The sequence below is a fragment of the Thiorhodovibrio winogradskyi genome (assembly GCF_036208045.1).
GTDB lineage: Bacteria > Pseudomonadota > Gammaproteobacteria > Chromatiales > Chromatiaceae > Thiorhodovibrio > Thiorhodovibrio winogradskyi.
In genome coordinates this window covers 4,183,481-4,296,845 of the sequence record NZ_CP121472.1, presented here as the reverse complement: position 1 = coordinate 4,296,845, position 113,365 = coordinate 4,183,481, and the positions used below count along the sequence as shown (strand labels likewise).

Here is a 113,365-nt window from a genome sequence, read left to right as displayed (position 1 = left end):
TCGGCGCCGGGCAGGCGCAGATCGCACAGCACCAGGTCGAAGGTGTCAGCTTCCAGCGCGGCGCGCGCGGCCTCGGCATCGGCCACCCCCAGGGTGCGATAGCCGGCATCCGCCAGCTCCTCGATCAGCAGTTGCCGATAGCCCGGATCATCCTCGACCACCAGGACTCGGGCGGCTTGGTGCTTTTCTCGGGTGTCGGTATCGGTGTTGGTATCCGCGGTTGTCATCATTACCCCCAAGAGGCGCCGCCCCCTGGGTCGCCTTTGCTAGATTCATCCTGCCCGGCCTGCCCGCATCGATCAGCCAGGACCGCCGCTGGTAATTCAACCCGAAAGCAGGCTCCGCCCAGGACGTCGTGATCTGGGTCGCCATCCGGATCGACCTCGGATTCGACATCCAGGGACAGGCTGCCATCATGCTCGGCGATGGCCGCGCGCGCCACCGCCAGTCCAAGGCCGGTCCCTCGCCCGACCGCCTTGGTGGTGAAAAAGGGCTCGAACAAGCGCTCGCGCGCCGATTCCGCAATCCCCGGCCCATCGTCACTGACCCACAGCCGCAGCCACGCATTGGCTACCTCGGCGCGGATGAGCACCCGGGAACGGGCCGCGTCCAGGGCATTATCGAGCAGATTGCCCAGTGCCTGCTCCAGGCGCAAGGGATCGGCCACTAGGCGCTGCGCGGCCAGCGCCAGCGGCAGCCGCACTGCGACGCTGACCGCCTGCCGTCGGGCCGCCTGGGTGGAGCGCGCCACCACGCCCTCCATCAGTGAACCCAGTACCAGGGTGCGCCGTTGCAGCGGATTGCGGCGGGCGAAATCCAGCAGCTCGCGCACAATGCGGGAGATGCGCTCGAGTTCCTCTCGCTGCGCGATGAGTTCAGCGCGCGCCGGCGCCGCCTCCGGCAATCCGCGCAAGGCGCGCTGCGCACGCCCGGCGACACTGCCGAGCGGCGTGCCCAGCTCATGCGCCAAACCGGCCGCCAAACGACCCACGGCGGCGAGCTTCTCGGACTGGCGCAACTCGCGCTCCAGCCGCGCCTCGCGTTCGCGCTGGTCGCGCAGATGTCGCTCGGAGGCCTCCCAACGCGCGATCATGGCGTTAATGCCAACCCCAAGCTGCTTGATTTCGGTTGGCCCCTGGCGCGGCACCCGCAGGCCACTCTGGCCGGTACCGATCGGGGCCATGGCGGCGGTCAGCGCGCGCACATGGCGCCCCACGGCGCGGTGGTGCCCGACCAGCACGATGACCACGAACAGCGTGGCCACCAGCACCAGGCCGGTCCCGCCGATCCAGCGCAGCCGCGTCAGATAGGCCTGAAAACCGCTGAGATCGCGCGTGACTTGCAGCAGACCGACCGCGCCACCGGCAGCATCGGACAGCGGCAGATAGAAGGAAAACACCGCGCGCCCACGGCGCTCGTCCACGCTGCCCTGAGTGCCTTCCGCCGTCAGCGCGCGCGCATCGCGGCGGCGTTCGAGCAGCGGACTGCGCGGCCCGCTAGTGGCGACCTGCTCGCCCGCGCGGTCATACACATAGGCCCCGAACACCTGGTCGATCTGGAACACCGAATCCAGCGCCTCCTGCACCGCCGCCGTGTCGCCGCGCACCATGGCGGCGGCAATGGGCAGGCGGATGGAGCGGGCGATCAACTCGATGTCGTCCTGCAAGCGCCGATGCATCTGCTGCTCCAGCTCACGCAGGCCGAGCAGGCCAAGCCCGACCAGCAACCCCAGCAGGGGTAGCAGGACGAAAATCAGCACCGCGTTTCTGAGCGATTGGATCGGTTTCATGTCCCGGTTCGACAGCAGCGCGCCATTCAGATATCCAGACCCAGATAACGCCCGGTACCTACGAAGAAGAGTATCAACAGCATGATAAACAAGATGTTAGAGAATAGGGGTCAGATTCTCATTAAAGTCCTTTTCGCTGGAAATCAATACGAACCTGACCTGTTTGACAATGAGTGTCCACGATCACCCTATTATTGAGGGGGTACCGCCACTGAAAGAACAGCGTCACTAACCGGGCAAAATAATTGACGCTGACCGGACAAGATTATTGACATTGGATAATCTCGGCGCGCTGGTCGTCGCTGAGATCGGCGTATTGCTCAAGCTGGTTCTTGAGCTTCTGCACCTCCTTGTAGCGCTTGATGAACTCGGCGCGCGACATCGCCCTTAAGGTTGGCGAGCTCTGAGGGGGTGTAGCGCAGGCCGTGGCTTTCCATGAAGGTCTCGAGCTGCGTGACGGCCGCGTCGAGCTGTTCGATGACCTTGGGGGCGGGTTCGACCAGCCAGATTTCGCGCGAGCGGCGGGTGTCTTCGCCTTCGAGCCGCGCGATGGCTTCATTGACGGCTTTCTCCTGGGCGCGGAAGTCGAGAATCTGCCCTTGGGATCAAGATGTTGGTATAGCACCCGGTTGGTGCTGGAGAAGGCTTGAATCAGGCCGTGCTGCTAGAGGTTCTGATCGACATAGAGGGTGTTGAGGTATTTGGAGTCGAAGCCGGTCAGGAGTATATCGACGACGATGGTCAGGTCGATTTTGTGGCGGTCTGGTCGTGGTTGCTCTGTTGGCGGCTTGAGGGCGATCAACTCCGGGCCGAGCCGGTTGGGCGGAAGTGAAATCGGCTTCGGCTTTAGTCACTCATTGGGCAATTGCCTTGGGTAGATTCCGTGTATGAAAATGAAAACGACCCCGACCCCATTGATGCTTTGCGTTCGTTAATCTCGGAGCGCAAGACCTGCAACAACGCGGTTTGCGCGGAGCAACAGAGAGTCTGTCATCTGCTCCACCGTTCACCCGCTGGAGGTTAGGGGAAAACCTGTAAACCCTAAATTCAAGACTGAGTACAGTTATTAAAGTTTAGCGACAAATGCAATCCGCTGCCAGCAATTCCAAATATCGTTATCTAGCGCCCGATTTTTGGCCCGTTTATCTACACTAGATGAAACACCTGAATTTGGAATTGCTGGGTTTATGCTGCTCGGCAAGATATCCTGACATTGGCGCGTGCGGACACGTCATTCTTTCCCAAAAGTCGCCCTGTCGCGGCCTGAACCTCTTAGGGAATGCTCTCCCGCAGATCGTGGCGTTTGAGTTGATGGGCAAAGTCCGAAGACTTCGTCCGACGCGCGACCTTCTTCTCCACCGAGCGCGAAGCCCAATCCCAGACCTGATTAGTGAGCTTCCTCAGCTAAGCGAGTTTCCCGACGCCAGCCTGAAAAAAGTCGCACACTGAGTTACCTCTCCTCACGTCAGGACCAGTCGCATGCCGATCAATCGCGTTCAATTCCAACCCGGGCTGTCATTACCGGCCTTTCTCGCGAAATTCGGCACTGAAGCGCAGTGCGAGTGCGCCCTGGAGCAGGCCCGTTGGCCCGAAGGGTTCCGGTGTCCTGAGTGCGGCCATGCGCACGCTTATGTTCTCCAAGGCGGCACCCACAAGCTCTTTCAATGCCAGGCTTGTCGGAAGCAAACCTCGCTGATCGCAGGCACCCTGTTTCAAAGCACCCATTTGGCGCTGACGGTTTGGTTCCTGGCGATCTATTTGATCAGCCAGGCCAAGACCGGACTTTCCTCCTTGGCCCTGAAGCGCAAACTCGGTGTCAGTTATCGGACTGCCTGGTTGATCCAGCACAAGCTCATGCAGGCACGGAGCGAACGCGACAGCGCCTATTCCCTTGATGGCGCTGTTCAGGTCGATGATGTCTACCTTGGCGGAGAGCTGACGGGTGGCAAGGCCGGACGCGGCTCGGAGAACAAAGTGCCGTTCGTCGCGGCGGTCTCGCTGACCCCAGAGGGGCATCCGCTCTTCGCGAAAATGACCCCGGTGCCCGGGTTTACCCGCAAGGCCATTGCCAACTGGGCGGCGAGCGATTTGACCCCTGGCTGCCTGGTGACATCCGATGGGTTGGCCTGTTTTCATGGCGTCACCGATGCCGGCTGTCTGCACCATGCCATTGTGGTTGGCGGCCTCAAGCCCAAGGATCTACCGGAATTCAATTGGATCAACACCATTCTGGGTAATCTCAAGACCAGCTTTGGCGGTGCCTATCACGCCTTTGATTTTGCCAAGTACGGTGCCCGTTATCTTGGCACCTTCGCTTATCGTTTTAATCGCCGTTTCCATCTCGACACTATTCACAACCGCCTGCTCATCGCCGCGGCCACAATCGGAGCACGATCAGAGCAGTGGCTTCGGGGTGCTGAGGCATTTCACTAATCAGGTTTGTTCTTACCTTTTCGGGTGGTTTGGAACGAAGTACTCAATCATCACTCCCACTCCACCATCTTCATCCCCAAGGTCTTTGCGTTCTCAGACACCGCCCGTTTGGTCGCCTCGCCGGCACCATCGGGGAACTCAGCTGAGATCTCCAGCACCACGCGGACGCTGGCGTTGGGGTCGGTGCAGAGTTGGCTGATCACTTCCTCGGCGAGCTGCACCAGGTGCATTTTGGCGCTGGCGGCGGGGATGTCGGCGGAGCCATGGAAATGCCGGGGGGCAACCGGCTTGGTTGGCGCTGGGTCGCCTGGCGTTGGTGTGACGGGGATGGTGACACCGCCGGCCGGGTTGTTAGGATCGTCGCGAATGCCTGGCTCGTCTCTGCCGCCGGGCCGGCCGGTGTCGCCACCCGGTGGGAGCGGCAAGCCGGGTTGCTGCAAGGTCGCGGCATAGGCGGCGGCTGCACCAGGCTCGATCAGCAGCAGGCTGTCATCGATGACTGGGTCGCAGTGGCCGAAGCAGAAGCCCTCGAAGCCCCCATCGGCTTTCACGCCATAGGCAAAACCAAAGAAATCCTTGCTGCTTGCACCGGCGGTGATGGCCTGGGCGAAGACGGCGTGGTTTTTCAGGCGCGGCAGGTAGAAGTAGCGCAGGCTGTCTTCAAAGAACTGGCCGGCGCGGGTGCTGGTGTCGCCAGCGCGCCAGTACAGGCGTTTCAGGTCATCGCGCAGATGGATGGGTGACCAGGTTTCGATGATTAGCTCGTTTTCCTGGCAGATGCGCGCGATCTCCTTGCCGATGGCGGCGCTGCTGGTCGGGACCGGAAAGGCCTCGATCTCGGGCTCGGGGGCGGTGGGGTTTTCCTGCAGCGGGCCGAGTAGCCATTTGTAGCATTCGCGCGCGGTGCTCGGCAGGACATCCTGGGCGCTTTTCAGCGCGGTTTCGGCTTCGCGCTGTTGCAGCAGGTCGATGTTGAGCCGGCCTTCCTTGATGTCGGCGACGATGGAACCCCAGGCCAGCACAGTGCGCGCGGCTTCTTTCAGCCGGCTGAGCGGGCCGTGATCGGGGGCGAGGAACAGCAGTCGATTGGCCCTATAGCGCGGCTTGTCGCCATGCTGTTTTAGATAGGTGCGCACCGCCTCGCGCGCCGGGCGGCCCTCATCGCGCGCGGTCCAGTGCTCGGGGCCGAGCACTACCAGGCGCAGGGCGCTGTCGTCGGGCACATCGGCATGCGGGGTGAAAATGTGCAGCCCGTCGAAGGGCGCCGGCTGGGCCAGCAGCGTTTTCAGGGTGCCGGCCAGGGTCTCGCGCACCTCGGTGTTGTCATCAAAGCGCCGTTTGCGGTCTTCCATCTCCCGGCGCAAGTTCGCGCGGGTGTCGAACCAATAGCGGGTCTCGGCGGCAGCCGGGTCGCCGGTGGTGCGCAGGTAGCGCGCCTGGTCGATGACGCGCCCGAGGGCATCACTGTAAATCGACGCGGCTTGCCCTGGTTGCAGGCAGCCGAGCAGCAGACGCGCGCGATCCAGCCCACGGGTGGCATCCTTCTGCGCCACCGAGGCCGGGGCGCTGCCCAAGAACAGGGTGCGGGCGATGAGCCGAGCCGCGCCGAACTGGCCAAAGCGCGGCTCGTTGTGCTCGATGCGGGTGGCGGCTGCGCGTTCGCCGTCGATGTCGGTCTCGATCACCGCATCCCAGCCGGGCGGCAGGTAGTAGGTCAGCTCGTTGCGGCTGTGCGGGTCATCGAGTGGCAGGCTGCCGGGCAGGATCATCAGGTCGCGGGTGTCCTCGCTCCACAGCCGATAGATCACCTTGGCCATCAGCTTCAGCACCCCACGGGTGCGCTGAAAGCCGTCGATGGTGGTCCAGTCCTGAAACAGGCGGTCGAACACTTCCGGGTGGATGGGATAGGCTTGCAGCAGGCGCTCCAGGTAGCGATGCTCCTGGGTCTCGCCGGGCAGGCGCGCGCCCTCGGCGACATAGGCCTCGGCGAAGGCGCGACAGACCGCCGCGCGGGGGCTTCATCGCGCACCGGCTCGAACAGCCGCCGGCGCACGATCTCGAAGGCCTCGTCGGTGGCGACCGGCTTCCACAGCGCCTGCACGCGACCGAAGACATGCTCGAGCGCGCGCAAGGCCGCCGCGCCGCGCTGGCTGCCGGCCTCGATCTCGGACTCGGGCAGGGAGGCCAGCACCACCGCTGTCGGCACGCCCTTGACTGCTTCGGTCAGCGCCTGCACGAAGGACAGATTGCTATCGTAGGTGCCGCCGCTTAGGCGTGTGCCCTCGGGGAATTGGCGCAGATAGGCGACCAACTCGTCGATCAGGATCACGCAGGGCGCGGCGGCAGCGATCAGCTCGCGCAGCACCTCCTTGCCCGGCGAGGTGCCGCTGGCGTCGGCCTCGGCCAGGCGGGCGTAGCCTTCGGCGCCGCCGAGCTGCCAGGCCAGTTCGCCCCATAGGGTGTGAATATTCTGGGAACCGCGCGGCCACGGCTGACCGGGCGCATGGGCGGTGCCATCGATCACTGCCACTTGGGCTTGGGGCAGATCCACCACCCCGGCGCGGTCAAGCAGGCCGGGAATGCCGCTGAGGTCCGACAGCGGGCAGCGACGCCCGGCCAGATGGTAGACCGCCAGCATGGAGTGGGTTTTGCCCCCGCCGAAGGCCGTTTGCAGTTGAATCACCGGCTCGCCGCCACGCCCGATCAGGCGGGTGACCACCTGCATCAGCAGAATGGCCATGCCCTCGGTGATGAAGGTGCGGGCATAGAAAGCGCTGGCGTCTTGATATTCGCGATTGGCGCGGCCCTGATGCACGGCAGTGATGTCGGCGGCGAATTCCGCCTGCTGAAAGGTTCCCTCCAGCACATCACGGTGGGGGATGACGAGTTCTCTCCAGGGTTTCATGATGACGCCAGGCCTAAATGATGTCTGCTTCCGGAGGACGGTTTCAAGACAATGACTTGGTCGAGCTTACGTGCCGCCTTCTCGAACGAGATCAGTCGGCGCCCTTGCGCGTGCGCCTCGCCATGGATCAACCGATCCACGAATCCAGGATTGGCGGAGGCGAGATTCGGCAGTTGCAAGGCGGTTTTGGCGCCAGGAGTCACCTGGATACCAGGGGTGGCGATGAAAGCAGCCAGCGTCCGCAAGGCATCCTGCTTGCTCATCCGATAGAAGGATTGCAAAGCAAAATAAGCTTCGGCCAAGACAAGATCGCTCACCAGCACGCTGGCTCCAGCGGCACATCGCTCTTCAAGGAAGATTGACGCGCATTGGTAAAGTGGCTTGGGCTCCTGCACCAGCAAACGCAGCACCACCGAGGTATCCAAAGCCAATGCATCAGCGCTGATCACGAATGATCCTGCCCGTGCTCGACGCAGCGCTCAGCCTGCCAACCGCGCGCGATTGCCGCGCGAATCTCCGCCATATCATGGCTTTGGCCGGCCTTGATATAAGGACGCACGACATCAAGCCAGGCCCCCTGGTCGAAGCGCGTCCCCTGACCCGAGGGTGGCGGACTTGATGCTGGCCCTATGTGCGCGGGTGTTTCCCGTTCCGCCAGCGCCTGCTTGAGGAGATCAGCCACCAGCTCGGGCAGTGGGCGCGGATCATGCCGCTGCCACGCCAGCAAGCGCTCGGCATACGGATCATCAAGTTCGGTTTCGATGTGCATGGTAGCGATTCTTATCTTGGCTATTAAAAAAAGTAGAGCTGAAACTTTCGGAAGCGCGGTTACTTGACTCTGGGCTTATCAAGCATCGCAAATACCGTTTCCCGGTCGATCAAGTCGCTTTGCTGTCCTTGACGAATCGCATTAACAAGACCAATTTCCTCGTCGAGCTGGGGCTGGATTTTGGTTAGCCTACTACTCGTTGGATGTCCATAGGTGAATTTCACCCCAGTACTTTCTGAAAACGCTTGCACTCCGTGGTGACTGGCAGCCATCCGGCGAACCAAATCGTATTCCACCTCTTGCGCCTGTGCTTTTTGGACACGATATTTTTCATCCAATACTTCGTTAGTGATCATCTTTCGTCTCCTTAAATAACTCTAATGGGGTCGTGATTTCTGGCGTTGATAAATTCAGCCGAGCGTTAATCACTCGAATATGCTGGCGTTTATTCGCATTTGCCAGATGATTGCAATTCCAGGTCAAAAGAAAGTCAATCTTGTAAAAAGAAGCGTAGGCTAAATGCAGTGCATCGCCTTGTTGCACTCTTGGCATAAGGTAGTGGTCAAGGTAAACCTGGGCAATGTCCGCGATCAGCGGATTTGGTTCCAAAATTGGCACGCCGGCCATGAACTGTAAAACTTTTTCCTTGTTCGGATAATCGCCAGCAAGAATTTCATTAACGGTTTCCTCTGATGCCCAAATGTCATAACCAAATCTCTCTTCGTTCCACCAGCGCTGGGTAATATCAATATGGAGCGCAATGCTTTCCCGTTCATCGAACAGATAGCTGGGGACGGTGGTATCCAAATAAACCGCGGGTTTCATGTTCCAGAATTGTTCCTTTTCAGACTTGGTCAGTCTTAAGCGTAAAGTTCGCCCCCATCAGGCCGCCGGGCGCAAGTCCGCTAGACGACTGGTGGTCAACAGCCGAATGGGGATGCCGTCATCCGCCGCGCAGGCGTTTTCCTCCAGCATCTCTGGCACGCGGGTGCGCAGCAGCGTCATCATGGCCTCCAGGCTATCGGCCTCGCCCACCAGCCCCGGCACATTGCTGTCTTCGACATACCAAACCCCGGCTTCGGCATCCCACTCCACATGAATGTCGTACTGCATCGCAATGGCTCCTGATTACTCAAACAACCCCGCCTGCGTCATCTCCGGCTTGGCGCCAATGGCGGCTTCGATGGCATTCCAACTGGTGATGATCTCATTATAGGCGCGCGATTCCTCGGCGAGTCCTTCGCGCTCGCACAGGGTTTAGAGCCGATAGGCGAGCTGGCGGGTGGCGTCGGCCTTGTCGAGCGCGGCGGCGAGCAGCGCGGCGGCGGGGCGTTCGCCGTCGTGGCGCAGGCGCATGATGAGGCGATGCAGCAGATCCCAGACCGGCACGCGCTCGCCGCTCGGGAGGTCGTCGCCCTGGTAGTCGGCCCATTTCAGCAGCCGCACCACGCCGCCGGTGGCGAAGAGCACGCCGGTTTCGCGCACGCCTTCGACACTGGTGCCCATGGCGCGCGCCAGGGTGTCGGCCTCGCCGAACTTGCCCTCGCGCCAGCCGTGTTGCTCGAACCGGCGCAGGCAGAACTGGGTGTCGGCGTCGAAGTCGTCCTCGGCCAGGAAGCGGTTAATCAGTTGCAGCGCGGTGCGCACCCGCATCGGGGTGCCGTCGGCTTCCAGCACGGCGGCATAGTTGGAAAACACCGCCATGCCGGGGCCGATGATGGCTTGGGACAGATCGACTGGCGCGACCGGCGATTGCGCCTCGCCGGTGCCCTTGGTCATTTCATCCAGGGCTTGGGGCAGGACGCGGTTCAGCTCGCGTTGGAAGGCGCGGCGGGAGGAGGTCGGGGCGTCGGCGGGGCGCGGGCGGCAGACGAGGACGATGCTGGAGGCGAGGGCGTTCGATTTCTGGTTTCTCTTTCGATTCTCGCGTTCTGTTCGTATTGGCCATGTTCCATGCACGCAGAGACCACCATCGACGAGCGCCTCAAGAAATGTATCCCATCCCGTGTTGGTAATGCTCCCGACTTTAGCATTAATTTCCGATTGCTTGAATGCGTAGGAAATAGTCACGGGCAAGGCTTCGTGTGCAATTCCCGTAAACTTACGAATAGCGTTTGTCATCCCATTGATAAAAAAAGTTTCAGCTTGCTGTCTTCCACCATGGCGGTGTGGAGTAGCAACCAACTCCTCATTTTTTGGAACCGTTATTGTTGAAAATAGATCTGGAAATATGGTGCGCAACGAACGGCGGAGCCATACATAGAAAAAGTCAGATAAGTCCGCGTAACCAATATTATCATAATATGGTGGGTCGGTTGATATGCACTTCTTTTTACTAATAAACTGGTTCGCTGCATCTTGCTGAGTTGCAAAGCCAATTTTTGAGCCAATAGAATTAGTTGATATTAATCCAGCGACAGTATTTTTTACCATGCTACTAAAAGAGCCGCTAGGACCCGTTACTATGTTTGCTTCAGCATAATCCCAAGACATTGGTAAAGCCTGTCGTCCAAAAGTATCGCCTGGGCACTGTACTCCAGTCTTAAATGTAGCTATTGAGCTAGAGCGATTCGCAGTCTTGCTTGTGCTCAATCCCAAGTAAAGCGCAACTGCATCTGCGTAATCAAAAACCTGATTTTTCAGCGCAGAGCCCTCAAAACTATTTACTTAGGTAGTTGAAAGATAATCTTGTAAAATTTTTTCACGAGCATCAGAAACCAAATCACTGAACAAATTTAATGCCACAAGCTGCCGTGAAGTGAAAAGATCACTCCATTTGTTCATTCCATAGTTACCGATCCGAAATCCGAGTGCTTTTTGAAAAAATTCAACATCTGGCTTCCATGCGGGCGAGGCTTCCTTTGAGACCACTTCATGAGATGACTCAGCGGCAACATAAACTCTACTATGCTGACCTTCTGCCACAATCGCCATTAGACGCGCGGAAATCCGGCCCGCTTTACTTTCAGCTCGAATATATTTCGCATCAATTGGGGTTTCTGACATCAAGCATTTGAAATTTGCTTGATTGAGCTTCGTCCCCGCCTTGGCCTCCGCCGGCGGCTTCCCCACCTTCACCGTAAACCGATAACTGTCCCCCTCAATCACCGGCTCGACATAAACCTCCTTGCCCGCCTTGCTCGACAACATGAAGGTCGAAGCCAGCGGCACCTCGACACGGCGAAACGCCGGATTCGGACTCTTCACCGTCCGCGCCCACAGCCAGGCAATCACCGTCAGCTTTTGCCCGACATAGGGCGCCAGATCCGGCCGCTCCGCCGCCATCTCGGCGGTGATCTCCACCGGCGGATACAGATGCCCGATGCGCTTTTGCGCCTCATCACGCATCCACTGCCCGTAATAGCGCACGTCCTCCGCCAGCCCGCGCGCCCCGCGCCAATCCTGAGCGAGCAAATCGCGCTTGGCGCGCGCCTCCGGATTGACCGGCGCACGACCGGCAAACTTCGGCGGAATCTCGATCATCGCCTTGTTGATCAGCACCGCTACCGGATTCAAATCGCTGGCATAAGCCTCCAGCCTCAAGCGCTGGGCTTCCAGCGGCAGCGCGCCGCCGCCCGCAAAGGGATCATGAAACGCCGGCAACCGCTCGGGATCGAACAACTCAGCCGCTTGCGGATGATCGCGGTTCAGCTCACAGGTCTCGCGCCAGGACTTGCGAATCTCCGCGCGCGCCCGCTCCAATACGGCCTCGTTGGTGGTGTTCTCCCACAACACCAACTCCTCAAGCAGCCGAAACAAGCGCTTGCGACTCGCCGCCCAACTGCCTTTCAGATGCCCCGGCGGCACCTCGCCCGGATGCTCCAACTCCCACGGCCAGGACGGATCATTCACAAACTGGGCAAAAATCACCGCCCGCGCCGCCGCCAGTGGCCGCCGCGCCCACCACAGATGCAAGGTGCTCGGATGCCCGTGGCGAATCGACTTCTCCCGCGCCGCAGCGGCATTGATGGCATCGAGCGGCAGGGCGACTTCGATCAGCTTTTTGGGGGCTTTGATGGGGTGGTTGGTCATGGAATCATTCCGGGGAGAAAGGCGGTTCGGTCCTATTTGAGCAGTCGCACGCTGTCACGGACACTTTTTCAGTGCAACATCGTGCAAGGGAAACGCGCGCTGAATCGCCTTGTCTTGGATATCCAGTTTCGTGACGCCGCGTTGCTCTCCCGCGTTGAAGTACGCCACAAAGGACTGAGCACCGCTGCTGAACTCGGGCATCAAACGACAATCCCGTTGTAGCGGGCACCACCTTCGCATGAGTGGCAAAAGTTAAGATCGCCAAAGGCGCGTTGCTTGTTGCCGTTGCGAAGTGTGGCTTTGTCCTGCCCGACAACGAGTGCAAGGTCAGATTGACATGATGCGCTCTGAGGTACCCAGTGGCCGACGAATTCTGACGGTGTTTCGCCGGCAGCTAGAACCGAGGCTGAGATCAGCAGGATGAGAATGGATAGGATCAAAGGCATGGTTCTCCTCCACATTTGGGGCAAATTCTGGTGGTCCAAAAAGGTTTCCTATCTCTTAGTTTTCAGCAGGAACCGTTGACTCATGACTTCAAGTAGCTCCAGCAGTAAATCAACTTTCTCGCACCATTTGTCTATTTTGTAGTTCGGCCATCGTCTCTGGAAATCTTCAGGTACATTCAAATTAAGGCGGTTTTGTAATTCGCTTGCGACAAATTGAACAAACTCGGATTTCTTGGAATCGTTCTTGAAGCTTCCAAGATTGAACATGATTGATCCATCGCTCCAAACTGTATAAATGGCCAATTTGGAGAAACCCGACCATTTAGGATTAAAAGAACCACTTCGTTTTCCAGTTCCCCAATTGAACTCGCAGTCGAGTTCTTGCGATTTGTCAAAAACCTTCTTGACTGCTCCATACTGAACCTTGTTTAATCGGTTGCTCGCATCCACAAAAAAAGACTCTTTATCCCACTGTCGATTTTGTCCTTTTTGAACAGAAATAACTCTCTTTACTTGACGAGCTTCTTCTGTGTAACCAAACAGTGTCGGCGCTACAATTTTGTTTCCATCGTATTCATGCTGCCTAGCCTCGACTAAAAGAACTTCGGCTCTTTCCATTTGTTTGTTCAAGAAATCAACGAGGCTTTTAAGTTCAGGAGGAGATTCCTCCATGAAAAATATCAAACGAACCTGTCCTTCCCTCAGGTTTTCTTGGACATGCTGAAAGAAGTCATCGACGGTCTCTGTTTTTTCCGGCTGTAGTCTTTTTAACTCCTCGTCTAAAGATAAGCCATTGGTTTTCGCCGATTGCCCCGCATAGCCGCGAATTTCCTCCTTGGACCAGTAATAATGCCCGTTTGCAGCATACTCGAGCATTTGACCAACTATTTCTCTTCTTGCGCGAGTATCTCGATATCTCTTGCATTCAACAAAGGTCGGCATTGCATCTTGATCTGTAAAAAAGAAATCGATACTCCATCGATCTTCTCCAGTACCTGGGTCTGGTACTGGCATTTCCCGCTTGATTAACAGCCAACGGCGTGGATCAGAAGGATTTATTTGGTCGCCGGGAATAAGATCAGGGTTTAGTTCAAGAATTCGCTGAAGCTCGCTCGTTTCATTTTTGCAGTGAACGACAGACATTGGCACTGTATTTCCATCACTGTTCAGTATGTAGATTATTCCCACAGTCTTGGTCCCATAGTCGTGACGCGCAAGAATGGCTGCGTAGATGAAATTGAGTCAAACCGCAATTTACTTCATACCCAGGCTTCGCGGATATGGTTGAAGTTGATTGCTTCCAACTTTCTCCCAGCGGCGTAGTGATAGAGAGGAAGATCGGCGGTCAACAGTACTAAAGGCTGTTGCTGCGCAACCTGAAAAAGACCAGCATCGGTGATGCCCAACTTAAAGTAAATGGGTGTGGCGACGATCTCGGCGGCGGGCGGGAAAATCTCACGCTGTGCCTGGGCGAATTCCGCCAGATGGCTGAACGCATACTGCTTTCGCTTGGGTTCAAGCCAATCCAAGAGGTTCGATACTTCCGCAAGCACGTGCGGTGTCATGCACTTCGAGCCAAAAAGACCTACCAATTCATTGATTTGTTCGTAATCCTGGGTGGTGAAGTTTCGCGTGCGCTTGAAAGCTTCGACCTCGCCACTTCCCAACCGGCCAACAATGAGCACGGTCAACAGATTGGCATCAATCAAAACGCCTTTGCGTCTGGATATGAGCGGATGCTGCCGCATGTCAGAGGTTCCGCAGCGTGATTGAAATCAAGTGACCATCCTTTGGGTCAATCCGAAAAACCTTGTATTCCCGTTTGCGTTCCTCCTCAATCGTTGGAAAGTGTTTTGGTCCGGTCTGGCGCTTGATGTGGTGAGGAGAGTCATAGCCCAAGGTGATAAGCCAGTGCTGGTCATCTTCATCGAACCCGACCTCCTCGAGCGCCAAATTCGTGAGCGATTCCGGCTCAAATAACTCCTTGGCCTGGTTGCGTGCCCGTTGCACGGCCGTTTTTATGTCAATTAACTGTGGTTGTTGTGCTTCCATCATGGCAGCCTTGTTTTGTGTAGGTTATCAAAGGAGGCCAGGACCCTATTTATCCCATGACGAAACAACTTCTCCCGCGCCGCTGCGGCATTGATGGCATTGAGCGGCAGGGCGACTTCGATGAGCTTCTTGGGGGCTTTGATGGGGTGAGTCATGGTTGAATTTTTGCTTGATCGGCAGAAGAGGTGGGATCCCAGACGCGAGAAAAGCCGAGATCGGTGAAATCCTTGGTATTGGCCGTTGCAAATTCCGTCACGCCGTGGTGAAGCAGCGTGAAGGCCAGACGCAGATCGAAAATACGCCGACGAGCCACATCGGCACGGGCGGCCAATGGCCAAACCCGGCGCATGACGGGTGCTTGTTCAAGCAACCTCCAGTGTGGGTTGTTCCGATAACCCTGACAGGTTGCAGCAGCCTCTTCAGCGCTCATGGGAACCTTTAGAATCTGCGGATTACGCAGCAACACATAAAATTCGACCAAGACCAACTCGCAAATTGCAACGTCGTCGCGCTCACCGCAAGCCTGGATGAAGGTGAAAGCAGCCGCATGTTGGGGACATCCTCGTTGAGCGCATACAAGAGAAGATTGGTATCAATCGAAATCATTTTTCGTGGCCATCAATGTCATTGGCCAGCAAACGCCAATCTTCAGCAGGCTTCTGAAAACGACCGAGTGCGCGCGGTTTTGGAGGCGTCCAAGCGCTCATGGGCCTGTCACTTGGGGGGTACATACTAACAATGTACTCAACACCGCGACGCAGGACTTCCGGTAAAGGCCATTCACGTTCGCTGGCGATTCGCTGGGCTTCCCGATAAAGATCATCAGGCAGCGAGAGTTGGGTTTCGATCATATGCGAGCAAATCCTTCAGATTGAAGTTAATCGACGCCACCCCCAAGCCGGTTCCCGATCAAAGGGATTGCGCAGGTAGTAAGGCCCCTCGGTACGGTCATCGTATTCATTCCACGTAGCAAGGCCACTGCCATTAAGTTAAGGATGTTCCGTTTTCCCTGAGCTTGTCGATGTGACAACTGAAAGTCAGCCTGGTGGATGCGCTTCGCTTATCCACCCTACAAGTGGGCGCGTAGGGTGGATAAGCCCGAAGGGCGCATCCACCAGAAATGGCTTAACTTAATGGTCGTGTTGTTTTGTGTAGGTTATCAAAGGGGGCTAGGACCCTATTTATCCCATGACGAATCGACTTCTCCCGCGCCGCAGCGGCATTGATAGCATCGAGCGGCAGAGCGACTTCGACGAGCTTCTTGGGGGCTTTGATGGGAGTCATGTGGGCATCCAGTTGAAGAGGGCGATGAGACCTTGGCGCACCTGGGCTTGATCGGGTAAGGACAAGCGACCAAGGCAAGGATTCACCAGACGGTGATCGAGGGTAAAGAGTTTGAACCGTACCCGCGACGGGGCGGGTAAACCGGCGGCGTCCAGATCCTCGATCAGGCAATCGAGTGGCCAGGGGGCGTGGTAGGCGGACGTAATCATCGCCATGACAGAATGGCCCGCAGGCTGATTGAACCTCGACGCCTCGGAGATGATCAGGGCGGGGCGATGCTTGGTGGCCCCGCGATCCGTGAAGGGAAAGGGCACCCGCACTACGTCAAAGGCGTTATAGGTCACGATAGGCGTCTTCATCCGCCGCGCTACTCCATTCGCCAAGCGTGTCTGCCACGGCGTGGAGATACTCCAGGTCCAGTGGATTGGCGCGGCGCACACGCACCCAACCATCATCGCTCGCCTCCCAGGCAATCCGATCACCCGGTTTGACGTTGAGCAAGAGGCGGATTTCCTGAGGAATGATGGTTTGCCCTTGGGCGGTGATCTCGCCAATGCTGGTCATAGCGACGCTCCGGTCTGTTTAGTTGCGCGCTGAGAAAATTTCCACCGAGACGAATTCCGAAATTGCGATTAGGGTGTCGGGGTGGATCTGGGTGGATTTGGGGGGATCTGGGCTATTCGTCTCCGGGAAGCGGTGGGCGATCTTCAACACGGTCTAGGATTGCCTGAAAAGCGGCGGGATCAGCGCGCTCGGCTCGGGAGCGAAGATAGTTTTCCGCCGTGATGGCGGAGATTTTTTCAGCGACGGCGCTAGAGATGAATTGATCAATCGGGACGCCATCCAACTGGGCCATTTCGTTGAGATGGCGCTCGATGGAGTTCGGCAGGGTAAGGTAGAAGTTTGTCATAAGGTTTCCAGTAAGGCTCCTGGTGTGATCACCTAAATGCCAAATTTTTCAGCCGGCGAAAAATCTCGGATGTTAAAGGTCACAATTTGCGCTCCCTGCGCGGCAACGGCGAGTTCTAGCACCATGTCGTCTTTTGGGTCGGGTAAACAGGGACGCCAGAGGAAATAAACCTGCTGATAATCTGCCATGGCGCAGAGTTGATCGAGGATAATGTCGACTTCAGGATCCGCTAGGTTTAGTGTGTTCTGATTTCTCTTGAGTATTTCCTCGTACTCAAATAAGAGGGGCGTTGAGAGAACAAGCCGAACTTTACCGCCCCAAAGTGCTTTCAGCAACTGGTGGGATTTTCCAACCTTGGAAAACAGGCCAGCGTAGAGAACGTTCGTATCAAGGACGATTCGAGCCGGCATTTGGTTGTGCGATTCATGATCCTCGTGCATTAATTTTCAGATTATCCAGAGGCTTGGGGGGATGCCCGTCCGAGCAGTTCCCTTAACGCGTAATTGACCGACGCCACCCCCCAAGCCGGCTCCCGATCAAAGGGATTGCGCAGGTAGTAAGGCCCCTCGGTGCGATCATCGGGGTGCACCAGCACGATGGCGAGGACGAACTTCGCGCCCTGGTTGAAGGCGTAGAGCATCTCGTTGCGGGTGATGGTCACCGTGGTGGCACCGGCGGCGCGGCCTTTGACTTCAATGTGGCGTGGCAGGGGTTGGGGCTGAAGATTCGCTGGCGGGTAGGCGGTGAGATCCCAGCCGCATTTGGCGGCGGAGACGTCTTCGACGGTCCAGCCGCGTGCCTCCTCGGCGTGGCGCACGGCGGTCATCGCCAGTTGTTCGATATGGGCGCGGGCCTGGGCGTCAGCGCTGAGGACATCCGGCTCGGCGGGGGCTCTGCCACGGCGTTGGCGCAGCAGGCCGGCGGGGATCACCAGCGCCGCGCCAATCACCGCCGGTGGGCTGTTGATGACGTGGCGCATGACTTCGAGTTCGCGCTTGCGTCGGTCGAGCCGGCCTTGCAGGTCGAGTATGGTGCGCTGGGCGTTGTCGAGGTTGAGGCGCACGTCCTTGCCGGCCTCTTTGTCTTCGCGCAGGCGCTCCCAACGGTCGGTCCAGAAGCTGATTTCCTTGGTCAGGCGCTCATGCACCGCGACCAGGGTCTTTTCGATATGGGCGATACGCCGCTCCGCGATCTCCTGATAATGGACCGGTGCCAGGGTGGCGGTGGCGAGCGCGACGGCGCGGTCCTCGATGTTGGCAGGAAATAGGGGTAAGCAGTTAGCAATTAGGTCATCGGCCTCGCTGGTTCCTTCATCGTCAATTGGACAACCCGCCTCTTCGCTATCTCCTAACTCCTGTTTCCTATCTCCTAATCCCAAGGGTTCGAGGTCCAGATGCGGCGCCCAGCCGGCGAACTGGGTCTGGCCGTCCGGCGCTACCCGCACGAATTGCAGGCGGGTGGAGAGGATGGTGCCATCGCCGGCCTGGACTTTGTGGGTGAGCAACAGCAGCAGATGGGGCGTGAGGCCATCATCGGCCGGATCGACCAGGATGGCACCCTGGCGCAGCAGATTACCGTGGCGCTCCAGCAGCACGTCGGTCATGGCCAGCATCAGCGGATGACCGGGGTGCATCAGCACCGCGCCCGGGTCGCCGGGCCGGTCCGCGAGGCGGGTGGCGTCGCGCTCGAAGCAGATGCGCTCGTAGCGCGCGAGCACGGGTTCGGTCTCGCGGCGATTGCGGCCGCTCAGGCGCCGGTCGCGCTCGCGCAGGCTGGCGGGGACGTGGGTGATCTCGAAGCGGCCCTGCTCGCGGCGGTGGGCGCTGCCGTGCAGGGCCTCGAAGGCGCGCAGGAAGAAAGCGCGCACGAAATAGGGCTGCAAGCGCCGGGCTTCGGCTTCTTCCATCTGGCGCTTGACCTTGAACAGTTGCTCGGGGCCGAGGGTTTCTTGCGTCAGCGCATTGCGCGCGAGCAGGTCTTGCAGGCGCTGGTGATCGAGCGCGGTCTCAATGCGCTGGGTGAGCCGCGCGCGCACCTCGGGCTGGTCGCCGTAGCGGATGGCCTCCAGCAGCAGATCGCGCAGGCGGATGTTCTCGAAGACTTCGCCCAAGATGTCGAACACTCGCCCGTTGAGCGCCTGGCCTTCGATTTCCAGCTTGGTCAGCAGGCGGGCGTAGACATCGCCCTCGCGGGTCTCGGCGGCGACCAGGTTCCATAGGTGACAGACTTCGGTCTGACCGATACGGTGGATGCGCCCGAAGCGTTGCTCCAGCCGGTTGGGGTTCCACGGCAGGTCATAGTTGACCATGAGGTTGGCGTTTTGCAGGTTCACGCCTTCGCCAGCGGCATCGGTGGCGATGAGGATGCGCACCTTCGGGTCGGAGCGAAATTGTGCCTGGCGTTTCTTGCGCTCGTCGCCATGGGTGCAGCCGTGGATGACGACAATAGCATCTTCGCGCCCGAGCACGCCGGCAATGCGTGCGTGCAGGTAGTTCAGGGTGTCTCGGTGCTCGGAGAAGATGATCAGCTTGCGCTGGCGACCGGCGTCATTCTGCATCTCCGGGCGGTGCTGCAACAGCCGTGACAGCTCGTCCCACTTGCGATCCTGCCCGGAGGCGACCACGGTCTTGGCCTGGTGCTCCAGGCCACGCAGGAAAACGATTTCGCTTTCCAGCTCGGCGACGGTGCGCGCGGCGGTGGCCTGATCGACCAACGTTTCCTCCAGGGTTTCCTGCTCCTCGGCGTTCAGATCGTCGTCGTCCTCGGGCAGGTCCAGGCCGTCGAGGGTTTCGGCGTGCAGGGTCTGGGCGCGCAAGCCGAGCTTTTCCTCGCGCAGGCGACTTTCGAGCCGTTCGCGCCGGCGTTTGAGGGATTGATAGATGGCCTCGGGGCTGGAGGCGAGTCGCCGCTGTAGGGCAGTGAGCGCGAAGCCGACCGAATTGCGGCGCTTGCCGCCGATCTCATCGGCTTTGCCCATTTCGGTCTGCACATAGGCGGTGACGGCCTCATAGAGCGCCACTTCCGGCGGGGAGAGTTCATAGTTGACCGTGTAGGCGCTCCGCTCCGGGAACAGCGGGGTGCCGTCGAACTTGACCAGTTCTTCTTTGACCAGGCGGCGCATCAGGTCCGAGGCGTCGACCTGGTGCACCCCATCGCGGAACTTGCCATAGAAACGGTCGGAGTCGAGCAGCGAGAGAAAGAGCTGAAAATCTTCCTCCTTGCCATTGTGCGGGGTGGCGGTCATCAGCAGCAGATGCCGCGTCTCGGCCCCCAGGGCTTCGGCGAGGCGAAAACGCCCGGTCTTCTCAAGCTTGGTGCCGAAAAAGTGCGCGGCGAGCTTGTGCGCTTCATCAAACACGATCAAGTCCCAGCCAGCGGCGCAGGCTTGGTCTTGGAGGGTCTCGTTGCGCGCGAGCTGATCGAGCCGGGCGATGAGGCGGGGAAAGTCGGCGAAGGGATTGCCACTGGGCGCGGCTTGGATCAAGCCTGGCGAGACGACCTGAAAACGCAGGTCGAATTTCTCCAGCAGTTCCTCGCGCCATTGCTCGACCAGGCTGCCGGGGGCGACGATCAGGATGCGCTCGGCATCGGCGCGCAGCAGCAGCTCGCGGATGTAGAGCCCGGCCATGATGGTCTTGCCAGCGCCGGGGTCATCGGCCAGGACGAAGCGCAGCGGCTGACGCGGCAGCATGGCGTCATAGACCGCTGTGATCTGGTGCGGCAGCGGGTCGACGTTGGAGGTACCGCCAGCAGCGGATCGAAGAGGAAGGCGAGATCGATGCGCTTGGCCTCGCACACCAGTTGAAATTCAGCACCATCGCCATCGAAGGCAAAGGGGCACTCAGCAGTGGCGGGGGCGATGGGGGCGGCGTCTTCGGTGGTGAGCAGACGCTCGCGGATGTCGCCGTTGGGCAGGCGATAGAGCAATTGGGAAACAGTCTCACCAGCTGGCACGGCGGCCACGACCGTGACGATCTGGTTGGGCTCAACGCCGGCCAGTCGTTGGCCAGGGGCAAAATCCGTTAGCAGCATGCCAGGCGCTCAGGGGAGGGTTCCAGTCACAGCACAATGAAGGATGGACAGAAGCAAGGATTCGCGCTGAACGGCGGAGAGGTTTCCGCCTCATCAGCAAAGCCTTCGCCGCAACAGTACAAGAAATCGAGACGCACAGAAAGTTTTTTCCGTTTACACGAAGAATCGGAGGAATTATCCAGAAATCGGCAAAAACGGACAAATTTTGTAGGGAATTTGCCTACAAGCGTACTCTTTTCGCAGTTTCGATTACGTCTGGATTACGCCGATCATTGTGCATCAAAACCCAGTTTTGCAGGGTGTCGACGCAAAGAGTGCGACAGCAAGGCGGCGGAGCAAGCGACGCCAGTAATGGCCAAGTTAGACGAGAAATTTGTTGTTGCCAGGCGGCTTCGTTCGGACGAAGACGAAGTCCGCAGCCGCAGCCCAAACAAACGTCGCGCAGCTCCCCGTTCAGATCGAGCGTGTCGCCACCTTCAAGACACCCGATGGCAAGTGCTTCACCACCGAAGCCGAAGCTCTCATACACGTCGCCAAGTCGAAGTTCAGTGATCGCGTTGAGGCCTACATCACCGCCAAAGGCGAGTGGCCGAAGGGCACAGCCGGACGGGCGCGCAACATCATCGGTGAGTTCCTGGCTTGGAAAGAGTCGCAGAAGTAAGACCGAGCCTGACTAGCAAGATTCTTCAGATCTGCCACCTTTTCGATGGCAGACAAGAAAAATGGCGCACAATGGGGTTACCCGCCTCACCTTAGGATCAGCCATGTCGATGCATCGCGTTCAATTCCAGCCCGGCTTGTCATTGCCGGATTTTCTCGCGCAGTTTGGCTCTGAGGCGCAGTGCGAACGCGCATTGGAGCAGGCCCGCTGGCCGGAGGGATTTCGCTGCCCCGAGTGTGGTGATGCCCACGCCTATGTTCTCCAGGGCGGGAGCCGGAAAATATTTCAGTGCCGAGGGTGCCGCAAACAAACCTCGGTGATCGCCGGGACTCTTTTCCAGAGCACCCACGTGCCGCTGACCGTGTGGTTTCTAGCTATCTACCTGATTAATCAGGCGAAGACTGGGCTATCCACCCTCGCCCTGAAACGCCACTTGGGCGTGAGTTATCCAACCACGCGGATGATTCGAGACAAGCTGATTCGGACGCCGAGTGAGCCGGACAGCAACTACACCTTTCAGGGGAATCTCCGCTCGACGTCTGCCAGTAAGAAAAGTGTACAATCCAGGAAACAAGCACGCGACGCGTAGTTGCCGTGTTGGGCGATGAAGATCATCTGCGCGTTCTTGGCTTGGGAAGAGCAGAACGCTTGATCGCCATGCCTCTGCCTATCACACCGAGGCTTCTTGCTGAGTACTCTTGGGCTGGTGACTGCGACCAGCGGGTGGGTCTCCCCCATTGCCGCCATTGGAGTGGTCCGGCGGCTTCGGAGTACTGGCAGCTCCGGTAATCGCTCTACGTGGAAGGGCTTGGGGCAATGACTTAAGCCTGCAAATTTTCTGAAATTTTTTGGGAAATCCCACAACCCAGGCGACCGCAATACCCCAATCTCGCGCCTCATCATCCAAGCCAACACCCCCATACCCGGGAACTGAGACCCGGTCCCCCACTTCGGATTCTGTTCAATCCCGATAGAGTCCCGTCCTTTCCCCTCGCGGCTCACGCCTGAATGAGAAAAGGCGAGATGACACGGAGGACTGCGGTCATCCGTTCCCGCTAGCCTGGTCACCCGCGTCGAACCGCCGTCACCGACTGACGCCTTGCGCCCGGTGGGCGCGTCGGGGGTGGGGCGGCAAGCTGGCGACCAGAAGAACTTCCTCGCTGCACAGTCGTAGGGAGCGCCAGACGTCCCATCAGCCCTAACCGGCTGGTAGCACACTAGATCCCGATCAAGTCCCCGTTCCCACCCACAGCTGCGGTCACCGCCATCAAGGCACTTCGCGGCAACATCCAACCTGTTCGACAACCATGGAGGGCCATAACATGCCCAATACACCGCAAAACAACAATAAACCCCGTCCCTTGGGACTTGTCCTGACACGCCGCCCCGGCGAGTTGATCATGCTCAAGCTGCCCGAGGATCTCGGCAACCACCGCATACAGATCGCCTGCGTCAGTGTCAATCGCAACCAGGCCAAGATCGCCGTCCGCTGTCCGAAAGACTGAAATATTTACCGTGGAGAGCTGCGCGGGGAGTACATCGCCGCGAGCGGTCACCCCGATGTCGCCGAGTACGCGCAAGCAGAGCCACTGCTGGGTACAACGCCGGAAACCGGAACTTCGAAGAAGCGCCCGATCATCCTACGCAAACAGCCGCGCCGCCGGGAGTTCGACGTATGAGCGAGGAACCCTTCTTTCTGACCGACGAAGACATCGCCGACCTCACCGGTTACGTCCGCACCGACAAGCAGCGCGAGCATCTGAGGGAACTGGGCATCCCGTTTTTTCCTGACCGCGACGGGAGACCACGAGTACCAAGGAACGTCTTCCGCCTGTTTGCTATCCCTCAGCGCTTCCGTGTCATCGAGGGGGATATTGAGTACCGAGCGCCTTATCCCTTGCCACCAAGACCCAAGAACCTCGAAAAAGGTTCATAACAACGGCAGAAATTGGGAGAGCGCGATCAAGCATACCCGACAGAGACTGCGAGTACGCCAGTCGTTAGCTCCGCACAACAAGAAGCATGTTGGTTGTCTCAAGGTTCCCGGAGGTCGCTAACCTGATTAAGTGACTTATCTTCAACTACCTACCAAGTTTAAGGTACGGACACAGGAAATCGAGAACAGGTGAGCTTGAAGCCGCCATGATGGAGAACACTAAATAACTAGCTAAACCCTTGATGGTCGGACTGGTAAACAGTCGATGTAAAGGTAAGCTGATCTCAAGCTTGGCACTATCCACCTTGAGGCGACTGAGACGAAGAACGGAAAATATCGGAGTGTTCCGCTGAACCAAACAGCACGTGCTGCGTTGCTTTCTCGAGCGAGCTGGCGGGCAAGTCACCTACCCGACTGTCCGCTGGTTTTCGTGAAGCAAAACGGCGCACGCATCCGAGATGCGCGAAAGGGCTTTCTTGCAGCCTGTCGAAAGGCGGGTATCGACGACTTCCGCTTTCACGACCTTCGCCACACATGTGCCGCTTGGCTTGTCACCGCAGGAGTGCCACTAACCGAGGTTCGAGACTTACTTGGTCATTTCTCGATCACCATGACAGAGCGATATGCCCACCTCGCCCCAGACCGCGTCCGCTCAGCTGTTGCCGTTCTAGATGAGTCACGATCGCGTCACGCCAAGGGCAACGAAGCCAGAGCTGTATTGGTAAGCAAATGTTTCAGCTCAGCAAATGACACAGCAACCCATCGGCCAGCTTGGGCTCGAACCAGGTGGATTTTGGCGGCATGAGGGCCTTGGCGTCGGCGACGGCCATGAGTTCCCGCGCGCTGGTGGGATGCAGCGCGAGCGCGAGGCGCATCTGGCCCTGGTCGACGGGTTCGGTCAGGCCGGCGATACCCCGGCTGCCGCCAACGAAGTCGATGCGCTCGTCGGTTCTGGGGTTGTCGATGCCGAGCAGGGGACGGATCAGAAAGTCCTGCAGCAGGCTGGCGTCGAGTTGGCTGGCCGGTCCCCGGGAGATGCCTTGCTCGCGCGGCTCGGCTTTAATGGTCAGGCGATACCACTGGTGGTCAAGATACAGACCGAAAACACCCGCGGCCTCCGGTGTGACGGGAGTGGGGTGGGGCTCAAGCGCGAAATTCTCTTCCAAGCCGCTGAGAAACGACTGCGCGGTCAAGCAGTTGAGATCGCGAATCAGGCGATTGTAGGCGAGGATTCGCGTCTGGTCGTCGGGGAAGATGGCGGCGAGAAAACCACCGGCGTCTGCTAAGTCTGGATGATCCTCGGCGACTCTTGCCGCGGCGGCGCAGCGGTGGTGACCGTCGGCAATGTAAAGCGCATTCAGGGCCTCGTAAGCGCTGCAGAGCTCTGTGATGGCGTCCGGAGCCTGCAGGGTCCAGAGCTGGTGAGTCACGCCATCCTCGGCCTGGACATCGATTGTGGGTGGTGCGCTGCTGTACTCGGCCAGCCGTTGTTGAATGATGTCGTTCGCGCGGTGAATGAGAAAAACCGGACCGGTTTGCGCCGCCAGCGCTTGGATATGGCGCACGCGGTCGTCTTCTTTCGCCGGGCGGGTCAGCTCGTGCTTCTTGATGCGCCCGTCACGGTAGGCGGCGACCGAGGCAATGGCCGCGATCCCGGTCTGGCGATGCTGTCCCTGGGTTAAACGGTAGATATACAGGCAAGGGGTCGGGTCGCGTTGCAACAACTCTTGTTGCCGCAGCGCCATAAAGTTCTCCCCTGCCTTGGCGTAGGCGGCGGGGGTGCTCGGGTCGCTGCCCGGCGGCAGATCGATCTCCGGGCGCGAGACATGCAGAAAGCTGTGCGGTCTGCCTTGCACCATGGTGCGCGCCTCCTCGGTGCTCATCACGTCATAGGGCGGCGCGATGATGTCCTTGGCGCGTCCAGTCGCGGGCCGCAGCGCGCGGAAGGGGCTGATCAATGTCATGACGGCTTGACCGGCTCAGCGGGGCGGCGGGGCGTAGAGCAATCCGCCCCGATCCCAGAGGGCATTCAGACCCCGTTTGATGTCCAGCCCTGAGTCCGGGCCCAGGTTGCGCTCGAACATCTCGCCATAGTTGCCGACCGCGGCGATGATGCGCGCCCCCCAGCCTTCACTGAGTCCGAGGTGGGCATTGATATCATTGTCGTCACCGAGCAGGGTGCGGACCTCATCACTGCGGCCGCGTTCGCGGGCGGTGGCGACATTGCCCGAGTCGATGCCAAGGATTTCGGCATTGATCAGGGTAAAGAGCGTCCAGCGCGCCAGCTCGAACCATTTATCGTCGGCGGCGGGGACAGCCGGGCTCAGGGGTTCGCGCGAGATAATCTCGGGCAGGATGCGGTGGGCCTTGGGATCCGGGAACAGGGCGCGTAGCGCATGCAGCTGCGACTGGTCCGCCGTCAGGGTATCGCAGCGACCTTCTTGGTAGGCATCCGCGGCAGTGGGCAGATCATCGAACGGCATGAGCTCCATCGGCATGCGATGGCGGGTGAAATAGCTCTTGGCATTGTCGATGTTGGTGGTTTTCGTGATGGCGCAGACCTTGACATTGGCCAATTCAAGCGCGCTGCGTTTGCCGCTCGTGCGTGGCACCATGAACCCTTGGCCGTCGTGATAGAGCACGCCGACAAAGCGGATGGCTTCAGTCAGTTCCCGCGCCTGGGTCCAGCTGGTATTGCGCGCGAGCACATCGGCACGGCCTTTGGTCAGCGCCTCGAAGCGCTCGGCCGTGGTTGTCGGGATGAACTCAACCTTGTCCGCATCACCCAGCACGGCGGCGGCCAGCGCACGGCAAAAGTCCACGTCGAGCCCGCTCCAGCGACCGTCGCCGGCCTGGAGCGACAGACCGGGAACCTCGCCATTGACGGCGCACCTGAGAGTGCCGCGGGATTTGATCTTGCCCAGGGTATCGGCGCTCGCCAGGCTGGTGGCGAACAGCAAGACCAGGGCCAGTGGCCAGCGCGGCCAGGCGGATGGGAATTTCATGGAGCAGGCCTCATCGTGGCGAAAAGGGGGTTCTCAAAGCTCTGGCTGGCGTGGCGGACCGTCGAGACTGCCCGCTGAGCCTACCAACGGAACAGTGTCCATTGCGGCACCTGCAGGTTGGGTCCAGGCGGGCCGCGGCTCCAGGACATGTCGCCAGAGCCATCCTGATCGATCAGATAATAGGGCGCGCCGGCGCTGGGCGTGATCTTCAGCATATAGACATTGTTATTCACGCTGTATTCCTCGACCCGCCGGTTGTCGAACTGCTTGAGGGTGACCGCGGGCCGGATGTCAGCATCGGTCACACGCAGATCGAGGCTTGAGGCATCAAGGGCGGCGGCCGGCGAGAGGATGGTGGTCATGGTGACCAAGAGGAAGGCAACCGGATTGGGCTTGAAGATCATGAGCGCGGCACAGCGTTTGAATTTCGGTGAATCATAGCAGGAGTTGACCCCAGCTGGCAGATGGTCACGCGCCTGATTCAGTCGTTCCCATTCGGACAGTCTGTCATTCAGCCCGCCGCGCGCAAGGCCCCCAGCGGCGGTCGCACCAGCGGCCCCCAGCTGGCCAGGGTGCCGGCCAGGCCGATGAGCAGCGCGCTGCCGGGCACGCCAAGCAGCCACAGCCAGGGGTCGATGCCGTAGGCCAGGTCGAACACCTGGGTCGCTAGCAACCAGCCAATCAGGGCCGCGAAGGCGCTGGCCAGCAAGCCGGCGAGCAGGCCCAGGGTGGTGAATTCAATCATGATCGCGCGCAGCAGGGGACCGCGTCCGGCGCCCAGGGTGCGCAGCACGGCCTGTTCGGCGCGGCGGCTGCCGAGGCTTGCCTGAATCCCGGTGATCATCACCAGCAGTCCGGCGAGCAGGGTAAAGCCAAAGACATATTCCACCGCGCGGATACCCTGGTCGATGACGCCGCGCACCTCGGTCAGCAGGGCATCGATATCAATCACTGTCACACTGGGAAAGCGCTCGAGCAGTTCGGGAATCCAGCCATCGCGCCCGGGCGGCAGATAAAAGCTGGTCACCCAGGTCGCCGGCTGGTCGTTGAGCGCGGCGGGTGGGGCGATGACAAAAAAGTTCACGTTAAAACTGTCCCACCGCACCTCGCGCAGGCTGGTGACCGGGCCGCTGATCTCCTGCCCGGCCACCCAAAAGCGCAGGGTGTCGCCCAGGGCAATGTTCAGGGTCTCGGCGATGCCTTCCTCCACCGAGAATTGGGCCGGGGCCTGGTCATTCGGCCACCAAATGCCCGCCATGAGGCGATTGTCGGTCTGCAAGTCGCTGGCAAAGCTCAGGTTGAACTCACGCCGGGCGAGGCGCTCGGCGCGCGCGTTGTCATAGGTTTCCTCATCGACCAGACGCTCGCCAATGGCGCGCAGCCGCCCGCGCACCATGGGGTAAAGACCGGAGGTGTCGAGACCGGCGTCGCGGAAAAACGCTCGCAGGGGTTCGACCTCGCCCGGCTGAATGTTGATCAAGAAGCGATTGGGCGCGCCTTCCGGCAGGCTTGCCTGCCAGTCGCGCAGCAGATCCACCCGCACCACCGCCAATAGCAGCAGCGCCAGCAGACCGATCCCAAAGCCGCACAGCTGCATGACCGACTGCGCCGGGCGCCGCCCGATGCCGGCCAGTCCCAGGCGCCAGATGCCGCGCGCGCGCCGCGCGGCAATGCGCGCGCCCCAGACCAGCAGGCTGCCAAGCCCGGCCAGGGCCGCGATGGCGGCCAGGGTGCCGCCGAGCACCCGCAACGCCAGGTCGACATCATCGGCCAGCCAGAACAGCAGGGCCGCCAGGGCCGCCACCGCCGCGCCCATGGCCAGCGCCAGGGAGGCGGGCGGGGCGCCGAGATCGCGCCGCAGCACCCGCAGCGGCGGCACCCGCGCGAGCTGCACCAGGGGGGGGAGGGCGAAGCCGGCCAGGGCGATCAGTCCGGTGCCATAGCCCAGCGCCAGCGGGCGCAGCGACGGCGGTGGCAGGCGCTCGCCAAACCAGTCACCCAGGATCAGCAGCAGCCCCTGCTGTCCCAGATAGCCAAGCAGGCAACCGAGGGTACTGGCGATCAGGCCCAGACCCAGCAGTCGCCAGGCAAAGAGTCGCGCCAGCAGACCGCGCGGCGCGCCCAGGGCACGCATCACGGCGACCGCGTCGGTCTGGCGCTCGACAAAGCGCCGGCTGGCCAGCGCCACGGCGGCCCCGGCGACCAGCACCGTGGTCAGGGCCGCCAGGTGCAGAAAGCGTGCCGCGCGCTCGCTGGCCGAGGCCAGTTCCGGGCGCGCGTCCTGGGCGCTTTGCAGCTCGGCATCGGGTGTGAGATGGCTCTTGGCCCAGTCGCCAAAGGTGCGCAGCGCCGCGGGCTCGCCCGCCAGCAGCAGGCGATAATCGACGCGGCTTGCCGGCGTGATCAACCCGGTGGCTGGCAGATCGGCGGCGGCCATCATGACCCGGGGGGCGAATTGCGCGAAGCCGCCGCCGCGATCCGGCTCATGGGCAATGATGGCGTCGATGCGCAGGGGCTGCTCGCCAAGGCGCAGGCGCTCGCCGATACTGAGCCCCAGCGCGTGCAGCAGCGGCGCCTCGACCCAGGCCGTGCCAGGCGCGGGGCCGCTGGTCATGGTCTCGCTCGGGCCGTTGAGCGCGTGTTGAACGCGCAGCTGGCCGCGCAGCGGATAGCCTGGGCTGACCGCCTTGGCCTGCACCAGCTGGGTTTTCTCGCCCGCCAGCACCACGCTGCGAAAGCTCAGCGTCTCGGCGCTGATCAAGCCGCTTTGCGCGGCGCGCGCGCGCACCGGCTCGGTGATCGGCTGACTGGAAGCGATAACCAGATCGGCCGCCAGCAGGTCGCTGCCCTGGCGATCAATGGCGGAGGCGATGCGGTCGGTGAAAAAGCCCACGGCGGTCACGGCCGCGACCGTGAGCACCAGGGCGGCAAGCAGCAGTCCCAGGTCGCCACCGCGCCAATCGCGCCCGAGCAGACGCAGCGCCAGGCGCCAGGCGTTGTGTCTGGGCGCGGCGAGGCGGGCGGCGGCGGCGGTGGCTGGGGATGCGCTCATGGCGGGCTGATCCGGGCGCATTAGTCTTGCTCCCGCAGCTGACCGTCGTGCATGTGCAGGCGGCGGTCGCAGCGCTCGGCAAGGGCCGGATCATGGGTGACCAGCACCAGGGCGGCGCCGGCGTCGGCGCGCAGTTGCAGCAGCAGTTCGATAATGCGCGCGCCCGTGTCGGCATCCAGGTTGCCGGTTGGCTCGTCGGCGAACAAAATGCGCGGCGCCGGTGCGAAAGCGCGGGCAATGGCGACCCGCTGCTGTTCCCCACCGGAGAGCTGGCGTGGATAATGTCCGGCGCGCTCGCTCAAGCCCACGGCGGTCAACGCCTCCTCGGCGCGGCGGCTGGCCTCGGCGGCGCGCTCGCCGGCCAGCTCCAGCGGCAGCAGAACATTCTCGCGCGCGGTCAGGGTTGGTAGCAGTTGAAAGTTCTGGAACACAAAGCCCACCCGACCCTGGCGCAGGGCGGCGCGGCCGTCCTCGTCCAGCCCGGCGAGCGCCTGGCCGCACAGCCAGATGTCGCCGCTGCTCGGGCTGTCGAGCCCCGCCAGCAATCCAAGCAGGGTGGACTTGCCCGAGCCGGAGGCGCCGAGAATGGCCACCGCCTCGCCCGGGGCGACATCCAGGTCCAAAGCGCGCAAAATGCTCAGGTGACCGGCGGGGCCCTGGAGTTGCTTGCCAACCGCCAGCGCGCGACAGAGCGCCGGCGCTTGCGTGAGCTGATCGGATTCCGTCATGCTTTCTTGGTTGTCCTGTTTTGGGATGGGCGGCGAATGAAAATGCCGCGATATGGCAGCTCGTCAGTTAGAAATGATCAATTCCATGAACGGCAAGTTCAATAGCAAGTCTTTGCACATCCTGATCTTGGCGGCCATCCTGGCACTCTTCGCCAGGGTTTCCGTGGCCGCCGAACCCTTGCGCCTGCTGGTGCTCGGTGACAGCCTGAGCGCGGCCTATGGGATGCCAGTCCAGGATGCCTGGGTGGCCTTGCTCGCACAGCGCCTTGACGCAATCCGGCGCGAGGACCGGTCCGAAGGCGAGTCCGAGAAATGGCCCGGTGTCGAGGTGATCAATGCCAGTATCTCTGGCGAGACCACCGCCGGTGGGCTCGAACGCCTGCCCGGGTTGCTCGCTAAACACCGTCCGCGGCTGGTTATCATCGCCCTGGGCGCGAACGACGGGTTGCGCGGTTTTGCCCCGCGCGACATCGGCGAGCGGCTGGTCCAGCTCATTGATCGGGCCGAGGCGTCCGGCGCCTCTGTTTTGCTGGTCGGTATTCGTCTGCCGCCCAATTATGGTGCGGCCTACAGCGAGGGCTTTCAACGCATGTTCGCGGATGTCGCCGAGCAGACCGGCGTTCAACTGGTGCCACGCCTGCTCGCCGGCGTGGCCGAGCGCTGGGATCTGATGCAGGCCGATGGGCTGCATCCCACGGCGGCGGCGCAAGCACGCATTCTCGATAACCTCTGGCCAGCCTTGCGGGAGATGCTGCATGCGCCTGGGAATTGATCAACTCCTCAGCCAACCCGAGGCGCGCGCCGAATTGCGCGGGCGGCGGGTGGCGCTGCTCGGCCATTCCGCCTCGGTCAATCATGTCGGGCGCCACACGCTCGACGCGCTCATGACGGTCGGCGCGGTCGAACTGGTTGCCGCCTTCGGTCCCCAGCACGGGATGCGCGGCGACAAACAGGACAACATGATTGAGTCCGATGATTATATCGACCCCGTGTATCGCATCCCGGTGTTCAGTCTCTACGGCCAGGTGCGCTACCCAACCGAGGAGATGCTGGCCAGCTTCGATCTGCTGCTGATCGACCTGCAGGACATCGGCACCCGCATTTACACCTATGTGACCACCCTGGCCAATATGCTGGGCGCTTGCGCTGGTAAGGGTAAAGGCAAGAGCAAGAGCGTTTGGGTGCTGGACCGACCCAACCCGGCCGGCCGGCCGGTCGAGGGCAGCCTGCTGGAATCCGGCTGGGAGAGCTTTGTCGGTGCCGGGCGGCTGCCGATGCGCCACGGGCTGACCTTCGGCGAGCTGGCGCGCTGGTTCGTCGCCGAGTGCAAGCTCGATCTCGATCTGCGGGTCATTCCCATGCACGGCTACGACCCGCACCTCGCGCCCGGCTTCGGCTGGCCACGCGACGAGCTGCCCTGGGTCAACCCCAGTCCCAACGCATCCTCACTTAACATGGCGCGCTGTTTCCCCGGCACCGTGCTGATCGAGGGCACCCATCTCTCCGAAGGGCGCGGCACCACCACGCCGCTCGAGGTGATAGGCGCGCCTGACCTCAATGTTTGTCGGCTGCTCCAGCGCATGGAGAGCCTGGCGTCGGACTGGATGGCCGGTTGCCTGGTGCGCTGTTGCACCTTCGCGCCGGTGTTTCAGAAACATGCCGGCGCGCTCTGTCAGGGGATTCAAATTCACACCGATAGCGCCCATTATGACCACGAGGGCTTCCGCCCCTACCGGTTGGTGGCGCTGTTTTTGAAAGCCCTGCGCCTAGAGCGGCCCGACGAGCCCATCTGGCGCGACTTTCCCTACGAATACGAGAGCGAACGCCTGGCCATCGACCTGATCGACGGCGGCACCGGCCTGCGCACCTGGGTGGACGATCCCGAGGCCGAGCCGGGCGACCTTGATGCCCTGTTGCGAGCCGATGAAGCCGAATGGCGCGAGGCGCGGCAGCCCTTCTTGCTATACCCTTAGAACGTCTGCTAGCGAGAGGAGAGACCAAGCATGAGCGAACATGACCCCTCCAAGGACCTGATCATCGCCCCACGCACGGCCGAGGTGCAGCGCCAGACGCTGGAAACCGAGGTGCGGGTCGGGCTCAATCTGGATGGCGAGGGCCAGGCGGCCATTGCCACCGGCGTGCCCTTTCTCGATCACATGCTCGATCAGATCGCCCGCCATGGCCTGATCGACCTCAGTATTGCCGCGCGCGGCGACCTGCAGATCGACGCCCATCACACGGTGGAGGATGTCGGCATCACCCTCGGGCAGGCGCTGCACAAGGCGCTGGGCGACAAACGCGGCATCCGGCGCTACGGCCATGCCTATGTGCCCCTGGATGAAGCCTTGTCGCGCGTGGTGGTCGATCTGTCCGGGCGCCCGGGCCTGACCTTCCAGGTCGCCTTCAGCCGTGCGCGTATCGGCGACTTTGACGTGGATCTGGTGCGGGAATTCTTCCAAGGCTTGGTCAATCACGCCGCCCTGACGCTGCAGATCGACAATCTGCGTGGCAGTAACGCCCACCATCAGGCCGAGACCATTTTCAAGGCCTGCGGTCGCGCGCTGCGCATGGCGGTCGAACCCGATCCGCGCATGGCCGGGCAACTGCCCTCGACCAAGGGCCGGCTTTAGCCCGATGCTGGCGCGCACAGGTTAAGAATGACTGCCGGTTAAGAATGATCGCGGAGAACAACAAGAAGAACGTTGCCTCCCGGGGGCGAGGTGGGGAGTCAGCTGAACAATCCTTATGAATCATCAAGGCTTTGAACAATTGAGGACTACAACATGACCGCGAAAGACGATTTCGCCTCCCTGCGTTGCTCGCCGCTGACGGCCAACCTCGACGACGAACAGGTGCGCGCCCTTGCCGGCATCGCCTGCTGTCGTCGGCTGGCGGACCAGGAATTTCTCATTGAGGAGGGCCGGGTGGACAACAGCCTGCACATCATCACCGAGGGCTCCCTGGCGGTGACCCGCGATCTCGGCAAGGGCGAGTTCACGACCATCCATGTGTTGCGCGCTGGCGACATGGCCGGGGAAATGGGCTTTATCAGCGGCCGCCCGCACACCGCCTCCCTGCGCTCGCTCGGCATGACCCAGGTGTGCAGCATCGAACGCGAGGCCTTCGAGTCCCTGCTACTCGACTACCCCTGGATGGTCTACCGTGTGATGCAGAATATCGTCCAGGTCGGACAGGACATCCTGCGGCGGATGAATTCCCAGTACGTGGAAATGACCAAATACATCCACCGCTCCCACGCGCTTTACTAGCCAGCGCTTTACTCACGCGGATACCGGCGGGCGGGGTGCGGGCTGAACGCGCGACCCTGGGGAGGCGAAGGCATTCGCCTCCATTCCCATCCATCGTTTGGCACCCCTGGCCGCCGAAAGACGTGACATGAAGATTCCCACGCTAGAAACAGAGCGATTGAAACTCCGGGAGTTCTCAAGCGAGGACTTGGACCCCTATGCCACCATGTGCGCGGACAATGCATTCATGCGCTACTTGGGTGGCAAGACCTTCACCAAGACCGAAACCTGGAGAAACATGGCCTTTTTGCTTGGGCATTGGGCGATGCGTGGCTACGGTGTGTGGGCAATCGAGCATCGCGAGACTGGCGAGTTGCTCGGGCGAGCGGGTCTCCTAAGCCCTCACGGATGGCCTGGGGTCGAACTGTGTTGGGCGCTGGGCCCGGCACACTGGGGGCAAGGATATGCGACCGAAGCGGCCAAGGCATCGATCACTTGGGCATTCAATCATCGTGGGATCGATCAGCTGATCAGCCTGATACATCCAGGGAACCATCGTTCCGAAGCCGTGGCGAAGCGGGCGGGCGAGCTGTTGCTGCGGGAGATGCGCTTTCGTGGTCAGCCAACCAAAGTCTACGGGATACAAAAGCCGGACGGCGAGGCTGGGAACAAGCTTGCTTAGCTCTGGTCCAGGCTCCGATCCCCTGGGGTCGCGGTCCCGGCTGGCCACAGTGCCAGCAAGCTGAGATAGCCCATCCACACCAAAAAGGCCGATGTCATCACATCGCTGAGAAAATGCCCTCCGCTGGCAATGCGGATCCAGCCAATCGCCAGCGCATAGGCCAGCGCCAGTACAAACCACAGACTCCGCGCCGAGGCCAGCTCCACCGCGACCACCACCACGAAAAACGCCGCGGCCGCATGCCCCGAGCTAAAGGAGCCGCCTCCCTCATCCGAGGGCAGAAAGGCCGGCGTGAACGCCGATGTTCCGCCGAATTCAGTCAGACTGATGGGGCGCGCCCGCCCGAGGTTCTCCTTGAGCCCCTGATTGACCACTAACCCGGGAACCAGGACCAGCAGGGCAATGAGCAACACCAGCTGGCGCCCGCTTGGTCCTTGCCGACCCAGGCCCTGCTTGACCCGTGCTCGGCCCCGCCACCAGGCAGCCACCAGCGCGAGGACCAAGCCAATAAGGACGACATCGATCGAGTGATACAGTAGCCGTTCCCACCAGCGCCTCTCGGCCACAAAGCCGGCCTGGGGGTCGAAAAACCAAGCTGAGACGGCAAGATCAAGCTCGGGAAATGCCAGCATTAGGTCGGCAAAGGCAAAGAAAGCGATCCACAGCGGCAGCGGAACGCCAAACAGCCGCTCTTCTCGCGGGGGGCGGGTGTTTGTGCCTTTGTGTTGCCTTGGGGCGGGCGCGACCATGGCCTCCATGCCACTAAAACAGGGTGTAGATAAAGGGCGCCACGGCCGATCCCTGCGCCAGCACAATCAAGGCGCCGAGCAGCAGCATCACCACGATAATGGGGGCGAGCCAGAACTTTTTGCGCTCGCGCATGAAGCCCCACAGGTCTTTGAGCAGGTCGAGCATCAGTAAGGTCTCTCCAGGGTGTCAGGGGTTGGGGTCGCGCTCGGCACGCGGTAGGTCGTGGCCTTGGGATCGAGCCGGCGCTGCATGGGGTCCTTGCCGAACAGGCGCATCAGCAACCCCGCTGGCACGAACAACAGCAGATACACCAGGCTTAGAATCAGCGGCGTGGTCACGCGGCTCAGCAGCAGGCCGAAGTGCATCCAGCCGCGATACATCGGCCGCAGGGAGCGCGGCGCGATCAGCCCCCAAAGCGCCAGTAAGCCCGCCACTGGCCAGGGCCATAGTGGCCAGTGGGCACCCAGCAACCAGGGCAGCAGCAGGCCGAAGAGTGCGGCGATCAGCGCCGCGGTGGTCAAGGCGAACTGGCGCAGGCCGGCCGCGTCGAGTTCGGGAATGGGGTGGTTCATGTGGGCTCCCGTCAGTCCAATGCGAATTCCTGCCGCCAGTTGTCATCGCGCGCGGGTTCGGGCTGGTCCGACTTGGCGAGCAGGCAGTTCTCCAGCACCAGATAATCCATCTCGGTGCGCATGAAGCAGCGATAGGCATCCGCGGGCGAGCAAACGATAGGCTCGCCGCGCACATTAAAGGAGGTATTGATCAGCAAGGGTACCCCGGTGCGCTCGGCAAAGGCCTGAATCAGCCGGTGGAAACGCGGGTTGGTCTCAGGGTGGACAGTCTGGATGCGAGCGGAGCCATCGACATGGGTGATCGCCGGAACCTGGGAACGCGGGACATTGAGCTTGTCGATGCCGAACAGTTGCTGCTGCCGCGCGCTCATGGCAATGCGTTTATCGGCCTTGACTGGCGCCACCATCAGCATATAGGGACTGGGCGCGCGCTGCTCGAACCAATCACTCAGCTGCTCGGCGAGCACCGCCGGGGCAAAGGGGCGGAAAGACTCGCGATATTTGATTTTGAGATTCATCACCGACTGCATTGTCGGATTGCGCGGGTCGCCGATGATCGAACGTCCGCCGAGCGCGCGGGGTCCGAATTCCATGCGCCCCTGGAACCAACCGACGATCCGCCCCTCGGCGAGCAGTTCAGCCAACTGGGGCATCAGGGCGTTGTCGTCCAGACGGATATAGCGGATGCCTTGGTCGCGCAGAAAGTCCTCGATGCGCGCATTGCTGAAACCCGGGCCAAGATAGGCGCCCTGCATGCGATCCCCGGCGCTGGCCGCGCGGGCTTGGTCGAGATACTGGTGCCAGACCGAGAGTGCCGCGCCCAAGGCGCCGCCCGCGTCACCAGCCGCGGGTTGAATCCAGATGTCCTTAAAGGGCCCCTCGCGCAGCAGGCGACCATTGGCCACGCAGTTGAGCGCGACCCCACCGGCTAAACACAGGTGATCTGTTTTCAATTCCTGGTGCAGAGTGCGCGCCAGACGCAGCACAATGTCCTCCGTGACCTCTTGCACCGAGCGGGCCAGATCCATCTCCCGCTGGGTCACCGGGGATTCCGGCTGTCGCGGCGGTCCGCCGAACAGTCGCGCGAAGCGGCGGTTGGTCATGGTCAGGCCGCTGGCGTAGTTAAAGTAGCGCATCTTCATGCGGAAGCTGCCATCGTCCTTGATGTCGATCAGATGCTCGCGGATCAGCTCCACATAGCGCGGCTCGCCATAGGGCGCGAGGCCCATCAGCTTGTATTCCCCGGAATTAACCTTAAAGCCGGCAAAGTAGGTAAAGGCCGAATACAAAAGCCCCAGCGAGTGCGGAAAGCGAATCTCCCACTGGGGTGTGAGGCGCTGACCCTCCCCAAGCCAGGCGCTGGTGGTGGCCCATTCGCCAACGCCATCCAAACAGAGCACGGCGGCGCGCTCGAAGGGGCTGGGGAAGAAGGCCGAGGCGGCATGTGCCTGGTGATGTTCGGTAAACAAGAGCGGCGGCAACGCGGTGGTTTTGAGGTCGCCGAGTCGGGCCAGCTCTTTTTTCAGCAAATCCTTGAGAAACAGCTTTTCCTTCAGCCAGATCGGCATGGCGGTGATGAAGGAGCGCAGCCCGCGTGGTGCGTAAGCCAGATAGGTCTCGAGCAGGCGCTCGAACTTGATCAGCGGCTTGTCGTAGAAGACCACCTGGTCGAGATCGCCCAGCGCGATCCCGGCTTCCTCCAGGCAATAGCGGATGGCATCTGCTGGAAAGGCCGCATCGTGCTTCTTGCGCGAGAAACGCTCCTGCTGAGCGGCGGCCAGTACAGTGCCGTCGCGCACCAGGGCGGCCGCGCTGTCGTGATAATATGCCGAGATGCCGAGAATATTGACTGCCATGGCAAAGCCGCATTCGTCCCTTGGGTTTCAGCCCGCCAGTATACCCAAGCCGGCGCGACTAGGCGCGAGCCAGCCGCGCGCACTGTCATCCTTGAAGAGAGTGGGTTGAGATGAGACGCCTGTTGTTTGTTGCGCTCTGGTTGGTGTTCGTGTTTCTGCTGCTGCAGCTGGCGGGCTTTGTGTTCTATCGCCTGGAAGTCAGCAAGCCCATCAGCGGCTATGGCTACCCGGCCGGACTCGAGCAACCCCATCCCGCGCTGGGCTACCACTATGCGCCCAATTTTTCCGGGTTTTTCAAGGGCACGGCCTATCAGGACGTCGCCATTCGCACCAATGCCCAGGGTTTTCGCGACAGCGATTTCGCGCCCCGGCCCAACGAGGGCAGGCGCATTGCCGTGCTGGGCGATTCCGTGGTGTTCGGCCCCGGCGTGAGGCAGGACGAGCGCTTCACCGAGTGTCTGGATGGCATCGCGCTGGCGGATGGCACCCGCGCGCGCTTTCTCAACCTTGGCGTTCATGCCTACAGCTTGGGGCATTATCTGGCCTTGGCGCGCGAGAACTTTCTCGGTGCCGACCCTGATGCCCTGCTTCTCGGCATCACCCTGAACGATTTTCAGCCGATGGATAGCGTGGGCCCGGCCCGGCGGATGCGCCGACGTGCTGAGGAGGCGCACAAACCGCACTGGATCGCCCGGCTGCAGGAGCGTCTGGGCCGCACCTACGCGGCACGCTTTATAGCGGAGATCGACACCCGGCTGCGTTATGCTCTGCTTAACACCAACGAGCGCGAGGACTACCATACTGCTTGGATGCGAAGCGTGGTCGATGCCTGGGAGCAGGAGGCCAATCGCGCGCGTTTCCAGGCGCGGCTCGAGGACTTGACCACCTTGGCCGCCAAGCGTGCGCTGCCACTTGGAGTTGTGCTCTTTCCTGAATTGAATGATCTGCGTGCCCCTGAGGTCTTCGGCGGGCCGCGCAAGCAAGTGCGCGCCATCCTAGACGCACGCAGGCTGCCCTACTGCGACCCCTATGACGATTTTGCGGCTTCCCCGGATGTCGCCGCGCTGTTTTTAACGCGTGACAGCGTGCATTACACACCGGCAGGCCACCAGGCGCTCTGCGATGCCATCAAGCGCTGCCTGGACTCAGGGCCGCTACAAGGATTCCCGCCTAACAGGTCCACCGGGACGCACTGAATCCGCCGTGATCCCCAGCGCCTCGAGATAGACAGCCGCGCTCTCGGCCACGGAAAAGGCGTTGGCGCGCTCGATTAGGCGCGCGGGTTGGGGCGGGTCTGCCAGCGTGCGCCCGATCACCTCGGCCAAGGCCCTGTCATCCCCCACCGGGACCAGCTGGTCCGGACAGCAGGGACCAAGAATCTCGCGCGGTCCCGAGGGACAGTCAGTGCTGACGGCCGGGGTGCCGCAGGCGAGCGCCTCGACCAGCACAATCCCCAGTCCTTCCCAGCGCGAGGTCAAGGCGAACAAATCGGCGCGCTGCATGAACGGATAGGGATTGGCGACAAACCCAGGCAGATCGACGCGCGCGCGCACGCCCAACTCCTCGGCGAGCTTGAGCAGCGCCGCGTGCTGCCGGCCGCGACCCAGAATGACCAGCCGACAAGGGCGCTCGGCGTTTACCCGCGCGAAGGCGCGGATCAGGGTCGCGAAGTCCTTGCGCGCGCCAAGCTCGCCCATCCCCAGGATGACCGGCGGCCTGTCTCCATCCACGGGTGATGGGTTGAACCAGGGATGATCGATCGTCTCCCGGGCCAGGTCGCGCAGGCGTGGCGACACAATGGGACTGGGCGCGATGCTGATCAGAGCGGGCGAGAGTGCGAAATGCGCGCGCAAATCCTCGGCTACCCCGGCGGAGGGCACCAGCACCCGGTCGGCAAAGGGATATAGCCAGCGAATCGAGGCCGTCTGTGCCCAGCGCTCCAGGCGCTTGCGGCTGGCCAGATTGACCGAGACATGGGTGCCAAGGCGCACCACCAGCCGGGTTTGTGGGCTTGCCAGCGCACGGGCGAGAATCGCCAGGCGGTTGACGCGATCCTTGTCCGTCAGCAGGGCGGCGGGCCGGGTGCGCCTGAGATACCCCAGCAAGGCCGGCAGCGCGGTGTTGACATGGGAGCTGCCAAGATCAATGCAGCGCACGCCAGCCGGAACCTGCGCAAGATGCGGCCCGTGTCGGCGGATTTGCAGCAGATCGATCTCAAGCCCCCAGGCGGACCATTGTTCAATCAGATTGGTCAGGATGCAGTCAACGCCGCTGTGACCCGAGGTGGCCGCGAGAATGGCCAGTCGGGTGGATGGGAGCTTGGCAGCCTTGGGCATGGCTCAATGGCCGGCCAGCGGAGCGCGGCGCTCAGAGTCCCGCGGCTGACTCGGGCTGGCCAAGGCAAAAAACACCATGGCAAGATAAAAGACAAAGGATGACATAAAGTGTGAATAAAGCGACAAGGTGGCACTGAGCGGGAAGGCCGCCAACAGCAGGGCGATCCCCCAGGTTGCCGCGTCATAGGCTTGATGGCGCAACAGCCTTAGGGTCATGCCGGCAATCAACAACTGAAACAGGGCAAAACCAATGAGCCCGATGGTTCCGGTCTCGGCCGCGACCTCAAGAGCAAACAGATGCGGCTGGCCGCGGAAGCGTTCATCCTCGGGGGCGTAATCCGCATAGGAGTACTTATAGCTTTTCACCCCAATGCCATTGATCGGGTTCTCCTGATACATGCGCGCGGCGCCGATCCAATGCGGTAGCCGGTCGCTCACCGCGACATTCATTTGCGCGTAATCGCCGGAGAACAGCCCGTCAAGTCGCACAATTCGCTCTTTTAGCCAGTCCGTCTGCGCCACCGCGAGCGAGGCGATGACCGCGATCACGGCGACCGAGAGGACGCCCCAGCGCAGCGCCTTGCGCAGGCCCATGGCCCAGAGCACCAGGGCATAGGCAAACATCGACAGCAGCAGCAGCATCCAGGCAACACGGGTGCCGCCATAGAGGATGACCAGCAGGTAGGGAAACAGCAGCAGCGCCAGCGGTCGTTTGCGGGAACCAAAGCGCACCACGGCATGAAAGAATACGGGCGACATGATCGCCAGCACCAGGGTAATGCGTGTGCCCATCATGCCGGTGATGCGTTGTCCGCCAAAGGCCTCCTGGCCAAAAAAATTCACCCCGGTGACGAGCTGAAAGACCGCATCCGCCGTCCATAACAAGAGGACCGCGAAGGCGCCACCGAGCAACGCGCGCGATCCTGGATGGCGCCCATGGGCCTCGATCCACAGGTAGGCGGCCAGCAGGTACATCAAATAGCGTGCCGTGGCAATGACCGAGACGGCTGGGGATTCGCTATCGGGAAGGGACAGCAGCATCGGCAGCCACAGGCAGGCAAAGGCGGCGCTAAACCACAAAAAACCCTGATCGGTCGGCCATGCGCGTCGCCGAATCAATACAACGAGCCCAGCCAAGGCCAAGGCCGCGAAAAAAAAGCGGAACAATTCGCCAATCGAAAAAAATAACAGCAGCAAGGTTGCCGCCACGACGGGCCACAGGTGCTCGAAACGCGCCTGGGCGGAGCCCGCGCGGCCATCCAACGCCTTTTTCAACATCGGGAACCCTCGTCGGCCAAGCCAAAAATCTCGGCCAGTCGCGCGCAAAAAGTCTGCATGGACATGGTGGAATAATCCCTCGGGTGCGCCCGTGTCAGCGCCTTGAAATACAGAAAAGCGAGATAATCGTGGTTTGTTTCCGGGTTCGGTTCCTGGTTGAGTGCCCGCTGCAACGCATCGGTCAACTGGTCGCGCCGCGTCACCAGATGCACCAAGCCATCAAACCCATAATAGGCGCGCCCGAGAACCACCACGGGCCGGTTGAAGATCATGGCCTCGATGCCAACCGTCGAGTTGATGGTCACCACGGCCTGTGCCGCAGGCAGCAGCGCCCTGATGTCGCCTCCATCAAGCCAAAACACCTGCCCAAAGCGGCGAATCAGTGGATCGTAATCCGTCTTGTCGCGATCCGCCGGGTGTAATTTCACCACCAAGACAAGCTCAGGCGCGATGTCCGCCAGTGCCTCCACGAGACCCGTGATCACCTCATCGAGCTGGTTGCCATAGAGCGGAGAATGAACCGTCAACTGGCTGTCTTGACGGACCTGTAGCGGAAAGAGCACATAGCGCTTCGGCAAGGGAGGTGGCGTTTTTGGCACCAGCCGATTAACGCGCCGTCCGGGTTCGCGCTCACGCCAGTCGATCAGCGCCTGTTCCAGGTAGGCAAGAGGCGATGCCCCGAGCGCGCGTGGGCGCGACACGGCGGGCGTGAACCTCTTGCCGTCGCGATACGCCTGCAGCACGGCATCTAGGGTTGCATACTCGCGCGCGGACCACGATAGCCCCAGAATGCGCTCAAGCCTCCTGTGGTCGGGACCAAAGGACGAGGCGGCATTGACACCCTTGGGGTCGAGTTGCATGGTCCCGGGCAGGTAGCCGTTTTCTCCAAACGCCATCGGGATGCCGTTAACACGCGCAAGCTGCGCCGCCAGGCCCGCGGCAAGTCCCGAACCGTTCCAGCAAAAAAGACCATCGGGAGCCCGGTGGTCGAGAAAGGCGCGCAATGAGTGCAACAGCCGCCGGTAATCCGCGCTCGCGCGGGTCACGGCGTCCCGGTCGCGCGCCAAGCGCAGCCCGGCCAGCAGTGCGTCGCGGTCAATGTCCGGGTCCGGGCGCTGGGCTTGCGGCCGGGCCGCTCGCGCAACCGGCCAGAGGCGCGGGGCTGGCGCCAAGGCATGACCACAACGGCGCAGGATGCTCCTTGGTTTGGGTCGCAGCGCAAAAAAAGCCGGGTGAACGCCCGCCGGAAGCTCGCCAACCGCGGCGCACAGATAAGGCGTCAGCCGCATCCCTGGGTCAATAAAGGCAATGGTCTTGGGCATGGGGGGAAGGTCAACAGCAGCGGCATGCTCCGGGGCGCCCGCCACCATGAAGCAGCTTGCCGCGGAGCAGAGGGCAGCCATCGGGAGTAAGATTGCATCTGGCTGAATCCAGCCAAAAACCCACGGACGTTAGCAAGGGGAGAGAGGCTTGGTCAAGGCGATAGGCAAGGATAGCGCGGCAGCGCAATGCTCCGGCTCCTGTGATTGTGCCCTGTTTTTGTTGCCCAGCCGGTTGCAGTGTCAGTGAACCGACCCGCGCACGAACGCATTCTGCTGGTCCGCCTCAGCGCCATCGGGGACATTGTCTTCGCCTCGCCGCTGATCGATGCCTTCCGCGCCGCCTGGCCGCGGGCGCATCTGGCCTGGTTGGTGCATCCAGCGTGCGCCTCCCTGCTCGCGCATCACTCGGCGCTGGATGCGGTCATTGAGTGGCCACAGCCGCGCCTGCGCGCCTTGCTCGCCGAGCGGCGTTTCGGTGCCTTGCGACGGGAGCTCCTGGTTCTTGGCCGAGAGTTACGCGCGCGGCGCTTTGATCTCGCGGTCGATTTGCAGGGCTTGATGAAAAGCGCGCTGCCGACGCGCCTGACCGGCGCACCGGAACGCATCGGACTGGACTCACGCGAGGGCAGTGCCCTGCTGATGACGCGGGTGATCCGCGCGCCGCGAGATGACCCTCGCATTGGCTCCGAATATCGCGCGCTGGCCGATGCACTCGATCTGCCGATAGGCGATTTCGCCATGCGGATCGCGCCTGGGACCAAGGCGCGGGCGCAGGCGGAGGACATGATCCGCCAGGCCGGTTTGGAACGCGGCTTCGCGTTGCTATGTCCCTTCACGACGCGCCCGCAGAAGCATTGGTTCGAGGATCGCTGGGCCGAGACTGCCGTCCGCCTGAGCCGGCCGTGCGCTGACGGCGGTCTTGGTCTCCCCGCCCGCCTGTTGGGCGCCCCAGGCAATCGCCCGGCAGCCGCGCGCATCGCCCGCGCCGCTGGCCTGCCGCTCGATGCCTGGGTGGGAGAGACCAGCCTGCCCCTGGCCGCGGCGCTGATTGAACGCGCGAGCCTGCTCATGGGCGTTGATACCGGGTTGAGCCACATGGGAATAGCCGCCAAGATTCCGACCCTGTTGCTGTTCGGATCGACCCGGCCTTATCTGGAAACCGGGCGCGCGGAGGCGCGGGTGCTTTATCATGCGCGCGACTGCTCGCCCTGCCGGCGCCGCCCGAGCTGCGATGGGCGCTTCGACTGCATGCGCGCCATCTCGGTTGATCAGGTGCTGGCATCGGCCGCTGCCTTGGTTGAGCTCCATGCCGACAGAACCCATGCCTGACTGCCCCCCGCCCCCAACTCACATCCAGGATCATCCGCCCAAGGATGATCCACCCCAAGCGCATCCAACTAGCGCTCATCCACCCAGCGCTCGCGATCTGCGTCCGATCAGCATCCTGCATGTCGAGGGCGGTGCGCGCCTCTATGGCGGCGCCTTGCAGCTGCTCTATCTGCTGCGCGGGCTCTCGGCGCTTGGGGTCGACAACACCCTGGCCTGCCGCCGGGGCTGCGAGCTAGCCACCCGGGCCGCGCCTTTTGCCCGGGTCGAGACCCTGCCGATGCACGGCGATGCCGACCTGCTGCTGATTGCGCGCCTGCACGCGCTGATCGCCCGCGTGCGCCCGGATATCCTGCATCTGCATAGCCGCATCGGTGCCGATGTGATGGGCGGCCTTGCCGGGCGCCTGGCCGGCGTGCCCGTGGTGCATACGCGCCGCGTCGACAATCCGGAGCCTGCCTGGCTGGCGGCGCTTAAATATCGGCTGCATGATCGGGTCATCGCCATCTCCGCCGGAATTGCCAGGGTGCTGCGCGAGGCTGGGGTGCCGGAGCACAAATTGCGTCTGGTGCGCAGTGCCGTCGATACCCAGGCCTATGCGCGACCCTGCGACAGGGCTTATCTGTGCGCGCAGCTTGGCCTTGAGAATGACGGACCGAGGGAGGCTCCATACATTGGCGTGGTGGCGCAACTCATCAAGCGCAAGGGCCACCGGGTGCTGCTCGAGGCCCTTCCGGCGTTGGTCGCGCGCTGGCCCGATCTGCGGGTGATCTTTTTCGGGCGCGGACGCGAGGACGCGCCACTGCGCGCGCGGGTCGCCGCTCTCGGGCTGTCGCGGCAGGTCATCTTCGCCGGTTTTCGCGCTGACCTTGACGCCTTGCTACCCTGCCTGGATCTGCTGGTCCATCCAGCCAGCATGGAGGGCTTGGGTGTCTCCCTGCTGCAAGCGGCCGCGGCCGGAGTGCCGGTGGTCGCGAGCCGGGTTGGCGGCATCCCCGAGGCGGTGCTCGATGGCGAGACGGGCTTGCTGGTGCCGCCAGGCGATGCACAGGCATTACAAGTCGCTATCGCCCGCTTGCTTGGCGATGCCGTGCTGCGCCAGCGGTTAGGTCGGGCTGGGCAGGCGCGCATGCGCGCGGACTTCTCGCTCGCTGCGATGGTGGCGGGTAACCTGGCCCTATATCGCGAACTCCTGCACGCCGACTGAGGCCGAACACAGTTTTAAGCCATGACACGCGCCATCTACTCAGCCCTGCTCCATGCCCTGCTGCCCGCGCTCTTGTTGCGGCTGCTGTGGCGCAGTCTGCGCGCGCCCGCCTATCGCGAGCGCTGGCGCGAGCGGCTGGGGTTTTACAGCAAACCGCCAGTGCCGGTTGATATCTGGGTGCATGCGGTCTCGGTGGGTGAGGTGCAGGCCGCCCAGCCAATGATCCGCCACCTAATGCTGCGTGATCCGGGCATGCGGGTGCTGGTCACCACCACCACGCCAACTGGCGCGCGCCGACTGCGGGAGCTGTTCGATGAAAGGGTCGCGCACCTTTACTGCCCCTTCGACCTCTCTTTGATCGCGCGGCGTTTTCTCGTGCGCGTGAAGCCGCGTCTGGCGATTGTGATGGAGACCGAGATCTGGCCCAATCTGCTGGCCGAATGCGAGCGCCGTGACGTGCCGGTGCTGCTGGTCAATGCGCGGCTCTCGGCGCGCTCCGCGCGCGGCTACGCCAAGCTGCGCTCGCTGGCGGCTGAAAGCATGGGTCGCTTCCAGTTGATTGCCGCCCAGACCCAGGCCGATGCCGAGCGCTTCATCGCGCTTGGCGTGCCCGCCGAGCGAGTGGCGGTGACCGGCAGCATCAAGTTCGACCTGCTATTGCCCGCCAGCCTGACCGATCAGGCCGAGGTCATGCGCCGTGGCTGGGGCTCCAATCGTCCCATCTGGGTCGCCGCCAGTACCCACGAGGGCGAGGAAGAACTCCTGCTGCGCGCCCATGCCCGACTGCGCGAGTGGTTGCCGGCGGCGCTCTTGGTGCTGGTGCCGCGCCATCCGGACCGCTTCGAGCGGGTGGCCGCCCTGGTTCAGCGGCGCGGCTTCAAGCTCGCGCGGCGCAGCCTGGGGCACGCCTGCGATGCCCAAAGCAGCGTCTACCTTGGCGACACCATGGGCGAATTAGTGAGTTTTATCGCCGCCGCCGACGCGGCCTTTGTCGGGGGCAGCCTGGTGCCGACCGGGGGCCATAATCTTCTGGAGGCGGCGGCCGTCGGGGTGCCGGTGATCGTCGGCCCCCATGTGTTTAATTTTGTCGAGGTGACCCGCTTACTGATGGCGCATCAAGCCGCCGTGCAAATCCAGTCCATCGACGAGCTGACCCAGTGTCTGCATCGCTGGCTGACCGATGCCGCCGAGCGCGCCCGTATCGGCGAGAATGGGCGTCGCGCCGTCGAGGCGAATCGCGGCGCGCTCGAACGCCTGCTGCGCTTGATCGATCCCCATCTTGATGCCATCGCGCCAGCAAAGCCCTCTACTTGAATAACTGCCACACCGGGCGGAAGCGCTCGTGGTTGGAGTCGCCCAGCCACTCGAAGGCGACCGACTCGGTGTTGGTCACATGAATGCCACAATTGCGCATGCGCTCGAGTGCGTTGTCACGATGATGGGTGTGGCGGGAACAAATGGCATCGGCCGCCACGAACACCTGATAGCCCCAGCGTTGCAGCCCGGAGGCGGTTTGCACGATGCAGATATGCGCCTCCATGCCGACCAGCACCACCTGCTTGCGCTCGGGCGCGCTGGTCAGATTGCGCTCAAAGCCAGACGCCGTGCAGCAGGAGAAGCAGGTCTTCTCCGTGGCGACCACGGTCTCGGGCAGATGCTCGCGAATACCGGCGATGGTCTTGCCCAGTCCGTTCGGGTTATGCTCGGTGGCGATCACGGGAATGTCTAGAATCTTTGCGGCCTTGATCAGCCGGTTGATATTGCCCTCGACCTCAGCGCGCAGTTGCTGATCCATGGCGGCGGCCAGTCGCTCCTGGGCGTCGATGATCAACAACTGCGAGAACTGGCTCTGGCTCAAGGGCATGGGGGCTTGATGAATACTCATGAGAGACTCCTCGCGGCGCGGGGCAGGCAGGGCAGGGGATCAGGCGCGGGGATTTAACATCCACCCGGGCCTGGACAAAGAACCGAGAGTTAAAAGGTTAATAGGTGGCCATGTTCGGATCGACCTGCTCGGTCCAGGCAGCAATGCCGCCTTGCAGGTTGAGAACCTTGCGGTGTCCCATGCGTTCAAGATAAAGCGCGACTTGCAGGCTGCGCACACCATGATGGCAGATGACAAGGGTCTCGCGATCGGCGTCCAGTCCAGCACGCTGCTCGGGAATCTCCCGCATTGGGATCAGACGGGAGCCGGGAATCTGGCAGATGGCCGCTTCCCAGGGTTCGCGCACATCGATCAGCAGGGGTGGTTCGGCCTCGGTTGCGAGACGCTCGGCGAGGGCTTTGGGGGTGATGTTCCGCATACTTGCGAGGGGTGCTGTCACCGGATGTCAGAACACAAAGGCATCCACGCGTGGGGCGTTCTCCAGGGGAGGCACACAGGTCTCGAACAGCGACTCCCGTCGGTAGCCGCCGCGACCGACGCGCGTAATCAACACCGCCTCCATCACTGGCGCCTCGCCCACAAAGGCAAACAGGCGCCCGCCAGCAAGCAACTGCTCGCGCAGTCGATTCAACGGTTCCTCGGTGGGTAGCGAGCCGGTCACGGCAATGGCGGCAAAGGGCGCGGCCTCGCTATCCGCGGCAAAGGCATCCAGGGCGCGGATCTCAATGCGCCCGACCGTGCCCTCGGCAATCAGTCGCTCACGCGCCTGATCGGCCAGGTCAGGGTCGATATCGACGCTGTGCACAGCCTCCCCGAGTTGCGCCAGGCAGGCTGTGACATAACCCGTGCCGGTGCCGATCTCATACACCCGGTCGGTGGATTCAAGCCGCAGCGCCTGCAGCAGCCGCCCGACGATTTTGGGCGCCAGCATGCGCTGCGAGGGCAGGGCGCCGATGGGAATCTCGATATCCGCGTATGCCAGCCCCTGATAGGCATCCGGCACGAAGCGCTCGCGCGGCATGCCGCCCATGATGTCCAGCACCTTGGCGTCCAGCACCTGCCAGGGACGCACCTGCTGTTCGATCATGTTAAAACGCGCGCGCTCGAAATCGGTAGTCATGAATCGGCAACCTCGGGATGAGTCGCATAATGGATGAAAGTCGCGGCCAGACGAATCCGTCTTGGGCTCGCGCCGCGCACGCTACTAAGGCTAAGGTTTTTGTCCCATGCTGGCAAGTCACACCAGAGTCACACCAGGACCAGGTTGTCCCGGTGGATTAACTCCTCATCATCCACAAAGCCCAGAATGGCGGCAAAGTTCGCACTCGGCTGGCCGAGCAGGCGGCGGGTCTCGAGCGCGTCGTAATTGATCAGACCACGCGCGATTTCCCGACCATGGGTATCCACGCAGGCCACGGGATCACCGCGGCTAAACTGCCCCGAGACTGCCTTCACCCCCACTGCCAGCAAACTGCGACCTTTCTCGCACAGCGCGCGCACGGCGCCATCGTCCAGCACCAGTTGCCCCCGCGGCTGGAGCTGACCAGCCAGCCACTGCTTGCGCGCGGCTTGCGGACCCTGCACCGGCGTTAGCAGGGTGCCGATCTCAGCTCCGGCGTGAATCTCGTCCAACACCGCGGTGCGCCGCCCTGGCGCGATCACGGTCGCGCAGCCGGAGCGCGCGGCCAAGCGCGCCGCGCGCACCTTGGTTAGCATGCCGCCGCGACCCAGTCCCGAGCGGCTGCCACCAGCGGCGCTGTCAAGGCGGCGATCATCGATACGGGTCTCGCTGATCAGGCGCGCATCCGGGTGGCTGCGCGGATCGGCCTCGAACAGGCCATCCTGGTCGGTCAGCAGAATCAACAACTCGGCCTCGATCAGATTGGCCACCAGAGCCGCCAGGGTGTCATTGTCGCCAAAGCGCAGTTCATCGGTGGCGACAGTGTCGTTCTCGTTGACAACTGGGATAACACCAAGGGAGAGCAAGGTGCGCAGAGTGCTGCGGGCGTTCAGGTAACGGGCGCGGTTGGCCAAATCATCGCGTGTCAACAGAATTTGTGCCGTTTGCAGCGCACGTTGGGCAAAGCCGTCCTCGTAAGCGCGGATCAAGCCCATCTGGCCAATGGCCGCGGCTGCTTGCAGCTCATGCAGGCTGCGTGGACGTTGCCGCCACCCCATGCGCGCCATGCCCTGCGCCACCGCGCCCGATGATACCAGCACCACCTGATGGCCCTGTTGACGTCGGGCCGCGATCTGCGCGATCCAGGGCGCAAGGATTTCCCTCGACAACCCCTGGCCATCCGCCGTCAAGAGGGCGCTGCCAATCTTCACCACCCAGCGCTTGATGGCCGGGATACGCTCGCGCGCGAACAATAAACAGGAATCCTGCATGGTGTTAGGAGAATCCAAGCCTAGTCAAGCGGATGCCAGGCATCCTCGGCCGAAGTGCTCTCTGGCGAGGAAAGGTCTTTGTGTGCGACCTGGTGCTGTTCGAGATGTTGCATCAGCGCGGCGGTCAATTCGCCAGTGCCGGCGCCGGTGACGGCTGAAATGCAAAACAGCGGACCAGTCCAATCCAGCGCCCGGCACAGCTCGGCGCGAGCCTCGGCCAGCGCGGCCTCCTCGATAAGATCGATTTTGTTGAGCACCAGCCAGCGCTCGCGAGCGCTCAGGTTGCGCTCAAACGCGACCAACTCCTGCTCAATGGTGCGCACCTGTTCGGCGGGGGAAGGCATCCGTGGGAGCGGCGCGATATCAATCAGATGCAGCAGCAGGCGAGTGCGTTCCAGGTGTTTTAAAAAGCGGATGCCAAGCCCGGCGCCCGCGGATGCCCCGGTGATCAGCCCTGGAATATCGGCCATCACAAAATGCCGACGCTCGGAGACGCGCACCACCCCGAGATTGGGGTACAGGGTAGTGAAGGGATAATCCGCCACCTTGGGCTTGGCGCTGGAGAGACGCTGAATCAGACTCGATTTGCCGGCATTGGGCAGCCCAAGCAGGCCGACATCCGCCAGCAAAATCAACTCCAAGGCGAGTGCGCGCCTGTCCCCCGGGGTGCCAGGCGTCGACTGACGGGGAGCGCGGTTGGTGCTGGATTTATAACGGGCATTGCCAATGCCGTGAAAACCGCCACGGGCGACCAGCAGCCGCTCATCAGGCCGCAAGACCTCGCCCAGCAACTCGCCGGTTTCCTCGTCCCGCACCCGAGTGCCCACGGGCACCGGAATGATCAAATCCTCGCCCGATCGGCCCCTCATGTTGCGGCCCATGCCGGCCCGGCCGCGCTCGGCGCGATGCACCCGCTGATGGCGAAAGTCAACGAGGGTATTCAGACCCGTGTCGCCGACCAGAAAAACCGAGCCGCCATCGCCCCCATCGCCCCCGTCAGGCCCACCCTTGGGGATAAACTTCTCGCGCCGAAAGCTCACGCAACCCGCGCCACCATCGCCGGCCTCGACCCGGATCACGGCCTCGTCGACAAATTTCATGGGTTAACTGTCCAGGAACCGGTGACTATCGGCCAGCATCGCGTCCGTATCGGCTTAGATCCCGACGCCCTTGTCGCGGGTCTCGATAACCCCTTCCGTCGCCGTGTTGCTATCGGCCTGGCCCGGTAGCGGCAAAACACGAACACGGTGACGTCGTGGGTCGATTGTGACGAGCGCGCCAGCGTCCAGGGCGATCTTTGCTGATTCCAACGCGGTTGGAACCGATTCACCCATCACTCTTGGGATGATGTGCTCCGCACGAATCTGCAGAACGCTGGGCGCGCGTGCCTTGGTAAGGTAGAGAAGGGCACCGAAGTCGAGGTCATGGGTGAGGATAATGTGCTCATGTTGCCTCGCCCAATCCATGATCACAGCATCCTCGGCTCGAATATCTCCAATCCGACTCCAGTGGATCGCCTCATGCCCAGCTTTTCGCAGATATGGCTCCCATACTTCCGGGATATTCATGTCCAGCAGGTCCAGCAGGAGTTTCATGCAACCTGCAGGGGGAGATCCTGTTCTTCAAAACGCCATGCAGCATAAGCAAGCGCCGCGTAAATATCCCTAGCTTCAAGACAGGGGTAGATCGACAATAAGCTGTCCACGGTCTCGCCTGAAGCAAGAAGCCCCGTTATGGTACCGACTGTAATGCGAATGCCACGAATACAGGGTTTTCCGCCCATGACCCGCGGATCGATGGTGATGCGGTCCATTTCGGGGAATTGCATATTGCTTTCCTGCTCGCGACCAATACAAGTGACCGCTAGGCGCGGACTTAACCGGCAACCGGCTGCACGCTGACAAACTTGCGGTTCTTAGGGCCCTTCACATCAAAACGCACCAGACCGTCGGCCAGCGCGAAGAGCGTATGGTCGCGCCCAAGTCCGACGTTCTCGCCATTGTGAAAGCGCGTGCCGCGCTGGCGCACGATAATGGTGCCGGCGTTAACCGCCTGCCCGCCAAAGCGCTTGACGCCAAGGCGTTTGGATTCCGAATCGCGGCCGTTGCGCGAACTGCCGCCTGCTTTTTTGTGTGCCATGAAAGTTCTCCAAAAAAATCGGTCGGTCAGGCGGCGGCTGCTTCAGCCGGCGCGGACACGGCAGCCGGGTGATCACTGGCCGCGTTGCTGGCGCCGCCGATGCCGGTAATGCGCACCTCGGTAAAAGACTGGCGGTGCCCTTGACGTTTCAAGTGGTGCTTGCGGCGGCGGAATTTGATGATCTTGACCTTCTTGCCGCGGCCATGGCTCAGAATCTCCGCCCGAACCTGCTGCCCGCTCAGAAAGGGCTTGCCGACCTGGACCTGATCCCCGTCAGCCAGCATCATGACCTCATCAAAGGTAATCTCCGCGCCCTCGTCAGCGACGAGCTTCTCGACGCGCAATTTGTCGCCCTCGGCGACGCGATACTGTTTGCCACCGGTGCGAATCACGGCGTACATGTGTGGCTCCTCAAGCATGCTGTTTTTCAAGTAAGCCGCGCAGTATAGCTAAGAAGATAACCCTGCGTCAAACCCTAGCTATTTCAAATTTGGTTGTATTTGAGGATGTAGAAGCGGCTTCCAGCCGCTTCGAGACGCACCAGGATGGCGCATCACACCAATGCTCGCAGCGAACTTTAGGTTAGGGGGTCAGACCGTTTCGGCAATCGTCCGTAATGTTTCCAGAAGTAGCGGAGCATGCTGGTGGCATGCCAGCGCATATAGCGCGGATCGTGCCGACTGGTCCGCTGGGCATCGTGAATAATCGAAATGCCAGGATAATAGATCACCTTCCAACCGGCGCGCCAAAGACGAGCGCAGATATCAACATCTTCGTAATACAAATAAAACTTCTCATCAAAGCCCCCGACATCACGAAACGCTTCAGCTCGAAAGAGCATAAACATCCCAGCTACCCAGTCTACCAAAACGGGATGCCGAGTTGTATTATGACTGATATCCATTTTAATGCGCAAAAACTTTGCCAGCAATTGCCGAGGGGTCGGAAAAGAACGCGCGCTATCTTCTAGGTTACCCGATGATGCCAGCACCAAGGGAGCCGCCACGCCAACCCGAGGGTCCGCAAAGCAGTCAAGCAGTTGCGGAAATGGGTTGGTGAGAAACCGAACATCAGGATTGACGACACAAAAAAAGGGCGAGCCACAATGGCTAAAGGCCGAGTTGTGATTCTCGGCAAACCCCTTAGGCATCCTATTTGTTTTACGCTTGATTCGGCTGGTGCCCTCCACGGGGTATTGATCAGTGGGTGGGAGATTATCAGTAACAAGAATGGAAATTGAAGTCTCAAGTTTGGAAAGATCTTCCAGTAGATTTGCTACTAAGAAATCTTGATTGTGACTGACAATAGACACCAGCACATTGCTCGTGAGAGGGTAATTCAATGGAGTGCTCTCATTTATCTGCGGTTGGCAGAAAATCCAACAATGACACGCGGCATCTTGGACCACAAAGGGATTCTGTCTGAAGCACGAGCGACATAGCTATGCGCCGACTCTTTTGCATCATTGGCAATCTACGCAACTCGTGTTAGATTCTACAATCTCTCATCGTGAATTTTCTCGATAACAGCCATTGTTTCTCGTGCTGTTTTAACCCAAGAAAACTGACTGGAGCGTTTTCGGCCAGATTCGGCTAATGTTTCTCGAAGATGAGGCTCAGACAGTAGCCTAATCAAACCACGTTTAATCTCCGTTTCATTTGTTGGGTCAACCAGTAAAGCCGCGTTCCCTGCGACTTCTTTAGTCGCACCAATATTGCTGGTCAGGACGGGAACGCCTAAGGACATTGCCTCTACCACGGGAAGACCAAAGCCCTCATAAAGCGATGGATAAAGAAACGCCTTGGCTCCACGCAAAAGTTGTACAAGAGTTCCATCGTCAAGGTGACCAAGGAACTCAATTGGTGCGGAATTCTTGAACCGCCGATCAATCTCATTTGCCATCCATCCTGTTGCGCCAACAACACGCAATTTGGTCAGTCCCCTCACATGATCGTCAATTGCCAACCAAGCAGAGAGCAGTCGAACAAGGTTCTTTCGTGGTTCCAGAGTCCCCAAAAACAACATATAGTCGTAGCCATCTCCACTGGTTCGTTTTTCGTCAATCCGACAAGGATCCCTGCTGAAATCTCGAGCCGCCAAGAAGGTGATGTGAATTTTTCCCCTAGTGTTGGGTATAAGGTGCTGAAGATCGTCACCGGTCGACTTCGAAATAACAAGGATCGCGCGAGCCTTGCGTGCTGCAAGCTTCATCATGACGGGAAAGTAAAATCGTTTTACCTTTTCATGAACCTCGGGAAAAAGCTGAAAGGTCATGTCGTGTATGGTTACCACCATCGGTCGCATCGACAATAGAGGTAAGATGAATCCAGGTCCCCAATGGACATGGACACCCAAGACCTTTATCCACAAAGGTAGTGCGAACTGTTGCCATAAAATACGAATAAATCGATTGTTGGGGGCGGATACAAATCGGAATCTGTTATCGAGATCAAGCTGCTTGAGATGCGACAAGGCGTTCGGTGTCGCAAAAATCACGAACTGGTGTTTTAGCTTAGGATTCAAATTCCACGCATGAAGAATCTCGCTCAAGTAAACCGCCGTGCCAGTTTTTGCTGCACCTAATCCAGTTGAATCAATGCTAATTCTCATTGTTCGTAGTAGTGAAACCCTTGCTTAAGGCCCAACTTTATCAGTCATGCAAGATGAGCTAGCAACGCGGCAAATTTCTCACCCTCATCATTCCAAGTCCAGTTTTCCTTTTCCGTGACTGAGACATTCTGCTTGTTTCCGATGCCGCTCACAATTTTGACGAGTCCATATTTTATGCCTTCAATAGTCGGCGGTACATAGATGGCGCTTGAACCACCAGCCTCACGCATTTCGGGTATGTCAGAGGAAATTACAGGAACCCCATAGCGAAGCGCTTCTTGGACTGGAAGTCCAAAACCTTCATACAAGGATGGCATTACGACAGCCAACGCACCAGCATAAAGGGCAGCGAGGTCATTGTCGGGAACGTAACCTGTTTGAATGATAGGTAGCCCTTTGGATTGGGCATCGAGTACTTTGCGGCGTAACTTACGATTTCGCCATCCTTGCTGACCGACGAGGACGAGACCAATCGTCTGAAACTGGTTTTCGACAGTCAATTGAGCCAAGGCGTCAATCAATACCATCAAATTTTTGCGCGGCTCCAGTGTCGAAACAGAAAGAAAATAGGGGAAATTAATTCGATAGCTTTTAAGCAATTCAAGTGTATGGCTGAAGTCTAGCGGCGCGATAAGTAGATCAGAAGCGGGACGAACAATCGCATCTGTGGTATATCCATAGAGTTCATGCAATCGGTTTGCGGTGCCTTGAGAAATCGTAACGATACGATTGGCACGTTTTAGGCTATAGTTAAAAAAAAGATAATATACCAAGCGATGTTTAATATTCAGTGTTTCGGGAAATAGCTTAAATACAAAATCATAGATAGTGAGTACTGCGGGAATACTTGCGGGTAATCCGGGGGGTAAGAAGTTGGCACATCCCCAAAAAAGGTCAACTTTATCTTCACTAGCGAGATAACCCGTGCGGGAAAAATACCAAAGTGCCGAGGGCATTGGTAGAGCGAATGCAAGATGGTCTTTTCGTTGATTCCAGCGCGAGCTGTTGACGGGCAGATTTATGGGTCGATTGGCATAGACGAGAAAGCGCGCATCAGGAAATATCTTATCTAGCGTCAGACAAAGGGCCGTGACATACCGGCCAGTCCCTGCGGAAGGACCATAAAAAGGTCGACCATCCAGACCGATCAACATATCTTTCAAGCGGGCTTGTTATTGTGGACTTAGTGCGGATCTTCCCTTGGGCCTGATGATAAATCGAGCCAAAGGCAACGGCACCAAGCGCAGTCTGGGCTTCCGCCTTGATGTTGACAGGTCAGGATGGTTTGTTTCCGCAAGCGGCGAGTTCTGGTGACGCGGATTATGATCAAGGCCCGAGAGTCTTGTATTAGTATGTCGATGACCAGTCCGAGAAAGGCGGAAATAAATCTCTCTTACGCGCGAATTAGTTGACTAACATGGATACGCAGCGAAGACCGACATGTAGTCAGCCGGGTAATGGCAAGAGGCGATGCGGATGCCTTACTCATGGCGGTCAAGCACACGATAGCCTTCGCTAGAGCAGAGCGCATCGCGCTCCGCTTCTTTTAGATCTTCACGCATCATCTCTTCAACTAGGTCTTTAAACTCAATGCGAGGAGACCAGCCCAACTCGGTGCGGGCCTTAGTGGCATCGCCGAGCAAGGTCTCGACCTCGGCTGGACGGAAGTAACGCGGATCAACCGCGACAATGCAGGCGCCGCTGTTGGAGTCGAAGCCCTTTTCTTCCACGCCATGGCCTTGCCACCGAATTTCAATCCCAATGGACTGGGCTGCTGTTTCTACAAATTGACGAACCGAATATTGCGTTCCTGTCGCGATAACGTAATCTTGCGGGCTTTCTTGTTGAAGCATCAGCCACTGCATCTCGACATAGTCACGTGCGTGGCCCCAATCCCGTTTGGCATCCAGATTACCCAGATACAGCCGTTCTTGCATGCCGAGCTTAATGCGTGCTAGCGCACGGGTGATCTTGCGGGTGACGAAGGTCTCACCACGCAAAGGGCTCTCGTGGTTAAACAAAATGCCGTTACAGGCGAACAGGCCATAAGCCTCTCGATAGTTAACGGTGATCCAGAAGGCATAAAGCTTCGCCACAGCGTAGGGTGAGCGGGGATGGAAGGGCGTTGTTTCAGTCTGAGGAACTTCATGCACCTGGCCGTAAAGTTCTGATGTCGATGCTTGATAGAACCGGGTCTTTTGCTCAAGTCCAAGAATTCTGATTGCTTCAAGCAAACGCAGCGTACCGAGCCCGTCCGAGTTGGCGGTATATTCCGGCTCTTCGAAGCTCACCGCCACATGGCTCTGCGCAGCCAGATTGTAGAGCTCATCTGGCTGAACCTGCTGCATGATGCGGATAAGGCTGGATGAATCGGTCAGATCCCCATGATGCAAAATGAAGCGTCGTCCCGTCTCATGAGGGCCTTGATATAAATGATCAATACGGTCGGTGTTGAAAAGTGAGCTTCTTCTCTTTATTCCATGAACTTGATAACCTTTTTCTAATAACAATTCAGCAAGGTAAGCTCCATCCTGACCGGTTACCCCTGTGATGAGTGCTTTTTTCATGGCGGTTATAATTAAATGCTCTGTGATAGTGTTGTGGTTCAGGTTGCATTTTCTAATGCAAACATATTGTGACAAAAGAGCTCGGTAGCAGTCGCTTGTTAAAGAAGAGATGCAACATGTATTGAGGAAAGCTGGACAGGTATCGCTTAAACCAACCTACCCGGTATCGTTAATGCTTGCATCATTACTGAGACTAGAGAATAGCCGTGGTGATGGTTGCGAACTGCGGAGGGATCTAGCTAATTGGAACGTCCCATGCGCCCGAGCAGAGAAGTGGCGCCCTCCATGACCTTCAGCAGCGGGCCAAGGCGCGGCTCGAGTTCCAGCCCGTCGAGGAAGTTTTTCACATAAAGCCCCAGTTCGGTGCTGCCGCCGAGGCGCAGGCGGCGGTTGAAGAATAGGGTGTCAGGGTCTTCGCGGCGGGTGGCGAGCAACAGAAACTCGTAGGTGTTGCCCTCGATGCTCAAGTCCTCGGCCTGTTCGCGGCGGGCGGCCCTGAGTTTGGCGTTGCTGAGTGTCAGACGGTATTCCAAGCCGACATCCTCGACACGAATGCGCATGACTTTTTCGTCGAGAAAATCCAGCTCGCCGTCGGCCAGTTCGGGCGCGAACAGACGGTTTAGGATTTGAGTGAGGGCACCGGTTTGCAATCGCGACGGCACCAGACCAAGTGGCCAGGTGAACAGACGCGGAATGGTGGGGGATTTTTCGCTCGATTGGGTTTGCACGGGTAAAGACATCATGGTGATTGATCTGGCCAGCCTCGACTGATCTGGTTGGGTCGGATGGGGTCCGTTGCGGTGGTCTGGATCCCTTGACTGGGGTGGTTGGGTCGGAAGGTTTTCAGCTGATCAACCGCTCGATGCGGTCTGGAAAGTCCTCGCGCAGCCGCCGCCATTCCATGATGAACCAAGGCGTGACCCGGTCGGCCTCATCGACCAGGAGGGCGTCGGTTTCGTTCAGGCCAAACCAGCGGCAGTCGGCGATTTCGTTGGGGTTCAGGTCAATGCCTTGGGCGTCGCTCAGGCGGCCAAGATAGACCGAACAGAGTTCCCGCTCCGAGCCGATATCGCCGAAGGGCGCGTGATACTCGAACCGATAGATGAACTCCAGTTCGGTATCCACGGATAACTCTTCATGCAGGCGGCGGTGAATGGCCTCCTGGTAACTCTCGCCCCGGCGCGGGTGGCTGCAGCAACTATTGGACCAATACAGCGGCCACAGGGGCTTCTCGCCACTGCGCTGTTGCAGCAGCACCTGGCCCTGGGGGTTGAATAGAAATATTGAAAAAGCGCGATGCAGCATCCCAGCGCCCGCGTGGGTCTGGGCCTTGCTCTGATAGCCGGTGACCTGGTCAGCGGAGTCCACCAGAATCAGGGGTTCGTCATCAAAGGAAACGGTACGGGGAGTGCTCAATCCTACCTCATTATGCCGGTTCGTGTGGGAGCGGCTTCAGCCGCGCCTGATGTTGTCTGGTTGCCGTCTGGATATTATCGCCATCGGCATAGATTGGCAGCAATCGCGCGGCGGATCAATTGGCACCGCGCGATTGCGCCCCTGCCTTAGCCGGCAACCTGCTCGTGCAGGCCTTCTTTCTCCATCAGCGCGATGCCATAGTCGATGGCCACGGCATAGGAGATATTGGTATCGCGTGGGGGTTTGCGATCCCACTCGGTACTCCCGCGCGCCACCTCGGCTGGCTCGAAACGTCCGCTGACCAGGCCGACAATGTGCCCATCGGCCGCATGCACCAGGGGGCCGCCAACATCGCCGTCCTGCGCCATGTTGTCGAACAGGATTAGATTGGTGCCGTTGGGGGTCAAGATTTTGGCCGCCACGAAGCCGCCGACGGTCAAAATGGTGTGCAGCTGATCATGGCCAAAGGCATAACCCAGGCTCATGATGCTGGCCCCGGGGCGGACATTCTCGGCGGTACCGAGAAAATCATCCGGCACGCCAATGTCGATGTTTTCCTCCAACTCCAGCTTCAGCAGCGCGGTGCCATGCGCGGCGTCGAGTTGGGAGACCCGCACCGGCATGGCCGCGACACGGTCAAAGGTCATGGGGATAAAGCCATCGCCGGCATCGGTCGGGGCGACGCGCAGATTCTCCGGGTTATTGACCAGATGCGCGGCGGTGAGCAGATAGCCCTTGGAGTCGACCAGAAAGGCGGTGCCGAGAAAGGCCACCTGCTGGCCGTCGTCGCGCAGCAGCATCATGCAGCCGCCACGGAATTTTTGGCTGAGACCTTGCAGCATTTGGGTTAGTCCTCCTGCGCTTGGGTGGACGCCTGGGTGGAAGCAGGCAGCCAGGCGCCAACCTGCTTGGGATTGTTGAGCAGCCAGCGTTGGGCTTGCAGGTAGGGGTCTTGATCTCCCTGGGTGTTCCAGACCAATAACTGCTCCATCTCCTCCGCTGTCCAATGGAAGTTATCCAAGAGAGCATGGGCCTCGGGGTTGTCGGCCTTGAGTCCCTTGCGTGCCATGGTGTGGATGGCACCTGTGCCACCATAGATGCCCTTGGGATCATCGAGGAAGCGCAGCGACCAGCGCCCGAACATCCAGTGTGGTTGCCAGCCAGTGACCACAATCCAGCCTTTGCGTGCGATGGCATCCGACAGGGCCTGGGTCATGTGCTGCTCCGAGCCACTGCTGAGGTGGAAGTCCGTGAGTCCATAAGACTCAAGGGCGCGCCTGGTCGCGGCCATGATGCCGGCCTCGGGGTCGATGCCGATAATGCGCCCGCCGAGGCGCGCCCGATGCGCGGCCAGATCGGCGATGGACTCAGCCGGCATCAGTCGTGGTGTGCGCGCCCCGGTCGCCCCGGTCTGACGCCCGACATTCACATCGGGCACCACCAGCCCGGTGCGAGTGCCTTCCAGATTGGGGCCCAGGTCGTCGAGCTCGTCACCATAGCGGCTCATATACTCGGCGTGAGTATCCGGTAGCCAGGCCGACAGCAGGGCATCGGCCTCGCCATCGGCGACCTGGCGCCACATGTTCTCGGCCGTGGTTTCCACCAACAGGCAATCCTGCCCCAGGCGCTCGCGCAGCACGGCACAGATGAGGTTGGCGCTGGCCACGGACGAGGACCAGTCGACATAGGCGATGCGCACCGGCTCGGCGGCCTGGATGGCACCGCTGCCCAGGATGCTCGTCAGCAATAGCGCCAGGGGCGTCAGCCAGCGACGGGGAAAGCTCTTGGTTAGCCTGATCATGATTTTCCTCCAGTGACCGGGCGCGGACGCACGGCTGGCCCCTGATGCGGCCGCCCAACCCAGAACTGCCGGCGCCCGAAGGTCGGCATTTTGCGCGTCGCGCGGGTGCTGAATTTCTGTACGGTGTTGTCCTTGAGCGACACCGAGAAGGACTGGCCGGTCTGGTACTCATGCAGCCCCTTGTAGAGTGCCCAGCAGATGCCAAGCAAAATGATGGCGAAGGGCAGGCCGGTGGAAATAGCCGCTGTTTGCAAGGCGACCAGTCCGCCGCCCAATAGCAGGGTCGCGGCCACCAGGCCCTCCATCACCGCCCAGAAAATCCGCTGGATTTTGGGCGGCTCGGTATTGCCGCCGGCGGTGATGATGTCGATGACCAGGGAGCCGGAGTCGGACGAGGTGACAAAGAAGGTAATGATGACGATCACCGCCAGTATCGAGCTGATCGCGCTGAGCGGGAAGTTCTCCAGCAGCACGAACAGCGAGACCGGTAAATTGTCCTGCACTGCCTTGGCGATGCCGCCAGCCCCATACATTTCAATTTCCAGTGCCGCGCCGCCGAAGGTGCTGAGCCACATGAAGGTGATCAGCGTCGGAATCAACAGCACGCCCGCGATGAACTCGCCAATGGTGCGTCCGTAGGAGACGCGCGCGATGAACATGCCGACAAAGGGCGACCAGGCGATCCACCAGCCCCAATAGAATACCGTCCAGCCGTTTTGCCACTCGGTGTTGTCGTAGGTTTCGTTCCAGGTACTGAGCGAGGGAAAGTGCTGGAAGTAAATGCCGATGTTCTCGACAAAGGCATTGAGGATAAAGAGTGTCGGGCCAAACAAGAGCACAAAAATCATCAGCGCGGAAGCCATGACCACATTGAGCTGACTAAGGAATTTTATACCCGCATCCAACCCGCGCACCACCGACCAGGTGGCGATCGCCGTGATGCCTGCGATGAGCAGCATCTGTACCAGGGCACTCTGTGGAATGGCCGGAACCAGATGATTCAGTCCGGCATTGACCTGCTGCACGCCGAGCCCCAAGGATGTCGCCACGCCGAACATGGTCGCGACCGTGGCCATGATGTCGATCACATTGCCGATGGGACCATAGATGCGCTCACCAAAGATGGGGTAGAAGACCGCGCGGATCGACAGCGGCAGGCCCTTGTTGAAGGCGAAAAAGGCCAGCGCTAGACCGACCAGAGCATAAACCGCCCAGGGATGTAGCCCGAAGTGCAGAAATGTGAAGTCCATGGCCACCCGCGCCGCCTCGGGAGTGCCCGGTTCGGCCAGGGGTGAGGCCACGAAGTGAAACATGGGCTCGGCAACGCCGTAAAACAGAAGCCCAATGCCCATGCCGGCGCTAAACAGCATGGAAAACCAGGCGGCGTTGGAGAACTCCGGCTTGGCTCCCTCGCCACCGAGGCGAATGGCGGAGAAGCGCCCGAGCAGCAGGGTAACCACGAAAATAAGAATGACATTCATGGTGCCGACAAAAAACCAGCCGGCGTAGGTGGATACCGCGCTCTGCACCTGGGCGAAGAGGTCATCGACGCGGCTTTCAAAAAACAGGGTGAGGAGGACAAAGAAAACAATGAGTCCCGCCGAGATAAAAAACACCCAAGGGTGAACATCAAGCTTGAACCAGGCATCCGGGCCGGTAGGTGGCGAAGAATCCGGATGTGCTGGAGGATTGGAGGCGTGATCAGACATCGCCGGTTACCTTTTGGCAGATTGACACGCGACTGGGCCAGCACGGCCGTCGCGGGCGCGCAGCTATCAGCGCGATGAGAGACAGAGCCCAGAATGCACGCATGCGACGGGCTCAAGGGGCAGTGATCGCAAGCCGCCATTCGATCATCTTAGTGAGACCGGGCGGAAACTGGCCCGCGGACGCCAGCTATGCGGATCATGCGTCAGGTTAACCCAAGTGGGCTGTGATCTGAAGCTTGAAGTGTGAAGTTTGAAGTGTGGCCTTTGATGGTCCGCTTCGGATGTGCGACAGGTTTGATTCGCAATGCGGGGCCGATATCTAAGACCACAGCTCCTTAGCCGACAGCCTCGACCGTTTGCTGGGCGATCTCAAGTTCCTCGTTGGTGGGAATGACCAGCACCTTGACCGGGCTCTCGGCGCTGCTGATCATCCGCTCGCCGCCTGACTCGGCGCGGTTGGCGGTTTCGTCGAGCACGATTCCCAGCGGCTCCAGCTTGCCGCAGGTGCGCGTGCGCGTCTCGGCATCGTTTTCACCGATGCCGCCGGTGAAGACCACGGCGTGCACCTCGCCCAGCACCGCCATGTAAGCGCCAAGGTATTTTTTCAGACGGTGGCAGAAGATCCCCAGGGCCAGTTCGGCCTTGGTGTCACCCTGTTCGATGCGGCGATGGATTTCGCGCATATCGTTGACACCGCAAAGCCCGATCAGGCCGCTCTGGCGATTGAGCAGTTGGTCGATTTGCTGATGGTCCAGCCCGAGATGCTGCATCAGGTAAAGCAGGACGGCGGGGTCGATGTCGCCGCAGCGGGTGCCCATCACCAATCCCTCCAGAGGCGTCATTCCCATGGATGTGTCCACACTGCTGCCGTTACGGATGGCGGTGGCGCTGGCACCGTTGCCCAGGTGCAGGGTGATGAAGTTGCCGCGGTCGAAGGAGCGGCCAAGCATGGCCGCCGCGCGCTTGCCGACATAGGCATGCGAGGTGCCATGAAAGCCATAACGGCGCACCTGGTGCTCGCGATAGAACGCATCGGGGATGGCATAGCGGTAAGCCGTGCGCGGCATGGTTTGATGAAAGGCGGTGTCGAAGACCGCCACTTGGGGCACGCCGGGAAAGAGTTCGCGTGCCACCAGTATGCCATCGAGATGGGCCGGATTGTGCAGTGGCGCCAATGGGATCATCTGACGAATCGCGGTGATCACATCCTCGTCAATGACCGTTGGCAGGTGAAAGGCCTCGCCGCCATGCACGACGCGATGGCCCACTGCCTTGAGCTCAGCCTGTTTGGTCAGGGCGCCGGTGTCGCGCAAGTGCGCGACTATCTGTTCCAGCGCCACGTGATGGTTGACGATGGGATGATGCTGGTCGAGCTGCCGGGACTGCCCGCCGTCCTCGATCCAGCGGAGGTTGAGGAGTGCATCCTCCTCGCCAATGCGGCTGATGCTGCCAGAGGCCACGACTGACCAGCCGGCGATCTCAAAAAGTTGGAATTTGATCGACGAACTGCCGGCATTCAGGACCAGAACTTTCATGCGGTGGGCTCCTGTGTGGGGGAGGGCGTTTCGGATTGAGCGCGCGCGTCGGCGTCGCGCTGCTCGGCGCTGGCTTGCTGCGCCTGAATCGCGGTGATGGCGACAGTGTTGACGATGTCGGTCACCGTGCAGCCGCGGCTCAGGTCGTTGATGGGCTTGTTCAGACCCTGCAACACCGGACCGATGGCCACCGCGCCGGCGCTGCGCTGCACGGCCTTGTAAGTGTTATTGCCGGTGTTGAGGTCCGGGAAAATAAACACCGTCGCCTTGCCGGCGACTTCACTTTCCGGCATTTTCGAGCGCGCCACCACCGCATCGACGGCGGCATCGTACTGAATGGGCCCGTCAAGTTTCAGGTCCGGGCGGCGCGCACGGGCAATGGCCACCGCCTCGCGCACACGCTCGACATCCTCACCCTTGCCGGATGCGCCAGTGGAGTAGCTCAGCATGGCCACGCGCGGCTCGACACCAAAGGCGGCCGCCGTGCCAGCGGAGGTGATGGCGATGTCGGCGAGTTGCTCGGCGTCCGGATTGGGATTCACGGCGCAATCGCCATAGACCAGTACCCGGTCAGCCAGACACATGAAAAACACGCTGGAGACCAGGTTGGTGTCAGGGCGAGTCTTGATGGTCTCAAACGAAGGGCGAATGGTGTGTTGGGTGGTGTGGGCGGCGCCAGAGACCATGCCGTCGGCATCGCCGACATAGACCATCAGGGTGCCGAAATAGCTGACGTCTTCCAGCGCGTCATGAGCCATCTGCTGGGAGATACCCTTGTGCTTGCGTAACTCGAAATAGACGTTTGCGTATTGATCGCGCTCGGGTGAATTCACCGGATCGATGATGCTGATCCCATCGAGTTGCAGACCCAGTTCACCGATGCGGCGGCGAATTTTGTCCGGATCACCGAGCAGGATCAAGTCCGCGACGCCGCGCAAGCTGAGAATCTCGGCCGCGCGCAGGATGCGCTCGTCGGTGCCCTCGGGCAGCACAATGCGCTTGCGCTCGGACTTGGCGCGATGAATCAGCTCGTACTCGAACATTAGTGGCGTCATCCGCACCGAATGATGTTTGAAAATGCGCTGGTGCAGATCAGCGACGTCGACGTGGTTCTCGAACAGACCGAGCGCGGCGGCAATTTTGCGATCATCGCCGGCCAGGATACTGGATTCCACCCGATGCACGCCCAGAGCCGTGGTAAAGGTATCGGTCGGCACGCTGAGCATGGCGACCTTGTTGCGGCGCAGACCTTCGATCAACCGCTGAACATGCGGGGCGGGCTTCAAGCCGCCACTGAGCAGCAATCCCGCGACGCGCGGGAAGTTGGCCGAGGCATCCGCCGCCAGGCTGGCGAGGATAATGTCGCTGCGGTCGCCCGGGGTGATGATCAGACAGCCGTCCTCGACATAGCCGAGAAAGTCCGGGATCTCCATGGCGGCGACCTTGTAGTTGGTCACCACCTGATTGTGCGCATCGGTTTCGCCAGCGAGCCAGTCGGCGCCGAGCATTTTGGCGATTTCACCAATGGTGGGCTGCGCCAGAGTGTCCATGTAGGGCAGGACATAAACGGTTTCCGCCTCGGGGAGGGCGGCACGCGCGCGCCTGAGGACGGTATCGATATCGTCGGGATTGACGCCATTGACCACGGTCGCGAGCAGATCGCCGCCGCGGTTGATCAAGGACTCATGCGCCAGTTGCACCGCGTTGAGGGTTTCTTCATGACCGCGACTGAAGCCTTTCACCACGGCCACGATGGTGCAGCCGAAGTTATTCGCCAAGTCGGCGTTGAAGTCGAACTCCAGCGATGGCACCAAGCCATCGAAGTCCGTCCCGGCGCAGAGCACCAGATCGCATTTCTCCTCGAGCAACTTGAAGCGGTTGAGAATCAGCTTGAGCAACTCGTCGTAATGGCCGCTGGCCACCAACTCGCTGGCAAGCCCGGCGGTGCAGCCATAAAGCATGTCATTGGCGAAGGGAAGGTCGTAGCGCTGTCGGATCAGGGTGGTCAGGTTGTCGTCGTCGATTTTTTTGTTGACGATGGGGCGAAAGAAGCCGACGCGTTGGTTGATTGCTGTCAGCATCTCCATAAAGCCGAGCACGACAGCGGACTTGCCGCTGCCTGAGCCGGCGCCGGCGATGTAAAGGCTTTGCATGCTGAAACCTCTGTGGTCAGAAATTAAGGTCGCTGAAGGAAAAGTCGGCCATTCTAGAATTGTTGGCGTTTTGTGTCTCGTGGGAATTCCGAGCTTGCGGTATACAAAAGCACCCTGGCAGTCCACAATCAAGCCTCATTCGGGGCGGTTGGTCGCTGAAGACTGAGCTTAGAGGGTGTCCCGCGGCCCGTCGTCCGCCGCGGATGGCCAGCCATCCCCCAACCATCCCCCCAACCATCCCCCCAGCCATCTCGCCAGCCATCTCGCCAGCTATCTTGCCGAGAGGAACAAGATGCACAATCATCATGCCTTCAATACTTGGCGCGCAATGGCCTGTGTCTGCGCTCTAGCCTGCGGTGTCTTGCCGTATCTGGTGGCCGTCTTTCCAGCGCGCGCGGCTGAGTCTCCCACTACCGGATCCACTGGCGGATCCACTGGCGGATCCAGTATTGAGCCCAGCGTCTATCGTTGCACCATGCCCGATGGGCGCATTGAGTTTCGCCAATTTCCATGTCACGGACGTGACGAGAGTCTGCTGATGGAGATTGATGATCGCCCCAGTGGTTGGACACCACCGGACCCGGCCGAGGTGTTCAAGGAAGAGCGAGCAACAACCGACCGCTCCAGCGGGACGCGCGGGGCCAGCAGCGATGCCCGCAAGGCAGCGGCGGTTGATCGTCGCCGCGAGGAAAAATGCTGGAAGAAGGAGCAACAGCTCGAACAAGTCAACCGCAACCTACGTGCCGGTTACAAAATCGGCGAGGGCCAGCGGTTGCGCCATAAGCGCGCGGAGTATCAGGATTATCTCAGGAGATTTTGCGATTGATGATGGCTCAGTTAGCGATGCCAAGACAGCAAACACAATCAGTCAGCGAGCGCGATTGGGACTCCATCGACAGCGTCTTTCTGGACATGGACGGCACCCTGCTTGATCTGCATTTCGACAATCATTTCTGGCTGGAGCATGTGCCCAAACGTTATGCCGAGGCACGCGGCTTGGCGTTGGAGAAGGCGCGCGAGTTTCTGTTCGCTCAGTACCGCGCCAAGCGCGGCACCCTGGCCTGGTATTGCATCGACCATTGGAGCGAGTTGCTTGGGCTGGATATCGCGCTGCTCAAGGCCGAGGTGGAGCACCTGATCGCCGTGCATCCGCTTGTGCCGGAATTTTTGGAGGCCTTGGCGACGCGGGGCAAGCGCCGGGTGCTGGTGACCAACGCCCATCCGCGCTCCCTGGCGCTCAAGATGGAACGCACGCGCCTGGCCGGGCATTTCGAGCGGGTGATCAGCGCGCACGATCTCAGGCATCCCAAGGAGGCCGCGCCCTTCTGGCGGGCCCTGCAAGAGGTCGAGCCCTTCGATCCCCGGCGCACGCTCTTTGTGGATGATAATCTGGATGTGCTGCGCGCAGCGGCGGATCATGGCTTGCGCTGGTTGCTGGCCATGTTGCAGCCGGACTCCAAGTTGCCGCCCGCGCGGATCAGCGAGTTTCCTGCTGCGCTTGGGTTTGCTCCATTGATTGCGGAGTTGTTGGGCTCATCGGCCCCGTAGCAGGTGGAGCTTGGTTAGCATATTGCCGAGACAATCTGTGAGCCGGGCCGCGCTCGTGACCAGGGCTTGGCCTAGCGCCGAAAATGGCGTCAAATCGGTGATCGGGCGCGCCATCCAGGGCGATGCGGACTTCGACCCTTTGGCGATCCCGGCTGATCGACTCAACGGAGATCCAGCTTGAGCAGCGACATTTCAATTAACATCGGTGCGCTCATCGATGCGGAGCAAGTTTTTCTCGAGCACGATTCGACGCTGTCCGACGCCCTGACGCTCGTGACAACAGGCGGCCAAACGACTGTCTTGGTCATGGATCCAGGCCGCCAACCGCTCGGCGTGGTGACGCAAGCGACCTTGCTGGCGGCCTGGCAGAGGGGCCTGCCGGTGACGGCATCCGTGGTCGAGGCGATGACATCGGACTTTCTGGTTCTGACCGAGGGGCTTGACCCGCGCAATGCCTGGACGCGGTGCCAAGCCGAGTCGTCGCTGCCGCTCGTGGTGATGGACCTGGCTGGCAAAGCCATGGGCGTGCTTGCGGCCGATGCGCTATTGAAAGCGCTTTGCGAGGCGCCGTCGCGACTGCTCACCGAGTGTCAAAAAAAGGAGGTTTCCCTCGCCGAGCAGGAGGCTAATTTTCGAAATTTCTTCAATACGATCAGCGATTTTCTCTTTATTCTCGACGGCCAGGGACGGGTTCTGCACGCCAATGCCGCGGCGGTCGAGCGTCTTGGCTATCGGCACGATGAACTGATCGAACAGCCCGTCCTCCTATTGCATCCCGAGGACCGACAGGAGGAGGCGGCGCGGATTGTCGCCGAGATGCTGGCGGGTCGGGTGGACCATTGCCCGGTGCCGCTGCGGCGTCGCGACGGCGGCACCATTCCCGTGGAGACCCGGGTGGTGGCTGGTCGATGGAATGGGCAGCCGGCGCTGTTCGGCGTCTCCCGCGATCTCTCGCAACTGGCCGCCTCGGAGGAGAAATTCGCCAAGGCTTTTCATTTAAGTCCGGTCGCGATGGCGATCAGCGGACTAGATGACGGTGTTTTTCTTGAAGTCAACGGCGCCTTTAGCCGCGTGACCGGCTACACCAGCGACGAGGCTATTGGCCACAGCTCAAAGTCTTTGCAACTCTTTGTTCATCCCGAGCAGCGAGAACGGATGGTTCGGCAGGTGCGGGCCCTCGGATCGGCGATTGGCGTCGAGATTCAGATTCGCCATCGCGATGGTCAGATTCATGATGGCCTATTCAATGCCGGCATGATCTGTCTCCAGGATCGTAAGGTGATGCTGACCCAGATGCTCGATATCAGCGCGCGCAAACAGGCCGAGGAGCGCTTGCGTCTGGCCGCGCGGGTCTTCGATCATGCGCAAGAGGGCATCATCATTTGTGACGCGGCGGTGCGCATTGTCGAGGTCAATCCGGTGTTCAATCGCATAACCGGTTTTGCCGCGGCCGAGGTGCTGGGGCGCAATCCGCGTTTTCTTGCCTCCGGACGCCATGGCAAGGATTTCTACCGCGACATGTGGCAGACAATCGATGCGCGGGGCTACTGGCAAGGGGAGATCTGGAATCGCCACAAAGCCGGGCATCATTATGCCTGTCTGATGAGCATCTCCCGGGTCTGTGATGAACAGGGCGAGCCGACGCATTACATCGCTGTCTTCTCGGACATCACCTTCAACAAGATGCATCAAGAGAAGCTCGAACAGCTGGCTCACTTCGATCCCCTGACGCGCCTTCCCAATCGCGTGCTGCTGGCTGATCGCATGCGACAGGCCATGGCTTATGCGCAGCGAAATAACCAGCTTTTGGCCGTCTGCTATCTTGACCTGGACGACTTCAAGCCAATCAACGACAGTCATGGCCACGACATTGGCGACCTGCTGCTGGTGAACATGAGTGAACGCCTGCTTAAGATCCTGCGCGGCCAAGATATGATCGCGCGGCTCGGGGGCGATGAGTTCGCGCTCTTGTTCGCCGGACTGAACGCTGCCGAGGACTGCGAGCCCTTGGCCGCGCGAGTGCTGAAAACGCTGGCTAAGCCGGTGCTGATCGATGGCAGGCGGCTCCAGATTACAGCCAGTCTGGGCATGACCCTATACCCGGCCGACAACGCCGATGCGGACACCTTGCTGCGCCATGCCGATCAGGCGATGTATCAGGCCAAGACGACCGGTCGCAACCGCTTCCACCTGTTTGCTGCCGGGGCTGATCAGCAGGCGCGGGCCGAAAACTGAAGGCATCAAATCTTCATGCACATTATGATGACGAAGCATCGGATTTCGGCTTGGACCGTCGCCGCCGGCGCTTTTTCGGTTTCTCGCCCGCATCCGTCTCGGCTTTGTCTAGCGTCTGGACATCATGCTTGTGCTTGGATTTGTGCTTATGTTGATGATCATGCCCGTGACCACTCTTGCCGTCGTGCTCGCGCGTGTTACGCCGTGGCGGGCGGACTCGGCTTGAGGGATCGATCTCGGCCAGCAGTTCGCCGCCCAGGGTGCCCACGGGAATTTTCGCGCCGATGTAGTCTTCGATCTCTGGCAGGCAAAAGGCATAGGTCTCGCAGACAAAGCTGATGGCATCGCCTGCCGCGCCGGCACGCGCGGTGCGCCCGATGCGGTGGACATAGTCCTCCGGGTCTTCCGGCAGATCGTAGTTGATCACATGGCTGACATCGGGAATATGCAGTCCGCGCGCGGCCACGTCGGTGGCGACCAGCACCGGCAGCTTGCCCTCCTGAAAATGGCGCAGCAGCCTCAGGCGCTGCTTTTGGGGTACGTCGCCCGAGAGCACGGCGGACTCGATGCCATTGCCTTCCAGGTAGCTCCACACCAGCTCGGCTTGACGTTTGGTGTTGATGAAGACCATGACCCGACCATCGTCAATACCACGCAGCAGGCCGATCAGCAAGGGGATTTTCTCATCATTGCCAACCATGTAGCAGCACTGGGTGACACGGTCGGCGGTGACCTTGTCCGGTCGGATTTCGACCATCAGGGGGTCGTTCATGTGCTCATAGGCCAGCTCGGTGACCCGATAAGACAGGGTGGCCGAGAACAGCATGCCCAGGCGCTCCTCGGGCGGCGGCATGCGGCGCAGGACGAAGCGGATGTCCTTGATAAAGCCAAGATCGAACATGCGATCAGCCTCGTCGAGGATGACCACCGAGATGGATTTGAGATCGAACACCCGCTGCTTGAAGTAATCGATCAGCCGCCCGGGGGTGCCAATCAGGATATCCACTCCGGCGCCAATTTCATCGCGCTGTTGCTGGTAACCGGTGCCACCATAGGCCAGGCCCAGGCGAAAGCCGGTATGCTTGGCCAGCACCAGGGCGTCTTTGTGGATCTGCACCGCCAGCTCGCGCGTGGGGGCGAGAATCAACACCCGCGGGCCGCGCGGCGGGCGCTCCGGGTCGGGCGGGTGGCGCAGCAGATGATGCAGGGCGGCGACCAGATAAGCGGCGGTTTTGCCCGTGCCCGTCTGCGCCTGGCCAGCGACATCGCGGCCTGATAATGCAATGGGCAGGGCCTGGGCCTGGATGGGGGTGCAGAAGCTGAAGCCGGCCTCGTTCAGACCGTCGAGAATGCGCGGGTCGAGTGCGAAGCTGTCGAACCGGGTTTCCGTAAGATGGGTTTCAGACATGAAAAACTGTTATCGCTCCGATCTTTTTGCCGCCGGGTGGCGACAGGACTTGCAAAACTTGATATCTTTGGCTGAAATAGCATCTTACCCGAGGGTGTGGTACAAGGCGAGATCGCGGGCGCCATTCCCTGCCGCTTGTTCCAACGCCGCTGATCCTGTCAGACTTGCCCCTGCCAAAACTTACCCTGCCAAAACTTAGCTGACAGAGCTTGCCCTGTCAGACCTGTTAATAACTGTTATTCACTGTTATAAATCGGCTGTCTGTGCTGCAGTGTGAGCGGGGTTGTCATCCGGATAAGCCGGGCATGACAGCGTCGGTCGGGATTCAGAATGATGGGGCGCAAGCTTCGCCCCAAATGTCCCCCAATTTCCCAGGCCTTGGTCGCTGCCGCATGGCGTCACCTTGCAGCCGGGCAACCGCTAGGCGCGCGTGCGACCGCTCAATCCCAAACTAAAACGCTGACCTCTCAATGGAGACTGTACACTGTGAGCGATAAAATCCTCCATGTAACGGATGACACTTTCGAACAGGATGTTTTGCAGTCCGCGACACCTGTGTTGGTTGATTACTGGGCCAACTGGTGCGCACCTTGCAAAATGATTGCGCCAATCCTCGAAGAGATTGCCGAGGAATATGGCGAGCGCATTAAGGTGGCCAAGGTTGATATCGATGAGAACCGTGCCGTTACCGAGCGCTTTAATGTGCGTGGTATTCCAACCTTGATTTTGTTCAAGAACGGCGAGGCCGAGGCGATCAAGGTCGGTGCCGTGTCCAAATCCCAACTCACGGCCTTTATCGATAGCAACCTCTAACTCGCGTCGCGACGGTGTGCATGGCGACGCTCTCGGCTGCGCGTTGCGACGCCCGACAGCTATCTCCTGACCTGTTATTCGCCCCAACCTCCGTCGCGATCCCGCGGTTGTCGGTTCCGACGCCGTTCCTTCCTTCGCCCACATCCCGCACCGCATCCGCCGACCTTGCGAAGGTTGCCCGGACGGCGGCCTTTTCCATGCGGTTTTCGAGCACCTCTAATGAATCTCACTGAATTAAAAAAAATGCCCATCCCGGGTCTGGTCGAACTGGCGCAGTCCATGGAGATCGAAGGGGTGGGTCGCTCGCGCAAGCAGGACCTGATCTTCTCCATTCTTAAGGTCCAGGCGAAGCGTGGGGAGGATATCTCCGGCGACGGCGTGCTGGAAATTCTCCAGGACGGTTTCGGCTTTTTACGTTCGGCTGATGCGTCCTACCTTGCCGGCCCGGACGACATCTATGTCTCGCCGAGTCAGATTCGACGCTTTGCCCTGCGCACCGGGGATACCATTTCCGGCAAGATTCGCCCACCGAAAGAAGGCGAGCGTTATTTCGCGCTGCTCAAGGTCAGCGACATTAACTTTGACCGGCCGGAGAATACCAAGAACAAAATCCTGTTCGAGAATTTCACGCCGCTTTTTCCGCAAAGGCGCCTCGGGCTTGAGATTGGCAATGGCAGCACCGAGGACATTACCGCGCGCATCATTGATTTGGTCGCACCCATTGGCCGCGGCCAGCGCGGGTTGATTGTCTCTCCGCCCAAGGCGGGCAAGACCATGATGCTACAGAATATCGCCCAGTCGATCGGGCACAACCATCCCGACTGTTACCTGATTGTGTTGCTGATAGACGAGCGCCCGGAAGAGGTCACTGAAATGGCCCGCTCGGTGCGTGGCGAGGTGATCTCCTCCACCTTTGACGAACCCGCCACTCGCCACGTGCAGGTGGCCGAAATGGTCATCGAAAAGGCAAAACGCCTGGTCGAGCATAACCGTGATGTGGTGATTCTGCTCGATTCCATCACCCGTCTGGCACGTGCCTACAACACAGTGGTGCCATCCTCGGGCAAGGTGCTGACCGGCGGCGTGGATGCTAATGCGCTACAACGCCCCAAGCGTTTTTTCGGCGCTGCGCGCAATGTGGAAGAGGGTGGCAGCCTGACGATTTTGGCCACCGCCCTGGTCGACACTGGCTCGCGCATGGACGATGTGATTTACGAGGAGTTCAAAGGCACCGGCAACATGGAGATTCACCTCGACCGGCGCATCGCCGAGAAGCGTATCTTCCCGTCCATCCACATCAATCGTTCCGGTACTCGCCGCGAGGAGCTGCTGATGGCCCAGGCCGAGCTGCAAAAGATGTGGATTTTGCGCAAAATTCTGCATCCCATGGATGAACTCGCGGCCATGGAGTTTCTGGTTGACAAGCTCAGGCACACCAAGACCAATGGGGAGTTCTTCGATTCCATGCGCGGCTAGTCTCGGGGCCTGGCCGGGCGTTTGGAGCGCGCCGCGGCCATGACCTCCATTGGCCCGCCACCGGCTCGGCGTCTGGCGGTTGCCGTGCTGTCCGCGCTGCTGCTCGGCGTCGCGGTCTGGCTGGCCGTGGTACTCATCTCCGACCTGCGCGCCTTGCAGCAGGACAAAAGCGCGCTGGCTGAGTTGCGCGATGTCAAATACGGTCTCTTCAATGCCGAGCTGTGGGTGGAGCAGCTGGGGGACATTCTTGCCCGCAAGATCGACAGCTTCGAGATCAACGAGGACAGCCGCCCGGGCCTGAAACGCGCCCTAGAGCAAATTCTCGACCGCCTGCTGGTGGAGATCCAGGGCTATCTGGAGCGTCGCAATCAATCCGGCGGCAACTTGCTTGAGCGGGTGCGGGGCGGCCTGGAGCAGCGGGTGCGGGATTGGCTGATTGACTTCGACAGTCTGCGCGCGCGCGTGCCCTATTATGCCGACCAGCTGCTGTTTGAACTGCAGCAGCCTCACACTAGGGCCGAGCTTCAAGGCTATCTCACCCGTTTGCTCGACCAGGCCGCCGCGACCAGTCTGGCGCGGGTCGACTACAGTGCTTTCAATGCCATTCTCACGCGCCATGGCTGCGAAACTGGTGTGGACTGTGCCGAGTGGCTAAACGTCCGTATCCAGGAGGGCGAGCAACACAGTCGGCAAAACGCGCTTTTACTGCTTGGCCTGGTGCTGGCCCTGTTCGCGCTCAATTTGCTCTGGACGCGAACAGCCGGGCGCCTGCTGCCCGAGGTGCTGGGGCTCCTGACCGGCGCCGTGTTGGTGCTACTTGCCGTCGGCGTGCTCACGCCCATGCTGGAAATCGAAGCCCGCATCACCGAGCTGAGCTTTCTGCTGCTTGATCAGCCGGTGCGCTTCACCGATCAGGTGCTGTATTTTCAGAGCAAGAGCATCATGGATGTGGTGCTGCTACTGGCCCGCACCGGCGCCGCCGACATGCTGCTGGTCGCGGTGCTGATCACGCTCTTCAGTCTGGTGTTTCCCACGCTCAAAATCCTCGCCAGCCTGCTTTACTATCGCGCTCCGGCAGCCGGGACGGTTGGTGTTTGGCCGGCGCTGGTGCGCTTTTTTGCGCTGCGTTCGGGCAAATGGTCCATGGCGGACGTGCTGGTGGTGGCTGTCTTCATGGCTTTCATTGGCTTTGACGGCTTGATTGACAGCCAACTCCTGATGTTGGCGGGCGGTCAAAGTGCGCCGGCTAGCCTGGATGTTTTCACCACCAACGGCACACAACTTTCGATTGGCTTTTTTATGTTTTTAAGCTTCGTGATGGGCAGTCTCACCCTCTCCACCCTGCTGGAAGCCGACAACGCGGCGAAACGGGAGCCGCGGACATGAAAGCCATGATCCTTGCCGCCGGACGCGGTCATCGTATGCGTCCGCTGACCGACAGCATCCCCAAGCCGCTGCTGCCGGTGGCCGGCAAGCCGCTGATTCAGTATCAGGTCGAGCGCCTGGTCCGCGCGGGCTTTTGTGATCTGGTCATCAATCATGCCCATCTTGGGGGCCAAATTGAGCAGGCGCTTGGCGATGGTGGCCGCTTTGGCGCGCGCATCCGCTACTCACCCGAGGGGCAGGCGTTGGAGACCGGCGGCGGAATTTTCAAAGCCTTGCCGCTGCTTGGCCCAGGCCCTTTTCTGGTCACCAATGGCGATATATTCTCCGATATCGACTATCGCGCGCCGCGGCTTGCCGCGGGCGATCTGGCGACTCTGGTGTTGGTCGATAACCCGCCCCAGCATCCGCAAGGGGATTTTGTCCTCGGCGATCATGGTCGGCTGTGCGGCCAAGGCCAACGGCGGCTGACCTTCGCCGGAGTCGGCCTGTATGACCCGGCGCTCTTTGCTCACTGTCAGCCCGGTTCCTTTCCACTCGCACCCCTGTTGCATCAGGCGATTCATCAGGGTTGCGCCGGTGGTTATCATCATCGAGGCCAGTGGATGGACGTCGGCACACCCGAGCGTCTGGCGCGGCTCGAGCAATTGTTGACGGCCAATGCTTGAGCTCTAGCCCAGCTGTCCTCGGCTGTCCCCCGCTGTTCCCAGCTGTCAAGAGCGCACCAAATTATCACCATGGGTCAGGACATCACCGACAGCCGCTTCAAGCCATCGGACTTTGCCGAGTTTCAGCGGCGTCTGGAGCATGAAACTGACCACCTAGCGCGTCTCTTTGCCGAGGATGGCTTGGCTGCCGGCCCCCGCGAGCTGGGGGTTGAACTCGAAACCTATCTGATCGACCGCCATGGCGCTCCGGCGGATGCCATCGAGTCGGTGCTGGCCGCGCTTGATGATCCGCTCGTGGTGCCGGAGTTGGCACGCTTTAATCTTGAGCTCAACACCGCACCCCGGCGGTTGCACGGCAATGCCTTTAGCACCTTGGGCGCCGAGCTCGACGCCCGCCTGGCTCGCTGCCGCCAGGCCGCGGCGGCAGATGGGGCGCGGGTGGTGGCCATTGGCATTTTGCCTACCCTGCGCCCGGATCACCTGGTGCTTGCGCGCATGACCGAACGTGAGCGTTTTCATGCGCTGAACGAACAAATCTTTTCGCTGCGCGGAGATCTCCCAATTCGCGTCAATATCAGCGGCGAGGAGCAGGTCCAGTTGCTCCAACCCAACGTGATGCTCGAAGCCGCCGCCACCGCTTTTCAGATTCACCTCAAGATGGCGGCGGCGGAATCGGCGCGTTATTACAATGCGGCCAAGATTCTGTCCGCGCCCATGGTCGCGGTCGGGGCGAATTCGCCGCTGCTCTTTGGCCGCGAGCTGTGGGCCGAGAGCCGCATACCCTTGTTTGAGCAGGCGGTGTCCGTTGGCGGCCCGGCGCTGCGGGAACGCTTTGGATTTGGTGTGCGCTATGCCAAAGGCTCGGTGATGGATTGCTTTCGTGCCAATGTGAGTCGCTACCCGGTGCTCTTGCCAGAGTTGAGTGAGTCCCCGCCCGAGGCCCTGACGCATCTGTGTCTGCACAATGGCACTATTTGGCGTTGGAATCGTCCGCTGATCGGCTTCGAGCCCGATGGCAGACCCCATCTGCGCCTGGAGCATCGGGTGCTGTCCGCCGGGCCATCGGTGGCGGACAATCTGGCCAATACGGCTTTTTTTATCGGTGTCCTGCACGGGCTTGCCATTGCCGAACAACCACCGGAGGACCGCTTGCGGTTCTGGCAAGCCAAACGCAATTTCTATCGCGCTGCCCAACATGGTCTGCGAGCGCGACTGGTCTGGCGCGATGGCGCCGAGGTGCCGGTCGCGCGCTTGATCGAGGATGAACTGGTTCCCCTGGCGCGCGAGGGTCTGACCCGACTTGGCATTGATCGCGACGAAGTCCGCCACTGGCTTGATATCATTGCCACGCGTGCTCGCCTTGGTCGCACGGGCTCGGCCTGGCAGTGCGCCTGGGTCGCGCGTCATGGCCCGCGCTGGGAGGAGCTGACTCTCGCCTATTTGGCCAATCAGGAATGCGGCCGCCCGGTGCACGAATGGACCTTGGACTAATGGCTCGGCCAAGATTGTCATTACTGGAACTCTACCAGCTCCCGCCAGGCCTGCTCGACTGCGACAGTCACGAGCTTGCGTCCATTCTCGGTGGTCCGGCGTTACTCCACTTGCCAGGCGAGCGCGCCCCAGCGCTCTTTGTCTCGGTGCTGATGCATGGCAATGAGAGCGTTGGCTGGGACGCCATGCGCCTGGTGTTGCGCGAGCGCCTCGGGCCGGGTGGAGCAGGACGGCTGCCACGCGCGCTCAGTTTGTTTATTGGGAATCCGGCCGCGGCCGCCGTTGGTCTGCGCCACCTGCCAGAGCAGCCGGATTTCAACCGCGTCTGGCCCGGCAGCGAGCTTGCGCCCACGCCGGAACATGCCATCATGGCCGGGGTGGTCGAGCGCATGGCCGCGCGCGGCTGCTTCGCCAGCATTGATTTGCACAACAATACCGGCAACAACCCGCACTATGGATGCCTGAATCGGATTGAGCCACCCTTCTTGCAGCTTGCCGCGCTCTTCTCGCGCACCCTGGTGTATTTCATCCGGCCGCGCGGGGTGCAGTCACAAGCTTTTGCCGAGCTTTGCCCGGCGGTGACACTCGAATGTGGCAAGACCGGCCAGCACTACGGCATCGAGCATGCGCGCCATTACATCGAGAGCTGTCTGGAGCTGGAGTCACTGAGCGATCAGCCGCCGCCCGCCCAGGATGTCGATCTTTTTCATACCGTGGCCCAGGTCAAGATCGCGACTGGGGTGAAATTCGGTTTTCCCCCGCGTGCTGCCGATCTCCTCTTGTCGCCCGAGCTTGAGCAGTTTAACTTCCGCGAGCTTGCCCCTGGTACGCCCTTTGCCCGCTTGCGTTCCGCCCAAGCGGCCGCCTTCGATGTGCGTGATGAAAACGGCCAGGATGTCGGCGCGCGCTTCTTTGAGCTCAGGGATGGTGAGCTGCGCCTGCGCATCCCCGCCATGCCCTCGATGCTCACCCGCGACGAGCGGGTCATTCGCCAGGACTGTCTGTGCTACCTGATGGAGCGCCACGACATCGGCGTCTGATGGCGATGGCTCGCCGCCGGTGTTGAGACCACTCTGGCACGGGGTCGATGCGGGTGTGAAACCGGCATCATGGGCGGCAACAGAAGAGGTCCAAACAATCAGGAAATCCGTCACATGGAACACGAAAAAAATCCCCTGAGTGACCGCATTGATGCACTGCACGCCGTACTGGAGTCAGGCTCGGTCAAAAAAGCCCAGCGCATGCTCAATGCGCTGCATCCGGCCGAGATTGGTCATGTGATCGAATCCCTGCCGCCGCCTCAGCGCCAGCTGGTATGGGAGCTGATTGACCCCGGTGTCGAGGGCGAGGCGCTGCTCTATCTGCACGACGATGTGCGCGATGACATCCTCAGCCGCATGAGCTCGGACCGCATCCTGGCCGCGGCCGAGGGGCTGGACTCCGACGACCTGGCCGCGCTGATTCGTGACCTTCCTGGCACCATTACCTGGGAGGTGCTCAACAGCCTGGACCAGCAGCGCCGCGAGCGTCTGGAGATTTCTCTGGCCTATCCAGAGGACAGCGCTGGGGCCCTGGTCAACAGCGATACCGTCAGTGTGCGCCCCGAGGTGACGCTCGACGTGGTGATGCGCTTTCTGCGCCGCTACAAGGACGGCTTGCCGAATCTCACCGATCATTTGATCGTGGTGAATCGTGGCGGGCGTTACCTGGGCATTCTCTATTTGAGCCATTTGCTCACGCACGATCCGGATGAGTCAGTCGCCGAGGCCATGACCCTGGATGTGCCACCCATCCTGGCGAGCACCAGTGCCCGCGAGGTGGCCAAACGCTTCGAGGCGCACGACCTGGTCTCGGCTCCGGTCATCGATGATCAGGGGCAGGTGCTCGGGCGCATTACGGTTGATGACGTGATGGACCTGATTCGCGAGGAAGCCGAGCACCAGTTCATGGGGCAGGCGGGTTTGAGCGAGACCGAGGATATGTTCGCCCCGGTGCTGCTCAGCGCCCGGCGTCGCGCGCTTTGGCTGGGGGTGAACTTGCTCACGGCTTTTCTGGCCGCCTGGGTGATTGGCCGCTTCGAGGCCACCATCGAGCAGATCGTCGCGCTGGCGGTTTTGATGCCGGTGGTTGCCAGCATGGGTGGCATCGCCGGCACTCAGACGCTCACGCTTGCCATCCGCGGCATCGCCATTGGTCAGCTCTCGGTCAAAAACATCCGCTGGCTGCTCGGCAAGGAAATGGCCGTGGCGTTGTTGAATGGCCTGATCTGGTCCCTGGTGGTGGCAGGTGTCGCCTTTATGTGGTTTGGTAGTGGTGACATTGCACTCATCATCGCTGTGGCCATCGCCTTGAATCTGCTCGTTGCTACCTTCACCGGTGCGCTCTTGCCGCTGATGCTGCGGCGCTTCGGCATCGACCCGGCGCTGGCAGGTGGCGTGATTTTGACCACGGTCACCGATGTGGTGGGGTTCATGGCCTTTTTGGGATTGGCGACAATCTTTTTGCTGTAGTGGGTCTGAATCGATTTTGCAGCCAAGCCGACAAGAGCACCGGTTGGGCTGTCGCAAAGAGCGCAAATGACGCCGCGTGGGCATCCATTCTCCCTGATTTTGCGGTTTTTTCTTGATTAGGCATGCCTTTTGCTTTGGTCTTTTCTGCCAGAGGTGTTTTCGCTCCTCTGGGGTGACGCCGCACGTTGAGCCTCAGGCCAGCGCAGGCGACTCAAAGGCGATATCCGTGCTCCGGGCTCTGTTGGAGGGCTCCAGAATGACCAGCAATCCGTTTGAGGCTCTTGCGGCGATCGCGCCGAGCATCGCGCCTGCTGCCGTTCGCATCAACGACACCACCCTGCGTGATGGCGAGCAATCCGCCGGGGTGGCCTTTTCGCTCGATGAAAAGCTGGCGATCGCGCGTGGACTCGATGCCCTTGGCGTGCCGGAACTGGAAATCGGCATCCCAGCCATGGGTGAGGAAGAACGCGCCTCCATCGCGGCGGTCGCCGAGCTTGGGCTGAATGCGCGACTCATGGTCTGGGCGCGCATGGTCGAGCAAGATATCGCTGTCAGTCGCGATTTGCCGGTCGATTTGATCGATCTGTCGATTCCGGTATCGGATCAGCAGATCGCGCGCAAGCTTGGTCGCGACCGTGCCTGGGTGCTCAAACAAATTCGCACCCAGGTGCCGCGGGCGCTGGACGCGGGTTTTCAGGTGGGCGTTGGCTTTGAGGACGCCTCGCGCGCGGACCCCGAGTTTCTGCGCCAGGTGGTTGAGACCGCGCAAACCGCCGGCGCCAGGCGAGTGCGTTATGCCGATACCCTCGGCGTGATGGATCCCTTCGGCGTTTTCGCTGCCATCAGCGATCTGCGCGCCCATTGCGACTGCGAGATTGAAATGCACGCCCATGACGACCTCGGCATGGCCACGGCCAATACCCTGGCGGCCGTGCGGGGCGGGGCCACCCATGTCAATACAACTGTTCATGGCCTGGGTGAGCGCGCGGGCAATGCCGCGCTCGAGGAAGTGGTGATCGGCTTGAAGCATGTCCATGGCTGCGCGACTGGCATCGATCTGACCCATTTCGAGAGCCTGTCTGAATTGGTGGCCAGCGCCTCGGGCCGGCCAGTCGCCTGGCAGAAAAGTCTGATTGGCGCCGGGGCTTTCACCCACGAGGCCGGTATCCATGTCGATGGGCTGATGAAAGACCCGCGCAACTATCAGGGCATTGATCCGGCCGAGCTTGGCCGTGCTCATCGTCTGGTGTTGGGCAAGCATTCCGGCCGCCACGCGCTCTGCCGCGCCTATGCCGAGCAGCTGAATACTTCCTTGAGCGCAGAGCAGGCAGCCTGTCTGCTGATGCGTGTGCGCCGTTTCGTGACGGAAAACAAGCGCTCGCCCGAGACGGGCGATCTGCGCGCTTTTCTCTCGGAGATAGACCCCGGCGCCGGTGGCAGCCTGCGCTTGCAATAGAGCGCGCCCCCGGCGCCTTCCATTGCAAGCCATCACCAGCCAATTGGCGGAATCGCTGTGGATTTACTCGATTTTACCGGCCAGGAGATGTACTTCGACGCCCCGCTGCCGGCGGAGGTGGATGCGCTCCTGCACGATGCCGCGACCGACTATGGCAGCGATGGTGGAGCCAGTGCCGAGTTGGCCTTGCTGCGGGCTTATTTTCTGGCGCCCGAGCATCTGTCGGTGCTGGTCGCGCTCTATCGTTACTATTACTACCAGCACCGGCTGGAGGATGCGCTCATTGTCGCCGAGCGGGCGCTTTTCTTGACTGCCCGTGACCTGGGGCTGATTGGCGGCTGGCGCGAACTCGATGAGAGGAAGTTGCGTGTACTGAGCCGAGAGGCCATGCCCTTGACCCGCTTTTTGCTGCTGGCGCTCAAGGGCGCCGGCTATCTGGAACTGCGACTGGAACGGGCGAGCGCGGCGCTGGAGCGCTTCGAGACACTCGCTCGGCTTGATACCGAGGGACGTTTGGGTATCGATAGCCTGCTGCGCCTGGCGCGTACTTTGGTCACTGAGCAGCGAATTGAGGGCGCCGGGGACAATCTTCATGTTCTGCGCCGCCCCTGATCCGGAACCAGACCCAGCCTCAGACCCAGACCCAAAATTAGGCTCCAGACCCAAAACATGATCCCGATCCAGACCATTAACTCAAGAGGCTAGCCGCCATGTCCGACACATCACAGACGCTCGAGGAATTGGATCTCGACGAACTCGAAAGCGCCGAGGATTTCCTGACCTATTTTGGTATCAGCTTTGACCCTGCCGTGGTTCAGGTGAATCGCTTGCATATTTTGCAGCGCTTTCATGATTATCTCGCCGAGGTCGAGAGCCTGCCCGAGGGCGCGCCCAAGCAGAGGCCCGAGGACAGACAGGCGCGGTTCGACCTGCACCGGGATCTGCTCGAAGGCGCCTATCAGGATTTCGTGCGCTCGGATGCGCGCACGGAGAAGGTGTTTCGGGTGTTTAAGCAACAGCAGCCGGTGACCGTGGGTCTGGATTCGCTCTTGGGTCAGTTGCATCATGCGCCCAGCCTATGACTACGGCGATCAGGTGCGGGTCATCCGCCACCTGCGCAACGACGGCACCTTTCCCGGTCGCGATCGCGGTGCCCTGCTGATCCGGCGCGGCAGCACCGGCTATGTGCGCGATGTTGGCACCTTTCTGCAGGATCAAATCATCTACAGCGTCCATTTTGTCGACCAGGATCTGGTCGTTGGCTGCCGCGAGCAGGAACTCCAGCCGGCGGAGGATTTCTGGGTCGAGAGCCGTTTCGACACCCGTGATCGGGTGCGCGCCACCCTGACCCTGGCCAGTGGGGGGCGGCTGCTGGTGGAACAGGGCACGGTTGGAGAGGTGGTCAAGGTGCTGCGCGGCGAGCGAGACCTGCTCGGCTACCATGTGCAGTTTCCGGGCGCCAATCTGCTGCAAGTGCCGGAGTCGGCGCTCGAAGCCGTCGATCCCGCGGATGAGCGGATGGCCGATGATGGGATCTCCGCGCCGTCCGCACCATCGGGGCCAGTCGCATGAGTGCCCCGGCCCGCCATTCCCAAGCAGTCATTGGCCTGGCGAACAATGCCGGGCAAGCATGCCAACCAGCGGAATATGGCTACCACCTGCTGCGCGCGGCGGCGGATCAGTTCTCGTGCGGACTCGCCGCCCTGAGCGCCGAGCAATGGCCGCAAGTCAATGCGCGCGCCGAGCAAAGCTTTGCTCTTGAGACCCTGGTGCTGAATGCGCCGGAAGCCCAGGGTGTTTGCATCCCCGAGGATCACATCGAACAGGCGCTGGCCACCGTGCGCTCGCGTTACGCCGACGAGGCAGAATTCCGCGATGAACTGGCGTTGAATGGGCTGGATCCGCCGACCCTGCGTCGCGCCCTGCAACGTGAGCTCAGCTTCGATGCCGTGATCCGCGCCGTCGGTGCCTGCCATGCGCCTGTGACCGAGGCCGACGAACAGCGTTTCTACCAGCTGCATGCCGAGCGCTTCCGCCGGCCCGAGACCCGCGCGGCGCGCCACCTGCTGATCACCATCAACGAGGAATTCGCCGAAAATTCCCGCGCTGTCGCGCGTGCGCGCATCGAGACCCTGGCCAGGCAGCTCGAGCCAGGTGATGCGAGGGCGTTCGGCCAACTCGCGCGCGGCCATTCCGAGTGCCCAAGCGCGCTGCAGGACGGGCAACTCGGCAACCTGAGTGTCGGGCAGCTCTACCCGGCGCTCAATACCGCCCTCTTTGCGATGACAGAAGGCGAGGTCAGCGGTGTGCTTGAATCCCCCCTCGGCTTCCACCTGTTGTTCTGCGAGACCATCACCCCCGCCAAGACCATCCCGTTCGAGCAGGCACGCGATCGCATCCGCCAAGTGCTGAGCGAGCGTTGTCAGCGCGAGATGCAAACAGCCTGGATCGCGCGATTACGCGACGGGTCGGAGCCCTAGCGATCACCATAGCCGGCAGTTAGACCCAGCCATCATCGTCGACAATGGTCCGTGTTGCCGTGAGTATGATCGCTCCACCGGGAAAGGCGCCACCGATTGGGTTGGTAATGTCCAGGTGAAAGGTCTCGTCGGGTTCGGCCACCAGATCGCCGATAACCTCGACGGCGATGACAGCTTGGTTTTCGTTTGGGTAGAGATTCAGGGTTCCATCCACAGCCAGGTAATCTGAGCCTGCCATGGCCGTGCCATCTCGGGTTGCGAAATCAACGCTGAGGATTTCATCGGGATCCTCCCGCATCCCATTGAAGGACACCATGAAGTACGCCAGGCTGGTGCCGTCGTTGCCCTCGGTGATGACTTGCCGCACTTCCGCCGGTGTTGTGGGCGCGTTCGGCAGGTTTGAGCGTAACTGCTGATCGATCCATTGCTGGTGACTGCTGACACGCGTCCAGGCCCCCAGCTCGCCATAGCTGCTATTGAGAAAGACATCGATATCCGGGTTAAGTCCGTTTTTTGACAGTCTTGCGTTGTAACTGGCGATGCCCGCTATATCGCCTGAGATAAAAGCAGGGCCGCCACTGTCTCCCGAGGCTAACATGCCTTCCTGATCGCCGAGCCCAAGTCCGCTGATGCCCATGATTTGACCGAGGGCATCATTGCGAATCTGGCCGTTGTCAAAGTCGGCAATTAATTGATCGCCGAGGATCGGGCGCCAGGGCATCGAAACGCCGGGTTCGGTTGTTAGAGCGGCGGCATCGGCTTCAAATCGATTCTCGGCTTTGAGCCGCGAATTGCCGCTATTCAGTCGGGGTAACGCTCCTGTGTCTCCCGTACCTGTCTCTCCATACCCGATAAAGGTGAAAATTTTGCCAATCTCGTCATTATTACGATACAGATCATAGCGTTCTGCGCTGATTGGTGCCGGTTCCGATAGCCACAACAATGCCAGATCCCGATTGGAATTGACGCGGTCGTAGTCAGGGTGAAGCGCGATCCGTGAGACCTTGATGCTCTGTGTTCCGGCAAGGATGTCGAAGGCGACCGAGAGTCCGGTGGTGTTAGTATCGCTTAAAACGTGTGCGACTGTCAGCACTGCCCGCCCATCGAACAGGAGGACGCCGGTTCCGTAAGTGCTGCCGGTGCTGATGCGGACCACGCCGTCAAATCCGCGGCCGGGTCTGGCAGAATTTTGACCATCCCCGAGAGGATTAACGGTAGTGGGCATCGACTGGGATCTCCGTGTATGAACTCTCTGCTCCACTCGCCGCATAATGGTGGAAACAGGGTTTAAAGTAAGTGTGATTCCGTCATTCTAAACTCTGGATTAGGCTTTGTGATGTGCAGTAAGACGGATTTTCTTTGAAAGCCCCCCGTTTTGCGCTTGGCCGGTGTGCTGGTGCAAGTTGATATTGGAAAGTCCGAAGCAGTACTCACGGCAGGCAAAGCTTGCGTTGCATAATAGAGGGTTTATTCGCGCTGGCCTGCGTGATGCGTGCAGGTTGGAGTGAGCCATTTTCTTAGCGCAAGAGCCTTTATGGATGGACTCCGGTTCCCGATGAATGTTCCGACCGAAGCTGACTTGGTGGCTTGCCTCCTGCGCGACAGACCCAGGCTGCGCCGACACCTGAGAACGCTCAAGTCGACGCTCGGGCAAGAGTTTGGGCGCGACCCGTTGGAGCAAGGTCTCGTCAATTTGCAGCAAGCTATGTCGCGTTCCCAAGCCGTTGTCGAGCAACGCCGTCAGCTTGCTCCGGCGATTGTCGGTTACCCACCGGATCTGCCGGTGAGCGCGCGCCGCGAGGAGGTCGCGGCGCTGATTGAAGACCATCAGGTGATTGTGCTCTGTGGCGAGACCGGCTCCGGCAAATCCACCCAGTTACCAAAAATCTGTCTGGAGCTGGGGCGCGGGCTGTTTGGGCGCATTGGCCACACGCAGCCGCGACGCATTGCCGCACGCTCGCTCGCCAGTCGCATTGCCGCCGAGTTGGGTGCAGGGTCAGGCAAAGGGCCGGGCACGGAACTGGGCGGCCTGGTTGGCTACAAGGTGCGCTTCAATGACCGGGTGCGACCGGAAACGCGTATCAAGCTACTGACTGATGGCATGCTGTTGGCCGAGATTCAGCAGGATCGCTGGCTGAATGAGTACGACACTCTGATTATCGACGAGGCGCATGAGCGCAGTCTGAACATCGATTTTCTGCTCGGGGTGCTCAAGCAGCTGCTGCCCAGGCGCCCGGAGCTGAAAGTCATTGTCACCTCGGCCACCATCGACCCGCGGCGGTTCGCGCGCCATTTTGCCGATCCTGATGGCACACCGGCTCCCATCATCGAAATCTCCGGGCGCACCTATCCGGTGGAGACGCGCTACCGTCCGCCGGCCGAGGAGCATGCGGGTGAGCGCGACGAGGCCATGCAGGCCGCCATCTCCGAGGCCGTCGCCGAGCTGGCTAGGGAAGGGCGTGGCGATGTCCTGGTGTTTCTCTCCGGCGAGCGTGAGATTCGCGAAACAGCCGAGACGCTGCGCAAGCACCATCCGCCGGCAACCGAGATTCTGCCGCTCTACGCGCGCCAGGGCCCGGCCGAGCAGGCGCGCGTCTTTCAGCCGCACGGCACCCGCCGGGTGGTCTTGGCGACCAATGTCGCCGAGACTTCGCTCACTGTGCCCGGAATTCACTATGTGATCGATCCCGGCTTCGCGCGCATCAGCCGCTACAGCCATCGCACCAAGGTTCAGCGTCTGCCGGTGGAGCGGATCTCGCGGGCCTCGGCCAATCAGCGCCAAGGGCGTTGCGGGCGCATCGCCAACGGCATCTGCATTCGGCTCTACGACGAGGACAGCTTTCAGGCGCGCGCCGAGTTCACCGAGCCCGAGATTCAGCGCACCAATCTGGCCGCTGTCATCCTGCGGATGAAGCAACTCGGCTTCGGCGCCATCGAAGATTTTCCCTTTATCGACGCGCCCGATAGCCGGCTGATCAACGACGGATATCGCACCCTCGAAGAGCTGGCCGCGCTTGATGCCGAGGGTCGGCTCACCCCGCTGGGCAAACAGCTCGCGCGCCTGCCGGTCGATCCGCGCATCGGGCGACTGCTGCTTGCTGGCGCCGAGCACCACTGTTTGCGCGAGCTACTGATCATCGCGGCGGCCTTGAGCGTGCAGGATCCGCGCGAACGCCCCTTGGACAAGCGGCAGGCGGCGGATGAAATCCATGCCAGCTTCCGCCATGAAGACTCGGATTTTCTAGGCTTTCTGAATCTGTGGAATTTTCTTGCGGCCGAGCGGCGCAAGCTCTCTCGACGCAAGTTCCAGAATCTGTGCCGGCTGCACTTTTTGTCCTGGACCCGCGTGCAGGAATGGCGCGATATTCACGCCCAGTTGCGCGAGCAGCTCGGGGAAATGGGCTTGGTTGCCCGACACGAGCCTGGGGTTCCCGCGCGGGAGATTGAGAATCAGACGGACCCCTTGGATCAGGCGGCCGCGGGCAGCTATGAGGAAATCCATCGCGCCTTGCTGACCGGGTTGCTGAGCAATATCGGTGTCAAGGACGAGCAGCGGGAGTATTTGGGCGCGCGCAACAGCCGCTTTGCCATTCACCCCGGTTCTGGCTTGGCGCCCAAACGCCAGCGTGGGAATCAGGCACAGGGCGAGAGCCAGAAGACGCCGAAATGGATTCTGGTCGCCGAGCGGGTGGAGACGACCAAGCACTATGGGCGCACCGTCGCCAAAATCCAGCCGGCCTGGATCGAGACCGCCGGTGCCCATCTGACCCAGCGCAGCTATTTCGAACCGCACTGGCAGGCGCGCGCGGGCCAGGTCGCGGCCTTCGAGAAGGTGACCCTCTATGGGCTTACCCTGGTGCCCAGGCGGCGGGTCAACTATGGCCCCATCAACCCGGCCGAGGCACGCGAGATCTTCCTGCGCTTTGCCTTGACCGAGGGCGACTTCGACACCCGCGCGCCCTTCTGGCGCCACAATGCCGAGTTGATCGAGTCCGTGCGTCACTTGGAGGCCAAATCCCGCCGGCGCGATATTCTGGTTGATGAGGAGGCGATTTATGCTTTCTATGATCAGCGCGTGCCGAGCGGCATTTACTCCAAACCGCAATTCGAGCGTTGGCTGCGCCAGGCGCTCAAAAAGCAGCCCAAGATGCTGCACATGAGTCTGACGGACGTGATGCGCCCTGACTACAACCGGGAGGCCGCCGGCATCACCGCCGAGGCCTTTCCCGATGCTCTGCGCGTCGGCGCCACCGAATTGCCGCTGGACTATCATTTTGACCCTGGCCATCAGGCCGATGGCGTCACCTTGGTGCTGCCGCTGCCGCTGATCAACCAGATCGCGCCCGAGCGTCTGGAATGGCTGGTACCTGGCCTGCTCGAAGAGCGCATCACCGCCCTGCTGCGTGGCCTGCCCAAGCCGATCCGCAAGGCGCTGGTTCCCGTCCCGGAGACAGCCGCCAAGCTGGTTGCGCGACTGTCACCCAGCGAGCGGCCGTTGATTCAGGCGCTGAGCGAAGAGGTCAGGGCCCTGACCGGCCAGGTGATTCCCGAGGATGCCTGGGATGAATCCGTCATCCCGGAGCATCTGCGCATGAAGGTGCGGCTGATTGATCAGGACGGTCGTGCCCTGGCAACCAGCGGGGATCTGATCGCGCTCAAACGCCAACATGGACAGGCCGGCGGCGCGCGCTTTGCCGCGATCCCCAGCGCTGGGCTGGAGCGCGAGGGACTCACGCGCTGGGACTTCGGTGACGTTCCTGAACAGGTGGAACTGGACCGCGGTGGCATCCGCTTGCGCGGTTATCCGGCGCTGGTCGATGAGGGCAAGACGGTGGCGCTGCGGGTGCTGGATTCCGAGACCAGCGCGGACCAGGCCATGCGCGCCGGACTGCGGCGGCTGATCATGCTGCGGTTGGCGGCCGACATGCGCGCGCTGCGCCGGCAGTTACCTGGGCTTGATCGCATGCGCTTGCAGTATGCCAAGGCGCCGGTGGCCGCGACAGCCCAGCGCGGAGGGCCCCCCGATCTGGCCGACGAGCTGATCGCATTGATCCTGGATCTGAGTTTTCTTGAGGATCAGCCGCGGCCGCGCAGCCAGAGTGCGTTTGAGCAATGCCTGGCCAGGGGCAAGCCGCGCCTGTTCCCAACCGCGAATGAGGTCCAAGCCCTGGCCGCCGAGATTCTTGGCAGTTACCAAAACCTGCGCAAGCAACTGGCCGGCGTGACCCAAATCAACTGGCTCGAGTCGGTCCGCGACATGCAGGGACAGCTTGATGGGCTGGTGTTTCGGGGATTTCTGCAGCAGGTGCCCTTTAGCCAGCTCAAGCACTACCCGCGCTATCTGAAAGCCATGGGGCAGCGTGCCGAGAAGCTCTTCCATGCCGCCGGGCGCGACCGCGCGCTGTTGGTGGACCTCAGACCACTGTTGGACCAATACCAGGAGCGCCAGAAGGCCGCCAAGAACGCGGGGCGCGAGGATGCAAGGCTGGCTGAAATCCGCTGGATGCTCGAGGAGCTGCGGGTGTCCTTCTTTGCCCAATCCCTGGGGACGGCCTATCCGGTCTCGATCAAGCGGTTCAAGGCACGCTGGCGCGAGTTGGGTTTGTGATGCCACATGCGCTTGCCTGGTCCTGCGTGTCTTGATGCACGAAGTCCAGCGCACGAGCAATGATCATCAGCAGGCCGAAAAATTCCGCCCGGATCACTCCGGGCGGATCGCTGTGGCTTAGTTTGCCGCGGCGGGCGCCGGTTGTGCGGCTGCTGGTTGCTCGGTTGCTTGAGGGGCAGCTGGTGCCATCATGTCACCAGCGCTGTCTTCCATGGGCATGCCCATGGGGCCGTACCCCGGATGGGGATGGTTGCAGCGCGGGCCAGGATGCATGCAGCGCTTTTGGCCGTGCCAGCCGCGACCCATGCCGGGGCTGGGACGATTGGCACCTGGACCCATGCCGCGACCGGGTAAAGCCGGTGGCGCGCCAGCGCCTGGCATGTCACCGAAGTCCGGCATCTCGCCGATCACTTTCTCAATGGCCTCGCGCTGTTCCTCGCTCAGGGCATCCATGGTTTCGCGGAACTTCTCGAAGCGTGCCTTCATTTCCTCGCGACGTTTTTCCGCCGCTTTCCAGGGTGGCATCTCGGGGAGTTCAATGCCATGCTCGGCGGCGCGTGCGCGGGTCTCTTCCCAGCGTTTCTCGCGCAGGGCATCGCGCTCCTCTGGCGTGATCCAGGGGGCATAATCCGGCGAGGGCATGCCGCGCCTTTCACCCGGCTCCCAGGGTGGCATCTCGGGCATTTCAAAGCCCAGCTCGCTGGCGCGGCTGCGCAGCTCCTCATAACGATGCTCGCGTTCCTCGGCCATCTTTTTGTGGCGCGCTTCCATGCGGGCGATGATGTCGTCCACGGACTCTTGAGCAGCCATGGGAGGCGGCGCTGTTGGCGGCGCGGGCGGTGCCGGCGGGGTAGCGGCCGCGGGCGCGGCGGTGTCGGTGGCCAAAACGCCTTGGGACAGGCCCAAGACCGCGGCAGCGATGCTTGCGACTAGAATTGATGTGGATGGTCGGGTCATTGTGTCACTCCGTCAGTTGGTTCTCGTTTCGGTGGTTACTTTAGCTGTTTATGTTGCCGGGCGCTGGTGCATCGGTGTTGCTGTCTGAGATCGCGCGGATCCGCCTTTGCCGCCAATGCACGGGATGGTTGCAGAGACAGATGCCGTCAGCCCGATACCCGGCACGCAAGACCATAGCATGGTTCCGCCTTGTATTGAATCAAGAACCCGAGCGCGCTTGAGTCATTCATTGGAATTGCAGATGTCATGGCCGGGCAGTGATGGGCAGGCGCGAGTGCTCCGCGGTTGGTAAGATCGCACTCTGGAGTGCGGCGGGTCAGCCAGAGTGCTGATCCCTGAGCGAGACAGTGAACAATCGGGAGCGGATGCAAAACATGCAGATTGGCGATTTAATGGTCACATCAGGGGTGAAGTTTGGCACCAGCGGCGCGCGCGGGCGTGTGGAGGACATGACCGATGCGGTCTGTTACAGCTATGCGCGCGGGTTTCTCAGCTACTTGAGCCAGACCAGCAGCCTTGAGAGCGCAGGGGCCGTGGCGCTGGCTGGCGATTACCGCGAGAGCACTGGGCGCATTCTGGCAGCCTGTGCGCAAGCGGTGCGCGATGCTGGTTGCGAACCGCGGTATTTTGGGCGCATCCCGGCGCCGGCGCTGGCGACTTACAGTTTCGCCGCCGGCATGCCCAGCATGATGGTCACCGGCAGCCATATTCCCGAGGACCGCAATGGCATTAAATTTAATCTGCCAACAGGGGAGATCCTCAAGGACGACGAGGCCGGTATCGCGCGGCAGCACCTGGAGTCGCCGCCGGATCTTTTTAATGAACAGGGAGGTTTTCGCGCCGCTTCGCCCGCGTTGCCGCCGCCGTCCGACGCCGCGCGCGCGGCCTACCGGCGGCGCTTTTTGGATTTTTTCCCGAGCGGCTGCCTTGCTGGTCTGCGTATTGGTCTGTATGAGCACTCCACGGTTGCACGCGATCCGCTGTTCGAGATTCTGAGCGGACTGGGTGCGGATGTCACCCGACTTGGCTTTTCCGCCACCTTCGTGCCAGTCGATACCGAGGCTATCCGTGGCGAAGACTGGGATCTGGCCCGTGACTGGTGCGCCAGGGGTGACTTCGACGCCCTGGTCTCGGCCGATGGCGACGGCGACCGCCCGCTGCTAGCCGATGCCAGCGGGCGTTGGCTGCGCGGCGATCTGGTCGGCATCCTGTGCGCGCGGGCGCTGGGGGCCGCGGCCGTTGCCACTCCAGTGAGCTGCAACACGGCGGTCGAGCGCTTGGGTGCTTTTTCCAAGGTGTCTCGCACCCGCGTCGGCTCGCCCTATGTCATCGCCGGAATGCAGGCTCTGGTCGATGACGGGTATCGCCCCGTGGTCGGTTATGAGGCCAATGGCGGCTTTCTGACAGCCTCTGATATCGAGCGCGACGGCTGTCTGTTGCCTGCTCTGCCCACCCGGGACGCGGCCATCGTTGCCGTGGCCGTGCTGGCCGATGCCAAGGCGCGGGGTCTCTCCCTGGCTGAACTCTGCGCCGGGCTTCCGCCGCGCTTTACCGACAGCGACCGCATCAAGGACTTTCCGGTCGAGCTCAGTCGCGAGCGACTTGGCGCCTTCAACACCGGCGATCCAACCGCCGATTGCCAGGCCTTTACTGCCGCCTTTGGCGATGTCTTCGCCCCCGTGGTCGCGATTGAACATACCGATGGCGTGCGTGCCACCCTGAGCAACGGGGAGATTCTGCATCTGCGCCCATCGGGCAATGCACCGGAATTGCGTGCCTATACCGAGGCCGGTAGCGCCGAGCGCGCGCGGGAGTTGAATCGGCAGTGCATGCGGGTGCTGCAGAGCTGGCGCTGAGAGTGCCGCACTGACAGAACAGACGGAATCCGAGCGCGAAACACGCCCATGGAATGGCTGGATGTCGCACCGCTGCTGGTGGCCCTGGCGTTGGTCAGTGGTGCCATCGATGCCATTGCCGGCGGTGGCGGACTGCTGACCATCCCGGCGCTGCTGTGGGTCGGGTTGCCGCCGGTCGTGGCACTGGCCACCAACAAGGCCCAGGCTGTTTTCGGCAGTTTCGCGGCCACGGCGCATTTTGCCCGTCAAGGCATGATCAAGCCCCTGCAAGCCTGGCGTGCCGTGTTGGCGACTTTCATCGGTGCTGGCGTCGGCGCGCTCCTGGTGCAGCATCTGGCAAGCGATCTGCTTGAACAGCTGATCCCGCTGTTGCTCATTGGCTTCGCGCTCTACTTTGGACTCTCGCCCCGGGCGGCCGATATCGACTCCCGCCAGCGCCTTGGCGCGACCAGCTTTGCCTTGTTGATCGGTTTTGGCGTCGGCTTTTACGATGGCTTTTTTGGCCCCGGTACGGGCACCTTTTTCGCCGCTGGCTATGTCGCCTTGCTTGGCTATCATCTGCGCCGCGCCACGGCCCATGCCAAGCTGCTCAACTTCACCAGCAATTTGGCGGCACTGCTTGTTTTTGCCGCTGGGGGGCATGTGATCTGGGCGCTAGGTCTGCTGATGGCGGGTGGTCAGCTGCTCGGCGGTTGGTTCGGTGCCCATCTGGTTCTGCGCCACGGCGCTCGGCTGGTGCGGCCGGTGCTGGTAGCGGTGTCTCTCGTGATCTCGATCAAGCTGCTGATCTAATCGCGCGCAGCGCCATTCTTGCAAGGCCTCTGCTGTCGAGGCGAAAGAATTGAAAACATTCATAAAACGCCTTGGTGTTCTGTTGATAATAGGGATTGTTGCGATGGGTGCCGCGAAGGTTTTTCAAGCGGACATCCATGCGGACATCTATGCGCTCATCGGTCAGTTATCCATCAAGTTGCGGGCCTTTTTGTCAGACACGCCCGAAGATGCAGAGGCTCCAGGGCGATTTCCCGATCGCGCTCGAGAGGACTCCAGTGCGGCGAATCTTTACGGAATTCCCGCTGACCATGGCTATTCCGATGAGGCATTGCAGCGCTATCGTGCGTGGATTGACCAAGCCATTGAGCACTCAGAGAACAGACCCGTCATCATTGTCGATAAGCTGGCGCGTACGCTGGAATTGTGGATTGACGGGGAGAAAGAGGCCTCTTTTCCAGTCGATCTGGGTCGCGATCCCATCAGTGATAAATTTGTGGAAGGGGATGGCGCGACACCGGAGGGTGTTTATCGGGTAACCTGGGCCAGGGATCGTGGTCAAACACGTTTTTACCGCGCCTATCTGCTGGATTATCCGAATCAGACGGATTTGGATGAGCTGCGGGATTTGCAGGCCAAAAACCTGGCCAAATCCACCGCCACGGCGGGCGGTCATATTGAGATCCATGGCGATGGCGGCATGGGCATGGACTGGACTCTCGGTTGCATCGCCTTGTCTAATGAGGACATGGACAAGCTTTTTTCTTATTCGCTCAAGGCGGGAACGCCAGTTACCATTGTCAGGTACGGCACCAGGGAAAACTACTGAGCAAGCCTGCTAGCGCGAGCGATCCTGGTTTTCTTGCGGAGAGGTGGGCTGATCTAGAGATCAAAAGTTATCAGCCGCCGGCCAGTCGATGAGCGCTCCGGGCAGGGCGGCGACCTCGGTGCTGGATGAGGGATCTGGCAGCGGAAAAACCAGCCTGCTGCAGACCTTAGCTGCTTTCGCGCAACAGCGCCAGCATCTCGGTGTAGCTCAGACGGCTGCTGTCGTCGGTGCCTTCGAGCAGGGAGTCGGCGGGATCGCGCTTGTTAGCGTGGAGTTTGAGGATGCGTTCCGCGATGCTGTCCTTGGCGACCAGGCGGTAGATGGTGACCTGGCGCTCCTGGCCGATGCGGTGGGCGCGATCCGAGGCTTGATCCTCGACCGCTGGGTTCCATCAGGGGTCCATGTGAATCACAGAGTCGGCGGTGGTGAGGTTGAGCCCCGAGACGCCGGCGCGCTCCAGTTGGAGCAAACATCTTGTCCGTTCCGCGCATTTTCAGCCTTAGGCTCACACGAAGGATCCATGGATGTGATAGCCCTATTACTGGTCACGACTCGCGACGAACTTGAATTTCTAGTTTACGAAAAAAAGAGTCCAAACTATTGAGTCAGTCGTATGAGCGTGATGACTATCCCTGACTGGAGCACCGAAGGCGTTCTGCCGCCGGTTGACTAGGACTTGAGATTACGCAGGAAACGGGCTGCTGGCCTTGCACCCCAATGTCGAATACCACACACGCGGCACTGAATGGTTCGTCGCTGCGCCAGCGGAAGACAGTATGCCGAGCAGTAATCGCGTTGCTGGAGACAAAACCGATGTCCGGTCTTTCGACTATAATGCCAGGCTTATTGGGTTGAAGCGCTGCCCGCGTGGCGAGTCTGGATGAACAGGCAACAGGCACCAGCACTGATTTTCGGCCTCCTGGTGGTCTTGGCCGCTGTCCTAACCAGTGTCCTTAGCGGTTCTGCGTTCGCCCGCGACTACCGTATCAACGTCGGTTATCTGCCCCTGTATGCCGAGACCAAGGATCGCGGCATCCTCATCGACGTGATCAAGGCCATGGGCGCGGAATACCCGGATGGCGACCTCCACATCGAGGTTTACCCCTTTGAACGCTCGATCCACAATGTGGCCCAGGGCCTGGCGGATTTGCATTTTCCCATTGTCGGTAGCGCCGACTGGGGTGCTGAAAATGATCCCTACGAGGACGAACTGCGGACACGCGGATTGCGACGCTCCACCTGTAGTTTGACCAAGAGCCATTTTCCGCTCTATCGGCATCGTGACCGTCCTCCGCTCGATCTGACCCGGCTCGCTGACTACCGCATCGAAACCGATGCTGGGCACAAACTTTTCTTTGAGTTCCCGATCCAAGGCACCACATGCCTGCCGTGCAGCGTCGAGAAACTCGCCGCTAAACGCATCGATGGCCTGGTCTTTGCTTCGCGCGAGATCGATTTGATGATCGAGCAAGCCGGTCTGACCGAGGTTACGCGGCAAGACTTCCGTATCTTTGGTTCCAAGTTCATTATGCCGAACACTGCCGAGGGCGATGCAACCGACGCCATGCTGTGCGCGGTGATCAGTCGCATGATCCGCTCGGGCACCCTGGAACGGGTGGCGCGTCCTTACAGCGCTTACTTTCTGCGCGAATACGGCGATCCCTATTTGCCAACGCGCAAGGATATCGAGAAGCTGTCCCCTTGACGCAGATTCAGACCGCGCGCTGCCAAGATGTTGTCCTTTTTCTTCTCACCACGCCGCTCACCGCTCGCGGTGCGCCTGCTGTTCACTATCCTGCTGACCAGCTCGCTGATTACCTGCCTGGCCGTCGCGGTGCAGCTCTACACCGAATATCGCGGTGACCTTGGACTCATTGAGCAACGCCTAGACCAAATTCAAGGGAGTTACAGCGACTCCATCGCCATCAGTGTCTGGAATTTCGACCGTAAACAGTTCAGCAGCCAGATCGAGGGCATCCTGCGTTTTCCCGATATCGTGTTTGCTGAAATTCGCGGCCAGGACGATGAGCTGATCCTCGCCGAAGGCCGCCGGCAAAAAACCCGCGTTATGCGCCGGGAGATCGCGCTGGTCACCACCGACTTTGGTCAGGCCGTCAAACCGGGGCGGCTGATTATTGTCGCCAGCCTGGATCAGGTTTACAACAATCTGTTCCAGCGCGGCCTGATTATCCTGGTGACCCAGGGCATCAAGACCTTCATCATCTCCATTGTCATCCTGTTGGCCTTTCACTGGATGGTGACCCGGCACCTGTACCAGATTGGCATCTACGCGCGTCAGATCGACCCGCTCTCCAGGCAGCGATTGCAGATTGAGCGCCGCCCTGGCAGCCACGATGAACTGGATTTCATTGTGCAAGCCATCAATGACATGCATGACAACATCCAACGCAGCTATCAGACCATCGCCGATCTCAACCAGGGTCTTGAGCACAAGGTCGAACAGCGCACCCGCGAACTCCAGGCTTCCACCACCAAGTTCCACTATCTGTTCCAGAACGCGCTGGAGTCGATCGGCATTTTCCAGGACGGTCGCTGTGTCGATCTCAATCACTCCGGGCTGGCGTTGTTCGGCTTCGCCACCCTTGACGAGGCGCTGGGTCTGCCGGCCACCGCCTTCGTCGCCCCGGAGTCGGTCGCCATGGTGCTCGACAAGCTCGCTCGTCAGGACACAACCCCCTATGAAACCTTGGGTATGAAACGCGACGGCAGTCAGTTCCCCATGTTGGTGAGAGGTCAGGACGCCGTCATCGATGGCAAGCCCACACGTATCACCTCCGCCATCGATCTGACGTTGATCAAGCTCACCGAGGAGGCGCTCAGACGTGCCAATCAGGAGTTGGAAAAAATCGCCCATACCGACCCCTTGACGGGCGCCTTTAATCGTCGCCATCTCGACGAAGTCGCCAGCCGCCTGGTGGCACAGGCCAGGCGCGAACATCAGGATGTCGCCGTTGCTATCATGGATCTTGATGATTTTAAGCTGATCAATGATAGATTCGGACACGATGTCGGTGATCGGGTGATCCGCGTTCTGGTCGATATCCTTCGCCAGCACACCAGACAGAGTGATCTGATCGTGCGCTTTGGTGGCGAGGAGTTCGTGCTGTTGTTGCCAGCGACCGAACTCGCCGGCGCCGAGCATGTGGCCGAGAAAATCCGCCACGATGTCGCTGGCAGCTCAGTTGCCGCCCCCTTGCGGTTTACTCTTAGTATCGGCGTCACCCTCGTCTCGCGCCGGGATGGGGACATCGCCGAGACCATCGCGCGTGCCGACCAGGCGCTATACCGAGCCAAGCGCGAGGGAAAAAATCGCCGATGTAGCGCACCTGTCTCCGATCCGCTCAGCCAAAAAAGCCCGTCCGATCACGAGCTGCATGGCCAGTGCGCTGAGCTAATCGAAGCGGCCTATGTTAATGATGCCCCACCCAAAGCGGCCCCCACATGCAGAGGCTTAAAGCCGGGAGCCCCCGGGGCTTGATGATGAAAACCAGCGGCCCGCGCCGCTCAGGCATGTTGCACCAGCGCCAGCATCTCGGCATAGCTCAGGCGGCTGCTGTCGTCGGTGCCTTCGAGCAGGGCGTCGGCGAGGTCGCGTTTGTTGGCGTGGAGCTTCAGGATGCGTTCCTCGATGCTGTCCTTGGCGACCAGGCGGTAGATGGTCACCGGGCGCTCCTGGCCGATGCGGTGGGCGCGATCCGATGCCTGGTCCTCGACTGCCGGGTTCCACCAGGGGTCCATGTGGATCACGTAGTCGGCCGCCGTGAGGTTCAGCCCCGAACCGCCGGCACGCAGGCTAATCAGGAACAGATCGCCGTCGCCGGCCTGGAAGGCGCTGACGGCCTCGCGGCGCTTGGCTTCGGGGGTGCTGCCGTCGAGGTATTGGTAGCGGATACCATGCTGGTCGAGGTGCTCGCGGATGATGGTCAGGTGATCGACGAACTGGCTGAACACCAGCGCCTTGTGGCGGTTTTCCAGCAGTTCCTCGACCATCTCGGCGAAGGCGTCGAGTTTGCTGCCGGGCAGCTGGCTGTCAGGTAGGGCAAGACGTGGATGGCAGCAGACCCGGCGCAGGCGCATGATCTCGGCGAGCAACTGCATGCGTTGCTTACCGGGATTACCGCTGGCCTCCGCAGTGGCGAGGCGGTCGATGGCTTCCTGACGCACGGCCTCGTAGAGCGCCTTTTCGCCGTCGCTCAATTCCACCGACAGGGTGATCTCGGTGCGTGGCGGCAGTTCGCTTAACACCTCGCTTTTCAGGCGCCTAAGGATAAAGGGCCGCAGCAACTGGCGCAGACGGGCGCGGGCGTCGCGGTCCTGGTGCTGTTCGATGGGGTTGGCGAAGCGCCGGTTGAAGGATTCGAGCGAGCCGAGCAAGCCTGGATTGATGAAGCGGAACAGGTTCCACAGCTCGCCGAGATGGTTCTCAATCGGCGTACCGGTGGTGATGATGCGAAAGGCGCCCTTGAGCTGCATCATGGCCTTGGAGCGCTGGGTGTTGGCGTTCTTGAAGGCTTGGGCCTCGTCGGCGACGATGGTCTGCCACGGCACTTCCGCCAGGCGTTCACCCTCGCTTTGCAGCAGGCCGTAGCTGACCACGATGAGATCGAAAGGCCCGGCCTGCGCCAGCATGGCGGCGCGATCACCGGGCCCGAAGCGCTTGGGAGTGAGCGTGGGGGCGAAGCGGCTGGCTTCATCCAGCCAGTTGCCGCACACCGAGGTGGGCGCCAGCACCAGGGTCGGTCCCTCGGGCGCGCGTGAGAGGATTAGCGCCAGTGCCTGCACGGTTTTGCCCAGGCCCATGTCATCGGCCAGACAGGCGCCGGCGCCCCAGTGCGCCAGGCGCGCCAGCCAGCGGTAGCCGTCGATCTGGTACTCGCGCAGCTCGGCTTGCAGGGTGGAGGGGATTTTCGGCTCCAACTCGCGTGCCTCGGTCAGCCGCGCCAGGCGTTGTTCCCAGTCTTTCGATTCCTCCACTTCCATGCCGTCGATCAGCTCGGCGATGGCTGGCGCGGCCAGCGGATGGAAGCGCCCGCCATCGGTCAGGCCGCGCAGTCCCTGCAGCCGTTTTTGCAGCGCCTCGCTGAGCGTCAGGAAGTCGCGCTCGCCCAGGCGCACGAAACGGCTGTCGGTCAGGGCGGCCAGCAACTCGCGCAGTTCCATGACCCGCCCGTCGGGCAGATGCAGGCCACCGCCGAGGTCGAGCCAGTCCTGCTGGCTGGTGACTTTGGCGCGCAGTTGCTTCAGGCCGGCGGCGGGGGTGAGGCCAATGCGCTTACCCTTCGGCCAGTCGAGCACCACGGCATCGCCGAGGGCGTGGAGTTCCTCGAGCGCGCTCAGGGCGGTTTCCGGGTCGGCGAGTTGCCAGCTCCAGGCGGCGCTGCCGGTTCTTTCGGCTTCCAGCGTCGGGCAGCGGGTAATGAGGTCGTTGGCGCCGCGGCGTTCGTCCTTGAGTTTGCGCGCGCAGCGCAGGGTGCGGCCGCCGATCTCGGCGAACAGATTGGCGCTGCCCTCGCCGGGGCGCAGTTGCGGCCCGCCGGCGTCGCCGAAGGGGTGCAGGAACACCTCCAGGCTCAGGCCATCCTCGACGGGTTTCAGGTGCAGGTGTGCGCGCGTGTCGGCCGGTACCGTCTCGGCTGCCTCGCTGCCGGCGACATCGCCGATATCCGAGTGGATGGTCAGCATGGGCGCCACGGCGGCCAGGCTTTTCAGCAGGCGTTTTTCCTGGCCCTTGGGTACGCTGAGTCCGTGATCACCCAGGATGGCGCCGATCTGTTTATGCTCGGGCAGGAATTCAATGACGCGCACCCGGCGCGCGCCCTCCTTGATGGCCAGCGCGCGAATAACGGCCCGCGGGAACGGCAGGATGGAGACCAGAATGTCATCACGGCACTTGGTCACTTTCATGGTTGGCGCGGCGCGGACCAGTTCGACCGGGGTGCTGTCATCGAGACTGGTGAACACCAGCGGATGACCCACGGCGGCGAGCAGGGCGCGTTCGGGATCCAGATCGTAGGTGGTATGACCGTAGTAGCCATAGCCCTCCTCGCGCACAATGCAGGCGATGATGGCTTTGTCCTGGGCGCTGAGATGCGGCATCTTTTCCCCTTCCTCGGCCAGGCGCTTGAGCGCGACCGCGCGGCCCCGGGTCCAAGCGCCGCCCTTGGTGCGCTTTTGTTCGCGCGGTTCCAGCGTGGTCCAGTTGTTGTGCAGGCCGAGCAGCCAGATGAGCCGGAGGTCCGCTTGGGCTTGGCTGTCCTGGCCGCCGCGCGGGCTGGCCTTGAGCCCTGAGAGTGCCTCCAGCGCCCGTTCCCAGCTCGGTTTGGGTTGCAGCAGCTCGGTGATGGTGACAAATCCGCGCGGCGCGGGATCAAGCGCCGGCATGGGGCAGTCGAAGTTAAAGGCCCTGAGCAGCGCGACGGCCTCCCTGGCGAACCAGGGTTGCTCGTGTGTGAGTGCTGTATCCGCCAGACGCGCCAGCGCGGCTTGGCAATTGACCGTGGGACGCTCGCCAAGCCAATGCAATGCCAGGTTCCTGAACAGCTGCGCCATCGGGTCTAGGGTGGTGGTGGTGTTGAGATAATAGCCTTCGGGGGACTGGCTTTGTCCTGCCAAGACATCGATGAGTTCGCCGAGCATGCGGTAGCCGGACTGAAGAAAGTCGAGCTCAGCACTGCGCAGCGCTATCTTGATCTGCGCGCGCGCCTGGATCATGTCCTCGGCGTTGCTCCGTTGCAACAGGCATAGCAGATGGAACACCCCGGCCAGATTTGGCAGCATGACATTGCGCTTGCGGCTCGCCTTGCGCACCGCCTGCATGGCGGCCTCGAAGTCGGCGAGCGCTTGGCTGTAGTCGCCGCGCAGGAAGTCGAGTACCCCTTTGGCGGTTAGTGCCTCATTGTCCGGCAACTTGGCGAGCAGCGGATCGAGCTGGCTGGTCGGGGTCTCAAGCAGCGCGAGCGCGGCATCGGGGTCACCCACGGCGGCGATTTGCAGGTCGATGAATTCCTTCATGGTTTGAGTTCGGGCAGCACCAGGTTGAGCTTTGCAAGCCCCTTGCGGAAGGCGGCGAGCTTCTTCTCCGGCACACAGATTAGCCGCTCCCCGGCGCGGTGGCACTGCGCGGCCGTGGCCGGATCGCTGCCGAGCAGATTGGCCAGGGCGGCATTGCGGCATTGAATCAGCCGCGCGGCACCGGCGTCGATCAGCGCCGTGGCGCGTTCATCCAGGCTCGCGAACCAGTCGGTCAGCTCCGGCGGCGGTTCGCCCTCAAGCGCGCCGAGCAGAAAGGCGCGGATGCGCTCGCGTTCCTCGGCATTGACGTTCTGGTTCAGAATGGCATCGGCGTCCAGGTGCCAATGTTTGGCTTTGTCCTCCCGGGCGATCTGCTCCAGCGCCAGTCGTTCGTCCGGCTCGGGTGGGCGCAGCAGGTGCAGGCTCAGGTCGGACGCGACGCTCAGCAGGGCGGAACGCTCGGGCAGACGCGGGTTGTACTCCTTGGTCAGCCCTAGACAGTAGGCGCCGAGGTCGTTCAGGCGCAGGTAGGTCAGCCCATCGTAGCGGCTGAGGAAGGAGAACTCATCCGTGCCCCAGAGCCCGTGATAGCCACCGCGGGCCTCGTAGGGCAGGGTATAGGCAATATCGATCAGGCCCAGGGTGGCCAGGTATTCGAACAGATAAACCAGGGTGTAGCGCGCCTCAAGGATCTCGAAGGCATCGCCGCCGTCATAGCCCAGGCTGCCGTAATTGGCGTCGCAAAAATACAGCTTCCATGGGTTGCCGGCGACCTCGAAGCGATGATGCTCGACTTTCATCAGGCGGAACAGATCATCCACCGCCACCCAGCGGCCGAGCGGACAGCCGGCGTGCAGCGCATCGGCGATGACCTCGCGTCGCTCCGCTGGCGGCGAGAGCTTGACCCCCTTGGCGGTCTGGCCTTTGATCAAATCCACCCGGCGTAGCTCATCCGGCGTGCCCTTGGTCTGCCAGCGCTCGAACAGCTGCTCGACCACCTCATGCAGGGGTTGGGACAGGGCTTTTTTGCCGCGCGGGGTCAGAGCCAGCTTGCCGCCATCGATTTTCGCCAGTCCTCCGGCCTGCAACAGCAGTGGCCAGGCGAAGGGGCGAATCGGGCGGATGGAGCCGCCGGCATAGCGCGGGCCCTCCTCGTCGTCCTCGGCGCTGTACCAGTCGCCCTCGAGCAGCAGGGCCTCGATGCGGCCGATGGTGGCGGCACTGGGCAAACCAGTCTTGGCGCCCACCGCCACCTTGCCCGCCGCCACCAGCCGCAGCACGGCGGGCAGTTCCAGGCGCACTCTGGGCTCGGTCTCGGCGCGACGCAGCCTAACATGGTCGTTTTTCGCGCCGCGATCGATGGTCTTCGGGAGTTGGTCATCGTCCAGGGTGTCGATGATCAGGGGCGCCGGTGGCGGAATCAGGGCCGCCAGACGGGTGGCGAGGTCTGGCGGGATGTGCCGGCCGAAGAATAGGATTTGGAGCGCGCTCGGCGCGGCCTTTGGCTCGGGTTCCGAACGCGGTCTAACGTAAGTGTGGCGGGAGCGGGTAAAGTGCCCTGGCAGACGACCGTACTTGGCCTTGAAGCCGACTCCGTCAAACCGGCCTTGCCAATTGTGCACCGCCTCGGCCACCGCGAGGCGTTCCAGGTCCTCAAGCCGTTCGACTGTCGTTGCCAGCCCATCGGAGAGCAAATGCCGGTTGATTGCCTCGACCATGTCGCCCTTACGGTAGAGGCCAGCGGCGTTGGGCAGATGGATGCGCAGGAGTTTGAGTTCGTTGACGGTGCAAGAGTTAAGAACTTCTTTAAGCGTCATGGTCGTATCGGGGGTGCTATCGGGTGGTTTCGTTTCTCTCGGTGCCGGGGTGTTACCCCGGCGGCTGCTGTGACAGCTGGCGAGAGGATGCTGTTGAGAGGATAAGTGGAGCCTCCGCGGACCCATGGCTGGAGCGAGCCTGGTCGCGGATGGCGGATTTTAAATCAGGCGCATTTCTGGAGTGCACGATGACCAGCGTATTAACTATTGTTCTTGGTGTCCTTCCTTGTCTGCTGGCGGCTTGCACGTCCGCGCTGGCAGCCGAGACTCACGCCTGCGATGTTCTCGGCAAGGCGCGGGTGGCCGAGGTCACTGGCCTCCAGGTAGAGGAGGTTGAGACCCAAGCGCCAAATCCGCTGGGGCAAAGCATCTGCTTTTTCAGCCTGCCCGATCAAGGCTTGAAGCCTCGTTTTGTTCAGCTGCAGCTCACCGACTCGGAGAACCCGGCGTTGAAGAGTAAGCAGATGACAGCCGAGGGGCTTTACAGCAACAATATGTCCTTCCTGGAAGGAGCCCGGGCGGTTGCGGGAATTGGAGACAAAGCCCTTTGGGGAGGTTCCGGGCTCACCTTGGGAGCCGGGCTGCATGTGCTACACGGAGATCTTTATTTTAGCATCATGGTGGCTTCCGGAAACCCGCAAACGAGCTTGGAGCAGGCCAGCATCCTAGCCAAGACGGTGATCAAAAATTTTGACTCCCGGCATTGAGCCTTAGATTCGCGGTAAGCCCAGGACTTGAACAAGTCGAGGTGAGTTTGGCGAAAGTTTCATCGAAATTTCCGGCGGCGAGCGCGGGGAATCCTAGGTTTTTGGGGATATAGGCAAGTAAGCACATAATGACGCATCCTATTCGTGTTGGCCTGATGCCGCCACTGACAGGTCTGGTCGAACTCTACGGGCCGGAGATTTCCTGGGCCGGACAAATTGCCGTGGCCGAAATCAACGAATCCGGCGGCCTGCTGGGGTGCGAGCTGAAGTTGATCATCGAAGACGATGGCAGCATGCCGGATACCGCGGTCGCGGCAGCCGAGCGCCTGATCGACACCCATTGCTGCGAGGTCATCATTGGCAACCTGCTCAGTAACTCACGCATCGCGGTGGCAGATCGGGTGGCCGCCCCGAGGCGGTTGCCCTATCTGAATTTTTCCTTCTACGAAGGCAGCATTTCCAACCGCTATTTCTTCCACTATGCCGCGCTACCCAATCAGCAGATCGCGCGCATGATCCCCTACATGGCCGAGCGTTTCGGCTCCAAGATGTTTTTTGCCGGCAACAACTATGAGTGGCCGCGCGGTTCAATCGACGCGGCCAAGCGTTCCCTGCGCGCGTTGGGCGGGGAAGTGGTTGGCGAGGTCTATTTGCCGCTTGGTTCACCGGCGGAGCCGCTGGAAGCCCTGCTCGAGGATGTGGCCTGCTCCGGCGCGGATGTGTTCGTGCCCTATTTCGCCGGCAGGGATCAGATTGAGTTGCTCAATCGCTTCGCCAAGCGCGGGCTGAAGCGCAAGATGGCGGTGGTGATGGGGCATTATGATGAAGCCATGGTGCGTTTCCTCGAGCCACAAGTGCGTGTTGGCCTCTACTCGAGTAACACCTATTTCATGGAGGTCAATACCAAAGTCAATCAGCGCTATCTGCAACGATTGCGCGCTCATTCGCAGGTCGATGATCTGTGGCCCGGCGGTCGTGGCGTGCTGACCAATTTTGGCGAGGGAACCTATTGCTGCGTGCGCGCCTATGCCCAGGCCGTCGAGCAGGCGGGTACCACCGAACCAGAGGCCGTGGTGGCGGCTCTGGAGCAGGGCGCGGTGGAGTCCTGTCAGGGTCTGGTGCGCATGGACCCACACAGCCATCATGCCGAGGTCAACAGCTATCTTGCTCGCTGCCGACTCAATGGCACTTTCGAGATCATCGAACGCTTCGGGCGCATCGCCCCGGAGATTCCGGCGCGCTATCGAGTGGAGCCGCGCAGAGGGCTGCACAGCGAAACGCAAGCACCGCTCAAACTGCAAGAATTACCAGCCGCCGGCAGCACCGGCACCATCGACGGCCTGTTTCGGCGCATTCTTGATCTTGCCGATGTCGCCGTGATCGCGACCGATGTCGAGGGTGTCATCCTGCAGGCCAACCTGGGCGCTTGCCGCATGTTCGGCTATCAGCCCGAGGAGTTCATCGGCCTGAGCGTCCATCTGCTGCTGCCGCCCCATCAGCGCCAACATCATGCGGCGGCGCTGCGCGAGTTCGAGCAAAGCGCCGCCCTGGAAATGCCCATGGGGCATCAAGGCGAAATATCAGGTTACCGCAAGGACGGGACGCCCTTTCCCGCCGAGGCGGCCATCAGCAAGTTCCGCGATGCCGAACGAACGGTTTTGGTCGCGACCTTGCGCGACATTACCGTCAAACGCCAAGCCGAGCAGGAACTGACCTGGCGCGCGACCCATGATCCGCTCACCCGGCTGCCCAATCGGGCGCTGATTCGCGAGCGGCTAGAGCATGCGCTGGAGCGCTCGGAGCGTAGCCGGCAGTGCATCGCGCTGCTGTTCATCGACCTCGATCATTTCAAGCTGATCAACGATACCTATGGCCATGATGCCGGTGATCGCCTGCTGATCAGAGTTGCCAATATTCTGCTCGAACATGTCCGCGCGGGTGACACGGTCGGGCGGCTGGGCGGTGACGAATTCGTGGTGCTGTGCGAGCAGGTCGAGCGCATCGAAAGCATTGAGCATCTGGCCGAGCGCATCAATGACGCCTTGCGCCTGCCCATTGCCCTGGAAGGGCGCGAGTTGGTCTGCACCGCGAGTATCGGGCTGACCCTGGGCCAGGGCGGGTCGAGCACGGTTGAGCAGATGCTGCGCGATGCCGATGCCGCCATGTACGTGAGCAAGGAGCAGGGACGCGATTCCTGGCGCCGCTTCTCCACCGACCTGACCGCGCAGGCGCGCAAGCGGCTGGATATCGTCAACGGGCTCCGCCAGGCTATTGAGCGCGAGGAACTGCACTTGGTGTTTCAGCCCATCCTGGCCACCCAGAGCGGTCGCATTCAGGGGGCCGAGGCGCTGCTGCGCTGGCAGTCGCCGGATGGCCCCGTCTCGCCGGCGGTTTTCATTCCCATCGCCGAGCAATCCGGCGCCATTTTGCCCATTGGGCGCTGGGTGTTCGAGCAGGCCTGCGCGACCCAGGCCCGACTGCACCAGCGTAATGACGGTCAGTCGCCTTATCTGTCGGTCAATCTCTCGACGGTGCAATTAAATGATGAGCGTATCGTGCGCGACTTTGCGGCCATCATCGAGCAGACCGGGGCCGATCCGAACGGCCTGGTGCTGGAGCTGACCGAGACCTCGCTGTTCGCGGATGTGGAGAAGAATCTGCGCGTCCTGCGCGCGCTGGCCGATCTTGGTCTGCGGGTGGCTGTCGATGATTTTGGCACTGGCTATTCGTCCCTGCTGCAACTGCTGCGGTTGCCGGTGTCCATGATCAAAATCGACCGCGAGTTCATCGATGGCATTGACAAACATGCCGATGCGCGCCTGATTGTGAGCGCCATCATTAAGATGGGAAAGGCGCTGAACAAAGGGTTGATCGCCGAAGGGGTAGAAAACGACGCCCAACTCTTTGAATTGCAAGCTCTGCGATGCCAGTGGGTGCAGGGGTTTCATCTCTACCGGCCGATGCCGGAGCAGGCGCTGTGCGAGGCGCTGACCCATGAGCGCGGCGCGGAGGCGGCCGAGGCGAAGCTTTACTATGTGGTCTATGTCAGCCGCGCGCGTGATGAGATGAGCGAGGCGCAGCTGAATGCCTTGCTTGAGGTTTCGCGCCGCAACAATCGCGAGATTGGTGTGACCGGGTTTTTAATCTACCAGGCGGGTTACTTCATGCAACTGCTCGAGGGGCAGCGTGACATCGTCGATACGCTGATGGAGCGCATTGCCAGCGATCCGCGCCACCAGAAACCCAGCGTGATCATTCGCGGCTATGCACACCGCCGGCTGTTCAACGACTGGTCGATGGGGTTTTGGAACATGGACTTCGCCCTTGCCGCGGACATTGATTTCATGGACTGGCAGAAGCGTACCCTCTCGCTGCTGGAGGCCAGTCAGGACGCGCGTTTTTGCTACGCCTTGTTCGAGGCGCTGAGTCGTACCAATTGATTAGGTGTTGGCCGCGTCAGGGGCTCTTGGCTGTGGTTGTGCCGCGTTGTCGCTAACCTGGGGGTGGCGATACCTCGCTTACTGGATATGCGCCAGAATGCCGTCGAGTTCGTCGAGGTTATTGTAGGCGATGACTAGCTTGCCAGCGCCGCTGCCACCGTGTTTGATTGCAACGCGGGCGCCAAGGCGGTTGGCGAGGTCGTCTTGCAAACTGCGGATGTTGGGGTCTAGCTGGGGTTTTTCTTTCTGGGCGTCGTCGTTTTCCTCGTTTTGCCAGCGGCGGACCAGTTTTTCGGTTTCGCGCACGGATAGACCGCGATTGACCACCTCGCGCGCGGCGTCGCTCTGGTTGCGGCCTTTCAGGCCGAGCAGGGCGCGGGCGTGGCCCATTTCCAGTTGGCGCTGATCCAGATAGGTCTTGGTATCGGCTTCCAGCTCAAGCAGACGCAGCAGGTTAGTAATGGTGGTGCGGGATTTGCCCACGGCCTCGGCTACCTGCTGGTGTGTGAGGTTGAATTCCTCGGCCAGGCGGTGAAGGGCGCTGGCTTCCTCAAGCGGGTGGAGGTCATCGCGCTGGATGTTTTCAATCAGGGCGATGGCCAGGGCGGTTTTCTCGTCAACCTCACGCACCACCACCGGAATCTTGGCCAGCCCGGCTTGTTGCGCCGCGCGCCATCGGCGCTCACCGGCGATGATCTCATAATCGCCGTCCTCGAGGCTGCGCACCACTATGGGCTGTAACACACCCTGTGAGGCAATGGAGTCGGCTAGCTCGCTCAGGCTGTCAGAATTGAACTCGCGTCGCGGTTGATAGCGGCCACGGCGGATACGCTCGACGCCGAGTTCAGTGATGACTTCATCCGCGCGCGCGGTGGTTGGGGAGTCGTGCGTCGGGTCGGAGGCGCCAGTGTTGCTTTGGTTGTTGCTTTGGTTGTTGCTTTGGCTGTCGCTCGCGGCGCTGCCGCCAAGCAAGGCGTCCAAGCCGCGGCCAAGACCTTTTCTTTTTGTGCTCATTCTTGGTTGTTCTATGCTCAGGCCGCGGCCGGCGCACGCTGGGCGCGGCCAAGCATCTCGCCGGCCAGGGCTTGGTAAGCAATGGAACCGCGCGAACTGGAATCGTACAGCAGCACCGGCAGGCCATGGCTGGGGGCCTCGGCCAGACGCACGTTGCGCGGGATGATGGTGGTGTAGACCTGCGCGCTGAAATGCTCAATCAACTGGGTGGAGACCTGATTGGCCAGGTTGTTGCGCGGATCATGCATGGTGCGCAAAATGCCCTCGATGGCCAGGCCGGGATTGCGGCTGTCCTGAATCTGGCGAATGGTGTCGAGCAGGGCTGATAGCCCCTCCAGGGCATAATACTCGCATTGTATCGGAATTAGCACGCCATGGGCGGCTACCAGGGCGTTCAGAGTGAGCATGTTCAGCGAGGGCGGGCAATCAATCAGAATCTGGTCGTAGTCACCAGCCACAGTGCTAATCACCGCGGCCAGGCTGCGTTCGCGCTCTTCAGTGTTCATCAGGCCGACTTCAGCCGCGGTCATGTCGCCATTCGATGGCAGGAGGTCGAAGCCGGGCGCCGGTTCTTCCACCCGGACGCGACAGGCGTTGAAGTCGGCGTCACTCAGCAGCAGATCGCAGCCGGTGAGTTCCAGGCTGTTTTTATCCACTCCACAGCCCATGGTGGCATTGCCTTGCGGGTCCATGTCGATCAGCAGCACGCGGCTTTTGAGCGACGCCAGCGAGGCGGCCAGATTCACGGCCGTGGTGGTTTTACCCACGCCGCCTTTTTGGTTAGCGATCGCGATGATTCTGGCCATAGGTTCAAGGGCTTCAGTCGATGCGGATCAAATGGCGCTCGCCAGGCACGAAGGGAACCTCAAGTCGGGTGACGCTTACCCGCGTGACGCTTGGGCCCTCACCGGTGGCACCCGCCGGGGGCCTGAGCGTGGCGATTTCATCATCCGGCCGGCGGCCTTTGTAGGCAAGCAGTGCCGCGCCCGGCTGGCGCAAATGGGCGCTGCCGCTCCACAGGGCTGCAAGCGGCGCGAGCGCACGAGCCGTTATGGTAGCGAATTTTTCCGCCGGCTGATATGACTCAAAGCGCGCTTGTATCACTGTGACGTTGGCAAGCTCCAGACTGGCGGCGGCCTGTCGCACAAAACGGGTTTTTTTGCCGATGCTGTCGAGCAGGACAAATTGCAGCTCCGGGCGCGCGATGGCCAGCGGAATGCCGGGCAGGCCGGCGCCCGTGCCCAGATCGAGCACCGGTGAGGCAACAAAGGCATCGACGGCGGCCAGGCTGTCGAGCAGGTGGTGGCCAATCATGTCCAGCGGATCGCGCACGGCGGTGAGGTTGAAGCGGCTGTTCCAGTGCGCGAGCAGATCAACGTAGTCCAGCAGGGCGTTGCGTTGGGCTTCGCTGAGGTTGGCGACGGGAGCGCCAAGACGCGCGCAGCCCTGATGCAGGCGATCGCTCAACGGTTGGCGCAGGGAGGCAAGCATCAGGCACTCTGGTACGCGCTGGGCGGGGCAGGGTCGGCTAGTTGTTGGTGCCCTGATTGATCCCTTGGGTTGCTCGCCTGGTCAGCGGCTTGACTGATCGACTGGATACGCTTTAAGTGAATCAGCAATAAAGATACGGCCGCTGGCGTCACACCCGGAATACGCGCCGCCTGGCCCAGGGTGGTTGGGCGTGTTTGCTTGAATTTTTCCAGCACCTCGGCGGAGAGTCCGCGCACCCGGTCGAAGTCGAAATCGAGCGGTAGTGGCGAATGTTCTTGGGCCAACTGGCGCTCGACCTCGGCGCGCTGGCGCTCCAGATAGCCTGCATACTTGGCTTGGATCTCGAGCTGCTCGCTGACCGCTGGGTCCACCGCGCCTGGGCTAATATCAGGACCAATGCCGGGAATCGCCATCAGGCGGGCATGGTCGATTTGGGGCCGGGCGAGCAACTCAAGCGCGCGCAGCTCGCGTTTCGGCGGCTCGCCGAGATACTCCGCCAGCGCCTCGGCCGCCGCGCTGCCGGGTCGCACCCAGGTCTCGTGCAGACGCTGCTGTTCGCGGGCGATGGCCTCGCGCTTGGTGGCGAAGGCTTTCCAGCGCGCCTCGTCCACCAGCCCCAGTTCGCGGCCGATCTCGGTCAGGCGCAGATCGGCATTGTCCTCGCGCAGCTGCAGCCGATACTCGGCGCGGCTGGTGAACATGCGATAGGGCTCGGTGGTGCCGCGGGTGATCAAGTCATCGATCATCACACCCAAATAGGCCTGATCGCGACGCGGGTACCAGGGTTCGAGCCCGCGCGCCTGGCGCGCGGCGTTCAGTCCGGCCAGCAGGCCCTGGGCGGCGGCTTCCTCGTAACCCGTGGTGCCATTGATCTGCCCGGCGAAGAACAGCCCGCGAATGGGCTTGGTCTCAAGCGAGGGCAGCAGGTCGCGCGGGTCGAAAAAGTCGTACTCAATGGCATAGCCGGGGCGGGTGATGTGCGCGCGCTCGAAACCCGGAATGGAGCGCACCAGCGCTTCCTGCACATCGTAGGGCAGGCTGGTGGAAATGCCGTTAGGGTAGATCTCATCGGTGTCGAGTCCCTCTGGCTCGACAAAAATCTGATGCGAGGCCTTATCGGCAAAACGAAAAATTTTATCCTCGATCGACGGGCAATAGCGTGGTCCTATGCCTTCGATCACGCCGCTGAACAGAGGCGAGCGGGAGATGCCTGCGCGAATGATCTCATGCGTGCGCTCTGTAGTGCGGGCAATGTGGCAACTGAGCTGGCGCGGATGGTCCGCCGCCGTGCCAAGATAGGAAAACACCGGTACAGGGATGTCACCGGGTTGCTCGGCAAGCTGGCTGAAGTCAATGCTGCGCGCGGCGATGCGCGGTGGGGTGCCGGTCTTGAGCCGCTCCACCCGCAGTGGTAAAGCGCGCAGGCGCTCGGCCAGAGCGAGTGCGGGCGGATCCCCGGCGCGCCCGCCCCGGTAGTTGCTTAGCCCGATGTGAATGCGTCCCCCGAGAAAGGTGCCGGCGGTGAGTACCACAGTGCGGGCGTGAAACTCCAAGCCCATCTGGGTGCGCACGCCGGTGACGCGCGCGCCGGCCCCATCACCATCGAGAAGAAGATCGTCCGCCGCCTGCTGAAACAGATCCAGCCCCGGCTGGTGCTCCAGCGCGCGGCGCACGACGGCTTTGTAGAGCATGCGATCAGCCTGGGCGCGGGTGGCGCGCACCGCCGGGCCCTTGCGGCTGTTGAGAATCCGAAACTGAATCCCGGCAACATCGGCCGCGCGCGCCATCAGTCCACCCAAGGCGTCGATCTCTTTGACCAGATGCCCCTTGCCGATGCCGCCGATGGCCGGGTTGCAGCTCATCTGTCCCAGTGTTTCGATATTGTGCGTCAGCAGCAGAGTGTGTGCGCCAAGACGAGCCGAGGCCAGTGCGGCCTCGGTGCCGGCGTGGCCGCCACCGATGACGATGACTTCATAGTCTAGTGTTGCCTGCATGGATGTTCTGTTCCTGCATGCCAGGTTTGTGCCATCACGGGCGAATCGCTGCAGTCTAGCCGAATGTGAGGCAGCGCGCCTGAGGAGCCGAAATGATCCATAACACCTCCTAGAAACAAAGGCATTGCAGGGTATTTCCGGGCCAAGACACATCTGTTTTCTGGTCCGTGGTCAGTCCGAACGGTGCAGCGGTCCTCGCCCCTGTTTCAGTCGATCTTCAAGCCGGTCTACTCCTATATCAAGTTTTGGCATCAAGTTTTGGCATCAAGTTTTGGCATCAAGTTCTGGCAGATGATCGGTGTTCGCGGGGCGAGAGAAGGTCATCGACGGGGCGTTAGAGACGCTGAAAGCATTTGACCTTGAGCGGCTGTTGGCCTGAGGCAGATCACTCTGCGCAACGGCTCACTGCGGCTATAACGGATGGGGTTATTGGGTTTTTTGGGGGGCTTCTTTGGGGAATAGTTTGGACCAACAAGCAGATTTCGCTAGAGCAACTTTGACAGAGAAATCGGCCAGTCAGACAACTTTTTCCCGAGGGCGCGCAACACCCCAGAAACTCTTGACCCTGCCATGCCAAGTTCCCCGATGGCGTTCATAATAGGTTCAGATTGCCTTGCCACTGATAGCGCTGGCAGGCATAGTACTCGCGTATGTTGCGAATCCAATATCGGGCGTGCGCCGCGCCATTGATGCTCGCCTCGCGCTGGCGTTGTAGCCTGCGCTTCGGTCTTGGATTTCGCCTCCAAATATGGATTTTTGCTTTCAGATAGCGATTTATCATGAATACGAAAGAGTTGAATAACGCGATTGGACAACGGCTCAGAGAGGCCCGGCAGGCGCAGGGTCTAAGCCTGGCGCAGCTGGCGGAGCGAACAGGCAACGAGCTGTCGAAGTCCCGTATCAGCAACTATGAGCAGGGTATCCGTCGCATGGGCATTGAGCAGGCGCGAACCTTGACGCAAGCGCTGGGGACAGTCTCTCCAGTTTATCTGCTGTGCCTGGATGACTCGGCACCCGAGTTGTCGCCGGAGGAGCAGCGCCTAATCGGCAATTTCCGTGCCGCGGACCCAACCGGGCGTCTGCGGGTGCTCGAAGCGGCCGAGGAAGCCAAGCAGGGATGATGCGCGCATGAGCCAAGCTCCCGGTTTTCCGCGTTCTGCCGCGGCGCCTTTTTCTAGTGGCGTTTCGCGCAATCCGATGGCTTGGTCTGTGCCGATCAGATGACCTTGGCCACTGACACTGATGGCAATCGGCGGCGCTTCCAGCGTATCGGCCTTGACCGCGAGGTTCGGGTCGAGGCGATGGATCAGGAGACCTGGTGTCGATTGGTCGACATTTCGCTTCGTGGTTTGCTGCTGGAGGCCTGTGGGAATTGGCGACCAGTGCTTGGGCAACTGGTCGATCTATCCGTGGTGCTTGACGAGCAGGGTAGCTGTCAGATTCAGGTCAAAGGCGAAGTCAGGCACCTGGATGCCAAACAGATTGGTGTCCATGTGCTGGAAATGGATTTGGATAGCGTGGCGCTGTTGCGGCGGTTAATCGAGGTGAATCTCGACGATGATTCGCGGCTCGATGTCGAATTGCAGGCCATGCTGGTCGAGCGCGAAACCAAAGACTGAAACGGCGGACTGAATCGACGGAAAGCAATCGATGCAGGTGCCCTCGGCAATAGGAGGATCCTAACCGATGAAAGCCATTGCCATGAATGAGCCGGGCGGCCCCGAGGTGCTTGCGCGGGCCGAGCTTGAGGATCTCCGGATCGAATCTCCGCACGCGGTCTTGGTGCGCGTGCAAGCCGCCGGGGTAAACCCGGTCGACACCAAGATCCGTAGCCGCGGTCCAATGCGTGCGACAACCGGGCTTACCGTGCTCGGTTGCGACGGTGCCGGCGTGGTTGAGGCCCAGGGGTCCGAGGTGACCCGGGTGCGGCCCGGTGACAGCGTCTGGTATTGCAGCGGCGGACTGGGCGGTGTGCGGGGCAATTATGCCGAGTTCAATCTGGTCGATGAGAGACTCATCCAGCCTCTGCCAGCGGGGCTGGACATCGACCAGGCTGGCGCGGCGCCTCTGGTACTGATCACCGCCTGGGAGTCCCTGCATGATCGCGCCGGTATCCGACCTGGTCAGCAAGTGCTGATTCACGGTGGCGCGGGTGGTGTTGGGCATGTTGCCATTCAGCTTGCGGTCGCCGCTGGTGCGCGCGTGGCCACCACAGTCAGCAGCGCCGAGAAGGCCGATTTTGTGCATCGGCTGGGTGCGGAATGCGCCATCAATTATCGCGAGGAGTCCCTGGTCGAGGCTATCTCCGACTGGACCCAGGGGCGCGGCGTGGATATTGCGTTGGATACCGTTGGACCTGACGTTTTCCGTCAGACCATCCCTGCCATGGCGCTCTATGGTGATCTGGTGACCATTCTCGATCCTGGTTCGGATCTGGATTCCAAACTGGACTTGGGCGAGGCGCGCCTGCGCAATCTGCGCATGAGTCTGGAACTCATGCTGACCCCGCAGCTGCGCGATATCGGCGATGCGCAAGCGCATCAGAGCTGGATTCTGAGCCAATGCGCGGAACTCATGGCGCGGGGGCAGTTAGATATCCATGTCAGTGAGTCTTTGCCGCTCGACCGGGCAGCCGAGGCCCACCGCCGACTCGAAGCGGGCGGGATGAGTGGCAAACTGGTGCTGCGCATCGACGCTTGAGGTTGCAGGGGCTCATATCCGGTGTGCCTTGTTTTGCCGGTGAATTGTGAGTGATCCACAGCCCTTGCCACCAAGTCTACGCGTGGCTCTGCTGGCTGATACCCATGGGCCAGCTGATCCACGCGTCCTCTCCACGGTGGCGGGTTGCGATATAGCGGTGCATGGCGGGGACATTGGTTCGGTGGCGGTGCTGGCGAGCCTTCAGCCCAGGCTAGGGCAAGTGTATGCGGTTCGCGGCAATAACGATGTTCATCGCACCTGGCCGGTTGAAGAGCAGGTCTTGCTTGAACGCATTCCCGAACGCGCCCAGGTGGAGTTGCCGGGTGGCCTGCTTGTGGTTGAGCACAGCCATCGCATGGCAGCGGCTGGGCGTCATGAGCGGTTGCGGCGGCGCTATCCGCAGGCACGCGTCATCGTCTACGGGCACAGTCACCGTCTGGTTGTGGACTGTGACAGCTTGCCTTGGGTACTGAACCCGGGCGCTGCTGGGCGTTCGCGCACCTACGGCGGGCCGTCCTGTTTGGTGCTAACAGCCAGTCTCGATAGCTGGGAGATCGAGGAATACCGTTTTGCGCTGCCACCACGAGCAAAAGTCCAGACAGCGACTGATTGCTGAACAACCGCTTGTCGGAACCACCTTGGTTTTTGGGTGAAACGACGGTCTAAAGCCAAGCGAGATTTGGAAACTGGGCTACACTTTTCATTATGGCTCCTCACACAGGAGTTCAAAACGCCCTGACCCAGGGTGCGCGCCCCAGGCGCCAGCAGGACAAGGCCGGCATCCGCCGGCCTTACTCTTTTGGCGAATGCGCTACACTGCCAGGCATGAGCAAAAGCCCGGATACCCCACCCAAGTCCCTGCTG

109 protein-coding genes and 3 pseudogenes (2 of these 112 cut by a window edge) are annotated in these 113,365 nt (G+C 61.1%); 44 read left to right on the top strand and 68 right to left on the bottom strand.

The features are described 5' to 3' along the window. The 3 genes from Thiowin_RS19640 to Thiowin_RS19630 form a co-directional block, all read right to left on the bottom strand. A protein-coding gene (locus tag Thiowin_RS19640) for a sigma-54-dependent transcriptional regulator (protein WP_328988131.1) crosses the window boundary here: on the bottom strand, positions 1–227 show its 5' end (the start). Its footprint begins 1,180 nt before the window's first position; only the first 227 of its 1,407 coding nucleotides appear in the window; its start codon is at positions 225–227; the stop codon falls past the left edge of the window. Between the two features lie 2 nt (positions 228–229). Beyond that, the gene (locus Thiowin_RS19635; protein ID WP_328984651.1) at positions 230–1,789 is read right to left on the bottom strand and encodes an ATP-binding protein; all 1,560 of its coding nucleotides are present in this window, start codon (positions 1,787–1,789) and stop codon (positions 230–232) included. 265 nt (positions 1,790–2,054) lie between these two features. Then, entirely contained in the window at positions 2,055–2,171 is a 117-nt protein-coding gene (locus Thiowin_RS19630; protein ID WP_328984650.1) for a type I restriction endonuclease subunit R, EcoR124 family, read from the bottom strand. Positions 2,172–2,214: 43 nt separating this feature from the next. Between Thiowin_RS19630 and Thiowin_RS19625 the strand changes: the two genes are divergently transcribed. Next, positions 2,215–2,439, top strand: coding sequence for a hypothetical protein (locus Thiowin_RS19625; protein ID WP_328984649.1), 225 nt, complete (start codon positions 2,215–2,217; stop codon positions 2,437–2,439). Positions 2,440–2,453: 14 nt separating this feature from the next. On the opposite strand, the gene Thiowin_RS25460 is transcribed toward Thiowin_RS19625, so the two are convergent. Next, positions 2,454–2,591, bottom strand: a complete 138-nt coding sequence (locus Thiowin_RS25460; protein WP_408034107.1) for a type I restriction enzyme subunit R domain-containing protein — start codon at positions 2,589–2,591, stop codon at positions 2,454–2,456. Between the two features lie 677 nt (positions 2,592–3,268). On the opposite strand from Thiowin_RS25460, the gene Thiowin_RS19615 reads away from it, so the two are divergent. Then, the gene (locus Thiowin_RS19615; RefSeq protein WP_328984646.1) at positions 3,269–4,222 is read left to right on the top strand and encodes an IS1595 family transposase; all 954 of its coding nucleotides are present in this window, start codon (positions 3,269–3,271) and stop codon (positions 4,220–4,222) included. 50 nt (positions 4,223–4,272) lie between these two features. Here the strand turns inward: Thiowin_RS19615 and Thiowin_RS19610 are convergent, their stop codons facing one another. From Thiowin_RS19610 to Thiowin_RS19505, 22 genes are all read right to left on the bottom strand, one after another. Beyond that, positions 4,273–6,111: a hypothetical protein gene (locus Thiowin_RS19610; RefSeq protein WP_328984645.1), complete on the bottom strand. Its 1,839-nt coding sequence runs from the start codon at positions 6,109–6,111 to the stop codon at positions 4,273–4,275. Then, complete coding sequence (locus Thiowin_RS19605; protein WP_328984644.1) at positions 6,045–7,127, bottom strand: DUF499 domain-containing protein; 1,083 nt, start codon at positions 7,125–7,127, stop codon at positions 6,045–6,047. The genes Thiowin_RS19610 and Thiowin_RS19605 overlap by 67 nt, the downstream gene beginning before the upstream one ends. Beyond that, on the bottom strand, positions 7,124–7,522 hold the full coding sequence (locus Thiowin_RS19600; protein WP_408034235.1) for a PIN domain-containing protein: 399 nt from the start codon (positions 7,520–7,522) through the stop codon (positions 7,124–7,126). The genes Thiowin_RS19605 and Thiowin_RS19600 overlap by 4 nt, the downstream gene beginning before the upstream one ends. A 50-nt stretch (positions 7,523–7,572) precedes the next feature. Further along, the gene (locus Thiowin_RS19595; protein ID WP_328984643.1) at positions 7,573–7,896 is read right to left on the bottom strand and encodes a hypothetical protein; all 324 of its coding nucleotides are present in this window, start codon (positions 7,894–7,896) and stop codon (positions 7,573–7,575) included. 59 nt (positions 7,897–7,955) lie between these two features. After that, positions 7,956–8,252, bottom strand: coding sequence for a hypothetical protein (locus tag Thiowin_RS19590; RefSeq protein WP_328984642.1), 297 nt, complete (start codon positions 8,250–8,252; stop codon positions 7,956–7,958). Beyond that, positions 8,242–8,721 carry a type II toxin-antitoxin system VapC family toxin gene (locus tag Thiowin_RS19585; RefSeq protein WP_328984641.1) on the bottom strand — a complete coding sequence of 160 codons (480 nt, stop codon included), beginning with the start codon at positions 8,719–8,721 and terminating at the stop codon, positions 8,242–8,244. The genes Thiowin_RS19590 and Thiowin_RS19585 overlap by 11 nt, the downstream gene beginning before the upstream one ends. 57 nt (positions 8,722–8,778) lie before the next feature. After that, positions 8,779–9,009: a DUF1902 domain-containing protein gene (locus Thiowin_RS19580; RefSeq protein WP_328984640.1), complete on the bottom strand. Its 231-nt coding sequence runs from the start codon at positions 9,007–9,009 to the stop codon at positions 8,779–8,781. A 144-nt stretch (positions 9,010–9,153) separates the two neighbouring features. Next, entirely contained in the window at positions 9,154–9,966 is an 813-nt protein-coding gene (locus Thiowin_RS19575; protein WP_328984639.1) for a hypothetical protein, read from the bottom strand. 597 nt (positions 9,967–10,563) lie between these two features. After that, on the bottom strand, positions 10,564–11,928 hold the full coding sequence (locus Thiowin_RS19570; RefSeq protein ID WP_328984638.1) for a DUF1156 domain-containing protein: 1,365 nt from the start codon (positions 11,926–11,928) through the stop codon (positions 10,564–10,566). 54 nt (positions 11,929–11,982) lie between these two features. After that, complete coding sequence (locus Thiowin_RS19565) at positions 11,983–12,129, bottom strand: hypothetical protein (protein ID WP_328984637.1); 147 nt, start codon at positions 12,127–12,129, stop codon at positions 11,983–11,985. Beyond that, a complete protein-coding gene (locus tag Thiowin_RS19560; RefSeq protein WP_328984636.1) occupies positions 12,129–12,374 on the bottom strand; it encodes a hypothetical protein in 246 nt (81 codons plus the stop codon). The genes Thiowin_RS19565 and Thiowin_RS19560 overlap by 1 nt, the downstream gene beginning before the upstream one ends. A gap of 48 nt (positions 12,375–12,422) precedes the next feature. Then, a complete protein-coding gene (locus Thiowin_RS19555) occupies positions 12,423–13,517 on the bottom strand; it encodes a hypothetical protein (protein WP_328984635.1) in 1,095 nt (364 codons plus the stop codon). Positions 13,518–13,633: 116 nt separating this feature from the next. Further along, a complete protein-coding gene (locus Thiowin_RS19550) occupies positions 13,634–14,122 on the bottom strand; it encodes a PIN domain-containing protein (RefSeq protein WP_328984634.1) in 489 nt (162 codons plus the stop codon). Between the two features lies 1 nt (position 14,123). Then, positions 14,124–14,429 (bottom strand): hypothetical protein, encoded by a 306-nt coding sequence (locus Thiowin_RS19545; protein ID WP_328984633.1) that lies wholly within the window; start codon positions 14,427–14,429, stop codon positions 14,124–14,126. 148 nt (positions 14,430–14,577) lie between these two features. Next, the gene (locus tag Thiowin_RS19540; RefSeq protein WP_408034234.1) at positions 14,578–14,955 is read right to left on the bottom strand and encodes a TA system VapC family ribonuclease toxin; all 378 of its coding nucleotides are present in this window, start codon (positions 14,953–14,955) and stop codon (positions 14,578–14,580) included. Positions 14,956–15,028: 73 nt separating this feature from the next. Next, positions 15,029–15,277, bottom strand: coding sequence for an antitoxin (locus Thiowin_RS19535; RefSeq protein WP_328984631.1), 249 nt, complete (start codon positions 15,275–15,277; stop codon positions 15,029–15,031). A 429-nt stretch (positions 15,278–15,706) separates the two neighbouring features. Next, the gene (locus Thiowin_RS19530; RefSeq protein WP_328984630.1) at positions 15,707–16,069 is read right to left on the bottom strand and encodes a type II toxin-antitoxin system PemK/MazF family toxin; all 363 of its coding nucleotides are present in this window, start codon (positions 16,067–16,069) and stop codon (positions 15,707–15,709) included. Then, positions 16,044–16,274, bottom strand: coding sequence for an AbrB/MazE/SpoVT family DNA-binding domain-containing protein (locus tag Thiowin_RS19525; RefSeq protein ID WP_328984629.1), 231 nt, complete (start codon positions 16,272–16,274; stop codon positions 16,044–16,046). The genes Thiowin_RS19530 and Thiowin_RS19525 overlap by 26 nt, the downstream gene beginning before the upstream one ends. 112 nt (positions 16,275–16,386) lie before the next feature. Then, positions 16,387–16,620 carry a hypothetical protein gene (locus tag Thiowin_RS19520; RefSeq protein WP_328984628.1) on the bottom strand — a complete coding sequence of 78 codons (234 nt, stop codon included), beginning with the start codon at positions 16,618–16,620 and terminating at the stop codon, positions 16,387–16,389. A 32-nt stretch (positions 16,621–16,652) separates the two neighbouring features. After that, positions 16,653–17,060 carry a putative toxin-antitoxin system toxin component, PIN family gene (locus tag Thiowin_RS19515; RefSeq protein ID WP_328984627.1) on the bottom strand — a complete coding sequence of 136 codons (408 nt, stop codon included), beginning with the start codon at positions 17,058–17,060 and terminating at the stop codon, positions 16,653–16,655. A gap of 11 nt (positions 17,061–17,071) precedes the next feature. Then, the gene (locus Thiowin_RS19510; protein WP_328988129.1) at positions 17,072–20,308 is read right to left on the bottom strand and encodes a helicase-related protein; all 3,237 of its coding nucleotides are present in this window, start codon (positions 20,306–20,308) and stop codon (positions 17,072–17,074) included. Next, the gene (locus Thiowin_RS19505; protein ID WP_328984626.1) at positions 20,191–20,652 is read right to left on the bottom strand and encodes a hypothetical protein; all 462 of its coding nucleotides are present in this window, start codon (positions 20,650–20,652) and stop codon (positions 20,191–20,193) included. Before Thiowin_RS19505 ends, Thiowin_RS19510 begins: the two co-directional genes overlap by 118 nt. A 376-nt stretch (positions 20,653–21,028) precedes the next feature. Here Thiowin_RS19505 and Thiowin_RS19500 point away from each other — a divergent pair, with 376 nt between their 5' ends. The 5 genes and pseudogenes from Thiowin_RS19500 (at position 21,029) to Thiowin_RS19480 (ending at position 24,054) form a co-directional block, all read left to right on the top strand. Further along, a complete protein-coding gene (locus Thiowin_RS19500; protein WP_328984625.1) occupies positions 21,029–21,313 on the top strand; it encodes a hypothetical protein in 285 nt (94 codons plus the stop codon). Positions 21,314–21,416: 103 nt separating this feature from the next. Further along, positions 21,417–21,771, top strand: a pseudogene (locus Thiowin_RS19495) (transposase); the annotation flags it as partial. A gap of 864 nt (positions 21,772–22,635) precedes the next feature. Next, entirely contained in the window at positions 22,636–22,818 is a 183-nt protein-coding gene (locus tag Thiowin_RS19490) for a carbon storage regulator (protein ID WP_328984624.1), read from the top strand. A gap of 170 nt (positions 22,819–22,988) precedes the next feature. Further along, complete coding sequence (locus Thiowin_RS19485) at positions 22,989–23,249, top strand: DUF4224 domain-containing protein (RefSeq protein ID WP_328984623.1); 261 nt, start codon at positions 22,989–22,991, stop codon at positions 23,247–23,249. Between the two features lie 298 nt (positions 23,250–23,547). After that, positions 23,548–24,054: a site-specific integrase gene (locus Thiowin_RS19480; protein ID WP_408034233.1), complete on the top strand. Its 507-nt coding sequence runs from the start codon at positions 23,548–23,550 to the stop codon at positions 24,052–24,054. On the opposite strand, the gene Thiowin_RS19475 is transcribed toward Thiowin_RS19480, so the two are convergent. The 5 genes from Thiowin_RS19475 to Thiowin_RS19455 form a co-directional block, all read right to left on the bottom strand. Beyond that, positions 23,984–25,213 (bottom strand): DUF1015 domain-containing protein, encoded by a 1,230-nt coding sequence (locus Thiowin_RS19475; protein ID WP_328984622.1) that lies wholly within the window; start codon positions 25,211–25,213, stop codon positions 23,984–23,986. The genes Thiowin_RS19480 and Thiowin_RS19475 overlap by 71 nt on opposite strands. A 15-nt stretch (positions 25,214–25,228) precedes the next feature. Next, positions 25,229–26,254, bottom strand: coding sequence for an amino acid ABC transporter substrate-binding protein (locus Thiowin_RS19470; RefSeq protein WP_328984621.1), 1,026 nt, complete (start codon positions 26,252–26,254; stop codon positions 25,229–25,231). Between the two features lie 80 nt (positions 26,255–26,334). Further along, a complete protein-coding gene (locus Thiowin_RS19465; RefSeq protein ID WP_328984620.1) occupies positions 26,335–26,658 on the bottom strand; it encodes a DUF2782 domain-containing protein in 324 nt (107 codons plus the stop codon). A gap of 107 nt (positions 26,659–26,765) precedes the next feature. Continuing rightward, complete coding sequence (locus Thiowin_RS19460; protein WP_328984619.1) at positions 26,766–29,306, bottom strand: ABC transporter permease; 2,541 nt, start codon at positions 29,304–29,306, stop codon at positions 26,766–26,768. Between the two features lie 20 nt (positions 29,307–29,326). Continuing rightward, positions 29,327–30,034 carry an ABC transporter ATP-binding protein gene (locus tag Thiowin_RS19455; protein WP_328984618.1) on the bottom strand — a complete coding sequence of 236 codons (708 nt, stop codon included), beginning with the start codon at positions 30,032–30,034 and terminating at the stop codon, positions 29,327–29,329. An 85-nt stretch (positions 30,035–30,119) separates the two neighbouring features. Between Thiowin_RS19455 and Thiowin_RS19450 the strand changes: the two genes are divergently transcribed. The 5 genes from Thiowin_RS19450 to Thiowin_RS19430 all read left to right on the top strand — a co-directional run bounded on the left by Thiowin_RS19450 (position 30,120) and on the right by Thiowin_RS19430 (position 33,964). Next, complete coding sequence (locus Thiowin_RS19450; protein WP_328984617.1) at positions 30,120–30,806, top strand: arylesterase; 687 nt, start codon at positions 30,120–30,122, stop codon at positions 30,804–30,806. Continuing rightward, complete coding sequence (locus Thiowin_RS19445) at positions 30,790–32,007, top strand: exo-beta-N-acetylmuramidase NamZ family protein (protein WP_328984616.1); 1,218 nt, start codon at positions 30,790–30,792, stop codon at positions 32,005–32,007. Before Thiowin_RS19450 ends, Thiowin_RS19445 begins: the two co-directional genes overlap by 17 nt. Positions 32,008–32,037: 30 nt before the next feature. Next, entirely contained in the window at positions 32,038–32,664 is a 627-nt protein-coding gene (hisB, locus tag Thiowin_RS19440) for an imidazoleglycerol-phosphate dehydratase HisB (RefSeq protein ID WP_328984615.1), read from the top strand. Positions 32,665–32,817: 153 nt separating this feature from the next. Next, positions 32,818–33,303: a cyclic nucleotide-binding domain-containing protein gene (locus tag Thiowin_RS19435; protein ID WP_328984614.1), complete on the top strand. Its 486-nt coding sequence runs from the start codon at positions 32,818–32,820 to the stop codon at positions 33,301–33,303. A gap of 127 nt (positions 33,304–33,430) precedes the next feature. Beyond that, entirely contained in the window at positions 33,431–33,964 is a 534-nt protein-coding gene (locus Thiowin_RS19430) for a GNAT family N-acetyltransferase (RefSeq protein WP_328984613.1), read from the top strand. On the opposite strand, the gene Thiowin_RS19425 is transcribed toward Thiowin_RS19430, so the two are convergent. From Thiowin_RS19425 to Thiowin_RS19410, 4 genes are read right to left on the bottom strand one after another with little or no spacing between them, the layout of a single operon-like run. Next, positions 33,961–34,713 (bottom strand): phosphatase PAP2 family protein, encoded by a 753-nt coding sequence (locus Thiowin_RS19425; RefSeq protein ID WP_328984612.1) that lies wholly within the window; start codon positions 34,711–34,713, stop codon positions 33,961–33,963. The genes Thiowin_RS19430 and Thiowin_RS19425 overlap by 4 nt on opposite strands. 13 nt (positions 34,714–34,726) lie before the next feature. Further along, positions 34,727–34,879, bottom strand: a complete 153-nt coding sequence (locus Thiowin_RS19420; RefSeq protein WP_200240908.1) for a DUF5989 family protein — start codon at positions 34,877–34,879, stop codon at positions 34,727–34,729. Further along, on the bottom strand, positions 34,879–35,286 hold the full coding sequence (locus Thiowin_RS19415; protein WP_328984611.1) for an SxtJ family membrane protein: 408 nt from the start codon (positions 35,284–35,286) through the stop codon (positions 34,879–34,881). The genes Thiowin_RS19420 and Thiowin_RS19415 overlap by 1 nt, the downstream gene beginning before the upstream one ends. Positions 35,287–35,297: 11 nt before the next feature. Beyond that, positions 35,298–37,142 (bottom strand): carbamoyltransferase family protein, encoded by a 1,845-nt coding sequence (locus Thiowin_RS19410; RefSeq protein WP_328984610.1) that lies wholly within the window; start codon positions 37,140–37,142, stop codon positions 35,298–35,300. 110 nt (positions 37,143–37,252) lie between these two features. On the opposite strand from Thiowin_RS19410, the gene Thiowin_RS19405 reads away from it, so the two are divergent. Further along, positions 37,253–38,338: an SGNH/GDSL hydrolase family protein gene (locus Thiowin_RS19405; RefSeq protein ID WP_328984609.1), complete on the top strand. Its 1,086-nt coding sequence runs from the start codon at positions 37,253–37,255 to the stop codon at positions 38,336–38,338. Here the strand turns inward: Thiowin_RS19405 and Thiowin_RS19400 are convergent. The 3 genes from Thiowin_RS19400 to Thiowin_RS19390 are packed head-to-tail and all read right to left on the bottom strand — an operon-like array spanning position 38,297 to position 42,159. Then, positions 38,297–39,478, bottom strand: a complete 1,182-nt coding sequence (locus tag Thiowin_RS19400) for a glycosyltransferase (protein ID WP_328984608.1) — start codon at positions 39,476–39,478, stop codon at positions 38,297–38,299. The two genes, Thiowin_RS19405 and Thiowin_RS19400, sit on opposite strands and share 42 nt — an antisense overlap. 3 nt (positions 39,479–39,481) lie before the next feature. Next, on the bottom strand, positions 39,482–40,756 hold the full coding sequence (locus Thiowin_RS19395; protein ID WP_328984607.1) for an O-antigen ligase family protein: 1,275 nt from the start codon (positions 40,754–40,756) through the stop codon (positions 39,482–39,484). Next, a complete protein-coding gene (locus tag Thiowin_RS19390) occupies positions 40,750–42,159 on the bottom strand; it encodes a capsular polysaccharide export protein, LipB/KpsS family (RefSeq protein ID WP_328984606.1) in 1,410 nt (469 codons plus the stop codon). The genes Thiowin_RS19395 and Thiowin_RS19390 overlap by 7 nt, the downstream gene beginning before the upstream one ends. Before the next feature lie 162 nt (positions 42,160–42,321). Between Thiowin_RS19390 and Thiowin_RS19385 the strand changes: the two genes are divergently transcribed. The 3 genes from Thiowin_RS19385 (at position 42,322) to waaA (ending at position 45,925) form a co-directional block, all read left to right on the top strand. After that, positions 42,322–43,407, top strand: a complete 1,086-nt coding sequence (locus tag Thiowin_RS19385) for a glycosyltransferase family 9 protein (protein ID WP_328984605.1) — start codon at positions 42,322–42,324, stop codon at positions 43,405–43,407. A gap of 106 nt (positions 43,408–43,513) precedes the next feature. Then, positions 43,514–44,611 carry a glycosyltransferase gene (locus Thiowin_RS19380; RefSeq protein ID WP_328988128.1) on the top strand — a complete coding sequence of 366 codons (1,098 nt, stop codon included), beginning with the start codon at positions 43,514–43,516 and terminating at the stop codon, positions 44,609–44,611. Positions 44,612–44,632: 21 nt separating this feature from the next. Beyond that, entirely contained in the window at positions 44,633–45,925 is a 1,293-nt protein-coding gene (waaA, locus tag Thiowin_RS19375) for a lipid IV(A) 3-deoxy-D-manno-octulosonic acid transferase (RefSeq protein WP_328984604.1), read from the top strand. On the opposite strand, the gene Thiowin_RS19370 is transcribed toward waaA, so the two are convergent. The 20 genes and pseudogenes from Thiowin_RS19370 to pta all read right to left on the bottom strand — a co-directional run bounded on the left by Thiowin_RS19370 (position 45,918) and on the right by pta (position 64,817). Further along, positions 45,918–46,496: an isochorismatase family protein gene (locus Thiowin_RS19370; protein ID WP_328984603.1), complete on the bottom strand. Its 579-nt coding sequence runs from the start codon at positions 46,494–46,496 to the stop codon at positions 45,918–45,920. The two genes, waaA and Thiowin_RS19370, sit on opposite strands and share 8 nt — an antisense overlap. 97 nt (positions 46,497–46,593) lie before the next feature. Further along, on the bottom strand, positions 46,594–46,914 hold the full coding sequence (locus Thiowin_RS19365) for a rhodanese-like domain-containing protein (RefSeq protein WP_328984602.1): 321 nt from the start codon (positions 46,912–46,914) through the stop codon (positions 46,594–46,596). A 27-nt stretch (positions 46,915–46,941) separates the two neighbouring features. Beyond that, positions 46,942–47,616 (bottom strand): protein-L-isoaspartate O-methyltransferase family protein, encoded by a 675-nt coding sequence (locus Thiowin_RS19360; protein ID WP_328984601.1) that lies wholly within the window; start codon positions 47,614–47,616, stop codon positions 46,942–46,944. 128 nt (positions 47,617–47,744) lie between these two features. Further along, the gene (proB, locus tag Thiowin_RS19355) at positions 47,745–48,887 is read right to left on the bottom strand and encodes a glutamate 5-kinase (protein ID WP_328984600.1); all 1,143 of its coding nucleotides are present in this window, start codon (positions 48,885–48,887) and stop codon (positions 47,745–47,747) included. Between the two features lie 20 nt (positions 48,888–48,907). Beyond that, entirely contained in the window at positions 48,908–49,987 is a 1,080-nt protein-coding gene (gene cgtA, locus Thiowin_RS19350) for an Obg family GTPase CgtA (protein ID WP_328984599.1), read from the bottom strand. 54 nt (positions 49,988–50,041) lie between these two features. Further along, complete coding sequence (locus Thiowin_RS19345; protein ID WP_328984598.1) at positions 50,042–50,482, bottom strand: DUF5615 family PIN-like protein; 441 nt, start codon at positions 50,480–50,482, stop codon at positions 50,042–50,044. Continuing rightward, complete coding sequence (locus Thiowin_RS19340; protein ID WP_328984597.1) at positions 50,479–50,715, bottom strand: DUF433 domain-containing protein; 237 nt, start codon at positions 50,713–50,715, stop codon at positions 50,479–50,481. The genes Thiowin_RS19345 and Thiowin_RS19340 overlap by 4 nt, the downstream gene beginning before the upstream one ends. Before the next feature lie 47 nt (positions 50,716–50,762). After that, positions 50,763–51,026 (bottom strand): 50S ribosomal protein L27, encoded by a 264-nt coding sequence (gene rpmA, locus Thiowin_RS19335; protein WP_328984596.1) that lies wholly within the window; start codon positions 51,024–51,026, stop codon positions 50,763–50,765. A gap of 98 nt (positions 51,027–51,124) precedes the next feature. Continuing rightward, positions 51,125–51,427: pseudogene (gene rplU / locus Thiowin_RS19330) on the bottom strand (50S ribosomal protein L21); the annotation flags it as partial. A 176-nt stretch (positions 51,428–51,603) separates the two neighbouring features. Beyond that, a complete protein-coding gene (locus tag Thiowin_RS19325; RefSeq protein WP_328984595.1) occupies positions 51,604–52,368 on the bottom strand; it encodes a glycosyltransferase family 2 protein in 765 nt (254 codons plus the stop codon). Between the two features lie 152 nt (positions 52,369–52,520). Beyond that, the gene (locus tag Thiowin_RS19320) at positions 52,521–53,576 is read right to left on the bottom strand and encodes a glycosyltransferase family 4 protein (protein WP_328984594.1); all 1,056 of its coding nucleotides are present in this window, start codon (positions 53,574–53,576) and stop codon (positions 52,521–52,523) included. Positions 53,577–53,680: 104 nt separating this feature from the next. Then, complete coding sequence (locus Thiowin_RS19315; RefSeq protein WP_328988127.1) at positions 53,681–54,790, bottom strand: glycosyltransferase family 4 protein; 1,110 nt, start codon at positions 54,788–54,790, stop codon at positions 53,681–53,683. A 327-nt stretch (positions 54,791–55,117) separates the two neighbouring features. Continuing rightward, on the bottom strand, positions 55,118–56,203 hold the full coding sequence (gene gmd / locus Thiowin_RS19310; protein WP_328984593.1) for a GDP-mannose 4,6-dehydratase: 1,086 nt from the start codon (positions 56,201–56,203) through the stop codon (positions 55,118–55,120). A gap of 239 nt (positions 56,204–56,442) precedes the next feature. Further along, complete coding sequence (ubiT, locus tag Thiowin_RS19305; protein ID WP_328984592.1) at positions 56,443–56,946, bottom strand: ubiquinone anaerobic biosynthesis accessory factor UbiT; 504 nt, start codon at positions 56,944–56,946, stop codon at positions 56,443–56,445. 100 nt (positions 56,947–57,046) lie between these two features. Next, entirely contained in the window at positions 57,047–57,619 is a 573-nt protein-coding gene (idi, locus tag Thiowin_RS19300; protein WP_328984591.1) for an isopentenyl-diphosphate Delta-isomerase, read from the bottom strand. A gap of 146 nt (positions 57,620–57,765) precedes the next feature. Beyond that, entirely contained in the window at positions 57,766–58,461 is a 696-nt protein-coding gene (locus tag Thiowin_RS19295) for a S1 family peptidase (RefSeq protein WP_328984590.1), read from the bottom strand. 5 nt (positions 58,462–58,466) lie between these two features. Next, positions 58,467–59,420, bottom strand: coding sequence for a glycine betaine ABC transporter substrate-binding protein (locus Thiowin_RS19290; protein WP_328984589.1), 954 nt, complete (start codon positions 59,418–59,420; stop codon positions 58,467–58,469). Next, positions 59,417–61,129 (bottom strand): BCCT family transporter, encoded by a 1,713-nt coding sequence (locus tag Thiowin_RS19285; RefSeq protein WP_328984588.1) that lies wholly within the window; start codon positions 61,127–61,129, stop codon positions 59,417–59,419. The genes Thiowin_RS19290 and Thiowin_RS19285 overlap by 4 nt, the downstream gene beginning before the upstream one ends. A gap of 335 nt (positions 61,130–61,464) precedes the next feature. After that, positions 61,465–62,664: an acetate/propionate family kinase gene (locus tag Thiowin_RS19280; RefSeq protein ID WP_328984587.1), complete on the bottom strand. Its 1,200-nt coding sequence runs from the start codon at positions 62,662–62,664 to the stop codon at positions 61,465–61,467. Continuing rightward, positions 62,661–64,817 (bottom strand): phosphate acetyltransferase, encoded by a 2,157-nt coding sequence (gene pta / locus Thiowin_RS19275; protein ID WP_328984586.1) that lies wholly within the window; start codon positions 64,815–64,817, stop codon positions 62,661–62,663. The genes Thiowin_RS19280 and pta overlap by 4 nt, the downstream gene beginning before the upstream one ends. A 292-nt stretch (positions 64,818–65,109) precedes the next feature. Between pta and Thiowin_RS19270 the strand changes: the two genes are divergently transcribed. The 3 genes from Thiowin_RS19270 to Thiowin_RS19260 all read left to right on the top strand — a co-directional run bounded on the left by Thiowin_RS19270 (position 65,110) and on the right by Thiowin_RS19260 (position 68,600). Then, positions 65,110–65,643 carry a hypothetical protein gene (locus Thiowin_RS19270; RefSeq protein WP_328984585.1) on the top strand — a complete coding sequence of 178 codons (534 nt, stop codon included), beginning with the start codon at positions 65,110–65,112 and terminating at the stop codon, positions 65,641–65,643. 17 nt (positions 65,644–65,660) lie between these two features. Beyond that, on the top strand, positions 65,661–66,365 hold the full coding sequence (gene yrfG / locus Thiowin_RS19265) for a GMP/IMP nucleotidase (RefSeq protein WP_328984583.1): 705 nt from the start codon (positions 65,661–65,663) through the stop codon (positions 66,363–66,365). Between the two features lie 177 nt (positions 66,366–66,542). Beyond that, a complete protein-coding gene (locus tag Thiowin_RS19260; protein WP_328984582.1) occupies positions 66,543–68,600 on the top strand; it encodes a sensor domain-containing protein in 2,058 nt (685 codons plus the stop codon). 22 nt (positions 68,601–68,622) lie between these two features. Here Thiowin_RS19260 and Thiowin_RS19255 read toward each other — a convergent pair whose 3' ends face one another. Further along, entirely contained in the window at positions 68,623–70,008 is a 1,386-nt protein-coding gene (locus Thiowin_RS19255; RefSeq protein WP_328984581.1) for a DEAD/DEAH box helicase, read from the bottom strand. Positions 70,009–70,494: 486 nt separating this feature from the next. Here Thiowin_RS19255 and trxA point away from each other — a divergent pair, with 486 nt between their 5' ends. The 12 genes from trxA to nifM all read left to right on the top strand — a co-directional run bounded on the left by trxA (position 70,495) and on the right by nifM (position 82,285). Then, positions 70,495–70,821: a thioredoxin TrxA gene (gene trxA, locus Thiowin_RS19250; protein WP_328984580.1), complete on the top strand. Its 327-nt coding sequence runs from the start codon at positions 70,495–70,497 to the stop codon at positions 70,819–70,821. A gap of 219 nt (positions 70,822–71,040) precedes the next feature. After that, on the top strand, positions 71,041–72,297 hold the full coding sequence (gene rho, locus Thiowin_RS19245; protein WP_328984579.1) for a transcription termination factor Rho: 1,257 nt from the start codon (positions 71,041–71,043) through the stop codon (positions 72,295–72,297). A 39-nt stretch (positions 72,298–72,336) separates the two neighbouring features. After that, positions 72,337–73,683 carry a paraquat-inducible protein A gene (locus tag Thiowin_RS19240; RefSeq protein ID WP_328984578.1) on the top strand — a complete coding sequence of 449 codons (1,347 nt, stop codon included), beginning with the start codon at positions 72,337–72,339 and terminating at the stop codon, positions 73,681–73,683. Beyond that, positions 73,680–74,348, top strand: coding sequence for an N-acetylmuramate alpha-1-phosphate uridylyltransferase MurU (gene murU, locus Thiowin_RS19235; RefSeq protein ID WP_328984577.1), 669 nt, complete (start codon positions 73,680–73,682; stop codon positions 74,346–74,348). The genes Thiowin_RS19240 and murU overlap by 4 nt, the downstream gene beginning before the upstream one ends. Positions 74,349–74,417: 69 nt before the next feature. Continuing rightward, positions 74,418–75,839 (top strand): glutamate--cysteine ligase, encoded by a 1,422-nt coding sequence (locus Thiowin_RS19230; RefSeq protein ID WP_328984576.1) that lies wholly within the window; start codon positions 74,418–74,420, stop codon positions 75,837–75,839. Further along, positions 75,839–76,879 (top strand): M14 family metallopeptidase, encoded by a 1,041-nt coding sequence (locus Thiowin_RS19225; protein ID WP_328984575.1) that lies wholly within the window; start codon positions 75,839–75,841, stop codon positions 76,877–76,879. The genes Thiowin_RS19230 and Thiowin_RS19225 overlap by 1 nt, the downstream gene beginning before the upstream one ends. A 114-nt stretch (positions 76,880–76,993) precedes the next feature. Next, on the top strand, positions 76,994–78,349 hold the full coding sequence (gene mgtE, locus Thiowin_RS19220; RefSeq protein ID WP_328984574.1) for a magnesium transporter: 1,356 nt from the start codon (positions 76,994–76,996) through the stop codon (positions 78,347–78,349). A gap of 256 nt (positions 78,350–78,605) precedes the next feature. Further along, positions 78,606–79,805: a homocitrate synthase gene (gene nifV, locus Thiowin_RS19215; protein WP_328984573.1), complete on the top strand. Its 1,200-nt coding sequence runs from the start codon at positions 78,606–78,608 to the stop codon at positions 79,803–79,805. Positions 79,806–79,862: 57 nt separating this feature from the next. Continuing rightward, entirely contained in the window at positions 79,863–80,417 is a 555-nt protein-coding gene (locus Thiowin_RS19210; RefSeq protein WP_328984572.1) for a hypothetical protein, read from the top strand. A gap of 98 nt (positions 80,418–80,515) precedes the next feature. Next, positions 80,516–80,887, top strand: coding sequence for a nitrogenase-stabilizing/protective protein NifW (nifW, locus tag Thiowin_RS19205; protein ID WP_328984571.1), 372 nt, complete (start codon positions 80,516–80,518; stop codon positions 80,885–80,887). After that, positions 80,871–81,377 (top strand): nitrogen fixation protein NifZ, encoded by a 507-nt coding sequence (locus Thiowin_RS19200; RefSeq protein ID WP_328984570.1) that lies wholly within the window; start codon positions 80,871–80,873, stop codon positions 81,375–81,377. The genes nifW and Thiowin_RS19200 overlap by 17 nt, the downstream gene beginning before the upstream one ends. Further along, positions 81,374–82,285, top strand: a complete 912-nt coding sequence (nifM, locus tag Thiowin_RS19195; RefSeq protein ID WP_328984569.1) for a nitrogen fixation protein NifM — start codon at positions 81,374–81,376, stop codon at positions 82,283–82,285. Before Thiowin_RS19200 ends, nifM begins: the two co-directional genes overlap by 4 nt. Before the next feature lie 19 nt (positions 82,286–82,304). Here nifM and Thiowin_RS19190 read toward each other — a convergent pair whose 3' ends face one another. Then, entirely contained in the window at positions 82,305–83,555 is a 1,251-nt protein-coding gene (locus tag Thiowin_RS19190) for a trypsin-like serine protease (protein WP_328984568.1), read from the bottom strand. A 264-nt stretch (positions 83,556–83,819) separates the two neighbouring features. Between Thiowin_RS19190 and hrpA the strand changes: the two genes are divergently transcribed. After that, the gene (gene hrpA / locus Thiowin_RS19185) at positions 83,820–87,893 is read left to right on the top strand and encodes an ATP-dependent RNA helicase HrpA (RefSeq protein WP_328984567.1); all 4,074 of its coding nucleotides are present in this window, start codon (positions 83,820–83,822) and stop codon (positions 87,891–87,893) included. 117 nt (positions 87,894–88,010) lie between these two features. On the opposite strand, the gene Thiowin_RS19180 is transcribed toward hrpA, so the two are convergent. Beyond that, a complete protein-coding gene (locus Thiowin_RS19180) occupies positions 88,011–88,850 on the bottom strand; it encodes a hypothetical protein (RefSeq protein WP_328984565.1) in 840 nt (279 codons plus the stop codon). A 374-nt stretch (positions 88,851–89,224) separates the two neighbouring features. Here Thiowin_RS19180 and Thiowin_RS19175 point away from each other — a divergent pair, with 374 nt between their 5' ends. The 3 genes from Thiowin_RS19175 to Thiowin_RS19165 are packed head-to-tail and all read left to right on the top strand — an operon-like array spanning position 89,225 to position 92,306. After that, the gene (locus Thiowin_RS19175) at positions 89,225–90,706 is read left to right on the top strand and encodes a phosphomannomutase (RefSeq protein ID WP_328984564.1); all 1,482 of its coding nucleotides are present in this window, start codon (positions 89,225–89,227) and stop codon (positions 90,704–90,706) included. A gap of 48 nt (positions 90,707–90,754) precedes the next feature. Further along, on the top strand, positions 90,755–91,498 hold the full coding sequence (locus tag Thiowin_RS19170) for a TSUP family transporter (protein ID WP_328984562.1): 744 nt from the start codon (positions 90,755–90,757) through the stop codon (positions 91,496–91,498). A 49-nt stretch (positions 91,499–91,547) separates the two neighbouring features. Beyond that, a complete protein-coding gene (locus tag Thiowin_RS19165; protein WP_328984561.1) occupies positions 91,548–92,306 on the top strand; it encodes a L,D-transpeptidase family protein in 759 nt (252 codons plus the stop codon). 166 nt (positions 92,307–92,472) lie between these two features. Here the strand turns inward: Thiowin_RS19165 and Thiowin_RS25455 are convergent. Continuing rightward, positions 92,473–92,760, bottom strand: a pseudogene (locus Thiowin_RS25455) (helicase-related protein); the annotation flags it as partial. Between the two features lie 426 nt (positions 92,761–93,186). Here Thiowin_RS25455 and Thiowin_RS19155 point away from each other — a divergent pair. Together Thiowin_RS19155 and Thiowin_RS19150 are read left to right on the top strand one after the other, a co-directional pair. Continuing rightward, the gene (locus Thiowin_RS19155) at positions 93,187–94,011 is read left to right on the top strand and encodes a hypothetical protein (protein WP_328984559.1); all 825 of its coding nucleotides are present in this window, start codon (positions 93,187–93,189) and stop codon (positions 94,009–94,011) included. A 27-nt stretch (positions 94,012–94,038) separates the two neighbouring features. Continuing rightward, on the top strand, positions 94,039–95,805 hold the full coding sequence (locus tag Thiowin_RS19150; protein ID WP_328984558.1) for a sensor domain-containing diguanylate cyclase: 1,767 nt from the start codon (positions 94,039–94,041) through the stop codon (positions 95,803–95,805). A gap of 26 nt (positions 95,806–95,831) precedes the next feature. Here the strand turns inward: Thiowin_RS19150 and Thiowin_RS19145 are convergent, their stop codons facing one another. Both Thiowin_RS19145 and Thiowin_RS19140 read right to left on the bottom strand, forming a co-directional pair. Further along, on the bottom strand, positions 95,832–99,338 hold the full coding sequence (locus tag Thiowin_RS19145) for a DEAD/DEAH box helicase (RefSeq protein WP_328984557.1): 3,507 nt from the start codon (positions 99,336–99,338) through the stop codon (positions 95,832–95,834). Next, complete coding sequence (locus Thiowin_RS19140; RefSeq protein WP_328984556.1) at positions 99,335–101,155, bottom strand: hypothetical protein; 1,821 nt, start codon at positions 101,153–101,155, stop codon at positions 99,335–99,337. Before Thiowin_RS19140 ends, Thiowin_RS19145 begins: the two co-directional genes overlap by 4 nt. A gap of 149 nt (positions 101,156–101,304) precedes the next feature. Here Thiowin_RS19140 and Thiowin_RS19135 point away from each other — a divergent pair, with 149 nt between their 5' ends. Continuing rightward, complete coding sequence (locus Thiowin_RS19135; RefSeq protein WP_328984555.1) at positions 101,305–101,862, top strand: hypothetical protein; 558 nt, start codon at positions 101,305–101,307, stop codon at positions 101,860–101,862. Between the two features lie 128 nt (positions 101,863–101,990). Then, entirely contained in the window at positions 101,991–105,302 is a 3,312-nt protein-coding gene (locus tag Thiowin_RS19130; RefSeq protein WP_328984554.1) for an EAL domain-containing protein, read from the top strand. Positions 105,303–105,380: 78 nt separating this feature from the next. On the opposite strand, the gene Thiowin_RS19125 is transcribed toward Thiowin_RS19130, so the two are convergent. Genes Thiowin_RS19125 through mnmG form a run of 4 tightly spaced genes read right to left on the bottom strand, consistent with a single transcriptional unit; the run spans position 105,381 to position 109,801 of the window. Further along, positions 105,381–106,316: a ParB/RepB/Spo0J family partition protein gene (locus Thiowin_RS19125; protein WP_328984553.1), complete on the bottom strand. Its 936-nt coding sequence runs from the start codon at positions 106,314–106,316 to the stop codon at positions 105,381–105,383. A 17-nt stretch (positions 106,317–106,333) separates the two neighbouring features. Then, positions 106,334–107,122, bottom strand: coding sequence for a ParA family protein (locus tag Thiowin_RS19120; RefSeq protein WP_328984552.1), 789 nt, complete (start codon positions 107,120–107,122; stop codon positions 106,334–106,336). Positions 107,123–107,135: 13 nt separating this feature from the next. Beyond that, complete coding sequence (rsmG, locus tag Thiowin_RS19115; protein ID WP_328984551.1) at positions 107,136–107,807, bottom strand: 16S rRNA (guanine(527)-N(7))-methyltransferase RsmG; 672 nt, start codon at positions 107,805–107,807, stop codon at positions 107,136–107,138. Next, positions 107,807–109,801: a tRNA uridine-5-carboxymethylaminomethyl(34) synthesis enzyme MnmG gene (gene mnmG, locus Thiowin_RS19110; RefSeq protein WP_328984550.1), complete on the bottom strand. Its 1,995-nt coding sequence runs from the start codon at positions 109,799–109,801 to the stop codon at positions 107,807–107,809. The genes rsmG and mnmG overlap by 1 nt, the downstream gene beginning before the upstream one ends. A 779-nt stretch (positions 109,802–110,580) precedes the next feature. On the opposite strand from mnmG, the gene Thiowin_RS19105 reads away from it, so the two are divergent. The 5 genes from Thiowin_RS19105 to Thiowin_RS19085 form a co-directional block, all read left to right on the top strand. Then, complete coding sequence (locus tag Thiowin_RS19105) at positions 110,581–110,922, top strand: helix-turn-helix domain-containing protein (RefSeq protein WP_328984549.1); 342 nt, start codon at positions 110,581–110,583, stop codon at positions 110,920–110,922. 105 nt (positions 110,923–111,027) lie between these two features. Further along, the gene (locus tag Thiowin_RS19100) at positions 111,028–111,420 is read left to right on the top strand and encodes a PilZ domain-containing protein (RefSeq protein ID WP_328984548.1); all 393 of its coding nucleotides are present in this window, start codon (positions 111,028–111,030) and stop codon (positions 111,418–111,420) included. Between the two features lie 67 nt (positions 111,421–111,487). Beyond that, on the top strand, positions 111,488–112,501 hold the full coding sequence (locus Thiowin_RS19095; RefSeq protein ID WP_328984547.1) for a zinc-binding dehydrogenase: 1,014 nt from the start codon (positions 111,488–111,490) through the stop codon (positions 112,499–112,501). A gap of 46 nt (positions 112,502–112,547) precedes the next feature. Beyond that, on the top strand, positions 112,548–113,117 hold the full coding sequence (locus Thiowin_RS19090; protein WP_328984546.1) for a metallophosphoesterase family protein: 570 nt from the start codon (positions 112,548–112,550) through the stop codon (positions 113,115–113,117). 209 nt (positions 113,118–113,326) lie between these two features. Then, positions 113,327–113,365, top strand: partial view of an ATP-binding protein gene (locus tag Thiowin_RS19085; RefSeq protein WP_328988126.1) — the 5' end (the start) only. Its footprint extends 699 nt past the window's final position; the window shows 39 of its 738 coding nt (coding positions 1–39); the start codon lies at positions 113,327–113,329; its stop codon lies off the right edge, out of view.

Coding starts and splice junctions, on each gene's coding strand:
- Thiowin_RS19455 (WP_328984618.1), bottom strand. CDS start 30,034: ATGACGGAATCCGATCAGCTCACGCAAGCGCCGGCGCTCTGTCGCGCG.
- Thiowin_RS19175 (WP_328984564.1), top strand. CDS start 89,225: ATGCAGATTGGCGATTTAATGGTCACATCAGGGGTGAAGTTTGGCACC.
- Thiowin_RS19595 (WP_328984643.1), bottom strand. CDS start 7,896: ATGCACATCGAAACCGAACTTGATGATCCGTATGCCGAGCGCTTGCTG.
- Thiowin_RS19345 (WP_328984598.1), bottom strand. CDS start 50,482: ATGAAACTCCTGCTGGACCTGCTGGACATGAATATCCCGGAAGTATGG.
- Thiowin_RS19550 (WP_328984634.1), bottom strand. CDS start 14,122: ATGCGGCAGCATCCGCTCATATCCAGACGCAAAGGCGTTTTGATTGAT.
- waaA (WP_328984604.1), top strand. CDS start 44,633: ATGACACGCGCCATCTACTCAGCCCTGCTCCATGCCCTGCTGCCCGCG.
- Thiowin_RS19505 (WP_328984626.1), bottom strand. CDS start 20,652: ATGCTGCTAACGGATTTTGCCCCTGGCCAACGACTGGCCGGCGTTGAG.
- Thiowin_RS19270 (WP_328984585.1), top strand. CDS start 65,110: ATGCACAATCATCATGCCTTCAATACTTGGCGCGCAATGGCCTGTGTC.
- Thiowin_RS19565 (WP_328984637.1), bottom strand. CDS start 12,129: ATGCCCGAGTTCAGCAGCGGTGCTCAGTCCTTTGTGGCGTACTTCAAC.
- Thiowin_RS19155 (WP_328984559.1), top strand. CDS start 93,187: ATGAACAGGCAACAGGCACCAGCACTGATTTTCGGCCTCCTGGTGGTC.
- rho (WP_328984579.1), top strand. CDS start 71,041: ATGAATCTCACTGAATTAAAAAAAATGCCCATCCCGGGTCTGGTCGAA.
- mgtE (WP_328984574.1), top strand. CDS start 76,994: ATGGAACACGAAAAAAATCCCCTGAGTGACCGCATTGATGCACTGCAC.
- hisB (WP_328984615.1), top strand. CDS start 32,038: ATGAGCGAACATGACCCCTCCAAGGACCTGATCATCGCCCCACGCACG.
- yrfG (WP_328984583.1), top strand. CDS start 65,661: ATGCCAAGACAGCAAACACAATCAGTCAGCGAGCGCGATTGGGACTCC.
- Thiowin_RS19490 (WP_328984624.1), top strand. CDS start 22,636: ATGCCCAATACACCGCAAAACAACAATAAACCCCGTCCCTTGGGACTT.
- Thiowin_RS19105 (WP_328984549.1), top strand. CDS start 110,581: ATGAATACGAAAGAGTTGAATAACGCGATTGGACAACGGCTCAGAGAG.
- Thiowin_RS19135 (WP_328984555.1), top strand. CDS start 101,305: ATGGCGGATTTTAAATCAGGCGCATTTCTGGAGTGCACGATGACCAGC.
- pta (WP_328984586.1), bottom strand. CDS start 64,817: ATGCAAAGCCTTTACATCGCCGGCGCCGGCTCAGGCAGCGGCAAGTCC.
- Thiowin_RS19280 (WP_328984587.1), bottom strand. CDS start 62,664: ATGAAAGTTCTGGTCCTGAATGCCGGCAGTTCGTCGATCAAATTCCAA.
- Thiowin_RS19225 (WP_328984575.1), top strand. CDS start 75,839: ATGGCTCGGCCAAGATTGTCATTACTGGAACTCTACCAGCTCCCGCCA.
- Thiowin_RS19585 (WP_328984641.1), bottom strand. CDS start 8,721: ATGAAACCCGCGGTTTATTTGGATACCACCGTCCCCAGCTATCTGTTC.
- Thiowin_RS19555 (WP_328984635.1), bottom strand. CDS start 13,517: ATGTCTGTCGTTCACTGCAAAAATGAAACGAGCGAGCTTCAGCGAATT.
- Thiowin_RS19635 (WP_328984651.1), bottom strand. CDS start 1,789: ATGAAACCGATCCAATCGCTCAGAAACGCGGTGCTGATTTTCGTCCTG.
- Thiowin_RS19580 (WP_328984640.1), bottom strand. CDS start 9,009: ATGCAGTACGACATTCATGTGGAGTGGGATGCCGAAGCCGGGGTTTGG.
- rpmA (WP_328984596.1), bottom strand. CDS start 51,026: ATGGCACACAAAAAAGCAGGCGGCAGTTCGCGCAACGGCCGCGATTCG.
- Thiowin_RS19365 (WP_328984602.1), bottom strand. CDS start 46,914: ATGCGGAACATCACCCCCAAAGCCCTCGCCGAGCGTCTCGCAACCGAG.
- Thiowin_RS19130 (WP_328984554.1), top strand. CDS start 101,991: ATGACGCATCCTATTCGTGTTGGCCTGATGCCGCCACTGACAGGTCTG.
- Thiowin_RS19145 (WP_328984557.1), bottom strand. CDS start 99,338: ATGAAGGAATTCATCGACCTGCAAATCGCCGCCGTGGGTGACCCCGAT.
- Thiowin_RS19150 (WP_328984558.1), top strand. CDS start 94,039: ATGTTGTCCTTTTTCTTCTCACCACGCCGCTCACCGCTCGCGGTGCGC.
- Thiowin_RS19485 (WP_328984623.1), top strand. CDS start 22,989: ATGAGCGAGGAACCCTTCTTTCTGACCGACGAAGACATCGCCGACCTC.
- Thiowin_RS19530 (WP_328984630.1), bottom strand. CDS start 16,069: ATGAAGACGCCTATCGTGACCTATAACGCCTTTGACGTAGTGCGGGTG.
- Thiowin_RS19515 (WP_328984627.1), bottom strand. CDS start 17,060: ATGCACGAGGATCATGAATCGCACAACCAAATGCCGGCTCGAATCGTC.
- Thiowin_RS19190 (WP_328984568.1), bottom strand. CDS start 83,555: ATGCGGCGAGTGGAGCAGAGAGTTCATACACGGAGATCCCAGTCGATG.
- murU (WP_328984577.1), top strand. CDS start 73,680: ATGAAAGCCATGATCCTTGCCGCCGGACGCGGTCATCGTATGCGTCCG.
- Thiowin_RS19525 (WP_328984629.1), bottom strand. CDS start 16,274: ATGACCAGCATTGGCGAGATCACCGCCCAAGGGCAAACCATCATTCCT.
- Thiowin_RS19420 (WP_200240908.1), bottom strand. CDS start 34,879: ATGCTCGACCTGCTCAAAGACCTGTGGGGCTTCATGCGCGAGCGCAAA.
- Thiowin_RS19315 (WP_328988127.1), bottom strand. CDS start 54,790: ATGTTGATCGGTCTGGATGGTCGACCTTTTTATGGTCCTTCCGCAGGG.
- Thiowin_RS19560 (WP_328984636.1), bottom strand. CDS start 12,374: ATGCCTTTGATCCTATCCATTCTCATCCTGCTGATCTCAGCCTCGGTT.
- proB (WP_328984600.1), bottom strand. CDS start 48,887: ATGCAGGATTCCTGTTTATTGTTCGCGCGCGAGCGTATCCCGGCCATC.
- Thiowin_RS19120 (WP_328984552.1), bottom strand. CDS start 107,122: ATGGCCAGAATCATCGCGATCGCTAACCAAAAAGGCGGCGTGGGTAAA.
- Thiowin_RS19465 (WP_328984620.1), bottom strand. CDS start 26,658: ATGATCTTCAAGCCCAATCCGGTTGCCTTCCTCTTGGTCACCATGACC.
- Thiowin_RS19290 (WP_328984589.1), bottom strand. CDS start 59,420: ATGATCAGGCTAACCAAGAGCTTTCCCCGTCGCTGGCTGACGCCCCTG.
- Thiowin_RS19435 (WP_328984614.1), top strand. CDS start 32,818: ATGACCGCGAAAGACGATTTCGCCTCCCTGCGTTGCTCGCCGCTGACG.
- Thiowin_RS19445 (WP_328984616.1), top strand. CDS start 30,790: ATGCGCCTGGGAATTGATCAACTCCTCAGCCAACCCGAGGCGCGCGCC.
- Thiowin_RS19450 (WP_328984617.1), top strand. CDS start 30,120: ATGAACGGCAAGTTCAATAGCAAGTCTTTGCACATCCTGATCTTGGCG.
- Thiowin_RS19200 (WP_328984570.1), top strand. CDS start 80,871: ATGCGCCCAGCCTATGACTACGGCGATCAGGTGCGGGTCATCCGCCAC.
- gmd (WP_328984593.1), bottom strand. CDS start 56,203: ATGAAAAAAGCACTCATCACAGGGGTAACCGGTCAGGATGGAGCTTAC.
- Thiowin_RS19405 (WP_328984609.1), top strand. CDS start 37,253: ATGAGACGCCTGTTGTTTGTTGCGCTCTGGTTGGTGTTCGTGTTTCTG.
- Thiowin_RS19570 (WP_328984638.1), bottom strand. CDS start 11,928: ATGACCAACCACCCCATCAAAGCCCCCAAAAAGCTGATCGAAGTCGCC.
- Thiowin_RS19295 (WP_328984590.1), bottom strand. CDS start 58,461: ATGCTGCAAGGTCTCAGCCAAAAATTCCGTGGCGGCTGCATGATGCTG.
- Thiowin_RS19630 (WP_328984650.1), bottom strand. CDS start 2,171: ATGTCGCGCGCCGAGTTCATCAAGCGCTACAAGGAGGTGCAGAAGCTC.
- Thiowin_RS19255 (WP_328984581.1), bottom strand. CDS start 70,008: ATGTCTGAAACCCATCTTACGGAAACCCGGTTCGACAGCTTCGCACTC.
- Thiowin_RS19460 (WP_328984619.1), bottom strand. CDS start 29,306: ATGAGCGCATCCCCAGCCACCGCCGCCGCCGCCCGCCTCGCCGCGCCC.
- Thiowin_RS19230 (WP_328984576.1), top strand. CDS start 74,418: ATGGGTCAGGACATCACCGACAGCCGCTTCAAGCCATCGGACTTTGCC.
- Thiowin_RS19410 (WP_328984610.1), bottom strand. CDS start 37,142: ATGGCAGTCAATATTCTCGGCATCTCGGCATATTATCACGACAGCGCG.
- ubiT (WP_328984592.1), bottom strand. CDS start 56,946: ATGATGTCTTTACCCGTGCAAACCCAATCGAGCGAAAAATCCCCCACC.
- Thiowin_RS19180 (WP_328984565.1), bottom strand. CDS start 88,850: ATGACCCGACCATCCACATCAATTCTAGTCGCAAGCATCGCTGCCGCG.
- mnmG (WP_328984550.1), bottom strand. CDS start 109,801: ATGCAGGCAACACTAGACTATGAAGTCATCGTCATCGGTGGCGGCCAC.
- Thiowin_RS19605 (WP_328984644.1), bottom strand. CDS start 7,127: ATGAAACCCTGGAGAGAACTCGTCATCCCCCACCGTGATGTGCTGGAG.
- Thiowin_RS19590 (WP_328984642.1), bottom strand. CDS start 8,252: ATGATCACTAACGAAGTATTGGATGAAAAATATCGTGTCCAAAAAGCA.
- Thiowin_RS19240 (WP_328984578.1), top strand. CDS start 72,337: ATGACCTCCATTGGCCCGCCACCGGCTCGGCGTCTGGCGGTTGCCGTG.
- Thiowin_RS19140 (WP_328984556.1), bottom strand. CDS start 101,155: ATGACGCTTAAAGAAGTTCTTAACTCTTGCACCGTCAACGAACTCAAA.
- Thiowin_RS19360 (WP_328984601.1), bottom strand. CDS start 47,616: ATGACTACCGATTTCGAGCGCGCGCGTTTTAACATGATCGAACAGCAG.
- Thiowin_RS19520 (WP_328984628.1), bottom strand. CDS start 16,620: ATGACAAACTTCTACCTTACCCTGCCGAACTCCATCGAGCGCCATCTC.
- Thiowin_RS19395 (WP_328984607.1), bottom strand. CDS start 40,756: ATGTTGAAAAAGGCGTTGGATGGCCGCGCGGGCTCCGCCCAGGCGCGT.
- Thiowin_RS19125 (WP_328984553.1), bottom strand. CDS start 106,316: ATGAGCACAAAAAGAAAAGGTCTTGGCCGCGGCTTGGACGCCTTGCTT.
- Thiowin_RS19615 (WP_328984646.1), top strand. CDS start 3,269: ATGCCGATCAATCGCGTTCAATTCCAACCCGGGCTGTCATTACCGGCC.
- Thiowin_RS19430 (WP_328984613.1), top strand. CDS start 33,431: ATGAAGATTCCCACGCTAGAAACAGAGCGATTGAAACTCCGGGAGTTC.
- Thiowin_RS19285 (WP_328984588.1), bottom strand. CDS start 61,129: ATGTCTGATCACGCCTCCAATCCTCCAGCACATCCGGATTCTTCGCCA.
- Thiowin_RS19370 (WP_328984603.1), bottom strand. CDS start 46,496: ATGAGTATTCATCAAGCCCCCATGCCCTTGAGCCAGAGCCAGTTCTCG.
- Thiowin_RS19415 (WP_328984611.1), bottom strand. CDS start 35,286: ATGAACCACCCCATTCCCGAACTCGACGCGGCCGGCCTGCGCCAGTTC.
- Thiowin_RS19400 (WP_328984608.1), bottom strand. CDS start 39,478: ATGCCCAAGGCTGCCAAGCTCCCATCCACCCGACTGGCCATTCTCGCG.
- nifM (WP_328984569.1), top strand. CDS start 81,374: ATGAGTGCCCCGGCCCGCCATTCCCAAGCAGTCATTGGCCTGGCGAAC.
- Thiowin_RS19470 (WP_328984621.1), bottom strand. CDS start 26,254: ATGAAATTCCCATCCGCCTGGCCGCGCTGGCCACTGGCCCTGGTCTTG.
- nifV (WP_328984573.1), top strand. CDS start 78,606: ATGACCAGCAATCCGTTTGAGGCTCTTGCGGCGATCGCGCCGAGCATC.
- Thiowin_RS19095 (WP_328984547.1), top strand. CDS start 111,488: ATGAAAGCCATTGCCATGAATGAGCCGGGCGGCCCCGAGGTGCTTGCG.
- Thiowin_RS19425 (WP_328984612.1), bottom strand. CDS start 34,713: ATGGTCGCGCCCGCCCCAAGGCAACACAAAGGCACAAACACCCGCCCC.
- cgtA (WP_328984599.1), bottom strand. CDS start 49,987: ATGAAATTTGTCGACGAGGCCGTGATCCGGGTCGAGGCCGGCGATGGT.
- Thiowin_RS19535 (WP_328984631.1), bottom strand. CDS start 15,277: ATGATCGAAACCCAACTCTCGCTGCCTGATGATCTTTATCGGGAAGCC.
- Thiowin_RS19340 (WP_328984597.1), bottom strand. CDS start 50,715: ATGCAATTCCCCGAAATGGACCGCATCACCATCGATCCGCGGGTCATG.
- Thiowin_RS19475 (WP_328984622.1), bottom strand. CDS start 25,213: ATGACATTGATCAGCCCCTTCCGCGCGCTGCGGCCCGCGACTGGACGC.
- nifW (WP_328984571.1), top strand. CDS start 80,516: ATGTCCGACACATCACAGACGCTCGAGGAATTGGATCTCGACGAACTC.
- Thiowin_RS19390 (WP_328984606.1), bottom strand. CDS start 42,159: ATGGCTGCCCTCTGCTCCGCGGCAAGCTGCTTCATGGTGGCGGGCGCC.
- Thiowin_RS19170 (WP_328984562.1), top strand. CDS start 90,755: ATGGAATGGCTGGATGTCGCACCGCTGCTGGTGGCCCTGGCGTTGGTC.
- rsmG (WP_328984551.1), bottom strand. CDS start 107,807: ATGCTTGCCTCCCTGCGCCAACCGTTGAGCGATCGCCTGCATCAGGGC.
- hrpA (WP_328984567.1), top strand. CDS start 83,820: ATGGATGGACTCCGGTTCCCGATGAATGTTCCGACCGAAGCTGACTTG.
- Thiowin_RS19545 (WP_328984633.1), bottom strand. CDS start 14,429: ATGATGGAAGCACAACAACCACAGTTAATTGACATAAAAACGGCCGTG.